At 65.4% G+C, this 112880-nt stretch carries 104 protein-coding genes, 3 tRNA genes and 2 rRNA genes (2 of these 109 running past the window's edge); 50 read left to right on the forward strand and 59 right to left on the reverse strand.

Annotated features, from left to right (window positions below; translation table 11 throughout):
- The 7 genes from RIdsm_RS22250 to RIdsm_RS22280 form a co-directional block, all read right to left on the reverse strand.
- Positions 1–2842, reverse strand: a 23S ribosomal RNA gene (locus RIdsm_RS22250); it reaches 597 nt to the left of the window's first position.
- A gap of 386 nt (positions 2843–3228) precedes the next feature.
- Positions 3229–3304, reverse strand: a tRNA-Ala gene (locus RIdsm_RS22255).
- A gap of 23 nt (positions 3305–3327) precedes the next feature.
- Positions 3328–3404, reverse strand: a tRNA-Ile gene (locus RIdsm_RS22260).
- A gap of 140 nt (positions 3405–3544) precedes the next feature.
- A 16S ribosomal RNA gene (locus RIdsm_RS22265) occupies positions 3545–5011 on the reverse strand.
- The 16S and 23S rRNA genes sit together here with 2 tRNA genes alongside, the layout of an rRNA operon.
- Positions 5012–5794: 783 nt before the next feature.
- Complete coding sequence (msrQ, locus tag RIdsm_RS22270) at positions 5795–6430, reverse strand: protein-methionine-sulfoxide reductase heme-binding subunit MsrQ (RefSeq protein WP_057820363.1); 636 nt, start codon at positions 6428–6430, stop codon at positions 5795–5797.
- Complete coding sequence (gene msrP, locus RIdsm_RS22275; protein WP_057820365.1) at positions 6430–7332, reverse strand: protein-methionine-sulfoxide reductase catalytic subunit MsrP; 903 nt, start codon at positions 7330–7332, stop codon at positions 6430–6432. The genes msrQ and msrP overlap by 1 nt, the downstream gene beginning before the upstream one ends.
- A gap of 198 nt (positions 7333–7530) precedes the next feature.
- On the reverse strand, positions 7531–9027 hold the full coding sequence (locus tag RIdsm_RS22280) for an FMN-binding glutamate synthase family protein (protein ID WP_057820523.1): 1497 nt from the start codon (positions 9025–9027) through the stop codon (positions 7531–7533).
- Positions 9028–9365: 338 nt separating this feature from the next.
- Here RIdsm_RS22280 and RIdsm_RS22285 point away from each other — a divergent pair, with 338 nt between their 5' ends.
- The 3 genes from RIdsm_RS22285 to RIdsm_RS22295 all read left to right on the forward strand — a co-directional run bounded on the left by RIdsm_RS22285 (position 9366) and on the right by RIdsm_RS22295 (position 11965).
- Positions 9366–9854, forward strand: a complete 489-nt coding sequence (locus tag RIdsm_RS22285) for a fasciclin domain-containing protein (protein ID WP_057820367.1) — start codon at positions 9366–9368, stop codon at positions 9852–9854.
- Between the two features lie 369 nt (positions 9855–10223).
- Positions 10224–11252, forward strand: coding sequence for a GSCFA domain-containing protein (locus RIdsm_RS22290; protein WP_074940661.1), 1029 nt, complete (start codon positions 10224–10226; stop codon positions 11250–11252).
- Complete coding sequence (locus RIdsm_RS22295) at positions 11249–11965, forward strand: hypothetical protein (protein WP_057820369.1); 717 nt, start codon at positions 11249–11251, stop codon at positions 11963–11965. Before RIdsm_RS22290 ends, RIdsm_RS22295 begins: the two co-directional genes overlap by 4 nt.
- On the opposite strand, the gene RIdsm_RS22300 is transcribed toward RIdsm_RS22295, so the two are convergent.
- The 3 genes from RIdsm_RS22300 to RIdsm_RS22310 form a co-directional block, all read right to left on the reverse strand.
- Positions 11962–12474 carry an MAPEG family protein gene (locus RIdsm_RS22300; RefSeq protein ID WP_160325894.1) on the reverse strand — a complete coding sequence of 171 codons (513 nt, stop codon included), beginning with the start codon at positions 12472–12474 and terminating at the stop codon, positions 11962–11964. The genes RIdsm_RS22295 and RIdsm_RS22300 overlap by 4 nt on opposite strands.
- A gap of 134 nt (positions 12475–12608) precedes the next feature.
- Positions 12609–13346, reverse strand: coding sequence for a hypothetical protein (locus RIdsm_RS22305; RefSeq protein ID WP_057820373.1), 738 nt, complete (start codon positions 13344–13346; stop codon positions 12609–12611).
- The gene (locus RIdsm_RS22310; protein ID WP_057820375.1) at positions 13347–14210 is read right to left on the reverse strand and encodes a hypothetical protein; all 864 of its coding nucleotides are present in this window, start codon (positions 14208–14210) and stop codon (positions 13347–13349) included.
- A gap of 201 nt (positions 14211–14411) precedes the next feature.
- On the opposite strand from RIdsm_RS22310, the gene RIdsm_RS22315 reads away from it, so the two are divergent.
- The 4 genes from RIdsm_RS22315 to RIdsm_RS22330 all read left to right on the forward strand — a co-directional run bounded on the left by RIdsm_RS22315 (position 14412) and on the right by RIdsm_RS22330 (position 18388).
- The gene (locus tag RIdsm_RS22315) at positions 14412–15431 is read left to right on the forward strand and encodes a glycosyltransferase family 2 protein (protein ID WP_057820377.1); all 1020 of its coding nucleotides are present in this window, start codon (positions 14412–14414) and stop codon (positions 15429–15431) included.
- 120 nt (positions 15432–15551) lie between these two features.
- Positions 15552–16634, forward strand: coding sequence for a glycosyltransferase family 2 protein (locus RIdsm_RS22320; protein WP_057820379.1), 1083 nt, complete (start codon positions 15552–15554; stop codon positions 16632–16634).
- Positions 16635–16638: 4 nt separating this feature from the next.
- Positions 16639–17418, forward strand: coding sequence for a sulfotransferase family 2 domain-containing protein (locus RIdsm_RS22325; RefSeq protein WP_057820381.1), 780 nt, complete (start codon positions 16639–16641; stop codon positions 17416–17418).
- Positions 17419–17422: 4 nt separating this feature from the next.
- Entirely contained in the window at positions 17423–18388 is a 966-nt protein-coding gene (locus RIdsm_RS22330; protein ID WP_057820385.1) for a hypothetical protein, read from the forward strand.
- 6 nt (positions 18389–18394) lie between these two features.
- On the opposite strand, the gene RIdsm_RS22335 is transcribed toward RIdsm_RS22330, so the two are convergent.
- From RIdsm_RS22335 to clpB, 5 genes are all read right to left on the reverse strand, one after another.
- Positions 18395–18979 carry a hypothetical protein gene (locus RIdsm_RS22335; protein ID WP_160325895.1) on the reverse strand — a complete coding sequence of 195 codons (585 nt, stop codon included), beginning with the start codon at positions 18977–18979 and terminating at the stop codon, positions 18395–18397.
- A gap of 138 nt (positions 18980–19117) precedes the next feature.
- A complete protein-coding gene (locus RIdsm_RS22340; protein WP_057820388.1) occupies positions 19118–21142 on the reverse strand; it encodes a glycosyltransferase family 2 protein in 2025 nt (674 codons plus the stop codon).
- A complete protein-coding gene (locus RIdsm_RS22345; protein WP_057820390.1) occupies positions 21142–22071 on the reverse strand; it encodes a hypothetical protein in 930 nt (309 codons plus the stop codon). Before RIdsm_RS22345 ends, RIdsm_RS22340 begins: the two co-directional genes overlap by 1 nt.
- 15 nt (positions 22072–22086) lie before the next feature.
- Positions 22087–22839, reverse strand: a complete 753-nt coding sequence (locus RIdsm_RS22350; RefSeq protein ID WP_057820393.1) for a methyltransferase domain-containing protein — start codon at positions 22837–22839, stop codon at positions 22087–22089.
- Between the two features lie 334 nt (positions 22840–23173).
- Positions 23174–25792 carry an ATP-dependent chaperone ClpB gene (gene clpB / locus RIdsm_RS22355; protein ID WP_057820396.1) on the reverse strand — a complete coding sequence of 873 codons (2619 nt, stop codon included), beginning with the start codon at positions 25790–25792 and terminating at the stop codon, positions 23174–23176.
- Positions 25793–26073: 281 nt separating this feature from the next.
- Here clpB and RIdsm_RS22360 point away from each other — a divergent pair, with 281 nt between their 5' ends.
- Entirely contained in the window at positions 26074–26388 is a 315-nt protein-coding gene (locus RIdsm_RS22360; protein WP_057820397.1) for a hypothetical protein, read from the forward strand.
- Positions 26389–26537: 149 nt separating this feature from the next.
- Positions 26538–27227, forward strand: a complete 690-nt coding sequence (gene pyrF, locus RIdsm_RS22365; protein ID WP_057820398.1) for an orotidine-5'-phosphate decarboxylase — start codon at positions 26538–26540, stop codon at positions 27225–27227.
- 99 nt (positions 27228–27326) lie between these two features.
- Here the strand turns inward: pyrF and RIdsm_RS22370 are convergent, their stop codons facing one another.
- Positions 27327–27749: an NUDIX hydrolase gene (locus RIdsm_RS22370; protein ID WP_057820400.1), complete on the reverse strand. Its 423-nt coding sequence runs from the start codon at positions 27747–27749 to the stop codon at positions 27327–27329.
- A gap of 107 nt (positions 27750–27856) precedes the next feature.
- Between RIdsm_RS22370 and RIdsm_RS22375 the strand changes: the two genes are divergently transcribed.
- Positions 27857–29110, forward strand: coding sequence for a DNA polymerase IV (locus RIdsm_RS22375; protein ID WP_057820402.1), 1254 nt, complete (start codon positions 27857–27859; stop codon positions 29108–29110).
- A 3-nt stretch (positions 29111–29113) separates the two neighbouring features.
- On the opposite strand, the gene RIdsm_RS22380 is transcribed toward RIdsm_RS22375, so the two are convergent.
- A complete protein-coding gene (locus RIdsm_RS22380) occupies positions 29114–29977 on the reverse strand; it encodes an N-formylglutamate amidohydrolase (RefSeq protein ID WP_057820405.1) in 864 nt (287 codons plus the stop codon).
- A 147-nt stretch (positions 29978–30124) separates the two neighbouring features.
- Here RIdsm_RS22380 and RIdsm_RS22385 point away from each other — a divergent pair.
- Positions 30125–30199: transfer RNA gene (locus RIdsm_RS22385), tRNA-Val, on the forward strand.
- 83 nt (positions 30200–30282) lie between these two features.
- Positions 30283–30408: a type B 50S ribosomal protein L36 gene (ykgO, locus tag RIdsm_RS22390; RefSeq protein ID WP_057820407.1), complete on the forward strand. Its 126-nt coding sequence runs from the start codon at positions 30283–30285 to the stop codon at positions 30406–30408.
- Positions 30409–30484: 76 nt separating this feature from the next.
- Here the strand turns inward: ykgO and RIdsm_RS22395 are convergent, their stop codons facing one another.
- The 16 genes from RIdsm_RS22395 to RIdsm_RS22470 all read right to left on the reverse strand — a co-directional run bounded on the left by RIdsm_RS22395 (position 30485) and on the right by RIdsm_RS22470 (position 42777).
- A complete protein-coding gene (locus tag RIdsm_RS22395; protein ID WP_057820409.1) occupies positions 30485–31144 on the reverse strand; it encodes a hypothetical protein in 660 nt (219 codons plus the stop codon).
- A gap of 75 nt (positions 31145–31219) precedes the next feature.
- Positions 31220–31696, reverse strand: coding sequence for a GNAT family N-acetyltransferase (locus tag RIdsm_RS22400; protein ID WP_236553387.1), 477 nt, complete (start codon positions 31694–31696; stop codon positions 31220–31222).
- The gene (locus tag RIdsm_RS22405; RefSeq protein WP_057820413.1) at positions 31674–32516 is read right to left on the reverse strand and encodes an urea carboxylase-associated family protein; all 843 of its coding nucleotides are present in this window, start codon (positions 32514–32516) and stop codon (positions 31674–31676) included. Before RIdsm_RS22405 ends, RIdsm_RS22400 begins: the two co-directional genes overlap by 23 nt.
- Positions 32517–32520: 4 nt before the next feature.
- On the reverse strand, positions 32521–32733 hold the full coding sequence (locus RIdsm_RS22410; protein WP_057820415.1) for a hypothetical protein: 213 nt from the start codon (positions 32731–32733) through the stop codon (positions 32521–32523).
- A 68-nt stretch (positions 32734–32801) separates the two neighbouring features.
- Positions 32802–34445 carry an FAD-binding dehydrogenase gene (locus tag RIdsm_RS22415; RefSeq protein ID WP_057820416.1) on the reverse strand — a complete coding sequence of 548 codons (1644 nt, stop codon included), beginning with the start codon at positions 34443–34445 and terminating at the stop codon, positions 32802–32804.
- A 63-nt stretch (positions 34446–34508) separates the two neighbouring features.
- Positions 34509–34799 carry a hypothetical protein gene (locus RIdsm_RS22420; protein WP_057820418.1) on the reverse strand — a complete coding sequence of 97 codons (291 nt, stop codon included), beginning with the start codon at positions 34797–34799 and terminating at the stop codon, positions 34509–34511.
- Complete coding sequence (locus tag RIdsm_RS22425; protein ID WP_057820419.1) at positions 34796–35575, reverse strand: succinate dehydrogenase iron-sulfur subunit; 780 nt, start codon at positions 35573–35575, stop codon at positions 34796–34798. The genes RIdsm_RS22420 and RIdsm_RS22425 overlap by 4 nt, the downstream gene beginning before the upstream one ends.
- Position 35576: 1 nt before the next feature.
- The gene (locus RIdsm_RS22430) at positions 35577–36497 is read right to left on the reverse strand and encodes a hypothetical protein (protein ID WP_057820420.1); all 921 of its coding nucleotides are present in this window, start codon (positions 36495–36497) and stop codon (positions 35577–35579) included.
- 42 nt (positions 36498–36539) lie between these two features.
- On the reverse strand, positions 36540–38345 hold the full coding sequence (gene sdhA, locus RIdsm_RS22435) for a succinate dehydrogenase flavoprotein subunit (protein ID WP_057820421.1): 1806 nt from the start codon (positions 38343–38345) through the stop codon (positions 36540–36542).
- 20 nt (positions 38346–38365) lie between these two features.
- Complete coding sequence (sdhD, locus tag RIdsm_RS22440; RefSeq protein ID WP_057820423.1) at positions 38366–38737, reverse strand: succinate dehydrogenase, hydrophobic membrane anchor protein; 372 nt, start codon at positions 38735–38737, stop codon at positions 38366–38368.
- Positions 38738–38747: 10 nt separating this feature from the next.
- The gene (gene sdhC / locus RIdsm_RS22445) at positions 38748–39131 is read right to left on the reverse strand and encodes a succinate dehydrogenase, cytochrome b556 subunit (protein WP_057820425.1); all 384 of its coding nucleotides are present in this window, start codon (positions 39129–39131) and stop codon (positions 38748–38750) included.
- 184 nt (positions 39132–39315) lie between these two features.
- Complete coding sequence (locus tag RIdsm_RS22450) at positions 39316–40005, reverse strand: DUF1194 domain-containing protein (RefSeq protein WP_057820427.1); 690 nt, start codon at positions 40003–40005, stop codon at positions 39316–39318.
- A gap of 114 nt (positions 40006–40119) precedes the next feature.
- The gene (locus RIdsm_RS22455) at positions 40120–41151 is read right to left on the reverse strand and encodes a MaoC family dehydratase (RefSeq protein WP_057820430.1); all 1032 of its coding nucleotides are present in this window, start codon (positions 41149–41151) and stop codon (positions 40120–40122) included.
- 2 nt (positions 41152–41153) lie between these two features.
- The gene (locus RIdsm_RS22460; RefSeq protein WP_057820436.1) at positions 41154–41357 is read right to left on the reverse strand and encodes a DUF1737 domain-containing protein; all 204 of its coding nucleotides are present in this window, start codon (positions 41355–41357) and stop codon (positions 41154–41156) included.
- A 4-nt stretch (positions 41358–41361) separates the two neighbouring features.
- Positions 41362–41907, reverse strand: a complete 546-nt coding sequence (locus RIdsm_RS22465; protein WP_057820438.1) for an NnrU family protein — start codon at positions 41905–41907, stop codon at positions 41362–41364.
- Positions 41908–41913: 6 nt separating this feature from the next.
- Positions 41914–42777, reverse strand: coding sequence for an HpcH/HpaI aldolase/citrate lyase family protein (locus tag RIdsm_RS22470; protein ID WP_057820440.1), 864 nt, complete (start codon positions 42775–42777; stop codon positions 41914–41916).
- Positions 42778–42976: 199 nt separating this feature from the next.
- On the opposite strand from RIdsm_RS22470, the gene RIdsm_RS22475 reads away from it, so the two are divergent.
- Positions 42977–43273, forward strand: coding sequence for a hypothetical protein (locus RIdsm_RS22475; RefSeq protein ID WP_420424842.1), 297 nt, complete (start codon positions 42977–42979; stop codon positions 43271–43273).
- A gap of 4 nt (positions 43274–43277) precedes the next feature.
- On the opposite strand, the gene RIdsm_RS22480 is transcribed toward RIdsm_RS22475, so the two are convergent.
- A complete protein-coding gene (locus tag RIdsm_RS22480) occupies positions 43278–44033 on the reverse strand; it encodes a sulfite exporter TauE/SafE family protein (protein ID WP_057820442.1) in 756 nt (251 codons plus the stop codon).
- 158 nt (positions 44034–44191) lie between these two features.
- Between RIdsm_RS22480 and mdh the strand changes: the two genes are divergently transcribed.
- On the forward strand, positions 44192–45154 hold the full coding sequence (gene mdh / locus RIdsm_RS22485) for a malate dehydrogenase (protein WP_057820446.1): 963 nt from the start codon (positions 44192–44194) through the stop codon (positions 45152–45154).
- 79 nt (positions 45155–45233) lie between these two features.
- Here the strand turns inward: mdh and RIdsm_RS22490 are convergent, their stop codons facing one another.
- Positions 45234–46940: a coiled-coil domain-containing protein gene (locus RIdsm_RS22490; protein WP_057820447.1), complete on the reverse strand. Its 1707-nt coding sequence runs from the start codon at positions 46938–46940 to the stop codon at positions 45234–45236.
- A 280-nt stretch (positions 46941–47220) separates the two neighbouring features.
- Between RIdsm_RS22490 and sucC the strand changes: the two genes are divergently transcribed.
- The 13 genes from sucC (at position 47221) to lpdA (ending at position 59267) form a co-directional block, all read left to right on the forward strand.
- Positions 47221–48414, forward strand: coding sequence for an ADP-forming succinate--CoA ligase subunit beta (gene sucC / locus RIdsm_RS22495; protein WP_057820448.1), 1194 nt, complete (start codon positions 47221–47223; stop codon positions 48412–48414).
- 3 nt (positions 48415–48417) lie between these two features.
- A complete protein-coding gene (locus tag RIdsm_RS22500; RefSeq protein WP_057820449.1) occupies positions 48418–48849 on the forward strand; it encodes a hypothetical protein in 432 nt (143 codons plus the stop codon).
- A 220-nt stretch (positions 48850–49069) separates the two neighbouring features.
- Positions 49070–49954, forward strand: coding sequence for a succinate--CoA ligase subunit alpha (sucD, locus tag RIdsm_RS22505; protein WP_057820450.1), 885 nt, complete (start codon positions 49070–49072; stop codon positions 49952–49954).
- A gap of 32 nt (positions 49955–49986) precedes the next feature.
- Positions 49987–50442 carry a DUF805 domain-containing protein gene (locus tag RIdsm_RS22510; RefSeq protein ID WP_057820451.1) on the forward strand — a complete coding sequence of 152 codons (456 nt, stop codon included), beginning with the start codon at positions 49987–49989 and terminating at the stop codon, positions 50440–50442.
- A 79-nt stretch (positions 50443–50521) separates the two neighbouring features.
- Positions 50522–51370, forward strand: a complete 849-nt coding sequence (locus RIdsm_RS22515) for an FkbM family methyltransferase (protein WP_057820453.1) — start codon at positions 50522–50524, stop codon at positions 51368–51370.
- The gene (locus RIdsm_RS22520; protein WP_057820454.1) at positions 51367–54327 is read left to right on the forward strand and encodes a 2-oxoglutarate dehydrogenase E1 component; all 2961 of its coding nucleotides are present in this window, start codon (positions 51367–51369) and stop codon (positions 54325–54327) included. The genes RIdsm_RS22515 and RIdsm_RS22520 overlap by 4 nt, the downstream gene beginning before the upstream one ends.
- A 4-nt stretch (positions 54328–54331) precedes the next feature.
- The gene (gene odhB, locus RIdsm_RS22525) at positions 54332–55948 is read left to right on the forward strand and encodes a 2-oxoglutarate dehydrogenase complex dihydrolipoyllysine-residue succinyltransferase (protein ID WP_057820455.1); all 1617 of its coding nucleotides are present in this window, start codon (positions 54332–54334) and stop codon (positions 55946–55948) included.
- Positions 55949–56045: 97 nt separating this feature from the next.
- Positions 56046–56423 carry a hypothetical protein gene (locus tag RIdsm_RS22530; RefSeq protein WP_057820457.1) on the forward strand — a complete coding sequence of 126 codons (378 nt, stop codon included), beginning with the start codon at positions 56046–56048 and terminating at the stop codon, positions 56421–56423.
- 147 nt (positions 56424–56570) lie between these two features.
- Positions 56571–56804, forward strand: a complete 234-nt coding sequence (locus RIdsm_RS22535) for a hypothetical protein (RefSeq protein WP_057820458.1) — start codon at positions 56571–56573, stop codon at positions 56802–56804.
- Between the two features lie 100 nt (positions 56805–56904).
- Complete coding sequence (locus RIdsm_RS22540; RefSeq protein WP_057820459.1) at positions 56905–57315, forward strand: MAPEG family protein; 411 nt, start codon at positions 56905–56907, stop codon at positions 57313–57315.
- Entirely contained in the window at positions 57312–57731 is a 420-nt protein-coding gene (locus RIdsm_RS22545; RefSeq protein ID WP_057820461.1) for a hypothetical protein, read from the forward strand. Before RIdsm_RS22540 ends, RIdsm_RS22545 begins: the two co-directional genes overlap by 4 nt.
- Positions 57728–57886 carry a hypothetical protein gene (locus tag RIdsm_RS30250; RefSeq protein WP_191908986.1) on the forward strand — a complete coding sequence of 53 codons (159 nt, stop codon included), beginning with the start codon at positions 57728–57730 and terminating at the stop codon, positions 57884–57886. The genes RIdsm_RS22545 and RIdsm_RS30250 overlap by 4 nt, the downstream gene beginning before the upstream one ends.
- A complete protein-coding gene (gene lpdA / locus RIdsm_RS22550; RefSeq protein ID WP_057820462.1) occupies positions 57873–59267 on the forward strand; it encodes a dihydrolipoyl dehydrogenase in 1395 nt (464 codons plus the stop codon). The genes RIdsm_RS30250 and lpdA overlap by 14 nt, the downstream gene beginning before the upstream one ends.
- Before the next feature lie 189 nt (positions 59268–59456).
- Here lpdA and RIdsm_RS22555 read toward each other — a convergent pair whose 3' ends face one another.
- Genes RIdsm_RS22555 through RIdsm_RS22570 form a run of 4 tightly spaced genes read right to left on the reverse strand, consistent with a single transcriptional unit; the run spans position 59457 to position 62356 of the window.
- Positions 59457–60059 (reverse strand): pyridoxamine 5'-phosphate oxidase family protein, encoded by a 603-nt coding sequence (locus tag RIdsm_RS22555; RefSeq protein WP_057820463.1) that lies wholly within the window; start codon positions 60057–60059, stop codon positions 59457–59459.
- Positions 60037–60780, reverse strand: coding sequence for a lysophospholipid acyltransferase family protein (locus RIdsm_RS22560; RefSeq protein ID WP_057820465.1), 744 nt, complete (start codon positions 60778–60780; stop codon positions 60037–60039). Before RIdsm_RS22560 ends, RIdsm_RS22555 begins: the two co-directional genes overlap by 23 nt.
- Positions 60777–61682, reverse strand: a complete 906-nt coding sequence (locus tag RIdsm_RS22565) for a cell division protein FtsX (protein WP_057820466.1) — start codon at positions 61680–61682, stop codon at positions 60777–60779. Before RIdsm_RS22565 ends, RIdsm_RS22560 begins: the two co-directional genes overlap by 4 nt.
- The gene (locus RIdsm_RS22570) at positions 61679–62356 is read right to left on the reverse strand and encodes a cell division ATP-binding protein FtsE (protein WP_057820467.1); all 678 of its coding nucleotides are present in this window, start codon (positions 62354–62356) and stop codon (positions 61679–61681) included. The genes RIdsm_RS22565 and RIdsm_RS22570 overlap by 4 nt, the downstream gene beginning before the upstream one ends.
- Before the next feature lie 170 nt (positions 62357–62526).
- Here RIdsm_RS22570 and RIdsm_RS22575 point away from each other — a divergent pair, with 170 nt between their 5' ends.
- A complete protein-coding gene (locus tag RIdsm_RS22575) occupies positions 62527–63381 on the forward strand; it encodes a zinc-ribbon domain-containing protein (RefSeq protein ID WP_057820469.1) in 855 nt (284 codons plus the stop codon).
- Between the two features lie 19 nt (positions 63382–63400).
- Here the strand turns inward: RIdsm_RS22575 and RIdsm_RS22580 are convergent, their stop codons facing one another.
- From RIdsm_RS22580 to argH, 5 genes are read right to left on the reverse strand one after another with little or no spacing between them, the layout of a single operon-like run.
- Positions 63401–66016, reverse strand: coding sequence for a TIGR02302 family protein (locus RIdsm_RS22580; RefSeq protein ID WP_057820470.1), 2616 nt, complete (start codon positions 66014–66016; stop codon positions 63401–63403).
- 40 nt (positions 66017–66056) lie between these two features.
- On the reverse strand, positions 66057–67322 hold the full coding sequence (gene lysA / locus RIdsm_RS22585) for a diaminopimelate decarboxylase (RefSeq protein ID WP_057820471.1): 1266 nt from the start codon (positions 67320–67322) through the stop codon (positions 66057–66059).
- A gap of 57 nt (positions 67323–67379) precedes the next feature.
- The gene (locus RIdsm_RS22590; RefSeq protein WP_057820480.1) at positions 67380–67688 is read right to left on the reverse strand and encodes a DUF2834 domain-containing protein; all 309 of its coding nucleotides are present in this window, start codon (positions 67686–67688) and stop codon (positions 67380–67382) included.
- On the reverse strand, positions 67685–67864 hold the full coding sequence (locus tag RIdsm_RS22595; RefSeq protein ID WP_057820483.1) for a hypothetical protein: 180 nt from the start codon (positions 67862–67864) through the stop codon (positions 67685–67687). Before RIdsm_RS22595 ends, RIdsm_RS22590 begins: the two co-directional genes overlap by 4 nt.
- Complete coding sequence (argH, locus tag RIdsm_RS22600; protein WP_057820485.1) at positions 67861–69252, reverse strand: argininosuccinate lyase; 1392 nt, start codon at positions 69250–69252, stop codon at positions 67861–67863. Before argH ends, RIdsm_RS22595 begins: the two co-directional genes overlap by 4 nt.
- Positions 69253–69274: 22 nt before the next feature.
- Between argH and RIdsm_RS22605 the strand changes: the two genes are divergently transcribed.
- The 7 genes from RIdsm_RS22605 to RIdsm_RS22635 all read left to right on the forward strand — a co-directional run bounded on the left by RIdsm_RS22605 (position 69275) and on the right by RIdsm_RS22635 (position 78674).
- Positions 69275–69841, forward strand: a complete 567-nt coding sequence (locus tag RIdsm_RS22605; RefSeq protein ID WP_177228455.1) for a TlpA disulfide reductase family protein — start codon at positions 69275–69277, stop codon at positions 69839–69841.
- A gap of 42 nt (positions 69842–69883) precedes the next feature.
- Positions 69884–70762: a tRNA 2-thiocytidine(32) synthetase TtcA gene (ttcA, locus tag RIdsm_RS22610; protein ID WP_057820489.1), complete on the forward strand. Its 879-nt coding sequence runs from the start codon at positions 69884–69886 to the stop codon at positions 70760–70762.
- 51 nt (positions 70763–70813) lie between these two features.
- On the forward strand, positions 70814–72358 hold the full coding sequence (locus RIdsm_RS22615; protein WP_057820491.1) for a bifunctional diguanylate cyclase/phosphodiesterase: 1545 nt from the start codon (positions 70814–70816) through the stop codon (positions 72356–72358).
- A gap of 112 nt (positions 72359–72470) precedes the next feature.
- A complete protein-coding gene (gene yidC / locus RIdsm_RS22620; RefSeq protein ID WP_057820493.1) occupies positions 72471–74303 on the forward strand; it encodes a membrane protein insertase YidC in 1833 nt (610 codons plus the stop codon).
- Complete coding sequence (locus RIdsm_RS22625; RefSeq protein ID WP_057820495.1) at positions 74303–75046, forward strand: MOSC domain-containing protein; 744 nt, start codon at positions 74303–74305, stop codon at positions 75044–75046. Before yidC ends, RIdsm_RS22625 begins: the two co-directional genes overlap by 1 nt.
- Entirely contained in the window at positions 75046–75696 is a 651-nt protein-coding gene (gene yihA, locus RIdsm_RS22630) for a ribosome biogenesis GTP-binding protein YihA/YsxC (RefSeq protein ID WP_057820497.1), read from the forward strand. The genes RIdsm_RS22625 and yihA overlap by 1 nt, the downstream gene beginning before the upstream one ends.
- Positions 75697–75782: 86 nt before the next feature.
- Complete coding sequence (locus RIdsm_RS22635) at positions 75783–78674, forward strand: error-prone DNA polymerase (RefSeq protein WP_057820499.1); 2892 nt, start codon at positions 75783–75785, stop codon at positions 78672–78674.
- Between the two features lie 64 nt (positions 78675–78738).
- On the opposite strand, the gene RIdsm_RS22640 is transcribed toward RIdsm_RS22635, so the two are convergent.
- Positions 78739–79227 (reverse strand): peroxiredoxin, encoded by a 489-nt coding sequence (locus RIdsm_RS22640; protein WP_057820500.1) that lies wholly within the window; start codon positions 79225–79227, stop codon positions 78739–78741.
- 91 nt (positions 79228–79318) lie between these two features.
- Between RIdsm_RS22640 and RIdsm_RS22645 the strand changes: the two genes are divergently transcribed.
- Together RIdsm_RS22645 and rsmD are read left to right on the forward strand one after the other, a co-directional pair.
- Positions 79319–80530 (forward strand): NAD(P)/FAD-dependent oxidoreductase, encoded by a 1212-nt coding sequence (locus tag RIdsm_RS22645; protein ID WP_057820502.1) that lies wholly within the window; start codon positions 79319–79321, stop codon positions 80528–80530.
- Positions 80527–81087 carry a 16S rRNA (guanine(966)-N(2))-methyltransferase RsmD gene (gene rsmD, locus RIdsm_RS22650; protein ID WP_057820504.1) on the forward strand — a complete coding sequence of 187 codons (561 nt, stop codon included), beginning with the start codon at positions 80527–80529 and terminating at the stop codon, positions 81085–81087. Before RIdsm_RS22645 ends, rsmD begins: the two co-directional genes overlap by 4 nt.
- An 85-nt stretch (positions 81088–81172) precedes the next feature.
- Here rsmD and RIdsm_RS22655 read toward each other — a convergent pair whose 3' ends face one another.
- Entirely contained in the window at positions 81173–82387 is a 1215-nt protein-coding gene (locus tag RIdsm_RS22655; protein ID WP_057820505.1) for an FAD-dependent monooxygenase, read from the reverse strand.
- A 95-nt stretch (positions 82388–82482) separates the two neighbouring features.
- Here RIdsm_RS22655 and RIdsm_RS22660 point away from each other — a divergent pair, with 95 nt between their 5' ends.
- The 5 genes from RIdsm_RS22660 (at position 82483) to RIdsm_RS22680 (ending at position 90461) form a co-directional block, all read left to right on the forward strand.
- Complete coding sequence (locus RIdsm_RS22660) at positions 82483–83811, forward strand: amidase (protein WP_057820506.1); 1329 nt, start codon at positions 82483–82485, stop codon at positions 83809–83811.
- Positions 83812–83865: 54 nt separating this feature from the next.
- Positions 83866–85371 carry an aromatic amino acid lyase gene (locus tag RIdsm_RS22665; protein WP_057820508.1) on the forward strand — a complete coding sequence of 502 codons (1506 nt, stop codon included), beginning with the start codon at positions 83866–83868 and terminating at the stop codon, positions 85369–85371.
- A 122-nt stretch (positions 85372–85493) separates the two neighbouring features.
- On the forward strand, positions 85494–86672 hold the full coding sequence (locus RIdsm_RS22670) for an aminotransferase class I/II-fold pyridoxal phosphate-dependent enzyme (RefSeq protein WP_057820510.1): 1179 nt from the start codon (positions 85494–85496) through the stop codon (positions 86670–86672).
- A gap of 18 nt (positions 86673–86690) precedes the next feature.
- Positions 86691–89705 (forward strand): DNA translocase FtsK, encoded by a 3015-nt coding sequence (locus RIdsm_RS22675; protein ID WP_057820513.1) that lies wholly within the window; start codon positions 86691–86693, stop codon positions 89703–89705.
- Positions 89706–89855: 150 nt separating this feature from the next.
- A complete protein-coding gene (locus RIdsm_RS22680) occupies positions 89856–90461 on the forward strand; it encodes a LolA family protein (protein ID WP_057820515.1) in 606 nt (201 codons plus the stop codon).
- Positions 90462–90625: 164 nt separating this feature from the next.
- On the opposite strand, the gene RIdsm_RS22685 is transcribed toward RIdsm_RS22680, so the two are convergent.
- Positions 90626–91213: a transglycosylase SLT domain-containing protein gene (locus RIdsm_RS22685; RefSeq protein ID WP_057820517.1), complete on the reverse strand. Its 588-nt coding sequence runs from the start codon at positions 91211–91213 to the stop codon at positions 90626–90628.
- 183 nt (positions 91214–91396) lie between these two features.
- Between RIdsm_RS22685 and hspQ the strand changes: the two genes are divergently transcribed.
- Complete coding sequence (gene hspQ / locus RIdsm_RS22690) at positions 91397–91723, forward strand: heat shock protein HspQ (protein WP_057820518.1); 327 nt, start codon at positions 91397–91399, stop codon at positions 91721–91723.
- Between the two features lie 94 nt (positions 91724–91817).
- On the opposite strand, the gene RIdsm_RS22695 is transcribed toward hspQ, so the two are convergent.
- From RIdsm_RS22695 to RIdsm_RS22710, 4 genes are all read right to left on the reverse strand, one after another.
- A complete protein-coding gene (locus RIdsm_RS22695) occupies positions 91818–92747 on the reverse strand; it encodes an IS110 family RNA-guided transposase (protein WP_151175234.1) in 930 nt (309 codons plus the stop codon).
- A gap of 202 nt (positions 92748–92949) precedes the next feature.
- The gene (locus RIdsm_RS22700; protein WP_057813235.1) at positions 92950–94527 is read right to left on the reverse strand and encodes a gamma-glutamyltransferase family protein; all 1578 of its coding nucleotides are present in this window, start codon (positions 94525–94527) and stop codon (positions 92950–92952) included.
- A gap of 250 nt (positions 94528–94777) precedes the next feature.
- Positions 94778–95278 carry an ATP-binding protein gene (locus RIdsm_RS22705; protein WP_082647250.1) on the reverse strand — a complete coding sequence of 167 codons (501 nt, stop codon included), beginning with the start codon at positions 95276–95278 and terminating at the stop codon, positions 94778–94780.
- A complete protein-coding gene (locus RIdsm_RS22710; protein ID WP_057813231.1) occupies positions 95244–95582 on the reverse strand; it encodes an STAS domain-containing protein in 339 nt (112 codons plus the stop codon). Before RIdsm_RS22710 ends, RIdsm_RS22705 begins: the two co-directional genes overlap by 35 nt.
- A gap of 93 nt (positions 95583–95675) precedes the next feature.
- Between RIdsm_RS22710 and RIdsm_RS22715 the strand changes: the two genes are divergently transcribed.
- Complete coding sequence (locus RIdsm_RS22715) at positions 95676–96848, forward strand: thiolase family protein (RefSeq protein ID WP_057813229.1); 1173 nt, start codon at positions 95676–95678, stop codon at positions 96846–96848.
- Positions 96849–96869: 21 nt separating this feature from the next.
- Here RIdsm_RS22715 and RIdsm_RS22720 read toward each other — a convergent pair whose 3' ends face one another.
- A complete protein-coding gene (locus tag RIdsm_RS22720; protein ID WP_057813226.1) occupies positions 96870–97331 on the reverse strand; it encodes a GNAT family N-acetyltransferase in 462 nt (153 codons plus the stop codon).
- Between the two features lie 344 nt (positions 97332–97675).
- Between RIdsm_RS22720 and RIdsm_RS22725 the strand changes: the two genes are divergently transcribed.
- Positions 97676–99190, forward strand: coding sequence for a YifB family Mg chelatase-like AAA ATPase (locus tag RIdsm_RS22725; RefSeq protein WP_057813224.1), 1515 nt, complete (start codon positions 97676–97678; stop codon positions 99188–99190).
- Here the strand turns inward: RIdsm_RS22725 and RIdsm_RS22730 are convergent.
- From RIdsm_RS22730 to rsmI, 4 genes are all read right to left on the reverse strand, one after another.
- Entirely contained in the window at positions 99156–100067 is a 912-nt protein-coding gene (locus RIdsm_RS22730; protein WP_057813222.1) for an alpha/beta hydrolase, read from the reverse strand. The two genes, RIdsm_RS22725 and RIdsm_RS22730, sit on opposite strands and share 35 nt — an antisense overlap.
- Complete coding sequence (gene gshB, locus RIdsm_RS22735) at positions 100064–100999, reverse strand: glutathione synthase (protein WP_057813220.1); 936 nt, start codon at positions 100997–100999, stop codon at positions 100064–100066. The genes RIdsm_RS22730 and gshB overlap by 4 nt, the downstream gene beginning before the upstream one ends.
- Positions 101000–101075: 76 nt before the next feature.
- Positions 101076–101495 carry a YraN family protein gene (locus RIdsm_RS22740; RefSeq protein ID WP_074939974.1) on the reverse strand — a complete coding sequence of 140 codons (420 nt, stop codon included), beginning with the start codon at positions 101493–101495 and terminating at the stop codon, positions 101076–101078.
- Between the two features lie 104 nt (positions 101496–101599).
- A complete protein-coding gene (rsmI, locus tag RIdsm_RS22745; RefSeq protein ID WP_420854133.1) occupies positions 101600–102463 on the reverse strand; it encodes a 16S rRNA (cytidine(1402)-2'-O)-methyltransferase in 864 nt (287 codons plus the stop codon).
- 88 nt (positions 102464–102551) lie between these two features.
- Between rsmI and RIdsm_RS22750 the strand changes: the two genes are divergently transcribed.
- A complete protein-coding gene (locus RIdsm_RS22750) occupies positions 102552–103727 on the forward strand; it encodes a penicillin-binding protein activator (RefSeq protein WP_057813216.1) in 1176 nt (391 codons plus the stop codon).
- A 21-nt stretch (positions 103728–103748) separates the two neighbouring features.
- Positions 103749–106514, forward strand: coding sequence for a [protein-PII] uridylyltransferase (locus RIdsm_RS22755; protein WP_057813214.1), 2766 nt, complete (start codon positions 103749–103751; stop codon positions 106512–106514).
- A gap of 7 nt (positions 106515–106521) precedes the next feature.
- On the opposite strand, the gene RIdsm_RS22760 is transcribed toward RIdsm_RS22755, so the two are convergent.
- The gene (locus RIdsm_RS22760) at positions 106522–108102 is read right to left on the reverse strand and encodes a Na/Pi cotransporter family protein (RefSeq protein WP_057813213.1); all 1581 of its coding nucleotides are present in this window, start codon (positions 108100–108102) and stop codon (positions 106522–106524) included.
- 202 nt (positions 108103–108304) lie between these two features.
- Here RIdsm_RS22760 and RIdsm_RS22765 point away from each other — a divergent pair, with 202 nt between their 5' ends.
- Both RIdsm_RS22765 and RIdsm_RS22770 read left to right on the forward strand, forming a co-directional pair.
- Entirely contained in the window at positions 108305–109267 is a 963-nt protein-coding gene (locus tag RIdsm_RS22765; protein WP_057813211.1) for a Hint domain-containing protein, read from the forward strand.
- The gene (locus RIdsm_RS22770; protein WP_057813208.1) at positions 109264–109782 is read left to right on the forward strand and encodes a toxin-activating lysine-acyltransferase; all 519 of its coding nucleotides are present in this window, start codon (positions 109264–109266) and stop codon (positions 109780–109782) included. The genes RIdsm_RS22765 and RIdsm_RS22770 overlap by 4 nt, the downstream gene beginning before the upstream one ends.
- 160 nt (positions 109783–109942) lie before the next feature.
- Here the strand turns inward: RIdsm_RS22770 and RIdsm_RS30255 are convergent, their stop codons facing one another.
- Both RIdsm_RS30255 and RIdsm_RS22780 read right to left on the reverse strand, forming a co-directional pair.
- Entirely contained in the window at positions 109943–110731 is a 789-nt protein-coding gene (locus RIdsm_RS30255; RefSeq protein ID WP_057813206.1) for a Hint domain-containing protein, read from the reverse strand.
- A 157-nt stretch (positions 110732–110888) separates the two neighbouring features.
- Positions 110889–112301 carry a hypothetical protein gene (locus tag RIdsm_RS22780; protein WP_057813204.1) on the reverse strand — a complete coding sequence of 471 codons (1413 nt, stop codon included), beginning with the start codon at positions 112299–112301 and terminating at the stop codon, positions 110889–110891.
- Positions 112302–112559: 258 nt separating this feature from the next.
- Here RIdsm_RS22780 and murJ point away from each other — a divergent pair, with 258 nt between their 5' ends.
- A protein-coding gene (gene murJ, locus RIdsm_RS22785; RefSeq protein WP_057813202.1) for a murein biosynthesis integral membrane protein MurJ crosses the window boundary here: on the forward strand, positions 112560–112880 show its 5' portion. 1218 nt of this gene lie beyond the right edge of the window; only the first 321 of its 1539 coding nucleotides appear in the window; the start codon lies at positions 112560–112562; its stop codon lies off the right edge, out of view.

Consider the following 112880-nt stretch of genomic DNA (forward strand, 5'->3'; position numbering starts at 1 on the left):
CTTCGCGCGCCTCCGTTACGCTTTAGGAGGCGACCGCCCCAGTCAAACTACCCGCCACGCAGGGTCCCGGATCCGGATAACGGACCGCGGTTAGACATCAAGAGTGCGAAGGTTGGTATCTCAAGGATGGCTCCACAGAGACTGGCGTCCCTGCTTCGAAGCCTACCAACTATCCTGCACATCCCAGTCCTGATGCCAGTGCGAAGCTGTAGTAAAGGTGCACGGGGTCTTTCCGTCTAACCGCGGGAAGCCTGCATCTTGACAGGCAATTCAATTTCGCTGAGTCGATGTTGGAGACAGCGGGGAAGTCGTTACGCCATTCGTGCAGGTCGGAACTTACCCGACAAGGAATTTCGCTACCTTAGGACCGTTATAGTTACGGCCGCCGTTTACCTGGGCTTCAATTCAAGGCTCTCACCTCTCCTTTTAACCTTCAGGCACCGGGCAGGCGTCAGACCCTATACGTCGTCTTGCGACTTCGCAGAGCCCTGTGTTTTTAGTAAACAGTCGCCACCCCCTAGTTTGTGCCCCCGCCCCGAAGTTGCCTTCGAAGCGGGCCTCCTTCTCGCGAACTTACGGAGGCATTTTGCCGAGTTCCTTCAACATCGTTCTCTCAAGCGCCTTGGTATGCTCTACCAGTCCACCTGTGTTGGTTTAGGGTACGGTCTGATGGAGGGGCTATTTCCAGGAACTGCTAAGCGGCCCATCCAATCCGATAAGGATGAACAACCTTCGCAATCCGTCACCACCTCCCGGCCCAGGAATATTAACCTGGTTCCCATCGGCTACGCCTTTCGGCCTCGCCTTAGGGGCCGGCTTACCCTGCTCAGATTAGCTTTAAGCAGGAACCCTTGGACTTTCGGCGAGAGTGTCTCTCACACTCTTTGTCGCTACTCATGTCATCATTCTCACTAGTGATCTCTCCACCGGATGGCTCACGCCCCGGCTTCATCGAAAGCCTCTCTCCTCCAAGGCGGGCGAACCCGCTAAGGAGGAATGAGACTATGTCACACTACGCTCTGCTACCAGTGCATACGCACTCCTCGGCTTCGGCTCGTGGCTTGAGCCCCGTTACATCTTCGCCGCAGGACAACTTGTTTAGACCAGTGAGCTGTTACGCTATCTTTAAAGGATGGCTGCTTCTAAGCCAACCTCCTGGTTGTTTTGGTCGTCCCACCTGCTTTCCCACTTAGCCACGAATTGGGGGCCTTAGCCGGAGGTCAGGGTTGTTTCCCTCTCCACTACGGGCGTTAGCACCCGCAGTGTGTCTGCCATCTAGTACTCCTCGGTATTCGGAGTTTGGTTAGGATCAGTAAGCCTGTGGGGCCCCATTACCCATCCAGTGCTCTACCCCCGAGGGTATTCGGATGACGCTCTACCTAAATAGATTTCGCAGAGAACCAGCTATCTCCGAGTTTGATTGGCCTTTCACCCCTAGGCACAGCTCATCCCGTTCTTTTTCAACAGAAGTGGGTTCGGTCCTCCAGTAAGTGTTACCTTACCTTCAACCTGGCCATGCCTAGATCACTCGGTTTCGGGTCTGATCCATCCAACTCATCGCCCTATTAAGACTCGCTTTCGCTGCGCCTACACCTAACGGCTTAAGCTTGCTGGATAGACCAAGTCGATGACCCATTATACAAAAGGTACGCCGTCACAAGACTGGACACTAATAACAATCTCAGTTGAGTGGGATGGCTACCCGTAGCTGCACGGTCTCGAGACCTGGGTTGCGGCTGTAGATGCCCGCATTCGACCGATGATCGACGCTCAGGCCGATCCGCGTGCCGTTCCGGGCTTGGTAGCCAATCTCGATGCCGGACCGGAATTGGATGGGTCCGCCGAGATCGTGTCCGTCACCGTTTTCGTAGACGCCCGTCATCGCATGGAATTGGACGAAGGTGCGTTCGTTGAAAAGGTTCAGGGTATAAGCGTGACCTGCACCGATCCAGAATTCACCGTCCGTGGAAGCCGAAAGGCCCCAGACGTTCTGGAACGGCCCGAAGGCCAGCTTTGTGTCGCGCCGGTAGTATATTTCCTCGCCAGAGGCGTTTTCCTGGAAATATGTCTCGCCCAGCGACAGACTATTGTAAGCAGGAAGTTCGTTCCTTGCGAGGCACCCATCGTTTGGGCAGTGGTTAACGCTCATATCAATGAGCCCCGCTATAAGTCCGACGACCGCCATGGTCCCGTCTGTCACAAATGCGATATCCGACACGAATGCCTCCCCAACATGATTCTCTTTCATGTTGATGAAGCAGATTGTCATTAGAGTCCAGTCAAGCTCCGACTGATTGTAGGCGTCCGGTTTCAGGTACTGTTTCACTCCCCTCGTCGGGGTGCTTTTCACCTTTCCCTCACGGTACTGGTTCGCTATCGGTCAGTAAGGAGTACTTAGCCTTCGAGGGTGGTCCCCCGATCTTCAGACAGGATTTCACGTGTCCCGCCCTACTTAATACGTACCTCAGAGCTTATTGTACGGGGCTGTCACCCGCTATGGCCATGCTTCCCAACATGTTCCAATCACTCATCGGTCTCGGCTGGTCCCCGTTCGCTCGCCGCTACTAGGGGAGTATCATTGATTTCCTTTCCTCCGGGTACTTAGATGTTTCAGTTCTCCGGGTTTGCTCTTAAAGACCTATGTATTCAGTCCTTAAGTACCTGTTTATGCGCGTTATTAACTGCAGAGCAGATAATAACGAACATTCAGGTGGGTTGCCCCATTCGGAAATCCAGGGATCAAAGCTCATTCTCAGCTCCCCCCGGCTTATCGCAGAGTATCACGTCCTTCATCGCCTCTTACTGCCAAGGCATCCACCAAACGCCCTTCTCGCGCTTGATTTGATCCAGAAAAAGCAAGACTAGCCTGCAAAGGCACGCAACCGGCAAGCTGACGCGCCATTCTTCCGGACCAAAAGTCATACTTTCCCGCCTGAACATGATCTTGATCGTGTTCAGACATAGTTCACATCCTTGCGGATTATGAACTTAGGTTAGTGTACTTGACTTGGACAACTCTGTTCGTTTCAGCTCAGCATACGAATGGGCGGTTTGGAAGACCGCGTCATACGCTCGCATCACCCCGAAGGGATCAGCACCGAACTGAGATACCTGCTTACTTACAGGTATCAAACAGTGTTGATATTGTATCTCTCTAAACGATGTCAAAAGTCGTCCGATTGGACGGTTAAGCACTGCGTTTCAGTGCTTAACGGTCAAATCGAGGATTGGTGGAGCCTAGGAGGATCGAACTCCTGACCTCCTGAATGCAAATCAGGCGCTCTCCCAGCTGAGCTAAGGCCCCATCTGTGCCCCGTCATTGGGGAATGGTGGGTCGAGGAGGACTTGAACCTCCGACCTCACGCTTATCAGGCGTGCGCTCTAACCACCTGAGCTACCGACCCAGATAACGGGCGGTAACCCGTCTTACGTACTGAAGAGATATGAGGACGGCCTGGACCGTATTTTTGTGACCGGCCTGACTGGCCGATCTTGCTAAGTGATCCACGTGATTGGCAAGCCAATCAACTAGGATCATCCTTAGAAAGGAGGTGATCCAGCCGCAGGTTCCCCTACGGCTACCTTGTTACGACTTCACCCCAGTCGCTGAGCTTACCGTGGCCAGCTGCCCCCTATAAAGGTTGGCGCACCGTCTTCGGGTAAACCCAACTCCCATGGTGTGACGGGCGGTGTGTACAAGGCCCGGGAACGTATTCACCGCGTCATGCTGTTACGCGATTACTAGCGATTCCGACTTCATGCCGTCGAGTTGCAGACGACAATCCGAACTGAGATGGCTTTTGGGGATTAACCCACTGTCACCACCATTGTAGCACGTGTGTAGCCCAACCCGTAAGGGCCATGAGGACTTGACGTCATCCACACCTTCCTCCCGCTTATCACGGGCAGTTTCCATAGAGTGCCCAGCCGAACTGCTGGCAACTAGGGATGTGGGTTGCGCTCGTTGCCGGACTTAACCGAACATCTCACGACACGAGCTGACGACAGCCATGCAGCACCTGTCACTGATCCAGCCGAACTGAAGGAAACGATCTCTCGTAACCGCGATCAGGATGTCAAGGGTTGGTAAGGTTCTGCGCGTTGCTTCGAATTAAACCACATGCTCCACCGCTTGTGCGGGCCCCCGTCAATTTCTTTGAGTTTTAACCTTGCGGCCGTACTCCCCAGGCGGAATGCTTAATCCGTTAGGTGTGTCACCGAATAGCATGCTATCCGACGACTGGCATTCATCGTTTACGGTGTGGACTACCAGGGTATCTAATCCTGTTTGCTCCCCACACTTTCGCACCTCAGCGTCAGTATCGAGCCAGTGAGCCGCCTTCGCCACTGGTGTTCTTCCGAATATCTACGAATTTCACCTCTACACTCGGAGTTCCACTCACCTCTCTCGAACTCTAGACTAGTAGTTTTGGAGGCAGTTCCAGGGTTGAGCCCTGGGATTTCACCCCCAACTTTCCAATCCGCCTACGCGCGCTTTACGCCCAGTAATTCCGAACAACGCTAACCCCCTCCGTATTACCGCGGCTGCTGGCACGGAGTTAGCCGGGGTTTCTTTACCAGGTACTGTCATTATCATCCCTGGCGAAAGAGCTTTACGACCCTAAGGCCTTCGTCACTCACGCGGCATGGCTAGATCAGGCTTTCGCCCATTGTCTAAGATTCCCCACTGCTGCCTCCCGTAGGAGTCTGGGCCGTGTCTCAGTCCCAGTGTGGCTGATCATCCTCTAAAACCAGCTATAGATCGTAGGCTTGGTAGGCCATTACCCCACCAACTACCTAATCTAACGCGGGCCAATCCTTCACCGAAATTCTTTCCCCCGAAGGGCGTATACGGTATTAAACCCAGTTTCCCGGGACTATTCCGTAGTGAAGGGCATGTTCCCACGCGTTACTCACCCGTCCGCCACTAGATCCGAAGATCTCGTTCGACTTGCATGTGTTAAGCCTGCCGCCAGCGTTCGTTCTGAGCCAGAATCAAACTCTCAAGTTGAAAGGCTGTTACCAGCCTATCCCTGACGTTCGACCCTTGCACATCGTGTCTCACCCGGCTGGGTGAGACCCGTCTCTGTCTGTTGTGCATGGTCCTTGCGGACGATGCCGAACAAACAGTGAAGCTGACTATCCATCATCGGGCCGAAGCCCTAGGTAGTTGATATGCAAGAGTGTTCCGTCGTCTAGGACCAAACCGCCCGCATATCTCTTCAGATACCATCGATTTCAAAGAGCGTGAGAGACAAAATCGACTGGATGCGCCCTAACTTCCTTGGCGCGCCCCGCCTCATCGATCTCTCGTTTTGTCGTTTCCGCCTCGTTGCCGTGTGGCCCGTCTGGCGTTCCGTTGTGCGCCTCAGCGCCGCCGGTGAGGGGGTATTTACGGTTTGATGCTCATACTCGCAAGCCCTTTTTTCCGGAAACGTCATGTTTTTTTCAAAAAACTGGATTTTCCAATAAAAACAAAGGGTTCTATTCCGAAAATTTCGCGCACCCTGGCTTTGGCGCAAGATTTTTCCCGTCCTTCAGCGCGCAAATCGGAGGTAATCCGGGTTATCCACAGGGAATCCGCCCCGAAACAGCCAGACTCACCCTGTGAATCGCCCTGAATCGGGCCCGAGTCAGGGGGGCGACTCGTGAGTTTCCCCGATTCAGCCCCAAATGAATCGCCGAAATCTTCGCGAGTCGCCGAATTTTTGGAAAGAATCTCTGAATCGGCCTCGAATCCGTGCCCCGCGAGTCGCCTGACGGGGTCAAACGGCGGAATCGATTTCTGAATCGCTCAGGCGCGGCTCCGAATCCGGGTTTCCGCACGCGACCGGCGTGGTTTCCCGATCCCGGGCAGTCGGAGCGCCAGAAGCACCAGGATGATGGCCAGCATCACCAGCGGCTTCATCTGCCACCCCTTCACCAGCATCACGTAATGCACCGCCCCCAGCACCGCCGCCGGATAGGCCAGCTTGTGCAGCTGCCGCCATTTCGGCCCCAGCTTGCGAACCGACAGGTTGTTCGAGGTCACCGCCAGCGGAAGCAACAGAGTGAACCCAGCCATGCCGACCGTGATATAGGGCCGCTTCACGATGTCGGCCCAGACCCGGTCAAGCGCCTGAACATCCAGAATCGCCCAGGTCAGCAGATGCGCTGCCACGAAGAAGAAGCACGCCACCCCAATCGCGCGGCGGAATTTCAGCAGATTCAGCTTGGCGAACCGGCGCAGCGGCGTCACTGCCAGCCCGGCTATGAGAAGGTAAAGCGCCGCCTCACCATAAGCGTGCTCGATCGCCTCGACCGGGTTCGGCCCCAGCGCGCCGGTCGCGCCCTGAAAGAACACCCAACCCGCATAGGCCGCACTGACCGCGTAGACCGGCCAGGCCGGCGCGCGGCGCACGGCCGAATTGAAACGATCGACAAAGGCCATCAGTGGAACTTCACGAGGTCCATGCCTTCGTAAAGGCCGGCCACCTCTTCCTCGTAGCCGTTGAACATCCGGGTCGGCGTCTTCTTGGCGAAAAGCCCCTGCCCGATCAGCGTTTCGTATTCCTGGCTCCAGCGCGGGTGATCCACCTGCGGGTTCACGTTGCTATAGAAGCCGTATTCGTTCGCACTGTACTTGTTCCATGCCGTTGGCGGCTGCGTGTCGGTCAGCGTGATCCGCACGATCGACTTGATCGACTTGTAGCCATACTTCCACGGCACCACCAACCGAAGCGGCGCGCCGTTCTGGTTCGGAATGTCCCGCCCGTAGATCCCCGTCGCGATCATCGTCAGCGGATGCATCGCCTCGTCCAGCCGCAGCCCCTCGACATAGGGCCACTCGATCACCGGCCGGCTGACCCCCGGCATTTCGTCGGGGCGCAGCGCGGTCTCAAAGGCCACGAACTTCGCGGAAGACTGCACGCCCGCCATCTCCAGCAGATCGGCCAGCTCGAACCCGTTCCACGGCACAACCATCGCCCACCGCTCGACACAACGGAACCGATAGATCCGTTCCTCGACCGTCATCTTCTTCATGATGTCTTCGAAGGCATACTCACCCGGGCGGTCGACCATACCGTCGATTGTCACGCTCCACGGGTCGGTCGTCAGCATATGGGCATACTTCGCCGGGTCGCCCTTGCCGGTGCCGAACTCGTAGAAGTTATTGTAACTGGTGATGTCGTCCCACTCGTTGGGCTCCAGCGTCTCGGCCCGGGCCTGTGCGCCGAGGCCGGTCAACGCCAGCCCCGCAGCGGCCGCCCCGATCACCTGTCGCCGGTTCAGGAACAGGTGCTCAGGCGTCACGTCGTTGTCGGTCAGGGTGTTCTTCCAGCGATAGGCCATGCGGTCGGTCTCCGGTGTTGCTGTCGTTCTGCGTCACAGATGTAGAAGGGCACGGCCCCCTCGGCAAAACAACATGCCTCACAATGATGTTGCCCCAGCGTAACAATCGATCATCTCCCCTCTCTCCCTCGCGCGCGCACGCGCGCGCGTGCGCGGTATAAGAGGTAGGCACCGGCAAAGCCCGGCCGCTCCGGCCCTTTACTCTGCCGCCTCGGGAGGGTTGTAACTGGGCAGGATCCGGTTGAACGGCACGCTCGTCCCGTCCGCCTGAACGATCCGCACATGCCGCCGCCGCATCTGCCGAGGCTCGGCCACGCCGACCGAATGGGCGATGGTCTCGACCTCCTTGATCACCGCCTGGGCGTAATGGGCGACCTTGTCGATCTTGTCCTCGACCACCAGCCCCTTTTGAAAGCGCGGGTTATGCGTGGTGATCCCCGTGGGGCAGGTGTTGCGGTTGCACTTCAGCGCCTGGATGCAGCCCAGCGAGAACATGAACCCCCGCGCCGAGGTCACGAAATCCGCCCCGGCACAAATGGCCCAGGCCACGTCGCCCGGGTTCACCAGCTTACCACTGGCGATGATCCTGATCCGATCTCTCAGCCCGTGCCGGTCGCGCATATCCACCACCCGGGGCAGCGCCTCGCGCACCGGCATGCCGACCAGATCGATCAGCGGCATCGGCGCGGCCCCGGTACCGCCCTCTCCCCCGTCGATGGTGATGAAATCGGGCGCATGCTCGGCCCCGCGCGCGTCGATCGCCTCGAAGAGCGGCTCCATCCCGTCGACCGACCCCACCGCCGTCTTGATCCCGACAGGCTTGCCCGTCAGCTCGCGGATATGTCCGATCATGTCGAGCAGCTCATCGTAGTTTCCCGCCTCCGGGTGCCGGTTGGGCGAGATACTGTCCTGGCCAACCGGAATACCCCGGATCGTCGCGATCTCGGGCGTCACCTTCGCGCCGGGCAGGATACCGCCCTTGCCGGGCTTCGCGCCCTGACTCAGCTTCACCTCGAACATCCGCACCGTTTCGTGCGCAGCGATCTCCTTCAGCTTCTCGTCGCTCAGCCCGCCGGTTTCGTTGCGCACGCCGTACTTGGCGGTCCCGATCTGGAAGACGATGTCGCACCCGCCCTCGAGATGGAACGGGCTCAACCCGCCCTCGCCGGTGTTCATCCAGACACCGGCCTTCTTCGCCCCCTTGCTCAGCGCCCGCACCGCCGGCTTTGAGATCGCCCCGTAACTCATCCCCGAGATGTTGAAGATCGACGGCGCCGCAAAGGGCATCCGCGCATGCGGGCCGATCTCCAGCGGCGCGGTCTTGGCATACATGTCATTCAGCGGCGGAAAGGCTGAGTTGGCAAAGATCGGCGTGCCCGGCACGCTGATGTTCCGGGTCGAGCCGAAGGCCACCGTGTTGCCCGCCCCTTTCGAGGCTCGCCCGACCCAGTCGCGCTGCGCCCGGTTGAACGGCAGTTCCTCGCGGTCCATCGCGAAGAAATACTGCCGGAAGAATTCCCCCAGCTCCGAGAACAGGTGCCGGAACCGCCCGATCACCGGATAGTTCCGCCGGATCGCATCGCCCCGCTGCGACCGGTCGATCAAGAACAGGATCAGCCCGGCCAGCGCCAGCAGCCCCAGTAACGCAATGAACGCGATCGCCATGATCTCGATCGCGCGCAGCGCAAAGCCCATGTCCAAGTCCATCGTCGCCCTCCGTTCCCGGCCGGTTCCGGCCTCTGGTTGTCCCGCACAGAATTCTGCGCCGCGGCCCGCGCCGCAAGCCACGAATTGTCACATCCGCGACGCGCGGATGAAACAATTTCCCGGCCCCGGCGCTCACACCCTGATGACCTTGAATAACAAAACTTTGACTTGATGGCGCAAAAGGCGCGGGCTTAGCCGCCGCGCGCCCGCTGTCCAGCCGGATCGGCGAATTTCCCCGGTGAACCAAGGGCGCCGTTCCCCCGTAGACCGCCGTGAATGCTTCAAGGGCATTCCTACACTCACACTTGAAACCGGAGGAAACTCACATGCTTCGCAGAACCTACCTCGCCCTGACTGCCGCCACCGTTCTCTCGGCCGCCGCACCGGCGCTCGCCGACAATCACTCGATGGATGTGGTCGATACGGCGGTCAACGCCGACGGCTTCGAAACACTCGTCGCAGCGGTCGAAGCGGCCGGCCTCGTCGAAACGCTCAAGGGCGAAGGCCCCTTCACCGTCTTCGCACCGACCGACGAAGCGTTCGCCGCCCTGCCCGAGGGCACGGTCGAAGACCTGCTCCTGCCCGAGAACAAGGATCAGCTGACGGCGATCCTCACCTACCACGTGGTGCCGGGCAAGGTGATGTCGGGCGACCTGTCCGACGGCATGACCGCGGCCACCGTCGAAGGCAGCGAAGTCACCATCATGACCGAGGGTGGTGTCATGGTGAACGACGCCAACGTCGTGCAACCCGACATCAAGGCGTCGAACGGCGTGATCCACGTCATCGACAAGGTGATCATGCCGGACATGTAAGCCCGTCACCGTGACGGTTTCCCCGACGGGGCGGCACTGTCGCCCCGTCCTCGTTTCACGATTCGAAGGCCAGTGCCCCCGCGCTTCAGGCTCACGCCGCTTTGTCCCGGAATCGGCAACGCCATGACCATCTGGCAGCCATTGTCGCCTACATTGACCACAATTCGCCACCCGCCGACATATTCCCACCACAAGCCGCCTTCTTTCTGCCATAATCAGACCACAGAAAAAACGTGGTTCCGGTCGTCAGGCCGGGCCCTGCGTGGGGGCGCAGGTACAAGGTTTGTGAGTGCTGCCATGAAGTCATTTCCCGTATCATCTCCGTCGTCCCGCGACGTCTCCAGTTCGGGCGCCTGCGCGAATCCATACGTGAAGCAGCCCAGCCGCGCCTTCTGGCGTTCGGCCGTGTCCGACGTCTCGCCGATCGAGATGGACGGGCTCTACGCGCCCCGCTTCCAGATCACCCGCGACACCCGCATTTCCGCCGCCGGAAGCTGCTTCGCCCAGCATATCGCGCGACAGTTCAAGGCCCGCAACTTCCGCTTCACCGATGTCGAACCGGCCCCGCCCTTCCTCGATGCGGAAACCGCCGAGGAGTTCGGCTATGGCCAATATTCCGCCCGCTACGGCAACGTCTACTCGATCCGCCAGCTGCTCCAGCTCTTCGCACGCGCCGAGGGCACGATGGACCCGGCCGATCATGTCTGGATGAAAGACGGCCGCGCCTTCGACCCATTCCGCCCCACCATCCAGCCCGGCGGCTTTTCCTCCGTGGCCGAAATGGAAGCCGACCGCGAGTACCATCTCGACCAGGTCCAGACGTTGCTGGCACAGACCGACCTGTTCGTCTTCACCTTCGGCCTCACCGAAGCCTGGGTAAACAAGCGCGACGGCGCCGTGCTGCCCTCCTGCCCCGGCACCCATGCCGGCACCTTCGATCCCGACACTTATGTCTTCCGCAACTTCCGCTTTGCCGAGGTGCTGCAGGATGCCGAGGCCTTCATTGCCCTTGCCCGCAAGCACAACCCGGACATGCGGTTCCTTTTCACCGTCTCGCCCGTGCCCCTGACGGCCACCGCCACCGATCAGCATGTCCTGGCGGCCACGACCTATTCCAAGTCGGTCCTCCGCGCGGTCTGTGGCGAGCTGGCAATGGCGCATGATTACGTCGATTACTTCCCGTCCTACGAACTTGTCGCCTCGCACCCCATGCGCGGCATCTTCTATCGCCCCAACATGCGCAACGTCGCGGCCGAGGGTGTATCCCGCGTGATGGACATCTTCTTCGCCGCCCACGGCGACACGGGCGCCCCGATGACGGACCAGCCAGACACGCCGTCCGTCCCCACCTCCGACCCGGCCTGCGACGAGGAAATCCTGGAGTTCTTCAAGACATGACCCTTCATATCTGCGGCAACTCCCACGTCCGCGCCCTGCGCGCCGGTATGCAAACCCTCGAAGACAGCGTGGCCGAAGAGGTCATCGTCTTCCCGCTCGGCACCGCTGATAACGAGGCCGAAGCCTTCAGCACCATAGAGAATGGCCGCGTCACCCTGACGAATGACCGTTTCCGCACCAAGCTGCAGAAGAATTTCGGCTTCTCCAGCTTCGGCCCCGCCGACCGCTGGGGCATCTGCCTAGGCACCCACAACTATCGCCTCATGCGCACCGACGCCTGGCTGCGCGCCGCCCCGGCATGGCTTGGCCTGCCGGGCATGCAGCCCGTGCCCGAAGCCGCGTTCGCCCAGATGGTCGCCGCCGATCAGCGCCACATCCGCGCGTTCTTCGACCAGCTTCTGCACACCGGTGTCCGCCCCTTCGTGATCTCTGCGCCCTGGCCCGTGCGCACCCACCCGATCATCGCGGAAACCGGCGTCCGCCCCGAGATCATCAAGGCGATCGACGTCAGGGCCCGCGCCCTCTTCGCGGCCTGGCTTGCCGAGCGTGGCATCGACCTGATCCTGCCGCCCGATGAGGCGGCGGATGACGAGGGCTTCCTGCGCCCCCGCTTCGCCAAGGGCGGCGACGACCATTATCATGGCAATCCGCGCTACGGCCGGCTGATGATGAAAAAGGTTCTCGAGAGCCAGCGCGTGGCCGTCGCCGCCTAGGCCATCGACAGCCAGATGGCGTAACCGAACAGGACCACGTTAAGGTAGGACGTCCCCGCCATGCCGAAGGCGCGATAGAGCGGATGGATGCGATACCCGATCCAGAACGCGAACCGCATCACCACGAAGATGATCGCCGCCGCCGCGACGACGCTCACCCTCTCACCGGTCGCACAGGCCGCCACCGCCAGCGAGGCGACCAGGAAAAGCACGTATTGCTGAAGGGTATTCTCGGCGAAGCGTCCGTTGATCTTGATCGCATCGGTTTCCTTTCCCCGGGTCGGATCGATCGCGTCGCTGGTAAAGCGCGCGTTTCCCACGAAGAGAAGCATTAGAAACAACGGCAACGCCGCAATCGCGATCCATCCCGCAGCATAGGCAAGCCGCTCTCCCGGCAACGCCTCGGGCGGCAGCCCCGTCAGCAAGAGCGACAGCGCGACAAGGGCCCCCAGCATTGTGAGAACGCCGCTCGCCGCTCCGACTGCAACAACCTTCTGATCTCTCGTCATCGGCCAATCCGTCTTGCGTGGCGCCCGCGGGCCACCCGGCGGTTGATTCGGCCAACCAGGCCGGCCCGAGTGTGGCCGCCCGCGCGCCCGGCATCTACCGTTTTTCCCCTTCAGCCCGTGAAGAGTCCGTGACGCTAAACCAGTTCTCGGCTCGACCGCCGCCGAAACTCCAGCTCTCCGCCCAGCGCCCGGCGCAGCGCCACGGGCCGCACCCCGATGGCGCATTCCGTCACCCGATTGATCAGCCCCGCCGATTTCAGCCGCTTGCCAACGCCATGCCCGACCTTACCGATAATATAATGATGCAGGTTCGGGCAAACCGGGAAGCGCGACCAGTGCGGCCGCTCGACCTTGCCGCCGCCATGCAGCACGAAATAGGTGCAGTCCGGTTCCAGCGTGTCCGCCAATGCCGGCCGCGTGAAGGTGACGATCCGCTCACGGTAGATCTTCCATCGCTCCTCTTCCGGCACCACGGCCGGATCCACCGAATACTGCGGCGAAATCGCAAGGCAACTCTTGGCCCCCAGGCGCCCGGCAAACACGATCGCGCCATACCCGCCCATCGAATTGCCGAAGGTCACGGTCTCGGTGATCCCGTGGTCCTGCCGGTACCGGCCCACCACGTCTAGAATTTCCTCGAAAAGACCCGGCTCGTTGTACCAGCTTCGCAACGTGTCCGAGACGAACAGCACGTGATTGCGCCCGTTCTGCCGGCTGCTTCTCACGAATTCCTCGGCCTGATACCGCGCACCCGGCTTGCCGACCCCCGTGAACGACACCACGAGGCGCGGCTCGCGCCCCGCAAGGCTCGTCGCCTTAACCCGGTCAGATTGGTGGAACACCGCAAGCGGCGCACGCGGCAAGCCGGTCATCTACTCGACCACAGACCTGTCCTTCTGATCGACCACCGGCGCGGCGCCGGCATCGATACCGTGCTGTTCGAGCAGCTTCGCAAGATAGCTGCCCTCGGGTGGCACGCCGTCATGCTTGCGCGCGCAGAACCGCTTGATCGGCGCCCAGATATGAATGCAACGGGTGTTCTCGGTCAGCTTCCGCTTCACCGCCATGGGCCGCTTGGCAAAGGCCCGGCGGTTGGCGAAATGCACCGGGTAGTAATACTCCGTCGGCCGGGCATGCTTGTCCTCGCCCGTCTGCTGCAGAAACGCGGTCACGCCCAGCGGCCCCCATACCCCCCACGGCATTTCCGACACGTGCATCGGGTCACCGGCCTCGGCCCGCGCCTTTATCTCGTTCAGGAAGCGCGGCGGAAGCCATTCGGGAATCGGGTATTCGTCCTTTGTGAACGCCAGCAACCCCTGCAAAGCCGGCGAATCCTGCGGCAGCCGAAGGATCGCGCCATTGATCTGGCCCTTCTGCTTTTCCTCCGACCAGAATTCGTAGCCGAAGACATGGCTTTCGTTGCCGAGAAGCGGCTGCACCGAATAGACATCCGTGTCGATATAGATGATGTCGGGGTCTTTCGCGATCATGTGGAACCGGAAGAGATCGGAAAACAGCGCCACGCTGCCGGTGCGGGCATGGGTGTGGAAATCATCCGTCTCCACCACCTCGCGCCCGTCGCGCACCTCGACGCCCTCGGGAATGCCGTCAACCTCGCCATATGTATAAAGGATCGTCGGATGCCCCTGATCGACGAAAGACTTCAGGCACAGCTGCTCGAGCCACGTCAGTGACCCACCAATCCACAGCGCGCCCACCGGGGGAAGTTCTGCCATTCCGTTGCCTCGGGTTATCTTTTTTGTTGCTGCAACATCTACCCCATGCCCCGAATCGCATCAAGCTTGGCCTGACGCATCGTCACGCCAAGTTTCCTCAAATCCACATCACGGGCGCGACCATTGCCGCATTGCGCCGCGGGCCCGCTCTGCTACTTGTAAAAGACAGGGCCCCGCGCGCCCGCAGGAAGGAGCCGCCGCATGACAGATCGCCAGCCGAGAACACTGCTCGGAACGGTCAAGGACGAAGGGCCCTACCTGCTGGAATGGATCTGTTACTACAAGCTGATCGGCTTTGACCGCATCGTCGTCGCCTCGAACGACTGCCAGGATGGCACGCGCCAGATGCTCGATTACCTCGATACAGTGGGCGAAATCACCCATATCGAGAACAGCGGCCAGCACGACGGCGAACCGGCCGATCCCCAGAACCGCGCCTATGACAGATTCTGGTCCGACGAGACGATCAAGGCCTCCGACTGGGTGCTGGTGGCCGATGCCGACGAGTTCCTCAACATCCACACGGGCGATGGCACCATCGACGCCCTGATCGACGCCGCCGAGGCTCGCGCCGGCAAGCGGGTCGATATCATCTCGGCCACTTGGCGCGTTTTCGGCAATGCCGGCATTGTGCCCTTCAGGGATGAACCCGTCATCGCCCAGTTCACCCGCTCGGCGCCGCCCGGCATGCACAGCGTTCAGCGATACACCGCCTTCAAGACCCTGTTCCGACCCCACCCGGTGCGCAAGCTCGGCATCCATCGCCCCCGCCTCTCGCCCCGCTTCCAGGAGGGCCGCGTTCCACTGACCTGGGTCAACGGCTCGGGCGACGAGATGCCCGAACGCTTCCTCAGCCAGGGCTGGCGGTCATTCGAGAACAGCTACGGCGCCGATCTGGTCACCATGAACCACTACATGGTCAAATCGTCCGAGGCTTTCCTGATCAAGCGCTACCGCGGCACGGCCAATAGCGACGACGACGAGCGGATCAATTTCCGCTATTTCGAAACCTTCAACGCCAACGACGTCGAAGACACCACCATCACGCGCCACCTTCCGGCGCTGAAATCCGCGATCGCCGCTCTGAAGGCTGACCACCCCCATCTCGCCCTGCTTCACGACCAGAGCCTCGCCTACCACCGCGCCAAGCTCGAAACCGCGCGACAGGAACTGCTGGCCACACGCCCCGACATAGCCGCCCGGCTCGGCCTCACGACCTGAGCCCTCACAAAGCCGGCGTTTTGCAAAAGACACGCCAAAGAATCGCCATATAAATGCTTATTGCCTGCATTAGCGAGAGGTGGGACACCTTTGCCCGAGGCAGATAAAAGAGCAGGTTACATGGCCTCCGATCAAAAAGAACGCTTCCTGATCGTCACCACGATGAAGAACGAAGCGCCCTTCATGCTGGAATGGATCGCGTACAACCGGGCCATCGGGTACGACGATTTCCTCATCTACACCAATGACTGCACCGATGGCACCGACGCCATCGCCATGCGGCTCGAAGAGCTGGGCCTTGCCGCCCATATCGACAACAACGACCGCAAGATCGGCCGCAAGGGCGCAGAGCTGTCACCGCAGCGCGCGGCGCTCCGCCTCGCCACCGATCACCCCCGCTACAAGGCCGCCGACTGGGTCATCTGTTCCGACGCCGACGAGTTCATAAACCTCCGCACGGGCCGCACCCTGCCGGACCTCGTCAATGCCTGCGGACCGGCCGATGCCATCTCGGTCTGCTGGAAACTCTTCGGCAACGGGCTTCACCGCCACTACGAAGACATCCCCCTTACCGAACAGTTCTTCTCCTGCGCGCCCGAAAGCGGCTTCACCAATTTCCGCGGCGCCGGCATCAAGACCCTCTTCCGCAACAACGGCGCCTTTCACCGCATGGGCGTGCACCGGCCCAAGGTCAACGCCGGCCGCGCGCCCGACCCCGAGAAGCCCTACGCCCATGTCACGTGGCGCGACGCGGGCGGCCAGCAGGTCGATGGCGACACGATCACATGGCGCACCTGGGCGGGGTTCACCCACACCCATGCTCGCCTGCACCATTATGCCATCCGCTCCGCCGACAGCTTCCTCGTCAAGCGCGACCGCGGTCGCACCAACCACGTGCATGTCGACCAGGGGCGCGAATATTTCGACGCGATGAACACCAACCACACGCGCGACTACTCCATCCTGCGCCACACGCCGGGCATGCTGCAGGAGCTGATGAAGCTTCACTCCGACCCGGTGCTGAAAGACCTGCACCGCCAGGCCGTCGCATGGCATCGCGCCAAGATCGCCGATATCAAGTCACGCCCCGATTGGCGCGACTTCATCGAGATGGTCTACACGCATCCGGGCATCAAGCGCCCCACCGCCAAGCCGGCCGGCCAGCCCGAACCGGAACCGGAAGAAGAATTTGCCGACGACTGAGCGCATGAGCCCGATAAAAGAAATCCTCGCCAATTACCGCAACCGCCGGCACCTGCTGCAGAACATGCACTTGCCGGCCAAACCCTATGGCGGGCCCGACTTCCTTTACATGAAGAACCACAAGGCGGCCTGCACCAACGTGCTGACCTTGCTCATCACCCAGATGCACCACGCCCTCGGCGGCGAGCAAGCGCCCGAGATCAGCATGGACGGCGTCCACAACCTTCCCACCGACTACCTGCGCGCCGGCGCTCGGGGGCTCAATTGGGAAACGGCGCAGGATGCTCTCACCGGTCCCGGCTGGTTCCGCTTCACCATGGTCCGCGACCCTCTCAGCCGCACCGTCTCTGCGTGGTCCGACAAGCTTCAACCGGGCTCGAACCCGCGCCACCTGCGCGACCTGAACACCTACCTGGGCCGCCCCGCCGACACCGAAATCAACCTGCCCGCATTCCTCGACCTCCTCGCACAGGATGACGGCGCCCGCGATCTCGACCGCCACTGGCGCCCGCAGCACAAGGAAATCAGCTATGGCCTCGTCTCCTACGACCTGATCGGCCGGGTCGAGGCGATGGACGACGCCCGCCGTGCCATCACCCGCGCCCTCTTCGGCGCCGGGGGCGAAGCGGTCGAGGTGATCGACACCCGCAAACATCTCGGCCACCGCACCGCCAGCCAGCAGCACCGCGACAGCCTCACCGCCGCCGACCGCCGCAATGTCGACCGCGCCTTCGCCCGGGATTTCGAGATGTACGAGAAAATCGCCGGGATGGAGGCCGCCTGATACCATGCGCAAGCTCTGGATTCACATCGGCACGCCAAAGACCGGCTCAACCGCGATTCAGCGCTACGCCCGGTCGCGCCAGCCCTACCTCGCCTCGAATTCCATCGACTTCCTGGTCCGCGGCCGCCGCGGCTCCTATAACGATCTCGGCGTCCACCTGCGCGGCGGAAAACGCGCCGAGGCCGAAAAGGTCGGCACCAGCATCCGCCGCATGATCGCCGACAGCCCGGCCGAAACCCTCGTCCTGACCTCCGAGATGTTCACCGGCAGCGCCCCGGCCCTCCTGCGCGAGGTGCTGGCGCTTGAAGAACCCTTCGAAACCCGCATCATCGGTTATTTCCGACGGCAGGACCGCTACCTCGAAAGCTCCTACAAACAGAAGATGAAGACCGGCAAGGTCAGGCCCGGCTTTCAGAACTACGTCGACAAGTTCGGCATCAGGGGCGGCGAATACCGCCGCATCATCTCCGCCTGGGACGACGCCTGGCCCGACGCCGAGTTCATCTTCCGCCGGTTCGACCCAGGCTCGTTCCCCAAGGGCGACGTTGTCCACGATTTCATGCAAATGCTCGGTCTGAACATCGACGCCGACGGCAAACCGCCCTCCGAGGAGGTGGCCAACCCCACCCCCTCGATCGATCTTCTGGACCTCATGCAACTCGTCGCCGACATGCCCGGCATCGACGCCCGCAAGGTGTTCCGCGCGATGCCCGTCGGCACCCTGCCCCGCTTCGAGGGCCGCGCCATGGACAACGCCACCGCCCGCGCCCTTCTCCAACAGTACGAAGCCGACAACGAGGCCCTGCGCCAACGCTTTTTTCCCGACGATCCGGCTCTTTTCCCGACAGACGATCTCGACGGCCCCGACCCCGCCATCGCAGCACCCGGCTTCTCCGACGATCAACGCGTCATGATCCGGGCACTTCTTCAGGCCGTCACCGAACAGGCCAGCCAGAAACAAGGCGCCTGACCGGCCTCAGAACCCATGTCGCCAGCCGACCGCGAAAGCATTCGATCCGGAATCCGCGGCGAACAGCCCGTAGCCATCCGACCGATGATGCAGCCGGAAGAAGATATCGTCATCCCCCTCGCCCACCGAAAACGCGGTCTCGAGGCTGAAATACACCAGCGTCCGCTGCGACTCGCCCCGCTTGACCACTTCCAGAAGCGGCGTCTCGGTCGTGTGCGACAGCCCCAGGCCAAAGGCAAAACTGTCCAGCATCACCGGCCACGGCCGCGCCGGGCTGTAGCGGATGGTCACCGGCAGCACCAGCTCCTGAAAGGTGTCCTGCCCGAAATGGTGGTTCAGCTGAACCTCGGCACCCACGGCAAAGCGCGGGTCGCTCAGCGGCACCTCGTAGCCAAAGATCACTCCGCCGAAATAGGCGTCGGTGAAGTCCGTCTTGTTGGGATAGAACACCTCGTCGATGCCGTTCGTGGTCATCTGACCGCCATGAAGGCTGAGCGACAGTTTCGGCTCACCTGCGCGACCGTCCTGCGCTTTCGCGCCTCCGGCCATCGCCACCAGAGCGACCAGCGCCGCCACCGCGACACGCCTCACGATACTTGGGCCAAGCACGCCGTGCTCCCGTTCCTGAAACCGACAATCCCCAGATCGCGCGGGTACAAAATACACCGCGCCCGCCCCGGACTACAACAACTTTTGGTGTGACGTCGTTACCCGGCAACCGGTCTGCGCCTACGGCTCCAGAACACTCAGCCGCGGATCATTGCGAATGGCCTCCCAGTCGCGCTCGTAAAGCCGGTTGAGATGCGCCCGCTCCGCCGCGCTCCAAGGGTCGAACCGGCCGTTCTCCTCGTTGAGCGGAAACCGGTCCTGCACCTCCTTCGACCGCTCCGACATCGCCCCGGCGCCCTCCAGCTCGGAGATCAGCACCATTTCCTCGACCGCCCGGCGCGAGGCTGTCTGCCGGGTCTTGGCCTCCTTCTTGTCCTTCAGCCGGGCCACGTCGACCCCGTCACCGCAGAACAACCCCAAAACCTCGTCACGCAAAGCTCGGAAATCCTCGAACCGCCAGACATGAATGCGGGTCTCCGGGAAGACGGCCGCAAAATCCGCGAACACGGCCTGCCAGCTCGGCAGGGTCGCCAGCACGTTCCGCCGCATCTCCTCCGGCGTGATCATCTTGCCCGAGGTCGTCGCCGTCGCCGCGCGAAGGTACTCCACATAGGAGGAGGCAAAGAAATCGGCGTAGTTCCGGACGGCAAAGAAGGCATCCGTCACCGGCAGCGGGATTCGCTTGGCGAAGCATTGAAAGAAGGTCTTTCGATACTGGTAAAGCGCGCCCGACGTCACGCAATGCCCGGGCAGGCCGGGAATGTTCTCGTCCGACAGGATCATCCGCTTCGGCCGAAGCGCCAGCGGCTCGGCAAAGAACGCCTCGGAAAACCCCTGCAACTCGTCCTCGGAAAACTTCGTCCGCCGGTGAATCTTCAGCTGCCGGAACGCATCGAGCTGCGAGGGAAAGGTCACGTGCTTGCGCAGCTTCTGATGCGGCACAACATACACGCTCTTGCCGCCCAGCCACGCCTCGTTGTCCTCCAACAGTTTCTGGATGTAGGTCGTCGCCGTCTTGTGAAACCCGCCATGCAACACGGCCCGGCTTTCGCCCTCGGCCACCGCCTGAACGTCGAACCGAACCGGGCGCACCGGCGGCGGCATATAGGTTCCCCCGCCGCCCCTCGGCGCGGTGCGCACCGTGTCCTTCGTCCTTACCTTCCGCTCGGCCTTCTTCGTCTCGGCCCGCGTCGCGTTGGTCATCTCGGCGCACAGCTCGGCAATCTTGCCATCCTGCAACAGCTCCGCCATCCGCGCTTCGTGCCAGGCCCGCCCCGCCTGCTCCAGCTCCGCAAGCGCCGCGTCTTCCCGCAACGCCTCCAGCACCGGCGCCGCCCGCGCGATATCAGCCTCCATCGCCGTATCCTCGGCACCGTTCACATCCAGCTTGCCCCAATCGTCCAGCAGCGCCTTGCGGTGGTTCTTCTTCTGCGGCACGCCACGGCGAAGGATGAACGCCTCGGGGCTGGGCACGGCATAGTAATGCAGCCGCGCGAGCCGGTGCGAGAACCCGTCATGCGCCGCCCATTGCCCCTCGAAAAACTTCGACGGCATCGCCTGACCGCCGGCATCGACCCATGTCACATTGCCGGGGCCATCGTCGAAATACGGCCTGTGCGGCGCCAGCCGGTTGACCTTGCCGGGGCGGAACAGGGTCTTGATCCCGCGCGTGATCATCCGGCCCCGCTCATCCTCGTCGGCGCACAGCGTATACGCCTCGCACACCGACCCTTCCGGCAAACCCCGCCGCCAGCCCGACCCGAACGGCTTGCGGCAGACAGAAATCGCATCCGCCGGCCCGATCTCTATCAGCAAGCTCTCCAGATCCCCGGCGCCCGTGCGGATCGACAGGTACTCGTCGACATCCACCGCCATCGCCCAGTCGGCACCCAACTCCGACAGCACCGGCAGCACATCCCGCAATCCATACCTCAGCGGGTCGCGCCCCTCTTTCAGGTCCAGCGGCACATGTCGCACATGCCCCAGCTCCGCCAGCCTTGCAGCCATCCGGTCGGTCCCGTCCTCGGACCCGCTTGTAAACAGCACCACCCCGGCGAACCCCAGCGCCCGGTAATGCGCGATCCATTCCAGCAGGTAAGGCGCCTCGTTCCCCGGCGCCGCAACGATCCACGCCTGTTCCGCCATCACACGCCCCGGTTCCCGCCAAGCCGCCCGTGCTTGCGCAGGTTCTGGCGAAACGCCACCGTCGCCCGCTCGGCCATCGCGGTGCGGCCGTCCTTTTCGAAGTAATGCGCCAGCGACCCGCGATACCACGGCAGCCGCCGCCGCTCGCGGTAAAGCTCATAGAACCGCTGCTGCGTCAGGTCGCCGAACAGCGCCTCGGTCATGATCGGCTTCAACGCCTCGATCTTGCGCAGGAACACGGCCGACTTGTGGTTCGAGAACCAGCATTTCATCGGCACCACCGTGCCCCCGGCCCCCTCCGCCGCCATCAACCGGTCAGTATGAAACTGATCGAGGTCGAAATACGGGTCATAGAATACGTAAGCCCGCCCCAGCTCGGCCACCGCCTCAGCCGCATCGCCCAGTGGCAGCGACCAGTCCTGCCGCCGCCCCACCTGATATCGCGTCTCCCACGGCACCAGCGCCTCGTTCAGCGTCGATTGCGGATTGAAGGCCAGCACATGCGCCCCCGGCGCCAGCCGCCCGAAGGTCAGCGCCCCGAAGGCCCCCATCGACGAGCCAGTGAAAATGCATCGCTCATACCCCTCGAAGAACCCCTCGCCCGCCATCTTCCGCATCGTCTCGATCAGCCCGGCATCGCGGTACCAGTTCGGCAGATGCGCATAGACGCCCAAGTGGCTCACCTGGTTGTCACGGGCGAACTTGTAGGCCCACGGCAACCGCCCCGGCGAGCGGTCATTGACGTTCGAAAGGTTGTCGAAGGTCACCATCAGGATCGGCCGCCGCCGCTTGACGAACAGCATCGGATGGCGCGGATCGGAGTGAAGGAACCCGCTCGCCGACCCGCACGGCCCGATCTCGTCGAACCACATGGGTTTCTCGATCTGCCCGACCGTTTCGGCCTCCGATACGTCCTCTTCCTCGCTCATCCGCCCGAACCCCGCCTATTCGCCCGCCGCGGCCTGCGGCTCGCCCGCATCCCAGCGCACCGAGTAATCGCCCTGAGACACATTCCGGATCCGCTCGTCGGTCACCGCATCCGGGCCGCGTTCGATGATGTAGAACAGGTACCACCGCCCCTGCATCCCGGCCCCGCGAAACCGCCGGCCGTTCTGGCCCGTGTCGGGCGCCGGCCGCGGCTCGGCATCGGTCACGTCATGCGGCACGGCGGCGCATTCATGCAGCACGCAGCGCCGCGCATCCTTCCAGTACCGCCACACCAGCTCCGGGCTGAACTGGTAGAACCCATGCCCGGCCCAACCGGTGATCCCGTTGATCGACAGGAAGATCCCGCCGGGCCGCAGCATGTGAAAGACGTTATCCAGCGCCTGCGGCGTGTTGTAGACATGCTCCAGCGTGCCGCCGTCGATGATCACGTCGAACCGCCCGCGCAGGTCATCGGGCAACGGCTCGTTCATGTCATGGGTCAGATCGCAGTTCTCGTAAGGCGACGCATCCAGCGACATCGGCTCCGGGAACCCGATTTTCCGCAGGAAGGTCTCGCTGAACCCATCCTCCTGCTCGTATTCGGGAATGTCCGGGGTCAACCCCGCCTGCCGCAGCCGTTGCCGCACATAACGGCGGAACTTGCCCTTGATGTGGAACTTCTGCCGCCCCAGCATCACGCAGTTTTCCTTGCCCTCGACCAAACCGCGCGCGGCGACAAGCTGGCTGGCAAGCTGTGCGTCAATTCCCATGGCGACCTCTACCGCTCCGTCCGACGGCGGCCCATTAACCGGGCCGTCAAAACCATTACGCAGGGCGGTGAATATCGCGTCAATGGCCCTCGGCCACGTCATGCCGGGCCGGGTGCCTCGTGTGGCCTGCCACACGTCCTGACCGGTCCGCGCCTTGGTTTGTCTTGTCCACGGACCGCACTGCTCTTGCCAGTTGGATACGGCAGCCCCGCCGCACCGGTCAATACTGCATCCCCTCAAAGGCTTACGCCACGCCAATGTCGTTGCGCTTTTGCCCTCGAAACCGCGCTCGGCAACGAAAAAGCCCCGCCGTTTCCGGCGGGGCTTCCCAAGCTTAATGCACGACCGCGTCGTCAGGTCGTTCCCGGTTGGAATTCCCCACCCGGTCGCCGATGATCAGCCCGTCGGCCCCGGCACTCACCGGCACCGTGCTGCCGTCGAGGATATCGCCGGCCAGCAACGCCTCGGCCAGCGGATCCTGCAAGGCCTTCTGGATCACCCGCTTCAGCGGCCGCGCGCCATAGACCGGGTCGTACCCCTCGTCGGCCAGCCACTTCTTGGCATCCTCGTCCAGCTCCAGCCGGATCTTCCGGCTTGCCAGGCGCTTGGTCAGGCGGCCCATCTGGATATCGACGATGCCGTCCATCTGATCACGCGACAGCCGGTCGAAGACCACGATCTCGTCCAGCCGGTTCAGGAACTCGGGCCGGAAATGCGACCGGACCGCATCCATCACGTCCCGCTTGGCCGAAGCGGCGTCCGCCCCCTCAGGCAACTGGCTCAACGCCTGCGACCCAAGGTTCGACGTCATGATGATCAGCGTCTGCTTGAAGTCGACCCGGTGACCCTGACCATCGGTCAAGACCCCGTCGTCAAGCACCTGCAACAGCACGTTGAACACCTCCGGATGCGCCTTCTCGACCTCGTCGAACAGCACCACCTGGTAGGGCCGGCGGCGGACGGCTTCGGTCAGAACGCCACCCTCCTCGTACCCGACATAACCCGGCGGGGCACCGATCAGGCGGGCGACGGCGTGTTTCTCCATGAACTCGCTCATGTCGATCCGCACCATCGCGCTGTCATCGTCGAACAGGAACTCGGCGACGGCTTTCGTGAGCTCGGTCTTCCCGACACCCGTCGGCCCGAGGAACAGGAAGCTGCCCAGCGGCCGGTTCTCGTCGTTGAGACCCGCCCTGGCCCGGCGCACCGCGTTGGCCACGGCCCGCACGGCACTGTCCTGGCCGATCACCCGCTTGTGCAGGTTATCTTCCATGCCCAACAGCTTCTCGCGCTCGCCTTCCAGCATCTTGGCGGTGGGAATACCCGTCCAGCGCTCGACCACCTGGGCGATCTGCTCCGGCCGCACGGCCTCTTCCACCATCATGCCGTCTTCCTCGGCCTGTTCGGCCTCGGAAAGCTGTTTCTCAAGCTGCGGAATGACGCCATAGGAAAGCTCACCGGCCTTGGCGAGGTTGCCCTCCCGCTTGGCGTGATCCAGTTCGATCCGCGCCTTGTCGAGTTGCTCCTTCAGGTCGCGCGCGCTGGCAAGCTTGTCCCGCTCGGCCTGCCACTGCGCGGTCATCTCGGCGGATTTCTCCTGCAACTCGGCCAGTTCCTTCTCGAGCTTCTCGAGCCGGTCCTTGCTGGCGGCATCATCCTCCTTGCGCAGCGCCTCGGCCTCGATCTGCTTCTGCAGGATATCGCGGTCGAGCGCGTCAAGCTCCTCGGGTTTGCTGTCCACCTCCATCCGCAACCGGCTGGCCGCCTCGTCGACAAGGTCGATCGCCTTGTCCGGCAGGAACCGGTCGGTGATATAGCGGTTTGACAGCGTCGCGGCAGACACAAGCGCGCTGTCCGAGATCCGCACACCGTGGTGCAGCTCGTACTTCTCCTTGATGCCCCGCAGGATACTGATCGTATCCTCCACCGTCGGCTCCGACACCATCAGCGGCTGGAACCGGCGGGCAAGGGCCGCGTCCTTCTCGACATGCTTGCGGTATTCGTCGAGCGTCGTCGCACCGATACAGTGCAGTTCACCCCGTGCCAGCGCCGGCTTGATCAGGTTGGCGGCATCCATCGCGCCATCCGTCTTGCCCGCGCCCACAAGCGTGTGCATCTCGTCGATGAACAGGATGATCTCGCCCGCGGCATTGGTGATCTCGTTCAGCACGGCCTTCAGCCGCTCCTCGAACTCACCGCGATACTTCGCCCCGGCAATCAGCGCGCCCATGTCGAGCGACAGCAGACGCTTGTTCTGAAGGCTCTCCGGCACGTCGCCATTGACGATCCGCAGGGCAAGCCCCTCGGCAATCGCGGTCTTGCCGACGCCCGGCTCACCGATCAGAACGGGGTTGTTCTTGGTCCGGCGGCTCAACACCTGCATCGCGCGGCGGATCTCGTCGTCGCGGCCGATGATCGGGTCGATCTTGCCATCCTCGGCGGCCTTGGTCAGGTCGCGCGCGTATTTCTCCAGCGCCTCATAGGTATCCTCGGCACTCGCGCTGTCGGCGGTGCGGCCCTTGCGGATGTCGTTCACCGCCTCGTTAAGGCTCTGCGCACTCACCCCGCCCTGCTCCAGCGCGTCCTTCGCCGGGCTCTTCACCACGGCCATCGCGGTCAGCAGGCGCTCCACGGGCACGAAACTGTCACCGGCCTTCTTGGCCAGCTTCTCGGCCTCGTCCAGAACCTTCCCGGTCTGGTTGTCCATGTAGACCTGGCCGGCATCGCCCGACACCTTCGGAATCTTGCCCAGAGACAGCTCGAGCGCCTGCACCACGCGCTGAGGGTTACCGCCTGCGCGCTTGATCAGGTTGCTCGCAAGCCCCTGGTCGTCATCCATCAATGCTTTCAGAACATGTTCGGGCGCCAGTTTCTGGTGGCTCTCCCGCATTGCGATCGTCTGCGCCGCCTGAAGAAAGCCGCGCGACCGCTCGGTGAACTTCGACAAGTCCATCCCTATTCTCCTTTTTACAAGCGTTACCCCTGTTTGCGCACCCAGCATTAGGCATGCGTCCGTCGGGAACCTCGATACCTGAAATGGGGGGCGGAACGGGGGTATTCAAGCTTGCGCGAGGGGAAAAACCGGCAAAAATCCACCGTGACAGGTCATTTGTTCCGGCAAATTCGTGCCATCCGGAATTTCCGCCCGACGGAAAAATGGAACTTTTCCGTAATACTTTACGTTTATACCACATGTATGCCGCTACTGGCGGAAGCTACACAAGGATTAGTGCAATGCTTATCGAGAAACTCGGGTTTGACGATGTACGCTACAATCCGGAACTCTCTGCGTTCGAAGCGCTGGTGCAGATCAGGGAAGAGGGAGAGGTCTATTCCTACCCCGTCCATATGCTCGCGCCGCTCAACGCGGAATTCGATGTAATCGCCAAGGGGCTCTCCGACAAGGCCCTGCGCATCCATCGTCATGCCCCTGACCGCGCCATGCGCCTGCGCCGCGCCCCCGTCCCGGGCGAGGCCGCGCTCCAACTGGTACCCGTCAGCATCGAAACTGGCGAATTGCGGCGAAACGGCGCGGCGCTTGCCGCCTGAAGGGTCGGCCCCGATCCCGTCCAATCCGGGGCCCCTTGCCTTTCTGCCGCAATCCCCAACCCCCCGCGTTCCGCCCTCGCGCGGGGGGTTGACCTGTCCCCGCTCCCCCGCGAGAAGGTTCCAACCCCGATCGCAGAGGAGCGCCCCGGATGTCCGATGACCGTCTCATCGTCGCCATAGACCTGCCCAACGCCCTCGAAGGCTTGCAGCTGGCCGAAACGCTGGGCGACGATGTCTCCTTCTACAAGATCGGCCTCGGCATGCTGACCGGCGGCGGCCTCGCGCTCGCCAACGAGCTCAAGCAGGAGCACGGAAAGCGCATTTTCCTCGACATGAAGCTGTTCGATATCGGCGCCACGGTGGAAAACGCCGTGCGCGGGCTTGCGCAGTTCGACCTCGATTTCCTCACCGTCCACGGCGACCCGCATGTCGTGCGCGCCGCCAAGCAAGGCGCCGCCGGCAAGGACATGAAGATCCTCGCCGTCACCATCCTCACCTCGCTCGACCGCGACGACCTCGATGCCGGTCTGATGAAACCGGGCGACGTGCCTGACCTCGTGGGCGAACGCGCCGCCCGCGCCTTCGAAGCCGGCGCCGACGGGGTCATCGCCTCGCCGCAGGAAGCCGCCATGATCCGCGCCCTGCCCGAAGCCTCGGGCCGCCTGATCGTCACGCCGGGCGTCCGCCCCGCCGGCGCCGCCCTCGGCGACCAGAAGCGCGTCGCCACCCCGGCGCAAGCCTTGAAAGACGGTGCCGATCACATCGTCGTCGGCCGCCCGGTCTGGGCCGCCGAAGACCCGGCCGCCGCGGCCCGCGCCATCCTCTCCGAAATCGCCTGACCCGACCGCAGGAGTGGGGGCCAGCCCCCGAACCCCCGGAGTATTTCCGGAAAGATGAAAACCGGGCGCATCGCCCCAGCTTCATCTTGCCAAAAATACTCAAATTCCCAACGCCGCCACACCCTCCAGCACCCGAGGCCGAAAATGCGGCACCGCCTCTCCCGACGCGGCGAAGGCCTCCGGTTCCATCAGCAACCACCCCTGCCCTTCATCCCCGAACCGTACTTCCCGCGCCAGCTCGGCCGGAAGCGCGGCGGCGAAGAACCACGCCCGGCTCGGCACGGTGTAGAACCGCCGCCATGTCAAATCGAGGGAAGACAGGCGCAACCCCAGCTCCTCCTCCATCTCCCGCAAGGCACAGGCCTCCGGGCTCTCGCCTCCCTCACGCCCGCCCCCCGGCAGATCGAGACAGCCGGGATAGGCGATGCCGTCGATGTTATCCCGCCGGATCACCGCAAGCTGGCCACCCAGAAGCAGGATGGTCTTCGCCCCGTCGAACTCGGTTTCCGGATGACCTGTCATCGCACGAACGCCCCTGACGTTTTCTGACCGCGGCGCCTATATGCCCCGGTGAACTCCGGTTCGAAAAGATGTAAGCTCCCCTCGTTCCGACACAAGCGCCACGCCCCATGCCCTCCCTCTGCCGCTCCTGCCTGACCCAGTTCGACACCGGCGCCCGCTGCCCCGCCTGCCGCAGCCCGCGCGTGCTGTCGCATGACGAATTGAACACGCTCTCCATCGCCCACATGGATTGCGACGCCTTCTATGCCAGCGTCGAGAAACGCGACAATCCCGAGCTGCGCGACAAGCCCCTGATCATCGGCGGCGGCCGGCGCGGCGTGGTCTCCACCGCCTGCTACATCGCCCGCATCCGCGGCGTCCGCTCGGCCATGCCGATGTTCCAGGCGCTCAAGCTCTGCCCCGACGCCGTCGTCCTGAAACCGAGGATGGAGATCTACGCCCGCATCTCGCGCGAAATCCGCGCGATGATGGAAGAGCTCACGCCGGATGTCGAACCCCTCTCCCTCGACGAGGCCTTCCTCGACCTCACCGGCACCGAGCGCCTGCACGGTGCCCCGCCCGCGGTTATGCTGGCCCGCCTCGTCAAGCGCATGCAGGATGAGCTTGGCCTCACCGGCTCGATCGGGCTCAGCCACAACAAGTTCCTCGCCAAGGTTGCCTCCGACCTCGACAAACCGCGCGGCTTTTCGATCATCGGTCGGGCAGAAACGGCCGATTTCCTGCACGACCGCCCCGTCAGCCTGATCTGGGGCGTGGGCCATGCCACCCGCACCGCGCTCGACAGCGCCGGCATCCGAACCTTCTCCGACCTGCTCCGCTGGGAGCGGGAAGACCTCACCGCCCGCTTCGGCTCGATGGGCGAACGCCTCTGGCACCTCGCCCGCGGGCAGGATGCCCGCCGCGTCTCGGCCAATGCGCCGGTGAAATCCATCTCCAACGAAACCACCTTCTCCGAAGACACCGCCAGCCGAGACATCCTCGACGGCCATATCTGGCGGCTCTCCGAGAACGTCTCCGACCGCGCCAAGGCCAAGCGCCTCGCCGGCCGCGTCGTCACCCTCAAGCTCAAGCGCGCCGATTTTTCCACCCTCACACGCCGCCTCGCCCTGCGCGACGCCACCCAGATGGCCGACACGATCTACCGCACCGCCACCCACCTGATGGACCAGGTCGACCACAAGGCCCCCTACCGGCTGATCGGCGTCGGCATCTCGCACTTGGTGGCGGAAGACAGCGCCGATCTCTCCGGCGACCTGCTCGACCCCGAGGCCCGCTCTCGCGGCCTCGCCGAACGCGCCAGCGACGAAATCCGCCGCCGCTTCGGCAGCGACGCCATCATCAAGGGCCGCGCATTACGCTGAGAGTTATTCCGCCGCCAGCGGCTGTTCCACCGGCCGCCCGATCGCCGCGATCTCACCGACCACGCCATCCAGCAGCTTCTTGAACGATCGAAAGCGGGAATTCGGCCGCACCGTCCGCTCATCCATGTAAAGCGAGCGGTCGATCTCGATCTGCACCGCGTGCTGCCCCTTCGAGGGCCGCCCGTAATGCTGCGTCACATAGGCCCCGGCAAAGGGCGTGTTCCGCGTCACCACCAGCCCGGCCTGGTAGAACGCCTCCTCGATCCGGTCCACGATCTGCTCGCCCGCCGCCGCGCCGAACCGGTCGCCCAGCACCACGTCGGGCCGCCGGATCCCCGAGCGCGCCACAGAATCCATCGCCTCATGCGGCATCGAGTGACAGTCGATCAGAATCGCCTGCCCGAACTGCCGCTGCGCCTCCTGCAACTGCAGCCCCAGCGCGGTGTGATAGGGGCGCCAATAGGTCTCGATCCGCCGATCGGCCTCGGCCCGGGGGATCTTGCCGTTATAGATCGCCTGGCCGTTCGCCACCACGCGCGGCACCACGCCCAGCCCCGAGGCCACGCGCGGATTGTGCCCCGCCTTGCGCACCCCTTCGATCAGCGCCGGGTCAAGCTCGTCTTCGCTGCGGTTGAGGTCGATGTAGGCCCGCGGCACCGAGGCGCACAACAAGGGCGCACCATGCACCGGCGCGGTTTCGAACAATTCATCCACGAAAGCGTCTTCCGAACTGCGGATCGCATGCTCGTTCAGGGCAGATTGCCTCAGGAAACTGCGCGGATAATCCCGGCCGCTATGCGGCGATGCGAAAACCACGGAGGTGGTACGCCGCTCTGGGTGGATTATCTGAAACGCAAGCCTGTGCATCTGACCTCCTGCTCGATCGTATAATAGACCGAAATTACGCATCTAAAAGCCCTTGATCCCGTTTCCGACTCCTTTTATAGACCTCCATCACCGGCGCGGATTTCCGCGCCCCAATTCATTGGGGTGTATGAACCGTTCGGTATTCATGGGCGATTAGCTCAGTGGTAGAGCACTTCGTTGACATCGAAGGGGTCACTAGTTCGAACCTAGTATCGCCCACCATGAATTCACTGTTCCGCACCCGCTGCGGGACGCCCGCGAAACAAAGGCGCTGGCCCGCGCCGCGACCAAAGAGGAGAGGACCGATGAAGGTCAAGAACTCGCTCCGTTCGCTCAAGAACCGGCACCGCGATTGCCGCGTCGTGCGCCGCAAAGGCCGCGTCTACGTGATCAACAAGACCCAGAAACGGTTCAAAGCCCGCCAGGGCTGAGCTTTTCCGGCAACGGAATTTTCGGATAACCCCGCCTCCGGGCGGGGTTTTTCGTCGTGGCTGAACACCGCGGGCCTCAGGCCACACGCCGAAGGCACCGCCGGTAGTGAACGGCCAGGCCCGCCGCCGCAACCGTGAACCCGGCGACATACCCCAATATCCCGATATTGCGAAACCGCATGTCGCCGATAACCGCCCCCCAAAGACCGGCGAATGCCAGAACGCCGCTCGCAATCAATACCCATCTGAGCCAGCCCCCAAACCCGCCACGCTCGAAAGATGACCCCAGGCACACCGCGAAAAACCCGAAGAAGACATCCCACGCCAGCACGTCGAGCACATATACAACCGATGGCCACTCGAACGACAGAAGGTAAGGCTTATCGGCCAGGGCGCTCTCCCGCCCGAGCGCCAGAATGACCGCGTGAACACAGGACGTGACGGTCGCCAGCATCGCCGCGAACACGATGGCGGCCAACGCAAAAGGCCGCCGACGCGACGCACAGGTCGCATGAACCGCCACCGCAAGGCCCACGACCGCCGGCATCATCAGCAGGATCAGCCCCTCCATGACCGTGAAATACGGCTCGCCAATGGGCGCCCCCGGCACCTCTGTCGCCGCAAGGCCAAGGATCAGGGCAACGGCATAGGCGCCTTCGACCGTCACGATCAGCCCGGAACAGCCCAGCCCGACCCAAAGCACCGACCTGACAGGTTTGTCGCTGGAGGCCGACATCCTACCCCCCGAAGATCCAGTTTCAACGAAATCTACCCGCGGGCGGCTGCACTCGGCAACGCCCTTACGGCGGCCCTACCCGACCCGCTTCTCGAAATAGACCCGGTTGAACCCGTCCTCCGTCCGATGGCCAATCTCGGCATAGCCGAGATGCGGGTAGATCGACAGGTTCGCCGCCATCTTCTCGTTGGTATAAAGCTGCACGCTCGCCAGCCCCAGCCGCCGTGCCTCCGCCTCGCAGAACCCGATCAGCGCCCGGCCGATCCCCTGCCCGGCGGCGGCGTCGGCTACGGCCACGTTTTCCAGGAACAAATGCTCGCCGCGCGGGAAAAACACGATGAACCCCAGCACGGTGCCGTCCGCGCCCTCGGCCACGTGCACCACCCCGTCGCCTATCTGCCCCGCGAAATCCGCAACCATCGGCGCGGGCTTCCGCCCGATCGCGGCCACGTATTGCGCATAGGCCGCCTCGGCACAGCCCCGCACGGCGGCCTCATCCGCCGCCACCGCCGGCCTTAACCGTACCGCCTCAGCGCCCATGGCTCCGGTCATACCCGTTCACCGTCGGGCTCTCCCAGCCTTCCAACGCACCGGCCTCAGGCGCGAACACTTCCACCAGAAGCGGATGACACGCCGCCGTGTCGCTCGAATGCTCCGCCGAACAATCCCCGCCCGGGCACGCCGACAGCGCCCCCAGCAAATCGATCTCGGCAAAGAACTCCAGGTAGTCTCCCGGCCGAACTGGGCTCGCCTTCATGAAATACTGGCCCGTGTCCCGCGTGAACCCCGTGCACATGAAGACATTCAGGACATCATGCACATGCGGCTCCGCCTCTTCCAACGACACCCCCAGCTCATCCGCCAACGCCCGCGTCAGATTCGAATGACAGCAATGATGATACTGCGACCCGGCCAGCAAGTTGCCCGTATACGGATCGCACCGCGTCCCGATCACGTCATGCACCGAGCCGCCGAACCCGTCGATCCCGTACCACCCCAGCGTATCCGCGGTGATCGTCGCCATCGGCCGCAAATAGGGAAACGAAGACCACATCCGCTCCCCTTCCGTCAGATGCGTGCCATGCAGCGCCCGCGACTTGCCGGAATAGAACCGCTCCGAAAGATCGTGGGCATTCCACAGGTTCAGGTCGCCCACCTGCGGCCCCTCGACACTGCTGATCCGGAAGAACTGCCCGGCCCCAACACGAAATGCACCCGCTTCCCGCGGCGCCACCCGAACCTCGCCGATCTTCTCCGCCCCGGCCCGCGCCTTGGCGTACAATTCCAGATCCGGCACCGGCAACGTCTCGTTCGGGTAACAGATCACCGGCTCTACCGCCCGCCGCGCCTCGGCATCCTTCGGTTCCTGCATCCCGTCACTCCTTCTTGTCCGGCTGGTCCCTCCGGCAATGCAAAGGCTCTTTGCCCGTCGATGTAAAGGCCACGGCGCCACAGGCCGCGCACCGATACATCGCCTCCCCGTCCCGGTCACCCGACCGCACGGCCCGCCAGCGGCAGTTCCGCGTCGCCCGGTTCGAGAAGACAAGCACCAGCACGAAGGCAATGATCAGCCCGGCGACGATAATCACTATGACAGCTCCCTGGCAGTTACGCCCGGCACCCTATCAGCCCGGCACCCGAGGTTGGAGGGGCAGGCTCACGCCTCCCGCCCGGCCACGCGCCCCGAGAAGATGCACCCGCCCAGGAACGTCCCCTCCAGCGCGTTGTACCCGTGATACCCGCCCCCGCCGAACCCCGCGACCTCGCCCGCCGCGTAAAGCCCCTCGAACACCGAGCCATCCGCCCGCAATACCCGGCCATCGAGCCCCGTGTGCAGACCGCCCAGAGACTTCCGCGTGAGGATATTCAACCGCACGGCAATCAGCGGCCCCTTCGACGGGTCGAGAATCGCATGCGGCTTCGCCGTCCTGATCAGCCGGTCACCCCGATACGCCCGCGCCTGCCGGATCGCGATGATCTGCGCATCCTTGGCAAAGGGGTTCTCCAACTGCGTATCCCTTGCCTCGATCTGCCGCCGCAGCTTCACCGCCTCCAGCGGCACCTCCGGCGTGATCCGGTTCATTCCCTCCACCAGCTCGTCAAACCCGTCCGCCACGACGAAATCCGCGCCCTTCTCCTTGAACGCCTCCACCGCCCGCGTCGCCCCCTTGCCAAGCCGTTCCTTCAGAACCGCCCGCCACTTGCCGCTCGTCAGGTCGGGGTTCTGCTCGCTCCCCGACAGGGCGAACTCCTTCTCGATGATGCTCTGCGTCAGGACGAACCAGCTATGCCCATGCCCCGTCGCCAAAATCCGCTTCAACGTCGCCAGCGTATCGAACCCCGGCAGGCACGGCGCCTCCATCCGCTCGCCCAGCGCATCGAACCACATCGACGACGGCCCCGGCAGAATGCGAATCCCGTGATTGGGCCAGATCGGATCCCAGTTGGTCAGCCCCTCGGTGTAATGCCACATCCGGTCTTCGTTGATCGCGGCGGCCCCGGCCCCCTTGGCCACCTCCTGCATCGCGCCATCCACGTAATCCGGCACGCCCGAGACCATCACCTCCGGCGCCTTCCCCAGCCGTTCCTCCGGCCACAGCCGCCGCACCTTCTCATGATCCCCGCCGATCCCGCCGCTCGCGACGATCACGCTCTCCGCCTTGATCGCGAAATCCCCCACGATCTCCCGGCTCGTCGACGCCCCGCGCCTTGCCTCATCCTCGGCCAGCACATCGCCCCGCACGCCCGTCACCCGGCCCGCCTCCACATCCAAAGCCGTCACCCGATGCCGGAACCGGAACTCCAGCAAACCCTTCGCCTCGGCCGCCTTAGCCTCGCGCACGAAAGGCGCCACGATGCCTTCACCCGTCCCCCATGTGATATGAAACCGCGGCACCGAATTGCCGTGCCCGTCCGCCTTGCTGCCGCCCCGCTCGGCCCAGCCCACCACCGGGAACCACCGCAACCCCAGCCCCTGCAGATACCCCCACATCTCTCCTGCGGCAAAATCCAGATAAGCCTCCGCCCAGGCCCGCGGCATCGCATCCTCGGCCCGGTCGAACCCCGCGCTGCCCATCCAGTCCTGCTCGGCCAGCGCCCGGCTGTCGCGTATCCCCATCCGCCGCTGCTCCGGCGTATCGATCATGAACAGCCCGCCCAGACTCCAGAACGCCTGCCCGCCCAGCGATTGCGGCCCTTCCTGATCGAGCAGCACCACCTTCCGGCCCCGCCGCGTCGCTTCATACGCCGCGACCAGCCCGGCCAGCCCGCCTCCGATGATGATGATATCCGTCTCCGCCATGCGCGCCTCCCTTTCCCCCAAGGTTAGGGAGCAAGCCACGCCCGCGTCTACAGGAACGGCGCGTCAGCCCTTGTCGTAGAGCAGCCCGTAAAGATAGGCGCGCCGCTCCTCTTCGCTCAGCACGCCCGTCTCCCACCCGTCGCCAAAGGCGCGGCGGGTCTCTTCGTCGTCGTAATGGTCGTCAAACACCCGGCCCAGCCGGGACAGAAGCTCCGCCACCTCCGACGAGAACTTCTGCTCCCCCATGGCGACGCGGTTGAGGTAATGCATCCGCATCGCCAGTTGGTGGCAGACCGCCCGGAACTCCTCCTTCGACGTGAAGTCGAGCGAGGGGCGCTCCGGCTTGTCTGTCACACCGTGCGCTCCAGCATCATCTTCTTGATCTCGGCAATCGCCTTGGCCGGGTTCAGACCTTTCGGGCAGGTCTTGGCACAGTTCATGATCGTGTGGCAGCGATACAGCTTGAACGGATCTTCCAGATCGTCCAGCCGCTCGCCCGTCGCTTCATCGCGCGAGTCGATGATCCACCGATACGCATGCAACAGCGCCGCCGGCCCGAGATACTTGTCGCCATTCCACCAATAGCTCGGGCACGCGGTCGAGCACGACGCGCACATCACGCATTCATAAAGCCCGTCCAGCTTCTCGCGGTCCTCGATCGACTGCTTCCACTCCTTCGCGGGGCGGTTCGTCTTGGTCTCGAGCCACGGCATGATGCTGGCATGCTGGGCATAGAAATGCGTCAGGTCGGGAATCAAATCCTTCACCACCGGCATGTGCGGCAGCGGGTAGATCTTCACGTCGCCCTTGATCTCGTCCATGCCATAGATGCAGGCCAGCGTGTTGATCCCGTCGATATTCATCGCGCACGACCCACAGATCCCCTCCCGGCACGACCGGCGGAAGGTCAGCGTCGGGTCGATCTCGTTCTTGATCTTGATGAGCGCATCAAGAACCATCGGGCCACAGGTATCCATATCGATGAAATAGGTGTCCACGCGCGGGTTCTGCCCGTCATCGGGGTTCCAGCGATAGATCTGGAACTTGCGCACGTTCTTGGCACCCTCGGGCTTGGGCCATGTCTTGCCCGTCTTCATGCGCGAGTTTTTCGGCAGTGCCAGTTCGACCATGTCAATTCCTCCTGAGGATTTGCGCGGGCGCAGTGTCCTGCGCCGAATTGTTCTGCGGGGCCTTGCCCGCCGTCCCATCCTGCCGCAGCCGCACCAGCCGCTCGGCATCGCCGGGATAAACCTTCGAAAGCTTGTCGCACAACGCCAGGTCCTGCGCCGCAAGCCACATGACGATCTTGTATTCCGGATCGTCTTTCATTTCCTTCCAGCGGTCGAGCGTGTTCAGCTCTTCCGCCGCGCCCGCCTCCGCCTGGAAGGACGAGCCCTTGCCATAACGCTGCACTTCGCCCAGGCCATCGTCGCGGGTCTCGAAGCCCAGCCGCCCCAGCACCCCGGCGCGATACGCGGCATCGTTCATCCAATCTTCATAGCGGATCACGACGACACCCAGCTCCGTCTCGGCGATCGCCAGCTCGAGCATGTTGGCATACCCGCCCAGCGCCTTCAGAACGATCGCCACCCGCTGAGGCGCGGAAAAAGCCTCGTTCCCCTGCACCTTCTTCAGAAGCGACGCCGCCCAGTTCAGGAACCCCCGGCAGATCACCACGTCATGGCTGATCGCCGCCTCGTCCACGTCCACCGACACCGGCCGCTTCCGGCGATCATTCGGCATCACGTCCTCGTAAGAGAACATCAGCATCGTCCCGTCGCCCGCCTTCGCGGCATGCTTCACCGGGTTGCCCCCGTGACCGGCCACCCGCACCCCGTCGATCTCGATGGCGCGGTAGGTCTCGAACGGCTTCCGCCCTGGCGTGCAGTTGTTGAAGAACAGCGACCGACCCTCCGGCGCATTCCGCGCCAGCCAGTTGATCACCGCATGGTTCCCCGATCGCCGCATCCCGAAAACGCGCAGCACCGGCCCGGGGGTGATCCCAAGCTGCGGCCACGCGCTCATGGCTGCGATATCCAGTGCAGGGCCCATCCGGCCTCCTGTGCTATGGCACGCGCGCCAGCCATCCCGCTCTTAGAACGTCCGTTCCTTCGGCGCGATCTTCTTCAGCGCGATGCCACCTTCCTTCTCGGTGGTCAGCGGGTCCTCGACGATCGGCCGATAGCTCAGCTTGACGTCTTTCCCATCGACCCGCGCGATCGTGTGCACGCGCCACTTCTCGTCGTCGCGCGTGGTGAAATCCTCGTGCGCATGGGCGCCCCGGCTTTCCTGCCGTGCCTCGGCCCCGGTGATCGTCGCCAGCGCGTTCGGCATCAGGTTGGTCAGCTCCAGCGTCTCCATCAGGTCGCTGTTCCACACCAGGCTCCGGTCGGTCACCTTGATATCGGAAAGCTTCGCGGCGATCCCGTCCATCTTCTCGACACCGGCGGCCAGCGTCTTCGACGTCCGGAACACGGCGGCGTCTTCCTGCATCGTCCGCTGCATCTCCAGCCGAAGCTCGGCGGTCGGCGTGCCGCCATCGGCATTGCGCAGCCCGTCGAACCGGTCGAACGCCTTCTCCACCTGGCCCGTATTCGTCGCAGGCACGGCACTCTCGGCATCCACCACCTTGCCCGCGCGAATGGCCGCGGCCCGGCCGAACACCACGAGGTCAATGAGCGAGTTCGACCCCAGCCGGTTCGCCCCGTGAACAGAGGCACAGCCCGCCTCGCCCACGGCCATCAGGCCCGGCACCACGGCATGCGGGTCCTTCTCGGTCGGGTTCAGAACCTCGCCCCAGTAGTTCGTCGGAATACCGCCCATGTTGTAATGCACGGTCGGCAGCACCGGGATCGGCTCTTTCGTCACGTCCACCCCGGCGAAGATCTTCGCAGACTCCGAAATCCCCGGCAGCCGCAGGTTCAGCGCCTCGGCCGGCAGGTGGCTCAGGTTCAGGTGAATATGGTCGCCATTTTCGCCCACACCCCGGCCTTCCCGGATCTCCATGGTCATCGAGCGGCTGACATAATCCCGCGGTGCAAGATCCTTGTAGTTGGGCGCATAGCGCTCCATGAACCGCTCGCCCTCGCTATTGGTGAGGTACCCGCCTTCACCGCGCGCCCCTTCCGTGATCAGGCAGCCCGAGCCGTAAATCCCCGTCGGGTGGAACTGTACGAACTCCATGTCCTGAAGCGGAAGACCGGCCCGCGCCACCATGCCCCCGCCATCGCCGGTGCAGGTATGCGCCGAGGTCGCGCTGAAATACGCCCGGCCATAGCCGCCCGTCGCCAGCACCACCATCTTGGCGTTGAAGACATGCATCGTCCCGTCATCGAGCTTCCAGCACACCACGCCGGTGCACTGGCCGTCATCGCTCATGATCAGGTCGATGGCGAAATACTCGATATAGAACTCCGCCTTCTGCTTCAGGCTCTGGCCATAGAGCGTATGCAGAATCGCGTGCCCGGTCCGGTCGGCGGCGGCACAGGTGCGCTGCACCGGCGGGCCCTCCCCGAACTCGGTCGTGTGCCCGCCGAAGGGGCGCTGATAGATCTTGCCCTCTTCGGTGCGCGAAAACGGCACGCCATAGTGCTCCAGCTCGTAAACCGCCTTCGGCGCCTCCCGCGCGAGATACTCCATCGCGTCGGTATCGCCCAGCCAGTCCGACCCCTTCACCGTGTCGTACATGTGCCATTGCCAGCTGTCGGGGCCCATGTTGCCAAGGCTCGCGGCAATCCCGCCCTGCGCGGCCACGGTGTGCGACCGGGTCGGGAACACCTTGGTGATGCAGGCGGTGCGCAGCCCCTGCTCGGCCATGCCCAGCGTCGCCCTCAGCCCGGCGCCGCCGGCGCCCACGACAACGACGTCATAATCATGCGTCTCGTATTCGTATGCAGCCATGTCTCTTACGTCTCCGGTCTTTAAAGGGCGATCTTGGCGATGGCGAACAGGCCCGTCACCATCAGCGCATAGCTCACGCAGGTCATCAGGATGATGGCGTATTTCTGCACGCCCCCGTGGATGTAATCCTCGATCAGCACCTGAACACCGTCGTTGAAATGCTTGAAGCCGACGATCATCGTCAGCGCCGCGACGATCGCCGGGAAGGGCCGCGCGAAATAGGCCACCACCTCTTCATGCGGCTCACCCAGCATCGGCCCGAAGGTGAACACGAACAGCGGCATCAGGATGAGCAGCGCCACCGAGGACACCTTCATGGCCCAGAAGTGATGCACCCCGGACTTGGCGGAGCCAAGGCCGACGGCGCGCTTGCGGTCGGTCAGATAACGCATCCCGGTCTCCTCAGATGATGATGACGGTGATGATGGTCAGGATCACCGAGCCGCCGATCACGGCCCAGCCCAGCCTCTCGGCGGTCGGCACGTCCAGCATCGCGCCGCTGTCCCAGATCAGGTGCCGGACACCGGCCAGCGTGTGATACCACAGCGCCCAGAGCGACAGGAACATGACCACGTCGCCCAGCAGGCTGGTCACCAGCCCGTCGACGGTGGCGAAATACTCCGCCGAGGTCGCCGCCGCCAGGAACCACCACACCATCAGGATGGCTCCGAGAAGAAGCGCATTGCCGGTGATCCGCGTCAGGATCGAGGTGATGGAGGTCAGCTGCGGACGATAGATTGTCAGGTGGGGCGACAGCGGGCGGTTGCCGCGGTTCACATCTGCCATGGATCGGTCCCTTTCGTGTTTGCGACATGCGCAAGACAAAAGCCTGCCCGGCGCGTGGCCGGTCGGTCGGCTTCTTTCTCCTACGTTTTAACGAGTGAGTCACGTATGCAAAGAGCGAAATGCCGGATTTTTCAGGCAATTCGTCGCATTTGCCCCATACGTGATCACAAGGCGATAGCTGTGATCACAAACGCCCCGGCCGCTCCACCCCCTCACGCGCCGATATCTGCTTCGCCACTTCCCGCAGCAGTTTCCGCCGCATCCGCGCGGGATATTCCGCATAGCTGTTCGCTGTGATCACAAACGCGCCCGGGCCGAGAATCACGTTCTCCCAGAAATACTCGGTCATCCTCGGCTCGGCCCCTTCGATCACCAGCGCGTTCACCACGATCCCCTCGGCCAGCAGCGCCTGCCGCACCTCTCCCGGCGCCACGCCCTCGTTCGACGATCCGTCGCCCGATATGTCGATCACCCGCCGCCCGCACGCCGGCGCCTCCGCCAGCCGGTCCCGCGCAAACAGCAGCGCCTCCCCGATCGCGGTCGAGAAATTCCGCCACTGCCGCGGCGCGCGCTCCACCTCGCCGGCGAATCGCTCCAGCACGTCGAACCCGGTCATCCGCGTCCATGGCACCACCACTTCCTGCCGCGAGGCCCCGGTCCAGTGCATCACCATCACCGCCGCCTCGCCCGCGACCAGCGCCTCGCTCACCGCCCCGTCGCGCAGCCCCTCGGCCAGCCCCTGCATCTGGATGCTGTACTCGTGCCGGTCGACCGACCCCGACACATCCACCGCCAGCACCAGCGCGATATCACAGGCCGCCGCCGGAACGGCCGCGACCAACAGCATCAGGTGAAAGAGACCACGCAAGACCATGCGCCCAGAATGACCAATCCCGCGCCCCCTGCCCAGCACGGAAAAGCCCGAGGCGCACCCCGGGCTTCTTCTTGGTCCAAATATCCAAAACCCGACAGCCGCGCCAAGGCGCCGTCACATCGGCATGAGCGCCCAGTAATCCAGGTCGAGCATCACATGCGGCAGGTATTTCCCGTCCTCGCCCTTCAGCGTGAACGGCTCCCCGCCCTTCGTCGCCACCAGCCGCAACCGGATCGCACCAACGCCGGGCACGCCCGTCTCGGCCTTGTCCAGAACCTCCGACCACGCCTTGATCGTGTCGCCCGCAAAACACGGGTTGGCATGCGCCCCACCATTCAGCCCGGCCACGATCTGCGCATTCGCCAGCCCGTTGAAGCTCAACGCCCGCGCCATCGAAATGACATGTCCGCCATAGATCAGCCGTTTGCCGCCTTCCCGCAGGCTCGCGTCGAAATGCACCTTCGCGGTGTTCTGCCAAAGCCGCGTCGCCATCATGTGCTCGGCCTCCTCGACGGTCACCCCGTCGACATGGTCGATCACCTCGCCCACCTCGTAGTCGCCCCAGCGGTGCGGCTCCCCCGCCAGCGTGAAATCATACCCGGTGAAATCCAGCCCCTCGGGCACCACGAGGTCCGACGCCTCCAGCACCGGCTTCAGCTCCTGTATCACCGTCTCCGGCGCCGGCGCGTCCAGATCGAATTTCCGCACCATCGCCCAGCGCACATACTCGAGCACAACCTCGCCATGCTGGTTCACACCCTTCGTGCGCACCCAGACGACACCCGACTTGCCGTTCGAATTCTGCTTCACCCCGATCACGTCCGAGGTCGAGCGCAGCGTATCCCCCGGCCACACCGGCTTCAGCCACCGCCCCTCGGCATAACCCAAATTCGCCAAGGCGTTCAGCGAGATATCCGGCACCGTCTTCCCGAAGACCACGTGAAACGCCGCCATGTCGTCGATCGGCGCCGCCGGCAACCCGCACCCCTGCGCGAACGCATCCGACGAATAGAGCGCATGCCTTGCCGGGTAGAGCGCATGGTACAAGGCCCGCTCGCCCCCCGACACCGTCCGCGGCACCGCGTGGTGGATCGTCTCGCCCACCGAGTAATCCTCGAAAAACCGCCCCGGGTTGGTCTTCGCCATGCTCACTGCTCTCCCAGCTTGATGTCCGGCGAATACTCGCCCTCGGCCTCTTTCACGACCGCCTGCCCACAGCGCATCACGCCATTGGCCGCGTCATAGGCATAGGTCGGCCCGCCATGCAGCTCCCAGCCCTTGTTCAGCGCCGCGGTCACCTTGTGGCAAAAGGCCGACGTGTCGTCGGCGCTCAGGAATCTGTAAAGTTTCATGTGTTCACCCGAAGACAGGATAGCCCAGCCAGCCATGGATCAGGGCGATCACCCCGAACACCACCACGGTGCCCACCACGGCCATGATTTCCTTGCGCGCCGGAGCCGGCTCGGGCGGCACCCACTCCGGCTCCGACTTGTTGATCACGATCACCTCGATCACCGCCCACGCGAGCAGCCCGCCGAACAGCACGAAAGACGGCACATCGCCATTCACGATCAAATGCGCCAGCGCCCAGACCTTCACCGCACCCAGCATCGGGTGCCGCATCTTCCGTGCCGCGGCCGTTTTCATGCCCGCGGCCGCGAACAGGTAGACCGAGACAAGCATCAACAGGTTGTTGATCCCCGCCGTCATGGGCGTCCGGCCCCAGAAGAACGCGCCCTCGGCAGACTGGTAGCCGATCACCATCAGCACGATGGCTACCAGTAGACTAACGGCAATCGCGCCCTTGCCGGCATTGCCCATCGAGGCCCGCGCGCCCGGCGCGATCCGTTTGAACAAATGTGCAAGGCTCCAAAGCAGAACCCCGAGGATAAGCCAGATCATCCGCTCTTACTCCGCTGCCATTTCCGAAATCGCCTGCATCTTCGCAAGGATACGCTTCGCCGCCACCACGTGCAGGTTCTCGACAATCTGCCCGTCGACCACGGCCACACCCTGCCCCGATTTCATGCTGTCTTCATAGGCCTCGATCTGCCGCTGGGCGAGGTCGATCTCCGACTGGGTCGGCGCAAAGGCGGTGTTCGTCACCTCCACCTGCGCCGGGTGGATCAGCGTCTTGCCGTCGAACCCGAGGTCGCGCCCCTGCTCGCATTCCGCCTTCAACCCGTCGCCATCCCGGAACCGGTTGTAGACGCCGTCAATCGCCACCACGCCCCGCGCGGCCCGCGCGGCCATCACGATCATCTGCAGCGCCGTCATCAGCGGCAGCCGGTCGGCCCGAGTGCGACAGCCCAAATCCTTGGTCAGGTCGTTCGTCCCGGTCACCAGCCCCGTCACCCGCTGATGCGCCGCGATCTCGCGCGCGTTGAACACGCTCACCGGCGTTTCCATCATCACCCAGATCGGCATGTCGGGCGCCAGCATATCGGCCAGCGCATCCACATCCGTCGGCGTGTTCACCTTGGGCAGCAGGAAGACATCGGCGCCCGCATCCTTCAGCACGCGCACATCCTCGTTGCCCCACTCGGTGGTCAGCGCGTTGATCCGCACGATCTTGGCACGCTTGCCGTAATCCTTCTCCTTCAACGCGGTCGCCAGCGTCTCCCGCGCCTCGGCCTTGGCATCCGGCGCAACGGCATCCTCGAGGTCGAAGATGATCGCGTCGGTCGGCAGGGTCATCGCCTTCTCCAGCGCCCGCTCCTTCGAGCCGGGAATATAAAGCACCGAACGGTAGGGATGCGTCGTCAGGTCCATCTGCTGGTCCTCGTCTGGCAGGTCACTGAAATTTTCTTGCGCACTCCTGCCATTTTTCGCCCGAAAAGTTCAAGCGATTTCGCGCCGCGTCGCAGCGAACCGGGGCGCGCACGGTACGTTAACTCTCTCTTGGTAAGCTCGTCACAGTCTTTCGGCACCGCCCCCGGCAGGGGTCAGATCCGGAAAGGAATGAAAGATGATGACGAAACTGTTCATGGCGCTCGCCGCCGCCTCTTTCGGCACCACCGCGCTGGCGGGGGGCAACTGCGCGCCGCGCGATGTCGTGGTCGACCGGTTGGCCGACCGCTACGGCGAATCCCGGCAGTCCATCGGCCTTGGCGCCAACAATGCCGTGGTCGAGGTGTTCGCCTCGTCCGAAACCGGCACCTGGACGATCACGGTCACCACGCCGCAGGGGCTCACCTGCCTCGTCGCCAGCGGCCAGGCGTTCGAGGCTTTGGCCGAGGCGCTGCCGAAACCCGGCTCCGACGCCTGAGCGTTCAGGTCAGCGCGTCCCAGATCAGCTTGCTGCCCGTGATCGTCAGCAAGACATAGGTGATCGCGAAGAACAGGCGCTCCGGCATCAGCCGGTGTGCCTTGACCCCGATATAAGCGCCCAGCAACGCAAACGGCGCCATCGCAAGGTCGAACAGCAACGTCTCCCGCGTGAAGATGCCGAGAAAGGCGTAAGGGATCACCTTGGTCAGGTTGATCAGCCCGAACACCAGCACCGTCGTCGCCTGGAACGGCGTCTTCCCGATCTTCTTCGACAACAGGTACACCGCCACCGCCGGCCCGCCCGCGTGGCTGACGAAACTGGTGAACCCGGCCACCACGCCCGACACCACCCCGCCCCAGGGCGGCAACTCCCGCTTGCCGATCTGCAACAGCCCCAGCCGCCCGGCCATCTGCCAGCCCACGAACAAAAGCGCGATCGCCCCGATCAGCAGCCGGAACACATCCGGCTCCGCCACCGTGTAAAGCACCGCGCCCAGCACCACCCCCGGCACGCCGCCCAGCACCAGAAGCCGCGCATCCGGCCAGCTCCACTGCCGCCAGTAAGGCCGCAGCGTGGACGCATCGATCAGCATCAGAAGCGGCAGCATGATCCCCAGCGCCATGCCCGGCGGCATCACCAGCGCCAGAATCGTGGCACTGGCAAAGGCCGCACCCGAGCCGAACCCGCCCTTCGAAATCCCCGCGAAACAGGCCGCGAACATGCCGATCGCGTAAACTTCCCAGCCGAATCCGGCCATGCGCACCGCCCCTAAATTACCGGTTTTCCTAGGGATTATCGCAGCGAGCCTCAAAGCGACAGCCCCCGTCCGCACACGTGCCGCATCGCAGCACCCTTGCGTGAACCCGTCTTTGAGACTAGGGCATTGCGAAATTCAAACCACCGGAGAGTTTTTCAATGGCCAGACCCAAGATTGCCCTCATCGGCGCCGGACAGATCGGCGGCACGCTCGCCCATCTTGCAGCCCTCAAGGAACTGGGCGACGTCGTCCTCTTCGACATCGCCGAAGGCACCCCCGAGGGCAAAGCGCTCGACATCGCCGAATCCGGCCCTGCCGAAGGCTTCGACGCGGCGCTCAAGGGCACGCAGGACTACGCCGACATCGCCGGCGCCGACGTCTGCATCGTCACCGCCGGTGTCCCGCGCAAGCCGGGCATGAGCCGCGACGACCTCCTCGGCATCAACCTCAAGGTCATGAAGGCCGTCGGCGAAGGCATCAAGGCCAACGCCCCCGACGCCTTCGTCATCTGCATCACCAACCCGCTCGACGCGATGGTCTGGGCCCTGCAGAAATTCTCCGGCATGCCCGCCGAGAAGGTCTGCGGCATGGCCGGCGTGCTCGACAGCGCCCGCTTCCGCCACTTCCTCAGCCTCGAATTCGGCGTCTCGATGAAAGACGTCTCGGCCTTCGTCCTCGGCGGCCACGGCGACACCATGGTGCCCTGCGTCCGCTACTCCACCGTCGCCGGCGTCCCGCTCCCCGACCTGATCGAAATGGGCTGGACCACGCAGGACAAGATCGACAGCATCGTCCAGCGCACCCGTGACGGCGGCGCCGAGATCGTGGGCCTCCTGAAAACCGGCTCCGCCTTCTACGCGCCGGCCACCTCGGCGATCGAAATGGCCGAGGCCTACCTGAAAGACCAGAAGCGCGTCCTGCCCTGCGCCGCCTATTGCGACGGCGACCTCGGCGTGAAGCAGATGTACGTGGGCGTGCCCACCGTCATCGGCGCCGGCGGCATCGAGCGGATCATGAACATCAAGCTCAACAAGGACGAGCAGAAGATGTTCGACACCTCCGTGAAGGCCGTGAAGGGCCTCGTCGACGCCTGCAAGGAAATCGACAGCTCGCTGGCCTGAGCCACCGAACGATCCGACAAAAAAGAACGCGCCCGGTCCTGCCGGGCGCGTTTTTCTTTGAAACGAAGGGAAAAGCCGGTCAGTTCGACCCGCTTTCCTCTTCCTCGGTTTCCTCGTCCGCGCTCTCGCTCTCCGATGCGGCCTCGCTGTCCGAGCCCTCTTCGCTCTCGGCGCTGTCGTCCGAGCCGCTGTCGCCTTCATTGGCGCTCTCGCTCTCGGCATTACCCGAGTCCGACCCGCTTTCACTGCCGGTCGCCTCTTCGCTCTGCGAGTCAGAGCCGCTGTCACCTTCATCGGCGCTTTCGCTGTCCGACGCGGCCTCACCTTCCGACGACCCGTCATCCGACCCGCTCTCGGCAGCCTCTTCGTCACCGGCACTCTCCGACGACGCACTGTCACCGTCCGTTTCCGAACCGCTGTCCGACGCGTCCATCCCGGCGGCCTCGCCCTGCGTCACGACATCCTCTTCCGAGCTGCCGCTTTCGGCGGCCTGCCCGCCATCGTCGCTGCCGCTGTCCGAAGACCCTTCTTCGCTGGCAGCTGCGTCGCCGGACTCGCTCTCGCCACCCTCTTCACTGGCAGCCGCCTCACCGGACTCGCTCTCGCCACCCTCTTCACTGGCAGCCGCATCACCGGACTCGCTCTCGCCACCGTCCTCGCTGGCAGCCGCATCACCGGACTCGCTCTCGCCACCTTCTTCGCTGGCAGCCGCATCCCCGGACTCGCTCTCGCCACCGTCTTCACTGGCAGCCGCATCGCCGGACTCGCTCTCGCCGCCTTCTTCGCTGGCAGCCGCCTCGCCGGACTCGCTCTCGCCACCTTCTTCATTGGCAGCCTCACCCGACTGGCTCTCACCCTCGTCGCTCGCGGCCGCTTCACCCGACTGGCTTTCCGACGCCTGGCTGTCCGATTTCGCCTCGCCGCTCTCATCGGCCGGGCCGACCTCGACCATCTGGCCTTCCGACTGGCTGCTCAGCTCGGCGATCCGCTGCTCGATCTCGAGAAGCTTGTTCGACCGCGTCTCGACCTGCTCGGTCAGCGTGGTGACGACCTCCTGCAGCTCGGCCCGCTGTGCCTCGGCATCGGCCACGTCTTCCTGCAGCCCGCTCTGCCGCTCGGTCAGCGAGGCCACCGCCTCGTCAAGCTGCACCTTCTCGTCCTGAAGATTGCCGACCTCGCTCTGCAGGCTCTCCATCTCCTTGCGCAGGTTGGCTTCCTGCTCGACCGTGTCCTGCAAGGCCTGTTCGGCCGCCGCCGCCTCGTCCGACAGCTTGGCAACCTCTTCGGTCAGGCTCGCCTGCGTCTCGCGCAGCTCCGCCTCCTCGGCGCGGGCCGTTTCCAGCCGCTCACCGACCGCGGCCAGCTGATCGCTCTGTTCGCTGATCTTCTGGCTCAGCTCGTTGCTGCGGGTCTCGTAATCCTCCAGCACCTGTTGAAGCGGCTCGGCCTCTTCCTTCAGGCTGGTCAGCTGCTCCTCCTGCGAGGAAATCTCGCTCGCCAGCGACTCGCTGGTCTCGGTGCGCTGCGCCACTTCCTCTTCGAGCGTCCCGACCTGGTCGCTCAGCGTCGTTTCCGACTCCTGAAGTTCGCTCACCCGCGGCTCCAGCTCGCTCAGCTCCGAGCGTGCCTGCTCCAGCGACCCGAACACCTCTTCCTGGGCGTCGTATTCGTTCTGCAACTGCGACTTGGCGGTCATCGAATATATCCCCACGCCCCAGCCAAGCGCGGCCACGCAAGCCACCGCCAGAACCTTGCCGCTCAACCAGTCATTGCCATCATTGGCCATAAATCAGATCCTCTCCTGTGCTCATCGGTCCCGCGTGCCGCAAAACACGCCCTCGGGCACCAACCACCAAACGTCATCAAATGTTCCCTGCCGTACCATAAAAACTCTCACTGTGACGAATCGTGCAAAAAACGGCCCCTTGTGATCACACGATTTACACCTGTGATCACAAAGGGCGAAAAACCGCCGCAAATCGGGGGGCCGGGGCAGAAACCCGTTTATCTTGTCGCCACACTTGTGTGAATAACTGTCCCTGAACGTAGCAAAACGGGACAGTTTCATGAATATCCATGAGTATCAGGCGAAGGCTCTGCTTCGCTCCTACGGCGCCCCCGTGTCGGATGGCCGCATCGTCCTGCGGGCCGAGGAAGCCAAGACCGCGGCAGGCGCGCTCGACGGGCCGCTCTGGGTCGTCAAGGCGCAGATCCACGCAGGCGGCCGCGGCAAGGGCACCTTCAAGGAAGCCGGTGCCGGCGAAGCGGGCGGCGTGCGTCTGGCCAAGTCGGTCGAGGAAGCAGCGGACGAAGCCAAGCGGATGCTCGGCCGGACACTCGTGACCAAACAGACCGGTCCCGCCGGCAAACAGGTCAACCGAATCTACATCGAGGATGGCTCGGGCATCGAGACCGAGATGTACCTCGCCCTGCTGGTCGACCGCGTCACCTCGCGCGTCAGCTTCGTCTGCTCCACCGAGGGCGGCATGGACATCGAGGAGGTGGCCGAGAACACCCCCGAAAAGATCCTCAGCTTCTCGGTCGACCCGGCCACCGGCTACCAGCCGTTCCACGGCCGCCGCATCGCCTTCATGCTCGGGCTCGAAGGCAAGCAGATCAAGCAATGCGTCGCGCTGATGGGCACGCTCTACCAGATGTTCCTCGAGAAGGACATGGAGATGCTCGAGATCAACCCGCTGATCGTCACCGACGCGGGCGACCTCAAGTGCCTCGACGCCAAGATGGGCTTCGACTCGAACGCCATCTACCGCCATTCCGACATCGCCGAACTGCGCGACACGACCGAGGAAGACCCCAAGGAGCTCGAGGCCTCCAAGTATGACCTGAACTACATCGCGCTCGACGGCGAGATCGGCTGCATGGTCAACGGCGCGGGCCTCGCGATGGCGACGATGGACATCATCAAGCTCTACGGCTCCGAACCCGCCAACTTCCTCGACGTGGGCGGCGGCGCCACCAAGGACAAGGTGACCGAAGCCTTCAAGATCATCACCTCCGACGAGAACGTCAAAGGCATCCTGGTGAACATCTTCGGCGGCATCATGCGCTGCGACGTCATCGCCGAGGGCGTCGTCGCCGCGGTCAAGGACGTGGGCCTCAAGGTTCCGCTGGTCGTCCGCCTCGAAGGCACCAATGTCGAGAAGGGCAAGGAAATCATCGAGAATTCCGGCCTCAACGTCATCGCCGCCGACGACCTCAAGGATGGAGCCGAGAAGATCGTGAAGGCGGTGAAGGGGTAAGGCATGAGAGTGTTGAAGGCCTCGCTCTTGATTGCCGGGTTGGGCACCATGACCGGGTGCGTAGGATCTGCTTACTCCCCGACCGGGTACCCTGCAGATGCCGCCCGCTTCCGCGTGGACGGCACCGACAGGGTCGTCTCGCGCGACGAGATGCCTGAGGATTTCAAGCGGATCTGCCTCCCCCACTACAACGACCCCAACGCGGCAGAGGCGGCCTTCGACACGTCAGGGCGTTACGTCCGGACGAGCGCGCTGAGGACTTCGTTTTCCCGGCTCATCACCTACAAGGGAAAGAATGACCCCCGGTATACGGGTGTCGTATCCGTCTCGCGGACCGAACTGGCCGGATGCACGATCGCGGTCGCCGGAACCTACTGGCGGGTTTATCCCAACGGGACGATCACCGTCGGCAAAAGCGCGGCGCAGCCGTCGTGATGCTCGTTCGGTTGACATATCGTCCGGAACTCTGCCCCGGGGCGGGCCCGCAGGCCCGGTCGAACGGCACCGGCAAGACCGACGGCGACGTGGTCTCAGCCCTTCACAAGGCCCGGAACGTAATTCGGGCCCTCGCTCGGTCGCCGCATACCGGCCCGACAGTCAAAACAGGAACCAGAAATCCGCGCACGGCGCGGCATGATCAAGGGAGAACGCCAAGATGGCAGTCCTCGTAGACGAAAACACCAAAGTGATCTGTCAGGGCCTCACCGGCTCGCAGGGCACCTTCCACACCGAACAGGCCATCGCCTACGGCACCAAGATGGTCGGCGGCGTCACCCCCGGCAAGGGCGGTCAGACCCATCTCGACCTGCCGGTCTACAACTCGGTCCACGAAGCGATCCACGAAACCGGCGCCAATGCCTCGGTGATCTACGTGCCGCCGCCGTTTGCGGCCGACTCGATCCTTGAAGCGATCGACGCCGAAATGCCCCTCATCGTCTGCATCACCGAGGGCATCCCGGTGCTCGACATGATGCGCGTAAAGCGGGCGCTGGAAACCTCGAAATCCACCCTGATCGGGCCCAACTGCCCGGGCATCATCACCCCCGATGCCTGCAAGATCGGCATCATGCCGGGCCACATCCACAAGCGCGGCACCTGCGGCGTCGTCTCCCGCTCCGGCACGCTCACCTACGAGGCGGTCAAGCAGACCTCCGACGTGGGCCTGGGCCAGTCGACCTGCGTCGGCATCGGCGGCGACCCGATCAAGGGCACCGAACATATCGACGTGCTCGAATGGTTCCTCGCCGATGACGAGACCGAGTCGATCATCATGATCGGCGAGATCGGCGGCTCGGCCGAGGAAGACGCGGCCCAGTTCCTGAAAGACGAGGCCAAGAAGGGCCGCAAGAAACCGGTCGCGGGCTTCATCGCCGGCCGCACCGCGCCTCCGGGCCGCCGCATGGGCCACGCCGGCGCCATCGTCGCGGGCGGCAAGGGCGGCGCCGACGACAAGATCGAAGCCATGCGCTCGGCCGGCATCGTCGTCTCCGAAAGCCCCGCGGGCCTCGGCGAAGCGGTGCTCGAAGCGATCGGGAAATAGGCTCCCGGGATCATAGGGAAAGGGGAACGAGAATGGACTTCCAGACATCCGTAAAAACCTGCCTGACCCAGAAATACGCCACGTTTTCCGGCCGCGGCTCGCGGTCGGAATTCTGGTGGTTCATGCTGGCCTACTTCATCGGCATGCTGGTGGTCTCTCTCGTTCCGCTCCTGCCCACGCTCTACGTGATCGCGCTCTTCGTGCCGGTCCTCGCGGCGGGCTTCCGGCGCATGCAGGACACCGGCCGCCCCGGCTGGTATTTCGTGATCCCCTCCATCTACAACCTCCTGATGCGCATCTTCGGCGTCGGGCAGGTCGAAATGAATCCCGAAACCGGCATGCCGATGGAAATGCCCTCGACGGGCGGCATGATGGTCAGCGCCCTGCTCGGCCTCATCGGCCTCGTCTTGGCCATCGTCTTCATCTACTGGCTCACCCGCCCGTCCGAGCCGGAACCCAACGCCTACGGCGCCCCGCCACAGGCCTGACCAGCAACCGGACGCCCAGCATGAGCGATCGTTTCCCAGACCCGACGAACATGGCGCCCCGCCCGGTGCGAGGATGGCCATGACCGAAACGCACGCCCCCGCCGCGGCCCCGTTCTCGGCACGGCTCAAGCACCTGCTGGCAACCTCCCCGGCAAGCCGCCCCCTCGCGCGGCTGCGGTCGCTCAGGAACTGGCCCAACCGCCTGCGCCACCCCGAGCTTGCCACCCTCTACCGGGAAGACGGCTATATCGACACCCTGCTGCCGCGGTTCATCACGCCCGGCACCAACTGCCTCGATATCGGCGCGCATTTCGGCGCGGTCTCCTACCGCATGGAAGAGCTCTCGCAGGGCGGCTGGCTCGGCATCGTCGAGGCCAGCCCCTGGAAGGCCGCGCTCCTGCGCCGCCGGTTCGCCACGGCCACCGTGTTCGAAACCGCCGTCTCCGACGAAGACGGCACCATCTCCTTCTACGAGAATATCGACCGGCCCGGCTTTTCCTCGCTCAGCGACCGCGCCTCGCGCGGCGAGACGCGCGAGGTAAAGGTCCCCGTCGCCCGGCTCGATACCCTGCTGTCCGAAGACACGCCGGTCGGCTTCGTCAAGATCGATGTCGAGGGCCATGAATACGCCGCGCTGCGCGGGGCCGAGGCGCTGCTGCGCCGTGACCGCCCGGTCATCCTGTTCGAAGCCGGCGCCGCCGCCGACGAGGATCTCGACACCACCGGCTATGTCCGGCTCTTCGCCTGGCTGACGGGCGAGCTCGGCTACGACATCTATGCCGCCTGCGACCTGGTCGAAGGCCGCCCCGCGCTCGACGCGGAGGGCTTCGAACGGCACCGGGTCTACCCCTTCACTGCCTTCAACTTTTTCGCCATTCCCTCCGGGTCAGGGCCGGAGACCACCGCGGATATCGGAGATCAACGATGACCGACCAATCGCCCAACGACCAGTTCCACGCCTCTTCCTTCATGCAAGGGCACAATGCCGAGTATCTCGAGCAGCTCTACGCCCGCTACGCCAATGACCCCTCGGCGGTCGACGAGGCCTGGGCGAACTTCTTCTCGCAGCTCGGCGATGGCGACACCGACGTCAAGAAAGAGGCCGCAGGCCCCTCCTGGGCCCGCGCCGACTGGCCGCCGCACCCCAATGACGACCTGACCGGCGCGCTCACCGGCGAATGGCCCGCCGAACCCGAGATCAAGGGCGCCAGCGACAAGATCAAGTCCAAGGCCGCCGAGAAGGGCGTCGAGGTCTCCGACGAGGCCGTCAAACGCGCCGTGCTCGACTCGGTCCGCGCGCTGATGCTGATCCGCGCCTACCGGATCCGCGGCCACCTCGCCGCCACGCTCGACCCGCTCGGCCTGCGCGACCACGGCTACCGGCCGGAGCTCGACCCGCGCTCCTACGGCTTCACCGAATCCGACATGGACCGGCCCATTTTCATCGACAACGTGCTCGGCCTCCAGGTCGCCTCGATCCGCGAGATCGTCGATATCGTGAAGCGCACCTATTGCGGCACCTTCGCCCTGCAATACATGCACATCTCCGACCCCGAGCAATCGGCCTGGCTCAAGGAACGGATCGAGGGCTACGACAAGGAAATCCGCTTCACCCGCGAAGGGCGCAAGGCGATCCTGAACAAGCTGGTCGAGGCCGAGGGCTTCGAGAAATACCTCCACGTCAAGTACATGGGCACCAAACGCTTCGGCCTCGACGGTGGCGAAAGCCTGATCCCGGCGATGGAGCAGATCATCAAGCGCGGCGGCAATCTCGGCGTCAAGGAAATCGTCATCGGCATGCCCCACCGGGGCCGCCTGTCGGTGCTCGCCAACGTGATGGGCAAACCCTACCGCGCCATCTTCAACGAATTCCAGGGCGGCTCCTTCAAGCCCGAGGATGTCGACGGCTCCGGCGACGTGAAATACCACCTCGGCGCCTCGTCCGACCGTGAATTCGACGGCAACTCCGTCCACCTGTCGCTCACCGCCAACCCCTCGCACCTCGAGGCGGTCAACCCGGTGGTGCTCGGCAAGGTCCGCGCCAAGCAGGACCAGTGGAACGACCCCGACCGGATCTCGATCCTGCCGATCCTCCTGCACGGCGACGCGGCCTTCGCGGGCCAGGGCGTCGTCGCCGAATGTTTCGGCCTCTCGGGCCTGCGCGGCCACAAGACCGGCGGCACCATGCATATCGTCGTGAACAACCAGATCGGCTTCACCACGGCGCCGCACTTCTCGCGCTCCTCGCCCTACCCGACCGACATCGCCCTGATGGTCGAGGCGCCCATCTTCCACGTCAACGGCGACGACCCCGAGGCGGTTGTCCACGCCGCCAAGGTCGCCACGGAATATCGCCAGAAATTCCACAAGGACGTGGTGATCGACATCTTCTGTTATCGCCGCTTCGGCCATAACGAGGGGGATGAACCGATGTTCACCAACCCCATCATGTACAACAAGATCAAGAAGCAGAAGACCACGTTGGCGCTCTACACCGACCGGCTCGTCGCCGACGGCCTGATCCCCGAGGGCGAGATCGAGGACATGAAGGCCGCCTTCCAGTCCTACCTCGCCGACGAGTTCGAGGCGGGCAAGGAATACCGCCCCAACAAGGCCGACTGGCTCGACGGAAAATGGTCCCACCTCGACCGCCAGGACGAGGATTACCAGCGCGGCGAAACCGCCATCAAACCGGAAACGCTGGAAGAGATCGGCAAGGCGCTGACCACCGCGCCCGACGGCTTCCCGCTGCACAAGACCGTCTCGCGCCTGCTCGACGCCAAGTCGAAGATGTTCGAAAGCGGCGAAGGCTTCGACTGGGCCACCGCCGAGGCCATCGCCTTCGGCTCCCTCCTGACCGAGGGCTACCCGGTGCGCCTCTCCGGCCAGGACAGCACCCGCGGCACCTTCTCCCAGCGCCACTCCGGCTTCATCAACCAGGACACCGAGGAACGCTACTACCCGCTCAACAACATCCGCGCGGGCCAGGCCCAGTACGAGGTCATCGACTCGATGCTCTCCGAATACGCGGTGCTGGGTTTCGAGTACGGCTTCTCGCTCGCGGAACCCAACGCGCTGGTGCTCTGGGAGGCCCAGTTCGGCGACTTCGCCAACGGCGCCCAGATCATGTTCGACCAGTTCATCTCCTCGGGCGAATCCAAGTGGCTCCGCATGTCGGGCCTCGTCTGCCTCCTGCCTCACGGCTACGAGGGGCAGGGCCCGGAACACTCCTCCGCCCGGCTCGAACGCTTCCTCACCATGTGCGGCCAGGACAACTGGATCGTCGCCAACTGCACCACCCCGGCCAACTACTTCCACATCCTGCGCCGGCAGCTGCACCGCACCTTCCGCAAGCCGCTCATCCTGATGACGCCCAAGTCGCTCCTGCGGCACAAGCTGGCGATCTCCCGCGCGGAGGAATTCACCACGGGCTCGTCCTTCCACCGCGTGCTGTGGGACGACGCCCAGTACGGCAACTCCGACACCAAGCTGGTCTCCGACGACAAGATCAAGCGTGTCGTGCTCTGCTCCGGCAAGGTCTATTTCGACCTGCTCGAGGAACGCGACAAGCGCGGCATCGACGACGTCTACCTGATGCGCATCGAACAATACTACCCGTTCCCCGCCATCTCGCTGGTCAAGGAGATGGAGCGCTTCAAGAAGGCCGAGGTCGTCTGGTGCCAGGAAGAGCCCAAGAACCAGGGCGCCTGGAGCTTCATCGAATCCAACATCGAATGGGTTCTCACCCGCATCAAGGCCAAGCACTCCCGGCCCGTCTACACCGGCCGCCCGGCCGCCGCCTCGCCCGCCACGGGCCTGGCCTCGCAACACAAAGCCCAACAGGAAGCGCTGGTCGACGCAGCGCTCACCATCGAAGGAAAGTGATCCGATGACCATCGAAGTACGAGTCCCCACGCTGGGCGAATCCGTCACCGAAGCCACCGTCGCCACCTGGTTCAAGCAACCGGGCGACGCGGTCGCGGCCGATGAAATGCTCTGCGAACTGGAAACCGACAAGGTCACCGTCGAGGTGCCCGCCCCCGCCGCCGGCAAGATGGCCGAGATCGTCGCCAAGGAAGGCGAAACCGTGGGCGTCGACGCCCTGCTCGCCACCATCTCCGAGGGCGAAGGCGCCGGCGACGACGACGCGCCGAAGAAATCCTCCGAGGAAAAAGCCGACAGCGGCGAGAAGAATACCGAATCCGGCCGCGGCAGCGGCGGCTCCACCGGCGGCAGCGGCGGCAACGGCGGCGGCAATGTCGACGTGATGGTCCCCACCCTGGGCGAATCCGTCTCCGAGGCCACCGTCTCGACCTGGTTCAAGAAGGTCGGCGACAGCGTCAGCCAGGACGAGATGCTCTGCGAGCTGGAAACCGACAAGGTCTCGGTCGAGGTCCCCTCGCCCGCCGCCGGCACGCTCACCGAAATCCTCGCCGAGGAAGGCGAGACCGTGCAGGCCAACGCCAAGCTCGCCGTCCTCTCGGGCAGCGCCGACGGCACCACCGAACCCGCCGCGCGCCCCGAGTCGGGCAGCGACGACATGGCCGGCTCCAAGGCCGACGCCAATGGCGGCCAATACACCGCCCCGCCCGCCGGCAAGGATATCGAGGATGCCCCCTCGGCCAAGAAGGCCATGGCCGAAAAGGGCCTCTCCTCCGATCAGGTTCAGGGCTCCGGCCGCGACGGCCGCGTGATGAAGGAAGACGTGGCCAAGGCCGGCTCCGGCGGCGGCGCCAAGTCCGACAGCGCCCCCGAGGCCAAGGCCCCGGCCCAGCCCCAGCGCGCCCCCGTCTCCGCCGACGATGCCGAGCGCGAGGAACGGGTCAAGATGACCCGCCTGCGCCAGACCATCGCCAAGCGCCTGAAAGACAGCCAGAACACCGCCGCCATGCTCACCACCTATAACGAGGTGGACATGACCGGCGTGATGGAGCTGCGCAACGCCTACAAGGACGAGTTCCTCAAGAAGCACGGCGTCAAGCTCGGCTTCATGTCCTTCTTCACCAAGGCCTGCTGCCACGCGCTGAAGGAGGTTCCGGAAGTCAACGCCGAGATCGACGGCACCGACATCGTCTACAAGAACTTCGTCCACATGGGCATCGCCACCGGCACGCCCACCGGCCTCGTCGTCCCGGTCATCCGCGACGCCGACGCGCTCTCCTTCGCCGAGATCGAGAAGGCCATCGCCGAAAAAGGCGCCCGCGCCCGCGACGGCAAGCTCTCGATGGCGGAAATGCAGGGCGGCACCTTCACCATCTCCAACGGCGGCGTCTACGGCTCGCTGATGTCCTCGCCCATCCTCAATCCACCGCAATCGGGCATCCTCGGCATGCACAAGATCCAGGAACGGCCGATGGTCGTGAACGGCGAAATCGTCGCCCGCCCGATGATGTACCTAGCTTTGAGCTACGACCACCGCATCGTCGACGGCAAGGGCGCGGTCACCTTCCTCGTCCGGGTGAAGGACGCGCTGGAAGATCCGCGCCGGTTGTTGATGGACCTGTGATCTGAAAACGGCAGGTTCCCTCACCCACATAGGGGACAGGGAACCTGCCACATCCCGAGACCGAGGCCGGCCCATGTTCCCTCGTCTGAAAGCACTCTTGCAGTCGAGCGAACCGGTCGAAAACGATCACAACAACCCGCTCTACGTGGAATGGATGGGAAGCGATGTTTCGTGGCGAATGTATTTCCTCCAAGACAACCTCGGACCGATTTCCGAACACAGGGACGGCTTCAAACACTTCCGGAAGCGCACGTGGACGACCGATGCCGAGCACGACCATTGCGCCGGGTGCTGGGTCACCCTCTCCGTTCAGGGCGCCTCGGAGTTCTTCGAAGGTCCGGACCCGGTTCACGGGGGCGAGACACGGCTCTGCCCCGTTTGCTTTGCTCTCTACAAGTCCGCCTGTGAAGGCATTCTGAAGATCGAGGTGACCAACCGAAACGCACTGAGCGAACGTCAGAGGGACTGGGAATGACAGAGACGACAAACCGGATACCAGGGTCATGACCCTCACCCCTCTCGCCCTACCTGCTCTCAATTGGCGGGCTTCACTCCACCTGCAATCTTCCCGTAGGGTGGGGGCCAACCCACGTGCCTGCCCCTTCAACCGGACGAACATCCCATGACCACCCAACTCCTCCTCCGCTACGACAGCTTCGACCGCGACACCCACGACGCCCACGCCGAGGACCGCGCCAATGCCGGCCTCACCCAGCTCCAGCTCTGGCGCGAGGCCTCCGGGGCCCACTGGGCCCTCTTCGACGTGAACGACGCCGACCGCGCCAAGGCCTGGGTGGAAAAGGAATCCGGCCTCGGCCACGGCCCCTCCGCCCACCACCTGCTGGAGACCGCATGACCCTGCCACCCCCCGCCCCGGGCCTGACCCGGGGCCTCGCGCCATCATCGAGCGGCAATCTCCCAAAGGCCCCGGATCAAGTCCGGGACGAGGCCCGCCAATGACCCCCGAGCTCACCGCCCTCACCCTCGCCGCCCTGCTTCAGGTCGTGCAATACGTCCTGATGGCGGTCCCGGCCAACCTCGAGCTCGGCCCGGGCAAGACCCTCTCCCCGCGCGACCCCGGCCGCCTCGGCCAGCCGTTGATCGACCAGGTCAGCCCCGGCACCGGCCGCCTCTTCCGCGCGCTCAACAACCATTTCGAGGGGCTGATCCTCTTCACCATCGCCTGCGTTGTCGTCACACTCGCCGACCAGTCCACTCCCCTCACAACCGCCTGCGCCTTCACCTACCTCGCCGCCCGCGTCCTCTATATCCCCGCCTACTATTTCGGCTGGGTCCCGTGGCGCTCCCTCATCTGGGCGGTTGGCTTCGGCGCCACCACCCTCATGCTGCTGGCGGCGCTCCTGTGAAGCGACCTCTCGGCATAACCCTTGTTGCGGCGGCCTGCGCGGCCATCGCGCTGAACACCGCGTTCAACCTGATCCCGACCTTCCGCGAGGGCCCCCCGGAGCAATTCGCTGGTCTCCCCGGCACCTTTCAGGTCTGGGCCTCCATCCCGCTGCTGATCGCCGCCACCATCGTCACCTGGCTCTGTATTCGCAGAAGCCGGCACACCATCTGGGCCATGCTGGCACTCCTCGCGGCGATAGTCTTTCCGATCGCGCTGTTTCTCTTTCTCCAGACCCAGGCTCAATCCGGTTCCGATCCGTATGCCGACACCTACTATGCGGTCATACGCTTGAAATATGTCCTGCTCTGGCCTGCGCTCTGGCTGGCCGCCTTCCTCTACCTCGTTCACTCGGCCCGAAGAGGCGTCCTGACATGAGCTTCTTCTGGCTACAAGTATCCCGGGGTGAATTGGCCGAAGGCCAAGAGGGGCAGCGCCCCTCCCGCGAAAAAACACCGACGCAATACCGACAAAATACCGACGTGATACCGACGTCCCAAAACCAAGGAGAAACCGCTCATGGCAAGCTATGACGTCATCGTAATCGGCTCCGGCCCCGGCGGCTATGTCGCCGCCATCCGCTGCGCCCAGCTGGGCCTGAAAACGGCCTGCGTGGAAGGCCGCGACACCCTCGGCGGCACCTGCCTCAACGTGGGCTGCATCCCCTCCAAGGCGCTGCTGCACTCGTCCCACATGCTGCACGAGGCCGAGCACAATTTCGCCAAGATGGGCCTCAAGGGCAAGGCGCCCTCCGTCGACTGGAAAGAGATGCTCGCCTACAAGGACGACGTCATCGGCCAGAACACCAAGGGCATCGAATTCCTGTTCAAAAAGAACAAGATAGACTGGCTCAAGGGCTGGGGTTCGATCCCCGAGGCGGGCAAGGTCAAGGTCGGCGACGACACCCACGAGTCCAAGAACATCATCATCGCCTCGGGCTCCGAGGCCTCCAGCGTCCCGGGCGCCGACGTCACCATCGACGAGAAGATCGTCGTCACCTCCACCGGCGCCCTGGAACTGCCGAAAGTCCCGAAGAAGATGGTCGTCATCGGCGCCGGCGTCATCGGCCTCGAGATGGGCAGCGTCTACGCCCGCCTCGGCACGCAGGTGACCGTCGTCGAATATCTCGACCACATCACCCCCGGCATGGATGGCGAGGTTCAGAAGAACTTCCAGAAACTGCTGAAAAAGCAAGGGCTTGAGTTCGTCATGGGAAGCGCCGTCACCTCGGTCGAGACGCTCAAGACCAAGGCCAAGGTGAACTACAAGCTGCGCAAGGACGACAGCGAACACCAGCTCGACGCCGACGTCGTCCTCGTCGCCACCGGCCGCAAGCCTTATACCGACGGCCTCGGCCTCGATGCCCTTGGCATCGAGCTCACCAAGGGCGGCCAGATCAAGACCGACGAACACTGGCAGACCAACGTGAAAGGCATCTACGCCATCGGCGACGCCATCACCGGCCCGATGCTCGCCCACAAGGCCGAAGACGAGGGCATGGCCGCGGCGGAAGTGATCGCCGGCAAGCATGGCCACGTCAATTACAACGTCATCCCCAGCGTGATCTACACCCACCCCGAGGTCGCCGCCGTCGGCCAGACCGAGGAGCAACTGAAGGACGAGGGCCGCGCCTACAAGGTCGGCAAGTTCTCCTTCATGGGCAACGGCCGCGCCAAGGCGGTCTTTGCCGGCGACGGCTTCGTCAAGCTCATCGCCGACAAGGAAACCGACCGCATCCTCGGCTGCCACATCATCGGCCCCTCGGCCGGCGACCTGATCCACGAGGTCTGCGTCGCGATGGAATTCGGCGCCTCGGCCGAGGACCTGGCGCTCACCTGCCACGCCCACCCGACCTTCTCGGAAGCGGTACGCGAGGCCGCGCTGGCCTGCGGCGACGGGCCGATCCACTCGTAAGGAAAAGGCCGGTGAGGAAGCTGCCCTCACCGGCCAGACATCCGCCCCGAGGACTCGCCAAACCGAAATACAGCGCCCATGCAATCTAGGGGAAGAGCGGATGCGGACACTGCATCTGTATTACGCGGGGTCCCGAAACTTCCGTCGCAAAAAAATGCGAGGCGGGCCTGCAAGGGCCCGACGAGCGGCTCACCACATGCGCGGCTTGGCGTTCTTCTCGTAATCGCGGTCATAGGCCGCCCCGCCCATCTCGCCATCCGACATATCCGCCAGGATCTGCCCCACCGTCGGCACCGTGTCGCGGTCATCCCGCGCCCACAGCCCCGACCGCAACAGCGCCTTGGCGCACTGGGTATAAACCTCCGCCACCTCGATCACGATCACCGTCGCCGGCAAGATCGACTTGTGCGCAAAGCTCTGCCGCAGCCCCTCGTCATCCGTCAGCATGGCCCGGCCGTTCACCCGTACCGTAGTGTTCGACCCGGGCACCAGGAACAGCAGCGCCACCCGCCCGTCCTCGACGATATCCTTCAGGCAATCCAAGCGGTTGTTCCCGCGCCAGTCGGGCATCATCAGCGTGGTCTCGTCCTCCACCCTGACCACCGGGCCATCATCGCCCCGCGGGCTGCCATGCACACCCTCGGGCCCCGCCGTCGACAGGATGCAGAACCGCGCCCCCTCGATCCACTCCCGGTAAAGCGGCGTCAGCCGCCGCGCCACCTTCACGATCGCCGCCGGAACCGCCTCCTCGTAAAGCGCCGAAAGCGCCTCAACCGTCTCGATTTTCCGCATTGAACCCCGCCTCTTTCATCAGCCGGTTCGAGGCCTCTTCGACCTCGTCCGCCAGCCGCGCCATGAACGTGCCCTTGTCGAGCCCCGCCTCGATCCGCGGCAGGAATTCCACCACGGCCAGCCCGGGCTTGCGCATGATTCCCTTGCGCGGCCAGAACAGCCCCACATTCGTCGCCGCCGGCACGCAATCCTGCCCCAGCTCCTCGTAAAGCACGCCAGAGCCGATCTTGAACGGCGCCTGCACCCCGGGCGCGATCCGCGTGCCCTGCGGGTAGATGATCAGCTGGCCGGGCGCCTGCCGCCCCTTGGCCACGTCGCGCACCATTCGCTTGATCGCGATGCTACGCTTGCCCCGGTCGACCGGCACGCAGCCGATCTTCAGCGCATATTGCCCAATCACCGGCGCCCACATCAGCTCGCGTTTCATGATGAACTTGCCGGCGGGCACGCTGCCGAAGATCAGGATGATATCGAGGAAAGACTGGTGCTTCGCCGCGATCAGAACCTCGTCGGAGGGCGGCGTCCCCCGCACCTCGGTGCGGATGCCGACCATCCACCGGGCCGTCCAACGCACCCACCAGCACCAGGTGTGACAGGCCGCCAACGCGCCCGTCCGGCTGAAGATGGCCCAGGGGAAGAAAACGATCCCCATCACCCCCATCATACCGTAAATGTTGACCAGGAAGACCAGCGAGCGAAGCCATTGAACCGCGTCCCTCATGGCAGGTTCCGCAGGGTCTTGCGCGCCGCGGCGCGGGTGGCGGCAAAGGCCACGACACCAGCCAGGATCGGAATGGTCAGCGGCCAGAGCCAGTGCCAACCCCGGAACCCCAACCCTGTCAGGAACCCGCCCTCGGGCTGCGCCGATGGCAGAAGCATAATCGCCACCGCGCCCAGTACCATGCCGATGCCGGCCCCGGTCAGGGCGCGCAGGGTGAACCGCCGCTCGAAGGCCTGCGCGATATAGGAATCCCGCGCCCCCACCAGCCGCAGCACGCTGATCACCTGCGTGTTCGCGGCCAGCGCCGCGTTGGCGGCCAGCGTGATCATCGCCGCCGTCGCCGCCCCGATCAGCAGGATCGACGCCCAGCCGAGCATCCGCAGCCGGCTCGCCGCCCTGACCAGCGGCCGCCGCCAACGGGTGTGATCGTCAAGCACCGCGCCGGGCGCCTCCGCCGCCAGCCGAAGGCGCAACCCGTCGGCATCATAACCGTCCTCGGTCTCGATCACCTCGATCAGCTGGGGAATGGGCAGCGTGTCGACCGGAAGGTCGGGCCCGAACCACGGCTCGAGCAGCGCCTGCTGCTCCTCGCTGGTCAGCGCCCTTGCCGTGTCGACCCCCTTGGTCGTCTCCAGCACCTTCAGCGCCGCTTCGGTCTGGGCCGCCAACTGCCCCTCGGGGGCAGAGATGCGGATGGTCGAACTCCGCGCCAGCTCCGAGCCCCATCGATCGGCCAGCCGCCCCGCCGCCAGCGACAGCGCCAGCGCGAAGACCGCCAGGAACGCCATCGCCGCCGCGCTGAACAGGGTCAGCGACGCGGTAAAGCCGGTGGGCGGCACCACCCGGTCGGCCTGCGTGTCGCCGACGAGAAACTCGCTTATCCGGGTCAGCACAGGGTTCACAGGTCCGCCCCCGCCAGCTGCAACCGCCGGTTCGAGATCCGCAGCACGCGCGCCTGCACATGGGTTTTCGCCGCCCGGATCAGCGCAAGGTCATGGGTCGCCACCATGATCGTCTTCCCCATCCGGTTCAGCTCGATCAGCAGCCGCAGAAGGCGCTGCGACATGTCCCAGTCGATATTGCCGGTGGGCTCGTCGGCCAGCACCACGTCGGGCGACATGATCACCGCACGCGCCAGCGCCGCCCGCTGCCGCTCGCCGCCCGACAACTCGGGCGGCAAGGCCCCGGCCCGCGCCGTCAGCCCGACCCAGCTGGTCAGTTCCTTCAGGTTCGCCCCCTCCGCCAACAGGTCGCGCCCGGCCACCATCAGCGGCAGCGCGATGTTGTCCGACACGTTCAGGTGGTCGAGAAACTGGCAATCCTGGTGCACCACCCCGATCCGGCGGCGCGACAGCGCGATATCGTCCCGCTCCATCTCGCGCACGTCGGCGTTGAACAGCCGCACCTGCCCCGAGGTCGGCATCAGCGCCCCGTAACACAGCTTCAGCAGCGTGGTCTTGCCCGCCCCCGATGGCCCCGTCAGGAAATGAAACGACCCGGGCTGCAGCTTGAGCGATATCTCACTCAGCAACTCCCCCCCGCCGTAATTGTAGGCCACGTTTTCCAGCTCGATCAAAAGCCGACCCCTTTGCGAAACAGCTCTTTCATGCCCCAAGGTATGGGGCAGTGCAACGGTAACCGCCCCAAATTGCTTTGCTCTTTCACAAACCAGCCGTTACACATAAGGTCAAGCGGACCGCCGGTAGGAACAAGGCGGTAGCCGGGGACAAGGCGACGGGTGGCGAAATGAGGCTCATTTGCCCGAATTGCGGGGCGCAGTACGAGGTGCCGGAAGAGGTTATTCCGGAAAACGGTCGCGACGTTCAGTGTTCCAATTGCGGGGACACGTGGTTTCAGACCCATCCTGACCACCCACAGCACATCGACGACGACGAACCGTCATTCGAAGACGATGACACCATCGATCCCGATGCCGACCAGCCCGACTGGGTCGAAGTCGAGGAAGAGGCCGACGCCGAAACCGAACAGGCCGTCGCTGCCGAGCACCCGCCCGAGGAAAGCCCTTCCCGGCGAGAGCTTGACCCGGATGTCGCCAGCGTCCTGCGCGAGGAAGCCTCGCGCGAGTCCGAGGCGCGCGCCGCCGAACGCGGCGGGCTCGAAACACAGCCCGATCTGGGGCTAGAACCGTCGCAGGACGCCGCCGACAAGCGGTCGCATCAGGCCAAGGCGCGCATGGCCCGGCTCCGCGGCGTCGCAACGCCCCGGGAAGAGCCCGAGGAAGAGGACGATATCGACCCCGGCACGCGCCGCGGCCTGCTTCCGGATATCGACGACATCAACTCGACCATTTCCGCCTCGCAGGCCCCCGCCGAACAGGACACATCGGCCCGCGACGGCAGCAAGGTCGCGCCCCCCGAACCGTCGGGCGGCGGCTTCCGCCGGGGCCTGCGCCTCGCCGTGCTGCTGGCGATCGTGGCGACCGCGGTCTACCTTTTCTCGCCACAAATCGCCCAGATGATCCCCGCCACGGCAGAGCCGCTGATCGCTTACGTGGAAACGGTGAACAGCTGGCGCGCGCAACTCAACGACGCGGTCGCGCCGCTGATCGCTCAGGTTCAGGGAATGATCGGCGGAGGCTGACCCCCAAGGCCCGTTCGCCTCAGAACCGCTCCAGCAGACGCTTGAGATATTCCAGCTCGACATCCGGGCGCTCGCCCTCGCCCGAGCGGCGGCGGATCTCGTCCAGAAGCTCCCGCGCCCGGCGATAGACATCCTCGCCCTGCAACAGGTTGTCCTGCGTGCCGACCTGCGCGCCCTGCCCGGGCGCCCGGCCCAGCGGGTCGTTCTGCTGATCGCCGAACTGGCCCCGCGCCTGGCCTTGGGCGCCCTGCGTCTGGTTGTTCTCGGCCATCGCCTCGCCAAGGTTGCGCATCCCGTCACGCAACGCTTCCATCGCCTCCGATTGCCGGTCGATCGCCTCGGCCAGGTCATCCTGCCGCAACGCCTCTTCCGCGCCCCGCATCGCCCGGTCGGCCTGATCCAGCGACTCGCGCGCCGCATCTCCCGCCTCGCTGCCGGCGCCGGGCAGGTTGCCCCGCTGCCGTTCCAACTCGCGCCGCAGCGCCTCCTGCCGGTCGGCAAGCGAACCCTGCTGGCCTTGCTGGCCCTGTTCCCCGCTCTGACCTTGCTGCTGGCCCGGTTGCTGGCCGGGTTGATTGCCCTGCCCCTGCTGGTTCCCCTGGCCCTGCTGGTGGCTCTGGCCCCGCCCCTGCGAGCCGTCGCGGCCTTCGTTCTGCTGCGACTGGCCCTGCTGAGAGTTGGGGTTGAACTGTTCCTGCAGGTCGCGGAACGCCTGGTCCGACAGACCCTGCTGATCGCGCAGCGTTTCGGCCAGCCCTTCCATGGCTTCCTGCCCCGGGTTCTGGCCCTGCTGACCCTGCTGGCCCTCGGTCATCCGCAGGTTCTCCATCATCTCCTGGAATTCCTGCAACGCCTGTTCGGCCTCGGCATAGCGGCCCTGCTCCATCAGCTCCTGGATGCGGTCCATCATGTCCTGCAGATCCTGCTGATCGAGCGTCATCATGTTCTCGGAAAGCTGCTGGTCGCCCTGCTGCTGCTCGCCGTCACGCTGCGCCTGCTGCGATTTCTGCCGCAGGTAATCCTGCGTCGCGTCGCGCAGCTCCTGCATCAGGCGCGCGATCTCGTCCTCGCTCGCGCCGTTCCGCATCGCCTCGCTCAGACGTTCCTGCGCCTCGCGCATCCGCTCCAGCGCGTCGCCGATATCGCCATCTTCCAGCACCAGCGCCAGATCCCACAGCGCCTGCGCCACTTCCTCCTGCGCCTCGGTCGTCAGGCTGTCATGCGCCGTCAGTGTCTCCAGCCGCCGCAGGATCACCCGCAGCCGCAGATAGGCCGTCTCCGATCGGAACAGCCCGTCCTCCGGCGCATGAGACACCGCCCGCAGCACCTGCGCCACCCGCGGGGCATTGTCGCGCGACCACAAAAGATCGCGCCGCATCTCGATGACCGAGGCCGCCAGCGGGTCGAAGAACCGCCGCGCCGGCAGCTTCATCTGCTCCGGCGCGCTCTGCCCGGTCTGCTCGGCCGCGTCGCTCACCTCGAACTCCAGCGTCACCGGCAGATGCGCCCAAGGGTGCTGCGACAGGTTCTCGATCAATGTCTCGGTAAATTCCGCCCGGTCGCCGGTGATCGGCATCGGCAGGTCGATCGTGATCGGCTCGCGCGGCTCGGGGTCGACCGCCAAACCATAGCGCCGCTCGATCTCGTCCATATCCAACCGGAAGGTCGCGGTGCCGCGCACCACGCCGTAATCATCCTCGGCCTTGAAGGGCTGGCTCATCTGCCCGTCAAACGTCGTCTTCGCCCCGTCCGAGACAAGCGACACCTGCGGTTTCTCGTCCGGGATGGCGACAATCTTCCACGATTTCCCACCCGGCCCGTCGATGCTCAACGTGCCGTCCGACACGATCTCGAAGGAATGCTCCGTATCCGTGGCCGCGCCCACATCCTCGGTCCGGCCCGACACGGTTTCGGCCACGCTCAGCGCGCCCACCTCGCCATAAAGGCGCAGGGTCACCCGGCTGCCCTCCGGCACGCGAATCTCGCCCTTCTGATCGTTCAGGTAAAGGCTCGGCAGCCCGGTATAGGTCGGCGGCTCGATCCAGCCTTCCCACGCCGGGCCCGTCGCAAGGTCCGTTCCCGCCCCCGGGCCCATCTGCGACACCGATCCCACCCGCATGACCGAGCCAAAGAGCAGCGCCACGACCAGCCCCAGCAACGCCACGTAACGCAGCCCGAACGGATCACGCGGCGCCAGCGCAAGGTCGGGCTCCACCGCCTTGGCGGCACTCGCCCGCTCCGCCATCCGCCGCAAATGCGCTTGCCACAAGGCTTCCGACGCCGGGTCACCCCCGCCAATCGCCTGCCTGTCGCCCAGCGCCGCCAGCGGCCGCCCGGGCATCACGCTGTCCATCCGGTCGACGGCCTCCTGCCGCCGCGGCCAGCGGAATCGCATCGCACCGTGAATGGCAAACCCGATCAGACCCAGCCCGGCCAGCACGAAGCCCACCCAGACCACCTCGATCGGCATCATGTCCTGCAATCCGAGGATAAGCGCCGCGGCAGTTGCCGCCAGCACAGTCCAGAACGGCCAGAACGCCCGCACCAGCCGCTCTGCAATCAGCCCGGCCCAGGTCAAGCTGAGCGGACGCCGCAAACGGCTCATCACGGGGGTCAGGGGGTTCTGTCTGGCCATGCTCCCTTCCGGATCGGGGGCTGCCGCACCTTTTGCACTCTTACAGCCACTCCGGAATGGTATCGCGATTTATCATCTCGTCAAAGGTCGGACGGGCCCTGATGACGGCAAATTGATGCCCATGCACCAGAACTTCCGGCACGAGGGGTCTTGTATTGTACTCGCTCGCCATCACGGCGCCATAGGCCCCGGCACTGCGAAACGCCACGAGGTCCCCCTCCGCCACCGGCGGCATCATCCGGCCCTTGGCAAAGGTATCGCCGCTTTCACAGACAGGCCCGACAATGTCATAGGGCGCCTGCTCGACCGCGGCATCGGGCTCGTTGATCGGCACGATATCGTGATGCGCCTCGTACATGGCCGGGCGGATCAGGTCGTTCATCGCCCCGTCGAGGATCAGGAAATTCCGCCCCTCGCCCTCTTTCACGTAAATCACCCGGCTGACCAAAATTCCGGCATTTCCGACCACCAGCCGCCCCGGTTCGATCTCGATTTCACAGCCGAGATGCCCCACCTCCTCGCGAATCAGCGCGCCGTAATCCAGCGGCAGCGGCGGCGCCTCGTTGCTGCGGGTATAGGGAATGCCCAATCCGCCGCCCAGATCGAGCCGCCGAATGTCGTGCCCGTCCGCCCGCAGCGTCTCGGTCAGTTCCGCGACCTTGCGATAGGCCAGCCGGAACGGCTCCAGATCGGTCAGCTGGCTGCCGATATGCACGTCGATCCCGATCACCTCCAGCCCGGGCAGGGCCGCGGCCTCGGCATAGACCTCGCGCGCCCGCGCAATCGGAATGCCGAACTTGTTCTCGCTCTTGCCCGTGGCGATCTTGGCATGGGTCTTGGCATCCACATCCGGATTCACCCGGATCGTCACCGGCACCGTCGCGCCCAGGCCGCTCGCCACCTCGCTCAGCGCCCGCAGCTCCGGCTCGCTCTCGACATTGAACTGCCGGATGCCGCCCTCGATCGCCAGCCGCATCTCGTCGCGCGTCTTGCCGACGCCGGAAAACACGATCCGCTCGCCCGGCACACCCGCCGCCTTGGCCCGCGCATATTCCCCGCCCGAGACCACGTCCATCCCCGCACCCAGCGCCGCCAGCGTCTTCAGGATCGCCTGGTTGCTTGCCGCCTTCATGGCATAGCACACGAGGTGCTCCATTCCGTCCAACGCCTCGTCGAACAGCCGGAAATGCCGCGCCAGCGTGGCGGTGGAATAGCAATAGAACGGCGTGCCCACCGCGGCCGCGATCTCGGCCACCGGCACATCCTCGGCATGCAACACGCCGTCACGGTACAGGAAATGATCCATCAGTCACCCTCGCGAAACCCGGCGTTTCATCTTTCCGAAAATACTCAAATCCGGGCCTCAGCCCCGATATCCCATCCGCAGGAACAGATAAAGCGGCAAGCCACAGCTCACCCCGATGCAGAACGTCGCCGGGATCGCGATCAGCCCGACCCAATGCTTCCGCCGCACCACCTCGAAGATGATCCAAACGGTCAGCGCGACCGCCGCAATCGTCAGGTCCCAGACCAGCCCGCTCGACGCCGCATTGGCGTGCCACGCCTCGATCATACCGGCAAGATCATACCCGTTCTCGCCGAACCACTGCAGGAAATACGCCATCGGGTGAATGGCGCCCCACACGGCCAGCGCCAGGAAAAGCAGCCTCAAAGGCCGACACCCACACCCATCGTGACCCGCCCCGAAACGAAATCGACCCCTGTCGATCCGCTGACCCCGTTGGACCCGAGACCGACATTGGCATTCATCGAGGGCTGGATCGGTTCGCCATCGGCGCCGCAGGCCGCCAGCGCCAAAAGGCTCATCACGGCAAGGATGCGTTTCATGACAGGATCTCCTTCCACCGGGCAATCTGTTCGCGCACGCGCACCGGCGCGGTGCCGCCAAGGCTCGTCCGGGACGCCACCGAATTATGCACGCCCAGCACGTCGAATACATCCCCTGTGATCGCCGCGTGGACAGATTGCATGTCCTCGAGGCTCAGGTCAGGCAGGTCGCACCCTTTCTTCTCGGCCATCGCCACCAGAGACCCGGTCACGTGATGCGCCTCCCGGAACGGCATGCCCAGCACCCGCACCAGCCAGTCTGCCAGGTCCGTCGCCGTCGAGAACCCGGTCGCCGCCGCTGCCTCGAGATTGTCGCGCAGGGGCGACATGTCCCGCACCATCCCCTCCATCGCCGCCAGCGCCAGCATCAGGTGATCGGCCGCGTCAAAGACCTGCTCCTTGTCCTCCTGCATGTCCTTGGAATAGGCCAAGGGCAGCCCCTTCATCACCGTCATCAGCGCCACGTTCGCCCCGAAGATCCGCCCCACCTTGGCCCGCAACAGCTCCGCCGCGTCGGGGTTCTTCTTTTGCGGCATGATCGACGACCCGGTCGAGAACCGGTCGGAGAGCGCCACGAACCGGAACTGCGCCGACGACCAGATCACCAGCTCCTCGGCAAATCGGCTCAGATGCATCGCACAGATGCTCGCCACGCCCAGGAACTCCAGCGCGAAATCCCGGTCGCTCACCGCATCCAGGGAATTCGCGCAGGGCCGGTCGAACCCCAGCGCCTCCGCCGTCATCTCCCGGTCGATCGGGAAGGACGTGCCCGCCAGCGCCGCCGCCCCCAGCGGGCATTCGTTCATCCGCCTCCGCGCATCCCGCACCCGGCTCAAATCCCGCCCGAACATCTCGACATAGGCCATCATGTGATGGCCCCAGGTCACCGGCTGCGCCACCTGCAGATGCGTGAACCCCGGCATGACCCAATCCGCCCCGGCCTCCGCCTGCGCGAGGCACGCTTGCAAGAGCGTGACGAGCCCCGCCTCCGCCGCATCCAGCTGATCGCGCACCCACAGCCGGAAATCCGTCGCCACCTGGTCGTTCCGGCTCCGGCCCGTGTGCAGCCGCCCGGCCGGCTCGCCGATCACCTCCTTCAGCCGCGCCTCGACATTCATGTGAATGTCCTCCAGCGCCGTCGAAAACTCGAACGTGCCGCCTTCGATCTCTGACAAGACCGTGAGCAGCCCTTCCCTCATCGCCTCGGCATCCTTATCACTGACGATGCCCGTGGCGGCCAGCATGGCGGCATGGGCCCTCGAGCCGGCGATATCCTGTGCCGCCAGACGCTTGTCGAACCCGATCGAGGCATTAATTGCCTCCATGATCGCGTCCGGTCCGGCGGCAAAGCGGCCGCCCCACATCTGGTTCGAGGTCGTGTCAGTCATGTCTTGGCCCTTCGGAGGGAATATGAAAATCCTGTCTGCGCTCGTCCTTTATACATGCATGATCTTCGGTGCAAACGCCGCCTTGGCTGACATGAATCAGCTCGCGGCGCTGCGCGAGGGCGACATGAAAAAGCTCTCCTTCCATTCCGAGCCCAAACCCGTGTCCCAATCCACCTACACGATGGAAGACGGCAGCACCGGCTCGCTCGCCGATTACCAGGGCAAGATCGCGGTGGTGAACTTCTGGGCCACCTGGTGCGCCCCCTGCCGCAAGGAAATGCCCATGCTCTCCGAGCTGCAATCCGAACTCGGCGGCGAGGATTTCGACGTCGTCACCATCGCCACCGGCCGCAACCCGCCCCCCGCGATGAAAAGCTTCTTCGACGAGATCGGCGTCTCGAACCTTCCCCTCCACCGCGACCCGAACATGAAAATCTCGCGCGAGATGGGCATCCTCGGCCTGCCGATCACCGTTATCCTCAACCGCGACGGGCAGGAAATCGCCCGGATGCAGGGCGACGCCCATTGGAATTCCGACAGCGCCAAGGCGATCATCAAGGCCCTGATCGACAACGGCGCCTCCGGCTGAGATCTCTTGCCCGGCGGCCCGGGAAGGTCTAAGGCCAATCCCATGTTCGACAACGCCGACGATATCCACCCGCTGTTCGAGGGCGCGCCCTCCGGCACCGAGTTCAAGAAACTCCGCAAACGCATCGTGCGCCAGACGCGCGAGGCGGTGGAACAATACGGCATGGTCGAAAAGGGCGCCAAGTGGCTCGTCTGCCTCTCCGGCGGCAAGGACAGCTACACCCTGCTGGCCATTCTCTACGAGCTGAAATGGCGCGGTCTCCTGCCGGTGGACCTCCTCGCCTGCAACCTCGACCAGGGCCAGCCCGGCTTCCCCGCCACCGTCCTGCCCGAGTTTCTCGAGAAGATGGGCGTGCCCCACCGGATCGAGTACCAGGACACCTATTCCGTCGTCGTCGACAAGGTCCCGCAGGGGCGCACCTATTGCGCCCTCTGCTCGCGCCTGCGCCGCGGCCACCTCTACCGCATCGCCCGGGAAGAAGGCTGTTCGGCGGTCGTGCTCGGCCACCACCGCGACGACATTCTCGAAACGTTCTTCATGAACCTCTTCCACGGCGGTCGTCTGGCCACCATGCCGCCGAAACTGGTCAACGAAGAGGGCGATCTCTTCCTCTACCGCCCCCTCTCCTTCGTGGCCGAGGCCGATTGCGAACGCTTCGCCAAGGCCATGAACTACCCGATCATCCCCTGCGATCTCTGCGGCTCGCAGGACGGGCTCCAGCGCCAGCAGGTCAAGCAGATCCTCGACGGCTGGGAACGCAATTCCCCCGGCCGCCGTCAGGTGATGTTCCGCTCCCTGATGAACGCCCGGCCGTCTCACCTGCTCGATGCGGGCCTCTTCGATTTCGCCGGTCTGGTGCGCCGGACAGAGGCCGCAAACCCCTTGCAGGACGCGCCAGAGGCGCCGCCGAAGCTGCGTTAAGGAAAAATTGAGCGAGAGACCGTAGCGTCCGGGCACAAACCGGGAACGTTGATGATTCTACTCTTTCGCGAAACCTATGCCCTGTTGCGCCACCGGCTCGCCGATCTGCTGACCGGGCCGCTGGCTCTGGCCCTGCTGCCGGCGCTCCTGCTCGTGGGGTACTGGGCCGGGGGCGAATCCGCCCTGCTCTGGGCGACGATCGCCTTTCCGGCCCTCATGCTGCTGGCCGGTGTCTTCGGCCGCGCGCCTGCCCCGGCCGGCATGGATACCGGCCCGCCCGCCCGCGCCAAGTCCCTCGAAGAGGCGCTCGATACCGCCATTCGCCGGTCGCGCGAACAATCCGGCATGACCGCCTGTGTCATGCTCGAACTGGAAAACCACGCCTTGCTCTGCAGCATGCACGGCGATGTCGAGGTCGACGAAGCCGCCGACGCCGTTTCCACCCGGCTCAACGCCTGCCTGCGGCGGCGCGACCGGGTGTTCCGGCTCGACAAGGCCACCTTCGGCATCGTGCTGTCACCGCCCCGGGCGATGACGCCCGAAGCCGTCTGCAAGCTCGCCGCCCGCCTTCAGGGCGAGGCACAGCGCCAGGGCACGACGCGTCCCGACGCGCCCCGCTTCACCGCCGCGATCGGCATCTCGCTGGCCTCGGGCACCGTGGGCGAACGGGGGGCCGCTCTGGCCTCGGTCGCCGCAGCCGCCCTGCGCGAGGCCTGTGGCACCGGGCCCTCCACCATCCGCATCCACCGCCCCCATGCCGCCGGGCCGGCGGCCGGCATCCGCCCCGCGCGCCTGCAGGACGAGGTCGTTCAGGCCCTCAATGCCGGTCAGATCACGGCCTGGTTCCAGCCCCAGATCTGCACCGATACCGGCCGCGTCTCGGGGTTCGAGGCGCTGGCGCGCTGGTGCCACCCCCAGCGCGGCGTGCTGTTGCCGGGCTGCTTCCTGCCGCACCTCGAACGGGCCGGCCTGACAGGCACGCTGCAGGCCATCATGCTCCGCGAGGCGCTCGAGGCGCTTGGCGGCTGGCAAGCGCAGGGCTTCGCGATCCCCGGCGTCGGCGTGAATTTCTCGCCCACCGACCTGCGCGACCCGGCGCTCGCCGACAAGGTCGCGTGGGAGCTTGACCGCCACGATCTCGCCGCCTCCCGCCTCAAGATCGAGATCCTCGAAACCGTCGTCTCGACCTCGCCCGACGACGACACCGCCCGCAACATCCGCCGGCTCTCCGAACTCGGCTGCGCCATCGACCTCGACGATTTCGGCACCGGCCACGCCTCTATCTCCTCGCTCAAGCGGTTCTCCGTCGACCGGCTCAAGATCGACCGCTCCTTCATCCGCGACATCGACACCGACCTGCGCCAACAGCGCATGGTCGCGGCGATCCTCACGATGGCCGAACAGCTCGAACTGGAAACCCTTGCAGAAGGGGTGGAAACCACCGGGGAACACGCGCTCCTGGCCCAGCTCGGCTGCGGGCACGTACAGGGCTTCGGCATCGCCCGCCCCATGCCGCCCGAGGCGACGTTGCCCTGGCTGCGCACCCACGCGGCCACGCTTCAGGCCCCGCCCGACCTGCGCAAGAGCGCGCTATGATCCCACGGCATCTGGCCGCACCTCCGCGCGAATTGACCTGAATCCCCTTGACCTTTTGCCCCGCACTCTGTTGAACCCCGTCAAACTTTCTCAACCACGGGTGCCGCTGGCAATGGACGACCAGAACAAGAACCTCATCCTTGCAACCGCGCTCAGCTTCGTGGTGATCATGCTGTGGTTCGTGCTGTTCCCGCCGCCAGAGGCGACGGACACCGCCGACATGACCGCGCCGGAAACGGCCCAGCAGACCGGCCAGCAGACGTCCGAGCAAGGCGGCGACGTGGCCGTCGCCCCCGGCGCGGCCGACACCGGCACCGCAACCGACACGGCCTCCGCCGCCACTGCCGGCGAAGAGCCCCAACAGGACGACGCCCCCCGCATCGAGATCGACACGCCCGAACTTCTCGGCTCCATCTCGCTGCGCGGCGGCCGCATCGACCAGCTCGCGCTCAAGGACTACCGCGAAACGCTCGAGCCCGACTCCGACATCGTCACCCTCCTGTCCCCAGTCGGCAGCGAACACCCCTATTATGCGCTCTTCGGCTGGGCCCCGGGCAGCGGCCTCTCGCCCGATCAGGTTCCCGGCGCCAACACGCTCTGGGAGGTCGAGACCGAGGGCACCCTGACCCCCGACAGCCCCATCGTCCTGACCTGGGACAACGGCGCCGGCCTCACCTTCCGCCGCGAGATGAGCGTCGACGACAAGTTCATGTTCACCGTGACCCAGTCGGTCGAGAACACCGGCGGCGACACCCGGTCGCTGGCGCCCTACGGCATCCTTGCCCGCCACGGCACACCGCCCGACCTGAAGAACTTCTTCATTCTGCACGAAGGCGGCATCCGCATCGTCGATGGCGAGCTGAGCGAGATCGACTACGACGATTTCGAGCCTGCCTCGAACCATGAAACCATCGGCGTCGAACAGTCCGCCTGGACCGGCTTCACCGATCACTACTGGATGACCACGCTGATTCCCGAGCAACGCGCCGGCACCAAGATCAGCACCTTCAAGGACACCCGCCGCGAGATCTTCCAGACCACGGCCAAGCAACCCACCGTGTCGCTCGGCGCGGGCGAAACCGCCACCGCCTCGACCCGCGTCTTCGCCGGCGCCAAGGAATGGGAAACCATCCGCAACTACCAGAACGAACAGGACGTCCCGAAATTCCTCGATTCGATCGACTGGGGCTGGTTCTTCTTCCTGACCAAACCAATCTTTGCCGTACTGCACTGGCTGCATAACGTGATCGGCAACATGGGCTGGTCGATCATCGCCCTGACCCTGATCATCAAGGCGCTGCTCCTGCCGCTGGCCTTCAAATCCTACGTCTCGATGGCGAAGATGAAGGAACTCCAGCCGCAGATGGAGAAGATCAAGGAAAACGCCGGCGACGACCGCCAGAAACTCCAGCAGGAGATGATGGCGCTCTACAAGAAGGAAAAGGTGAACCCCGCCTCGGGCTGTCTGCCGATCCTCATGCAGATCCCGATCTTCTTCTCGCTCTACAAGGTGATCTTCGTCACGCTCGAGCTGCGCCACGCCCCGTGGATCGGCTGGATCAACGACCTCTCCGCGCCAGACCCGTCGTCGCTCTACAACCTCTGGGGCCTGCTGCCCTGGGCCGCGCCGGAACCGGGCTCGATCCTCGCGCTCATCTTCATCGGTGTCCTGCCGCTCTTCCTCGGCATCTCGATGTGGCTGCAGCAGAAGCTGAACCCGGCCCCCACCGACCCGACGCAACAGATGATCTTCGCCTGGATGCCGTGGGTGTTCATGTTCATGCTGGGCAGCTTCGCCAGCGGGCTGGTCCTCTACTGGATCGCGAACAACACGATCACCTTCACCCAGCAATACCTGATCATGCGCAGCCAGGGCTACAAGCCTGACGTCTTCGGCAACATCAAATCCAGCTTCAAGAAAAAGCCGAAGCCGGAGAAGAAGTGATGGCCACGGTCGCCGCGCTCTGGCGCCACCCGATCAAGGGCCACGGGCGCGAGACGCTCGACCGTGTCACGCTGACCGAGGGGCAGACCATGCCGTTCGACCGGCGCTGGGCCATAGCTCATGAGGCCGCCCGCGCCGACGGCTCCGAATGGGCCCCCTGCGCCGAGTTTTCGCGCGGCGCCAAGGTGCCCGCCCTGATGGCCATCGACGCCACCACCGACGAAGCGACCGGCACCGTCACCCTCACCCATCCCGACCGGCCCGCCCTCACCTTCGACCCCGACACCGAGGCGCGCGCCTTCCTCGACTGGGTCCGCCCGCTCATGCCGGAAAACCGCGCCCAGTCCACCCGCATCGTCCGGGTCGAGGGCCGCGGCATGACCGACACCGATTTCCCCTCCATCAGCCTCATCAACCTCGCCTCGAACGACGCACTGGCCGAGAAGATGGGCCAGGATCTCTCGCCGCTCCGCTGGCGCGGCAACATCCACCTCACCGGCCTGCCCGCCTGGAAAGAATTCGACTGGGTCGGTAAGACAATCCGCATCGGCACGGCCGAGCTCGAGGTTCGCGAACCCATCGTCCGCTGCCTCGCCACCACCGCCAACCCGGCCACCGGCGAGCGCGACGCCGACACGCTGGGCGCCCTCAAAAGCTTCTGCGGCCACCAGGATTTCGGCATCTACGCCGTGGTCACCAAGACCGGTGACATCACCACCGGCGATACGGTCGAGCCGCTCTGATGGCGCTCCCCTTCCCCCTCGCCCCCGAGCCCGACCAGCACGCCTCCGAGACAGGCCGCAAGCTCTTTGCCGGGCCGGTCGATTTCGTCAAGGGCGTGGTCGCCATGTCCGGCCTGCCCCCGGCCGATCGGGCCGAGGTCTGCTTCGCCGGGCGCTCGAACGTTGGGAAATCCTCGCTGATCAACGCTTTGACGGGCCGCAAGGCGCTCGCCCGCGCCTCCAACACGCCGGGCCGCACGCAGGAAATCAACTACTTCGCCCTGGGCGACAGCCATTACCTCGTCGACCTGCCCGGCTACGGCTACGCCAACGCGCCCCTGCCCAAGGTCGCGGCGTGGCAGGCGCTCCTCAAGCAATACCTCTCGGGCCGCGTCACCCTGCGCCGCGCCTTCGTGCTGATCGACGCCCGCCACGGCATCAAGGAGGTCGACGAGGAAATCCTCTCGCTTCTCGATTCCGCCGCCGTCACCTTCCAATGCGTGCTCACCAAGGCCGACAAGGTGAAGGCGAAAGACCGTGAAGCCGTGCTGACTCAGGTGCGCGGCAAGCTGGCCAAACACCCCGCCGCCTTCCCCGAGATCATCCTGACCTCCAGCGAGAAGGGCGACGGCCTCGCCACCCTCCGCGCCACCATCGCCAGCGTCGGCTGAGCGCATACCCGCCGCGCAACCTCTTCGCCTCATCCCCGGTTTTACGACTCCAAATAAGAACAAAACGTGAATATACTCCCCGAGTCATGTTCACCGAGCTCTCCGCCACCTCCAACTTCACCTTCCTGACCGGCGCCTCCCACCCCGAGGAATACATAAGCCGGGCGGCCTTTCTCGGCCTGCCGGCGCTTGCCATCGCCGACACCAATTCCGTCGCCGGCATCGTCCGCGCTCACACCGAAGCCCGCGAGATCGCCCGGCAGGTCGCCGAACGCCGCGCGCTCGAATCGCAAGACGGCCCCATCGGCCCGCCCGCCCCCGATCCGCAGCCGCCCGCCTGGGCCAACGCGCCCCGCCTCATCCCCGCCGCCCGCCTCTGCCTCACCGAAGGCATCGAACTCACCGCCCTCCCGCGCGACCGCACCGGCTGGGCGCGGCTCTGCCGGCTGATCAGCACCGGCCGCCTGCGCGCCGAGAAGGGCACCTGCCGCCTGACCATCCCCGACCTGCTGGAAAACGGCGGCCACATGGCCCTGCTCCTCCACCCGCCCCGCAGCCAGAACAAGCGCGACTGGGCCCGCAATGCCCGCCGCCTCATCCGCCGATACGGCGCCGACATGCACCTCCTCATGGCCCCCCGCTACGACGGACAGGACCGGGCCCGCTTCGACACGCTCGCCGACCTCGCCCGCCGCCTCGGCCTGCCCACCATCGCCTCGGCCAGGCCGATGATGCACCACGCCCGCCGCCGCCGCCTCGCCGACGTGCTGACCGCCATCCGCACCGGCCGCCGGGTGGAAAGCCTCGGCCGCGACGCGCTGGCCAACGGCGAAACCCGCCTCCGCTCACATGACGAAATGCTCCGCCTCTTCCCCGGCCACCAAGACGCCGTGCACCGCACCGCCCAGCTCGCCGACACCCTCGCCTTCTCCCTCGACGAGCTGCGCTACGAATACCCAAGCGAGCTTTCCGACGGCGAAACCCCCGCCAGCCGCCTGCGCCGCCTCGCCTATGAAGGCCTCCGCTGGCGCTACCCCTACGGCGCGCCCGACAAGGTGAAAAACATGCTCGAACACGAGCTCGCCCTCATCGCCAAGCTGAAATACGAGCCCTATTTCCTGACCGTGAACGACGTGGTCGCCTTCGCCCGCTCCCGCGACATCCTCTGCCAGGGGCGCGGCTCGGCGGCCAACTCGGTGGTCTGCTACTGCCTCGGCGTCACCAGCGTGTCGCCCGAAACCGGCACCATGGTCTTCGAACGCTTCGTCTCCGAGGCCCGGAACGAGCCGCCCGATATCGATGTCGATTTCGAACACGAACGCCGCGAGGAGGTGATCCAGCACATCTACGAGCGCTACGGCCGCCACCGCGCCGGGCTCTGCGCCACGGTCATCCACTACCGCGGCAAACGCGCCATCCGCGAGGTCGGCGCCGCCATGGGCCTCTCACAGGACACCGTCGGCGCCCTCTCCTCGCAACTCTGGGGCTTCTTCGCCGCAGGCAATCTCGAACGCCAGCGGCTGCAGGAAATCGGTCTCGACCCCGACGACCCCCGCCTGCGCCAGACCATGGAATTGATGCGCGAGATCGAGGGCTTCCCCCGCCACCTCTCGCAACACGTGGGCGGCTTCGTCATCACCGAGGGGCGGCTCGACGAACTGGTGCCGATCGAAAACGCCACCATGGAAAACCGCACCGTCATCTGCTGGGACAAGGACGATATCGACTCGCTCGGCATCCTCAAGGTCGACGTGCTGGCGCTTGGCATGCTCACCTGCATCCGCAAGGCCTTCACCCTCCTGCAGCAACACCACGGCACCAACTACACCCTCGCCACCCTGCCGCCCGAAGACCCGGCCGTCTACGACATGCTCTGCGCGGCCGACAGCATCGGCGTCTTCCAGGTGGAAAGCCGCGCCCAGATGAACTTCCTCCCCCGGATGCGGCCGCGCTGCTTCTATGACCTCGTCATCGAGGTCGCCATCATCCGCCCCGGCCCGATCCAGGGCGACATGGTCCACCCCTATATCCGCCGCCGCAACGGCGAGGAGGCCGTCGAATTCCCCTCCGACGAGCTGGGCCAGGTCCTCGGAAAAACCCTCGGCGTGCCGCTCTTCCAGGAACAGGCGATGCAGATCGCCATCACCGGCGCGGGGTTTACCCCCGACGAGGCCGACCGCCTCCGCCGCTCGCTCGCCACCTTCAAGAAAAACGGCTCGGTCAGCGAATTCCGCACCCGCTTCCTGACCGGCATGGCGAAGAACGGCTACGATGCCGACTTCGCCGAACGCTGCTTCTCCCAGATCGAGGGCTTCGGCTCCTACGGCTTCCCCGAAAGCCACGCGGCCTCCTTCGCGCTGCTGGTCTATGCCAGCGCCTGGATCAAGCGCCACCACCCGGCCGTCTTCGCCTGCGCGCTCCTGAACTCCCAGCCGATGGGCTTCTACGCCCCGGCCCAGATCGTCCGCGACGCCCGCGAGCATGGGGTCGAGGTACGGCCCGTCTGCATTCAATCCAGCTACTACGACAACGTGCTCGAACCCGACGGGCGCGGCGCCCTCGCCCTTCGCCTCGGCTTCCGTCAGATCAAGGGCCTGTCCGAGGAAGACGCCGGCTGGATCACGGCGGCCCGCGGCAACGGCTACACGCAGGTCGCCGACATCTGGCGCCGCGCCGGCGTGCCGCCCGCCACCCTCACCCGGCTGGCCGAGGCCGACGCCTTCGCAGAACTCGGCCTCACCCGCCGCGAGGCGCTGTGGGAGGCCCGCGCTTTGGCCGGCGACAAGCCCCTGCCCCTCTTCGCCGGCGACATGGAGGGCGAGGCGATTCACGAACCCACGGCCCACCTTCCCCGGATGACCCTGGGCGAGGAGGTGGTCGAGGATTACGTCGCCACACGGCTGTCGCTCAAGGCGCACCCGGTGGCACTCCTGCGCCATATCCTGACGCCGCCGCATGAGGCGGGCCGGGGGAATTGAGTATTTTTGGAACAATGAAAGCCGGGGCGCGGCGCAAAGCCCGCCCCGGCAAAGCCCGAAAGGCTTACATGTCGGCCAGAAGGCCCTCGCCCGCCGACACTTCACAGGTGCCGGGGCTGTCTTCGAGGTTCAGCACGCTCACCTTGCCGTCCTCGACCAGCATCGCGTAACGCTTCGAGCGGTCGATCAGGCCCGCGGGCGGCGCCGAGAAGTCCATCCCGATCGCCTTGGTGAATTTCGCCTCGGGGTCTCCCAGCATGGTGATCCCGGCATCCGACGCGCCGGTCGCCTCGCCCCAGTTGCCCATCACGAACGGGTCGTTCACGCTGACGCAGATGATCTCGTCCACGCCTTTCTCGGCAAACTGGTCCTTGGTGCGGATGAAGCTCGGCACATGCGCCGAATGGCAGGTGGGCGTGAACGCCCCCGGCACGGCGAAGATCACAACCTTGCGCCCATCGGTTTTCGAGGAAAGCTCGACCGGTTCCGGCCCTTCACCCCCCATCTGAACCAGCGTTGCATCGGGAAGCTTGTCGCCAACAGTGATCGTCATTGTCGCATCCTGTCTATCAATTGCGTTTCCGTCAGGGGTAGATATAGGGTCACGTCGACGGACTGACCATGAAAAATCGGGAGGATCGGGCATGCCCGGCATAGTCGTGATCGGAGCGGGGCAGGCAGGCGCCTCGCTGGTGACCAAACTGCGCGCCCTCGGATACGAGGGCAAGATCGCCCTCATCGGAGAGGAACACGTGCCCCCCTACCAGCGCCCGCCGCTGTCGAAGAAATACCTGCTGGGCGAGATGGATCTCGAACGCCTCTTCCTCCGCCCCGAAAGCTTCTATGGCGAGAACGGGATCGATCTGCATCTCGACACCCGCGTCGACGCCATCGACCGCAAGGACAAGGTGGTGATCGCCGGCGGCAAATCGATTCCCTACGAGCACCTCGTGCTGACCACCGGCTCCGTCCCCCGCCGCCTGCCCGGCAGCATCGGCGGCGAGCTGCGCGGCGTCTATGTCGTGCGCGAGCTGAACGATGTCGACACGATGGCCCCCGAATTCACCGAAGGCAAACGCGTGCTCATCGTCGGCGGCGGCTATATTGGGCTCGAGGCGGCGGCCGTCGCGGCCTCCCGCGGGCTCAAGGTCACGCTGGTGGAAATGGCCGACCGCATCCTCCAGCGCGTCGCTTGCAAGGAAACCTCCGACTATTTCCGCAAGCTCCACAAAAGCCACGGCGTCGACATCCGCGAAGGCATCGGCCTCGACACCCTCACCGGCGACGGCCACGTCACCGGCGCGCGCCTCTCCGACGGCACCGAGATCGAAACCGATTTCGTCATCGTCGGCGTCGGCATCACCCCCGCCACCGCGCTGGCCGAAGCCGCCGGTCTCGAGGTCGAGAATGGCATCAAGACCGACGAACACGGCCGCACCTCCGACCCCGCAATCTGGGCCGCGGGCGATTGCGCCTCCTTCCCCCGTGACGGCGCCCGCATCCGGCAGGAAAGCGTGCCCAACGCCATCGACATGGCCGAACTGGTCGCCGAAAACATCATGGGCGCCGAGAAACCCTACGTGCCCCAGCCGTGGTTCTGGTCCGACCAGTACGACGTCAAGCTTCAGATCGCCGGCCTCAACACCGGCTATGACCGTGTGATCACCCGCCCGGGCGAGCATGAGAACGCGGCCTCCTTCTGGTATTACAAGGGCGACAATCTGCTGGCGGTCGACGCCATGAACGACGCCCGCGCCTACATGGTCGGCAAACGCCTGATCGACGCCGGCAAATCGCCCGACCCCGACGCCATCGAGAATGTCGACACCGATCTCAAGGCGCTCCTGAAAGCATGAGGATCATCGGCGGCGCCTTCCGCGGCCGCCGGCTGGCGTCGGTGGGCAAGGGGGATGCGGCCGCGCATCTCCGCCCCACCTCCGACCGGGTGCGCGAAAGCCTCTTCAACGTGCTCGCCAACGCCCATGCCGACCGGCTGGAAGACGTCCGCGTGCTCGACCTCTTCGCCGGCACCGGCGCGCTGGGGCTCGAGGCGCTCTCCCGCGGCGCGGCCCACGTGACCTTCGTCGAAAGCGGCCGCACCGCCCAGAAACTCCTGCGCGAAAACATCCGCCTCTGCGGCGCCGAAGACGTCACCCAAATCCTCCCCCGCGACGCCCGAAAACCCGGCCCCGCCCCCGCGCCCTGCACCCTCGTCTTCCTCGACCCGCCCTACGGCAAGGGCTTGGGCGAACAGGCCCTTGCCGCCGCCCTCACACAGGGCTGGCTCGCCGAGGACGCCCTGATCATCTGGGAAGAAAGCGCCGACATCACTCCACCGGACGGCCTGACCCTCCTCGACGAACGCCGCTACGGAGACACGTTCATCCGCCTCCTGGAACGCGCCACCCCCTGATCTTCTTCTGGCCAGAAATATCCCGGGGGAGGCGTTGAATTTCCAAAAGAAATTCAACGTTGGGGGCAGCGCCCCCTGCACCCTCTCAACCCTTCATCAACTCCGGCAAATCACCGGTCAGCCCCGCCGCCTCGCGAATGAACCCGCGCCGCAGGCCGGGCATCGCCCCCAGCACGCCCATCCCGAGATCCCGCCCAAGCCGCAACAGTGGATTGTCATTCGAAAACAACCGGTTCGTCGCATCCGTCACCGCCGCCAGCGTCGCCGTATCGAACCGCCGCCACTGCTGGTAGCGCGCCAGAACATCCGGCGCCGCGAAATCCTCGCCCCGCCGGGCGGCCTCGCCCACCACCTGCGCCAAAGCCCCCACATCGCGCAGCCCGGCATTCAGCCCCTGCCCGGCAATCGGATGCATCCCGTGCGCCGCGTCGCCCACCAGCGCCAGCCGCTCGGCCACGAAACTGTTGGCGATGGTCAGGCCCAGTGGATAGGTGAAACGCTTGCCCTTCAGGCTGATCTCCCCAAGGAAATCGCCGAATCGCGGCCGCAGCACCTCCATGAAATCCTCGTCGCTCAGCGCGGCGAACGACGCCGCCGTCGCCTCGCTCTCGCTCCAGACGATCGAGCTGACATTCCCCGGCAGCGGCAAAATCGCCAGCGGCCCCGGCGGCATGAAAAACTGGTGCGCAATCCCGTGATGCGGCCGCTCATGCGCCACCGCCGCCACCAGCGCCGTCTGCCCATAGCCCCAGCCCGTCCGCCGGATTCCGGCCCGCGACGCCGTCCCCGACGCGCGCCCGTCACAGCCCACGACCATCCGGCCCGAGACGGTCTTGCCCGAGGCCAGCGTCAGCGTCACGCCCGCCTCATTCACCTCCTGCGCAGACACGCTGTCGGTGACCTGGGTGATCCCCTCGGCCTCGTCCATCGCGTCAAGCAGGGCCCGCCGCAAATACCGGTCCTCGATCATGTGCCCCATCGGGCCTTCCTCGATCTCGGCATGGTCGAAATGCAGGAAAAACGGCGACGGCCCCTCGCCCGCGCGCCCGTCAGAGACCTTGATCTCCAGCATCGGCTGGGCATGGTCCTCGACCCGCGCCCAGACACCAATCCGCCGCAACAGCCGCACCGAGGCCAGCGCCAGCGCATAGCCCCGCCCGTCAAACGCCGCATCCTTGCGCACGGTCTCAGGCAGCGCATCGATCACGGTCACGCTGCGCCCACCCTGGGCCAACGCAAGGGCCAGCGCCGGGCCGTTCAACCCCCCGCCGACGATCAGGATATCGCTCATCTCGCTCATGCCCCTCAATATGGACAGCGCTGCGGGATTGTCCATGCGCCGCACTGCCGCTACGGTCGCTTTCCGAAGGCAAGCGACTGGAAGGGGCAGCGGGGATGAAAGACTGGCTACACATGACGGCGGCCGACCTCGGCCGTGGCATCGGCAAGGGCGAGATCGACCCGGTCACCCTCTGCGACACTTACCTTTCGGCCATCGACGCCCACCCGGCCCGCGACCGCATCTACACCATCGTCACCCATGACCGCGCCCGCGCCGAGGCGAAAGCCGCCAAGGAACGCGCCGACGCAAAGCTCCGCCTCGGCCCGCTCGACGGCGTGCCGGTCAGCTGGAAAGACCTCTTCGACACGGCCGGTCTGGCCACCTCCGCCGGCTCCCGCCTGCTGGAAGACCGCGTGCCCGAGCATGACGCGCCGGTGCTCGCCACCGCCACCCGCGCCGGGCTCGTCTGCCTCGGCAAGACCCATATGAGCGAGTTCGCCTTCTCGGGCCTCGGCCTCAACCCGATGACGGCCACGCCCCCCAACATCAACGATCCCGACGCCGTGCCCGGCGGCTCCTCCTCCGGCGCGGCGGCCAGCGTCGCCCACGGCCTCGCCGCCTGCGGCATCGGCAGCGACACCGGCGGCTCCGTCCGCATCCCCTCGGCGTGGAACGACCTCACCGGCCTGAAAACCACGTCCGGCCGCATCCCGCTCGACGGCGTTGTGCCGCTTTGCGAGAAGTTCGACACGGTCGGCCCCCTCTCCCGCTCGGTCGAGGATTGCGCCCTCGTCCTCGCCGCCCTCGAAGGCACGCGCCCCGCCGACCTCAAAGGCGCGTCGCTGAAAGGCGCCCGCTTCGCCGCCCTGCAAACCGTGGTGATGGACGACGTGCGCGAGGGCCCCGCCAAGGCCTATGCCGACGCCGTCGAGCGCCTGAAAGACGCCGGCGCCACCGTCGAACCCATCGAGTCGCCGGAGATCGCCGAAGCCATGCCCATGTCCGGCGTGCTCTTCACCGCCGAGGCCTACGGCATCTGGCACGACACGATCGAGGCCGCGCCCGACCGGATGTTCAAACCCATCCTCGAACGCTTCCGTGGCGGCCGCGACGTCACCGCCCCAACCTACGTGGCGGCGTGGCGCCGCCTCGAACAGCTCCGCCGCGACTGGCACGCGCGCGTCGCGGGCTACGACGCGGTGATCCTGCCCTCGGCCCCCAACATGCCGCCCAATGCCGAGCGACTGATGACCGATGACGAGTTCTACGTCACCGAGAACATCCTCACCCTGCGCAACACCCGCGTCGCCAACCTGATGGGGCTCGCCTCCATGAGCCTGCCCACCGGCACGCCAAGCTGCGGGCTGATGCTCTGCGGCAAACCCTTCGGCGAGGAACACCTGCTGCGCGTGGCCAGCGCGGTCGAAAAGGCGCTGGCGTGACGCGCGGGGCAGCCGTCGGATTTTGAGTATTTCTGGAACAATGAAAGACGGGACATGGCAAAGCTGCTGCTGGACGGGACGGGTCTGACGGTCGAGGCACTGGCGGCGGCGGCCCGCGGCGCCGGCGGCGTGGCGCTGGCCGAGAACGGGCTGGCGAAGATGCGCGAGACCCGCGCGCTGATCGACCACGCCATCGAGAATCGCATCCCCGTCTACGGCGTCACCACCGGCCTCGGGGCGCGCTCGACAGAGGCGCTCGATGCCGAAACGCTGGCCGGCTTCTCCCTGCAAACCATCCGCGGCCGCGCCCACGCGGTTGGCGAGCCCATGCCCCGCGACACCGTCCGCGCCCTGATGCTGGCCCGGCTCAACACGCTGCTGACCGGCTATAGCGGCGCCCGGCCGGAGGTGGCGGAATACCTGGCCAAGGTGCTCGACGCCAACCTCGTGCCCGTCTCGGGCGGGCTCGGCTCGGTCGGCGGCGGCGACCTTGTCCTCAACGCCACGGTGGCGCTTGCGCTGATCGGCGAAGGAAAGATGACCAACGCCGACGGACAGGAAGGCCCCTCCGCCGACATGCTCCGCGCCGCCGGCATCGAACCGCTGCAACTGGCCCCGCGCGACGGGCTGGCGCTCGCCAACCACACCGGATTCTCGGCGGGCGAAGGCGCGCTCGCCCTCGACGGGGCTCTGACCGGCTTCGCGGCGGCACAGGCCGCGGCCTGCCTGACCATGGAAGGCTTCCGCGCCAACCTCTCCCCGCTCGACCCGCGCGCGCTCGCCGCCAAACCCCTGCCCGGCCAGTCCATCGCCGCCGAGGGTCTCCGCGCCCTGCTCGACGGCTCCGCGCTCTGGCAGCCCGGCGCCGCCCGCCGGCTGCAAGATCCACTTTCCATACGCAACACCGTGCAGATCCACGGCGGCACCGCCGCCGCCCTCGCCAACGCCCGCCCCGTCGTCGAGACCGAACTCAACGGCGCCTCCGACAACCCCATCGCCATCGCCGAAACGGGCGAGGTCATCTCCTGCGGCGCCTATCACAGCACCGAGCTAGGCCTCGCCGTCGAATCCGTCTCCCGCGCCTGGCAGCACCTCGCCATGGGCCAGATCGCCCGCATCGCCCGCATGATGGACCCCGATTTCACCGCCCTCCCCCTCTTCCTCGCCCGCCCCGACAGCGGCTCCAACGCCTTCGCGCCGGTCCTCAAGGTGGCCGAAGACCTCGCCGCCGAAATCACCCGCGCCGCCACGCCCCAGCCCGTCTGGCCCTCGATCAACGCCAACGGCGTCGAAGACAGCCTCACCTCCGCCCCCACGGCCGCCCGCGCGCTCACCCGCATCAACGACCTCGGCCGCCGCCTGACCGCGATCGAACTGATGGTCGCCGCCCAAGCCGTCGACCTGCGCGGCGTCACGGCCGAACTCGGCCCGCCCATGGCCCGCCTGCACCAGGCCCTGCGCGCCATCGCCCCGCAGATCGACTCTGACCGCCCGCTCACCAACGACATGGAATCGCTGGCGAAACTCATTGCCGAAGGCGGCCTGACACCCCCGGCGTGACCGGCTGCGAAAATGCCACAACCCCCTGTCAAGGCATTGGTTTCGCTGGACCTGATGCAAGACCTCCGGTACATTTTCAGAAAACGGGGCACCAATGATCCCGGTATCTGAGGCAGGACAAGATGTTTCCCGAGCGGTTTTCGAACCTTCCGGAATACGCGTTCCCGCGTTTGCGGGCGCTACTGGATTCCCATAAGCCCGGCGGCGCGCCGGCGCATATGACCATTGGCGAGCCGAAACACCCGTTTCCGGCCTGGATCACCGACGTCATCACCGAACACGCCCACGAATTCGGCAATTACCCCGCGAACGAGGGCACGCCCGAACTCCGCCAGTCGATCACCGACTGGGTGAACCGCCGTTATGGCGTCACCCTCAAGCCCGACACGAACGTGATGGCCCTCAACGGCACCCGCGAGGGGCTCTACAACGCCATGATGGCGCTCTGCCCCGAGGCGAAGAACGGCAAGTGGCCGATGGTCCTCATCCCCAACCCGTTCTACCAGGTCTACATGGTCGCGGCCCTCAGCGTCGGCGCCGAGCCGGTCTTTCTGCCGGCCACCAAGGAAAACGGCTTCCTGCCGGATTTCAGCGAGGTCCCCGGCGATATCCTCAATCAGGTCACCGTCGCCTATCTCTGCTCGCCCTCCAACCCGCAGGGCGCCGTCGCCACGCGCGAGGACTGGGCCCACCTCATCGGCCTCGCCGAGCTCTACGACTTCAAGATCTTCGCCGACGAATGCTATTCCGAGATCTACCGCGATGAGCCCCCCGTGGGCGCCCTCCAGGTGGCACGTGAAATGGGCGCCGACCCCGAGCGGGTCGTGATCTTCCACAGCCTCTCGAAACGCTCGAACCTGCCCGGCCTGCGCTCGGGCTTCGTGGCGGGCGGGCCGGAATCGATCCGCCGGATGAAACAGCTGCGCGCCTATGCCGGCGCGCCCCTGCCCATGCCGCTTCAGCGCGTCGCCGAAAAGGTCTGGGCAGATGAGAGCCATGTCGAGGAAAACCGCGCGCTCTATCAGGAGAAATACGCGCTGGCCGACACGATCATGAACCGCGTGCCGGGCTATCAACCGCCCGAGGCCGGGTTCTTTCTCTGGCTGCCCGTCGCCGATGGCGAGGAAGCGGCCCTGCGGCTCTGGAAGAAGACAGGCGTCCGGGTGCTCCCCGGCGCCTATCTCAGCCGCGACACTGACGCCGGGAACCCCGGCAAGAACTATATCCGGGTCGCGATGGTGGCCCCAAAAGACGAGATGGCGGATGGCCTCACACGGCTGCGCGACTGTCTCTACACATGATTGAGGACGAGGCGAAACATGGCATACCAGACACGCGGGCGCGACCCGTTGCTTGACAGTTCGATGGCCGAGGCAATCGAGAAGCGCGGCAAGGAACTTGCCGGGCTTGTCCTGCTGGCGATCGGGATGATGGCGACGGCGATGATCCTGACATACCACCCCGACGACCCAAGCTGGATGTCCGCCACCGATGCGCCCGTGAAGAACTGGATGGGCCATCTCGGCGCCTCCATCGCCGCCACCGTCTTCATGGTGATCGGCTGGGGCGCGCTGGGCTTCGCCATCATGATCTGCGGCTGGGGCCTCCGCTTCACCCTCCACCAGGGCGAAGACCGCGCCGTCAGCCGGCTGATCTTCGCACCGATCTGGCTGGCGCTGCTGTCGCTCTTCGCCGCAACGCTGACGCCCGGCACAAGCTGGTCCGCCACCCACAGCTTCGGGTTGGGCGGGCTCTTCGGCGATACGGTTCTCGCCACCCTCATGGGCCTTCTGCCCTTCGGCGCGGGGCTCAGCCTCAAGCTCCTGTCGCTGATCATGGCCGCCCTCTCGGTCGGCGTCGGCCTCTTCGTGCTCGGTGCCTCCCGCCGCGAACTGCTGCTCGCCGCCCGCTTCCTCCTCGTCGGCGTCATCATGAGCTACGCCACCTTCCGCGCCATGCTGGGCCGCGGCGCCACCGGGGCGGCACACGCCTCGATGGGCCTCAAGTCCGGCGTCCAGGGCCACCTTCAACGCCGCGCCGAGCGCCGCGCCGAGGAAGCCGCCTATGCCGAGGAAGAAGAACGCGCCGCCCGCATCGTGCCCCCTGCCCCGGCCCGCAAGCTGCGCGCCGAACCCTCCCTCGTGAACCGGCAACCCAACGCGCCCGCGGCACAGGCCGCGCCGAAAACGGCCCCCGTCGCCGCGCCGGCCCCTGCCCCGGCCCCGAAACCCGAGCCCGAGAAAACCGGCGGCCTCCTCTCCCGGATGCCCTCGCTCATCCGCCGCCCCGAACCCGAGCCGGAACCGGAACTCGTCGACCGCGAATACCACGGCGACCTGCCCGACACGCCCGGCCCCGACCGGATCCGCGCCAAGATCGCCGACGCGATCAAGTCGCGCCGCCACCCCACCGAGGAAGAGCTCGAGGTCCAGGAAATCCCTGCCGACAAGCCCCTGACCAAGGGCCGCGGCCGTGGCCCCGACCCGCTGCTCCTCGCCCCCCGCTCGGCCCAGCTGCCGCCCGAGCCGCCGCTGACGGCGGCCCAGGCCCGCGTGCCCCAGGCCCCGATGCAAGAGCCCGTCAACGACTTCGCGACCGACGGCGCCTATGACGACGCCGCCTATGACGACAGCGATTTCGCCATCTACGACGACGAAGACAACCTGCCCCCCGAGCCGGTCCTGCAGGCCAGGCCGCGCATCCCCGCGGCCGAGCCCAAGAAGGTCGTCCAGCACCCGCCACGCAAGGCGCCGCAACCCTCCACCCAGGCCCGGGCCGAAGCCCAGCCCGCCCTGCAATTCGAGGAAAAACCGCAGTTCGACTTCGAGCTTCCGGCCCTCAGCCTGCTGACCAACCCGGCCAAGATCGAACGCCACCACCTTTCCGACGAGGCGCTCGAGGAAAACGCCCGGATGCTGGAAAACGTACTCGACGATTACGGCGTCAAGGGCGAGATCGTCTCGGTCCGCCCCGGCCCCGTCGTCACCATGTACGAGCTGGAACCGGCCCCCGGCCTCAAGGCCTCCCGCGTGATCGGCCTGGCCGACGACATCGCCCGCTCAATGTCGGCGCTCTCGGCGCGTGTCTCCACCGTGCCGGGCCGCAGCGTCATCGGCATCGAGCTGCCCAACGACAACCGCGAGATGGTCGTCCTGCGCGAACTCCTCGCCTCCCGCGATTTCGGCGACAGCAACATGCGCCTGCCGCTGGCACTGGGCAAGGATATCGGCGGCGATCCGGTCATTTCCAGCCTCGCCAAGATGCCCCACCTGCTCATCGCCGGCACCACCGGCTCGGGCAAGTCCGTGGCCATCAACACCATGATCCTCAGCCTCCTCTACAAGCTCACGCCAGAGGATTGCCGCCTGATCATGATCGACCCCAAGATGCTGGAACTCTCCGTCTATGACGGCATCCCGCACCTTCTCTCGCCCGTGGTGACCGACCCGAAAAAGGCGGTCGTCGCCCTGAAATGGGTCGTGGCCGAGATGGAGGAACGCTACCGGAAGATGTCCAAGATGGGCGTCCGCAATATCGACGGCTACAACAGCCGCGTCGAAGACGCGCTCTCGCGCGGCGAGATGTTCTCGCGCACCGTCCAGACCGGCTTTGACGACGAGACCGGCGAACCCGTCTTCGAAACCGACGAATTCGCCCCCGAGAAGATGCCCTACATCGTCGTCATCGTCGACGAGATGGCCGACCTGATGATGGTCGCCGGCAAGGAGATCGAGGCCTGCATCCAGCGCCTCGCCCAGATGGCCCGCGCCTCCGGCATCCACCTCATCATGGCCACCCAGCGCCCCTCGGTCGACGTCATCACCGGCACGATCAAGGCCAACTTCCCGACCCGGATCTCCTTCCAGGTGACCTCGAAAGTCGACAGCCGCACCATCCTCGGCGAAATGGGCGCCGAGCAACTGCTCGGCATGGGCGACATGCTCTACATGGCCGGCGGCGGCAAGATCACCCGCTGCCACGGGCCCTTCGTCTCGGACGAGGAAGTCGAGGAAGTCGTCAGCCACCTCAAGGCCTACGGCCCGCCCGACTATGTCGGCGGCGTGCAGGAAGGCCCGGAAGAGGACAAGGCCAGCAACATCGACGCGGTCCTCGGCCTCAACACCGGCGGCAACACCGATGGCGAGGACGCCCTCTACGACCAGGCCGTCCAGATCGCCATCACCGACAGGAAGTGCTCCACCTCCTACATCCAGCGCAAGCTGGCCATCGGCTACAACAAGGCCGCGCGCCTCGTCGAGCAGATGGAGGAAGAGGGCGTCGTCAGCCCCGCCAACCACGTCGGCAAGCGCGAAATCCTCGTGCCCGAGCAATAACCCTCGCGCCCCGGGCCCGACCCGGGGCCCCTTGCGGAAAACCCGACGCCCCGGCCCCAAGGTCCGGGGCGTTTCACCTTACCCCCCTGCCCCGCAAATTTCCGTGATCGACATGGTGCAATTCCCCGCACCAGCGCCTAGATACGAGGCATGACCATGATACGCACCCTCCTGGCCTCGGCCGCCCTCTCTCTCGCGGCTCTGCCCGCAGCGGCCGAGCAGCTATCGCTGAACGAAATCTCGGGCTATCTCAACAGCTTCAAGAGCGCTCAGGGCAAGTTCACCCAGATCAACGAAGATCAGACGATCTCGACCGGCCAGATCTACATCAAGCGTCCCGGCCGGGTGCGCTTCGAATACGATCCGCCCGACGAAACGCTGGTGCTGGCCGACGGCACCCGCGTCGGCGTGATCGACCCCAAGTCGAACACCGGCCCCGAGGCCTATCCGCTCCACCGCACGCCGCTCAAGATCATCCTCGCCAACAACGTGGATTTCACCCGCGAGCGCATGGTCACCGGCCATGAAAGCGACGGCAAGACCACAACCGTCCGCGCGCAGGATCCCGAAAACCCCGATTACGGCAGCATCGAGCTCGTCTTCACCGACAACCCGGTCGAGCTGCGCCAGTGGGTCGTCACCGACGACACCGGCACGCGCACGACGGTTGTGCTGGGCGATCTGAAAACTGGCATGCAGCTCGATGACGAACAGTTCGTCATCCCCGGCGTCGGCGTGGAGAAACGCGACCGGTAAATCTTCCCTCGTGAAGACCAGACCTTGAAAAACCGGGCAGCGCCATGGCGCGGCTTTTTTCCGGGCCGGGATCGGCGTCACTGCGCCCATCCCCACACGTCCTTCAACAGGACAACCTGACAGGAAAAACGCCGCTACCCGACCCGGGAAGCGGCCTTTCCGTTTCAGTACCTACGGCAACTCGCCAGCTGCGCCTCATAGGCTTTCGCCCGCGCCGCCGTCTTGTCGGCCACCCGCACCAGCCACGCCTTCTTGTTGTAGCTGCCGCTCCGGTAACCGCCCCGGCCTTCGTGATAGGCAAGGTACTGGTTGCGCGTGTCATGCCGCGAGATGCCGAGATGCTCGGTCGTCTTCGCCATGTACCAGCCCATGAAGTCGGTCGCGTCGTGGATGTCGTTCCGCCGGGCGCGGTAGCGCCCCTGCTCTTCCTTGTATTCCTCCCACGTGCCGTCAAGCGCCTGGCTGTACCCGTAGGCCGAACTGATCCGGCCCATCGGGATCACCCCCAGCGTCCAGCGGAAGGGCGTGCGCGCCTCCCCGTCGAACTTGCTCTCCTGGTAGATGGTCGCCATCTGCACGTGAATGGGAATGCCCCATTGCCGTTCCGTCGCACGGAAGGCGCGGGCATATTGCGGCCGCTCGCGCAGGATCACGCAAGCGTCGTCAAGATTGTCGGGCGCGGGTCCGGCAGTGCGGCCGCCACACGACCCCACCAACAAAACCAATAATATCGCGCGAAGAGTTCTGCTCATCTGCCTCTCGCTTTTTTCGTCTTTTTTTCCATTGTAACCCATAGAAGGGCTTTGGGAAATCCCGAATTCGGGCCGGCAAACTGTCATAGGCGGGTTCACACACTGTTTCTCCGCCCATTCCCAGCCGGCATTGGACAAACGGGCCTTGAAAGCGCTAATATCTGCGTTTAGGGGCTGTTTTGAATGTATACGACACGTGCGAAATATCACTTGGGTCAAGTTGTGCGCCACCGGAAGCATCCGTTCCGGGGGGTGGTCTTCGACGTCGATCCCGAATTCTCCAACACCGAGGAGTGGTACGAGTCCCTCCCCGAGGAGAGCCGCCCGTCGAAGGAACAGCCCTTCTACCACCTGCTCGCCGAAAACGACCAGAGCTACTACATCGCCTATGTCAGCGAACAGAACCTGATCGCCGACTATTCCGGCGAACCGGTGGGTCACCCCGACATCCCCGATCTCTTCGGCCCGTTCGAAGACGGCCACTACCCGCTGCATTTCCAGCTCAACTGACCGGGCGGTGGGTTTGCACCCACCCTACATTCCCCTGATGTGCAGGGCGGGCCTCGCGCCCCCCATTCGCCGTCATCCGTAGCAACTGTCTTTCTTATCCTGCCGCTGGCCGGTGCTCTCTTTGATCCCGCAGCATTGCGTTGAGGACGGTGAGCAGCTTGCGGGCGCAGGCGACGATGGCGAGTTTGACCGGTTTTCCCGCCTCCTGCAGCTTGCGCCGGAAGGCCCTTAGCGCCGGGTCATACCGGCTGGCGATGAACCCCGCGAGGTAGAGCGTGCGCCGCACCTCCGCGCGGCCGCCCCAGATCCGCCGCTTCCCCCGGAACCGGCCGCTGTCGCAGGCATGCGGCGCCAGACCGGCGAGGCTGGCGATCGCCCGGCGGTCGAGACGGCCCAGCTCGGGCAGCCGGGCCAGCAGGCTTGCCGCCAGCAGCGGCCCCACCCCCGGCATCGTCCGCAAGAGGCGCGACCGGTCCGACAGCGCCTCATCCGCCCCGATCACCGCGGCGATCTCGGCCTCGAGCTTGCCGATCCGGCGGCGCAGCAGCGCGATCATGCTGCCGATATCGCGGCGGACAGAGGCATCGCGGGCCTGACGCAGGCGCGCCATCTCGGCCCGCAGCATCGCGCCGAGATCGTCCCGGCGGCCCATCAGGCCGGCCAGCCGCGCCCGCCCGGGATCGGCCGGCGGCGTCGGGCGCAAAGCCAGCGCCCGACCCATCTCCGCCAGCACCCGGGCATCGACCCGGTCGGTCTTGGCCAGCCGGCCCGTGGCGCGGGCGAACTCCCGCGCCTGCCGCGGGTTGACCCGGGCGTAGGTGACATCCGCCGCGCCGAGCGCCTCGGCCAGCGGGTGCTCGTACCCGCCCGAGGCCTCGAACACCACCAGCGCCCCCCGGGCCCGGGCGGCGAAAGCCCGAAGCTCGGCGGTCGCCATCGGCACCCGCTCCGCCCGACCGGTGGAAAGAAAGAAGACGTCGATCCAGTCCTTGGCGATATCGACGCCGATGACATCTTGTGGCAAAGTCATGGGGCCTGTCCTTGATCTGCGGGATCGGCTGGTTGCACAGCCCTCCCTGGCAACTGTTCAGGTTTGACAACGGTCGGCAGACGAGCCCCGGGCTACGCGACGGTCTCAAGGACCAAGGGTGGGACGGGGTCTCGCCTGCCGATACACAATATCGCACAGATCAAAGAGACAAGGGTGGGTGCCAACCCCCCCCGGCTCAATACCCCAGCGCACAGCCGTCCTTGCGCGGATCGCTCCCGCCTTCGAGCACGCCGTCCTCGTGCAGCAGAATCGCCTGCGCCCCGCCGATCGGCTCGTCGGGCACATCCACGTCGTGCCCCATATCCGCCAGCGCCTGCCGCACCCCCTCGGAATAGCCCCGCTCCACCTTCAGCTTGCCACCATCCGCAAAGCTTCGCGGCCCGTCGATCGCCGCCTGCGGCGACAGCCCGAAATCCTTCAGGTTGCTGACGAACCGCGCATGCCCGTTCGGCTGATAGGCCCCGCCCATCACCCCGAACGGCATCGTCACCCGGCCGCCCTCGCGCAGCATGCCGGGAATGATCGTGTGCATCGGCCGCTTGCCGCCCGCCATCTCGTTCGGATGGCCCGGCGTCAGGGTGAAGCCCGCGCCGCGGTTCTGGAACAGGATCCCGAACTTCTCCGACGCGATGCCAGAGCCGAACCCGTGGAAGATCGAGTAGATCAGCGACACCGCCATCCGGTCCTTGTCGACCACGGTGATATAGATCGTGTCCTTGTGCACCGCCTCGGCCAGCGGCCCGGCCGCGGCCATCGCCTTTTTCGGGTCGATCAGCGCCGCCAGCTTCTCCGCCGTCTCGGGCGCCAGCATATGCGCCAGCCGCGTGGTGTGATCCGGGTCGGCGATGATCCGGTTGCGCGCATCATAGGCCAACTTCGCCGCCTCCGCCTCGATATGCACCCGCTCGGCGCCCCACGGGTCCATCCCCGCGATGTCGAAATGCTTCAGGATGTTCAGCATCAGGATCGCGGTCGCCCCATGCCCGTTCGGCGGATGCTCCCACAGCTCGGTCTCCCGGTAATCGCCCGACACCGGCTGCGTGTAATCACAGGCCGCCGCGGCGAAATCCTCCGCCGTGTGCACCCCGCCCATCCCCGACAGCGCCGCCAGCATGTCCTCGGCCACCTCGCCCTCGTAGAACGCGGCGCGCCCATCTTTCGCGACCCGGCGCAGCACCTCCGCCTGCCCCGGCGCGCGGAACAGCTGCCCGGATTTCAGCGGCTTGCCGCCATCCGAGTAATGCGTCACCCCATGCCCCTGAAGCACGGCCACGTCATTCGGGAAATCGAACGCCACCCGCTCCGCCACCGGCACCCCGACCTCGGCATAGTGAATCGCCGGCGCCAGTACCGCGTCCAGCCCAAGCCGCCCGTGATCCGCCGACAACCGGCAGAACGCATCCACCGCCCCGGGCACCGTCACCGCCTCGACGCCGTTGACCGGCACCGTCTCGTGCCCCTTGTCGCGCAACGCGTCGGCCGACGCCGCCGCCGGCGCCCGGCCCGACCCGTTCAGCGCCCTGACCTCGTCGCTGCCCGCCTCCTTGAACAGCACGAAGCAATCGCCGCCGATCCCGGTCATCTGCGGCTCGCAGATGCCCAAAAGAACGGCCCCGGCAATCGCCGCGTCCATCGCGTTGCCGCCGCGCTCGAGGATATCCACCGCCGCCTTCGCGGCCAGCGGATGGGATGTGGCGCACATGCCGTTGGCGGCCAGAACGGGCGAACGGCCCGGAAGGTGAAGATCGCGCATGATGAAAGCCCTGCTCATTTCCGTAACGTCGCGACACTAAGGCCGCCGCGCGGAAATGCCAATAAACCGGCTTGGCCGGCGGATCGTTTCGCGAATTGTCCCGGGGGGTAAGTACCTCGACGCCGCGCACTGGGTGGGGGCTGTTAAACGCGGCGCCGAGGGAAGCCATATGCAGCTACAGGTACAGTTTTGCCCGTTCTTTCGGGCGCTTTTTCGCAATGATTGCGGCGAGATTAAGGTTTTTCGGTCTTTACGCACCGGATCGGGGCGTAAAGCGCAACCCAAGGATGTTTTCACCGTCTCGGCGGCAGTAATCAAGCGAGTCCACCTGGCTGTGAATCAGGTACCAGCCGAATCCGCCCTCCGGCTGAAACTCGCAAGGCACATCCATATCCGGCAGCGCCCCGTCGGGCATGTCACCGCCCGGCATCGGAAGGCCCCGGTCGGAGACCGTCACGCACAGCGCATCGCCCTCCGTCCGGGCCTTCAGCCACACGCGCCCGGCGCCGCCGCCATAGGCATGTTCGCAAATGTTGTTCAGCACTTCCGCCAGCACCAGCTCGACCCGGAACAGCAGGCCCGGCGCCGCGCCGGACCTCGCCAGGATGCCGCGAACGGCCGCCACGGCCTCGCGCGTGGACTCCGGCGTCGCCCGAATCGCCAGGCTCAGCGGCAAGCCCGCCGCCGTGTCGCCCCCGCGCCCCGGCATGGCACGCTCACCCGGCCGCGCGGCGCGTTGCACTATCGACATCCCCGTATATCCCGAAAACCGTATCCATCCGCGTCAGCCGGAACACCTTGTCCACGTCCGGCGTCAGCCCGGCAAGGTCAAGCTTGCGCTCGGGCCCCAGGAACTTCATCACCGCCACGATGGCGCCAAGACCGCTCGAATCGACGAAGGTCACCTGTCCAAGGTCCAGCACCACGCGCGGGGTCGTATCATCCACCGCCGCGCGCACCGCATCCTTGAACCGGATGGCCGCTGCCGAATCGATCCGGTCCGCCTTGACCGAAATAACCTGAACACCGTTCAGTTTGCTGCTGTCGAGTTCCATGCGCGTTCCGCCTTAGGTACTAATACGACGCAGGCTAGACCGCATTCGTTACCATTCGGTATTCTGCGGCATCAAATTCCGAGGAGGATCACCATGAAAGACGTTGTCATTGCCGGAGCCGCCCGCACCCCGATGGGGGGCTTCCAGGGAGATTTCGACGGTGTCGAGGCCAGCTGGCTGGGCGGCACCGCCATCCGCGCGGCCCTGGCCGACGCGAAAACCGAAACGGTGAACGAGGTGCTGATGGGCTGCGTCCTGCCCGCCGGCCAGGGCCAGGCCCCCGCCCGGCAGGCCGGCTTCCACGCGGGCCTCGGCGAAGACGTGCCCGCCACCACCCTCAACAAGATGTGCGGCTCGGGCATGAAGGCCGCGATGATCGGCTTCGACCAGATCGCGCTTGGCGACACCGACATGATGATCGCCGGCGGCATGGAAAGCATGTCCACCGCGCCCTACCTCCTGCCAAAGATGCGCGGCGGCGCCCGCATCGGCCATGCCGAGGTCAAGGATCACATGTTCCTCGACGGGCTGGAAGACGCCTATGACAAGGGCCGCCTGATGGGCACCTTCGCCGAGGATTGCGCCGAGAAGTTCCAGTTCACCCGCGAAGCGCAGGACGAATACGCCATCGGCTCGCTCGAAGGCGCGCTCGCGGCCCAGAAATCCGGCGCCTTCGACCGCGAGATCACGGCCGTCACCCTCACCACCCGCAAAGGCGAGGTCACGATCTCCGAAGACGAACAGCCCGCCAAGGCCCGCCCCGACAAGATCCCCCACCTCAAACCCGCCTTCCGCAAGGATGGCACCGTGACGCCCGCCAACTCGTCCTCGATCTCCGACGGCGCGGCGGCCCTGGTGCTGGCCTCGGGCGACGCGGCCAAGGCAAACGGCCTCAACATACGGGCCCGTATCCTCGGCCATGCCAGCCACGCCCAGGCACCCGGCTGGTTCACCACCGCGCCCGTGCCGGCGGCCCAGAAACTCCTCAAGAAACTCGGCTGGTCGAAAGACGATGTCGACCTCTGGGAAGTGAACGAGGCCTTCGCCGTGGTGCCGATGGCCTTCATGCAGGAAATGGGCCTGCCCCGCGAAAAGGTCAATGTAAACGGGGGCGCCTGCGCCCTGGGTCACCCGATCGGCGCCAGCGGCGCGCGCATCATGGTGACCCTGCTGAACGCGCTGGAAACCCGCGGCCTCAAGCGCGGCGTCGCGGCCATCTGCATCGGCGGCGGCGAAGGCACGGCCATCGCCATCGAGCGCGCCTAAAACCCTACGCCACCGTAGGGTTCACCGATCCAGGTCGCGCCGCATCGTGGCCATGCCACCGCGGCGCGACAATTCCTCGTAGCCCGATTTCTGATACAGCCTGAGCGCCGCCTCGTTATCGAGCTCCACCTTCAACGTGATGCTCAGCGCCCCAAGATCCCGCGCCGCATCCTCGGCCAGCCGCGCCAGCTCCTCGCCGGTGCCGCCGCGCATCTCTTCCTCGACGAACACGTAAGTCAGGTGCCGCACCTCCGGGCCGACGCCCACGCGCAGCGCAAAGAACCCCACCTCGCGGCCCGCGCCATCCAGCAGGTAGAACGACTCGTCGTCCATCTCCTGCAGCCACCGCATCTTCCATTCCCCCTCGTCGAACGGAAATCTCGCATGGGGGTTCACGAGGGCCATGTCGTCCTCGTCCTTCAACAGCCCCGCAAGGGGGGCAAGGTCGCGCTCCTGGTTGTGGCGCAGGCTCAGGCTCGTCATCTCGTCGCTCCTTCGGCCGGGGATTCGCAGTTGAAACGCCGGACCTGCCACAGGGCAAACGGGGGATGCAAGGGCATGCCCTGCGCTGTCTGGCCCCCGCGCGGAGTCAAGGCGCGCCCAAGCGCGCCGCCGCGCGATCGCCAGTCCGCCCCCCGGGCTGGCGATTGGAGAGGTCCGCGCATCGCTCATGGGTCATACTGACACTGCACCATAAACCACCAAACTATAGCGTCGGCTCGCCACCCCGCGGACTGTCGATCCCGCGGCTTTCCTCACCCGTTAACCAATCCTCAACCATTCCGGCCCACCCTGTTAACCAAGTCTGGCAACGCAAAGGATGCGCGATGGTGGCCCGCGCCTACACGGTCGCGTTCGAGGGGGTCGAGGCGAAAACGGTCGAGGTGCAATGCGCCGTCACCGCCGGCATTCCCGGCTTCTCCCTCGTGGGCCTGCCCGACAAGGCGGTGACCGAGGCGCGCGACCGCGTGCGCACGGCCCTCACCTCCATGGCCATCGCGCTCCCCTCCAAACGCATCACCATCAACCTCTCCCCCGCCGACATGCCGAAAGAGGGCAGTCATTTCGACCTGCCCATTGCCCTCGCCCTTCTCGCCGCCCTCGAAATCATCCCCACCGACGCGGTCGAAGGCACCTGCTCTCTGGGGGAGCTCTCCCTCGACGGCTCCCTCCTGCCGGTGATCGGCGCCCTCCCCGCCGCCCTCTCGGCCGCCGAGGCCGACCGCACCCTGCTCTGCCCCAAGGCCTCCGGCCCGGAAGCGGCCTGGGTCGACGCCGCCCGCGTCATCGGCGCTGCCACCCTCGCCGACGTCGTCCGCCACTACACCGGTCAATCCCCCCTCGCCCCGGCCGAACCCGGCGAAGTCATCCCCGACAGCTCCGGCCGCGACCTCACCGACGTGAAAGGCCAGGAACGCGCCAAGCGCGCCCTCGAAATCGCCGCCGCCGGGCGTCACCACCTGATGATGGTCGGCACGCCCGGCTCCGGCAAATCCATGCTCGCCGCCCGCCTGCCGGGCCTCCTTCCGCCGTTGACGGCACAGGAAGCGCTCGAAACCTCGATGATCCACTCCCTCGCCGGGCTGATCGAGGAAGGCGGCATCAACCGCGCCCGCCCCTTCCGCGAACCGCACCACACGGCCTCGATGGCGGCCATCGTCGGCGGCGGCCGACGCGCCTCGCCGGGCGAGATTTCCCTCGCCCATAACGGCGTGCTCTTCATGGACGAGTTCCCCGAATTCACCCGCTCCGTCCTCGAAACCCTGCGCCAGCCCGTCGAATCGGGCGAGGTCGTCGTTGCCCGCGCCAATGCCCATGTGAAATATCCCTGCCGCTTCATGCTGGTTGCCGCCGCCAACCCCTGCAAATGCGGCTACCTGCCCGACGCCTCCCGCGCCTGCGCCCGCGCCCCGGCCTGCGGCGAGGATTACATGGGCCGCATCTCCGGCCCCCTGATGGACCGGTTCGACCTCCGGATCGAGGTGCCGCCCGTCTCCTACACCGATCTCGACCTGCCCAGCTCGGGCGAAAGCTCCGCCACCGTCGCCGCCCGCGTCGCAACCGCCCGCGACCTCCAGACCGCCCGCTACCGCGACCACCCCGGCATGCGCCTCAACGCCGATGCCGAAGGCGAAATGCTCACCGAAATCGCCACGCCCGACACCGAAGGCCGCGACCTCCTCACCAAGGTCGCCGACCGCTTCGGCCTCTCGGCCCGCGGCTATCACCGCGTCCTCCGCGTCGCCCGCACCATCGCCGATCTCGATGGCTCCGAAACCATCCACCGGCCCCACGTGGCCGAGGCCGTCAGCTTCCGGCTGTCCGCGGCGAAAGAGAGCTGACCCAACCGGCAATCTCTCGCAGGGTCACCATCGCCTCGGGCATAAGTCCTTGAAAATAGGGCCAGACATGCGGCAGATCATGCTCGATCCGAAGATCCACCGGCACCCCCTGCGCCTTCAGCCGCTCCGCCATGCGCCGCGTGTCATCCAGCAAGATCTCGGTATCCCCGGCACAGATCCACACCGGCGGCCCGCCCGTGAAATCCGCATATAGCGGCGAGGCGCGCGGGTCCTTCGCATCGGCCCCGGCGAGGTACATCTCGGCCGATTCCTCGACCCGGCTGGCGGGCAGCATCACGTCGGCCCGCGCATTGGCGGCGACGCTCTCGCCCGAATATGTCAGGTCGGTCAGCGGCGACATGGCGAACACCCCCAGCGGCGCCTTGCCCCCTGCCCGCAACACCTCCGCCACCACGGCCAGCGCCAGCCCGCCGCCGGCGCTGTCGCCGCCGATCACCACGCCGCCCGGCCAATCCTCGACCGCCCGGTACACCGCCAAGGCATCCTCGACCGCCGCCGGAAAGGGATGCTCCGGTGCCAGCCGGTAATCGGGCAAACAGGCCGGCAGCCCGGTCAACTGCGACAGCCGCGCCAGCATCGCCCGATGCGTCGTCGACGACCCGAAAACGTACCCGCCGCCATGCAGATGCAACAACAACGGCCCGGCCTCGCGGCGCACACCCTTCGCCGTCGCCCATTGCACCGGCACCCCGCCCAGCGCGCCTGTCTCGTAGCGCGTGCCGAACGGCGCCCGGAAAAACAGCCGTGCCTTGAATTCGAAACTCCGACGCAGCGCCACCGGGTCTTCCACCCGCTCCAGGTGCCGCTTCTCGGTCAGACGCAGGTAGGGGTTCAGAATGCGCCGCGCGACGCTCACGCCCGCTTGCCCTCGATCGCCTCCCAGATCTGGCCGGCAACGTTCACCCCGTCGAACCGCTCCAGTTCCTGGATGCCCGTGGGCGAGGTCACGTTGATCTCGGTCAGGTAGGTCCCGATCACGTCGATGCCCACGAAAACCTGCCCGCACTCGCGCAACCGCGGCCCGATGATGCTGCAGATCTCCCGGTCGCGCTCGGTCAGCTCCACCTTCTCGGGCCGGCCGCCCACATGCATGTTCGACCGCGTCTCGCCCTCGCCAGGAATGCGGTTGATCGCCCCCACCGGCTCGCCGTCGACCAGGATCACCCGCTTGTCGCCGTTCTTGATCTCCGGCAGGTATTTCTGCGCGATCAGCGGCTCGCGGCTGAACCCGGTGAACATCTCGTGCAACGAGCTCAGGTTCCGGTCGCTCTCGGGCAGGTGGAACACGCCCGCGCCGCCATTGCCGTAAAGCGGCTTCAGGATGATATCCCCATGCTTGGCCCGGAAGGCCTTGATCGTATCCAGGTCACGCGCGATCGCGGTGGGCGGCATCAACTCGGGGAAGTCGAGAATCAACAGCTTCTCGGGAAAGTTCCTGACCCAGAACGGGTCGTTCACCACCAGCGTGCCCGGGCTCAACCGCTGCAGCAGATGCGTGGTGGTGATGTAGAACATGTCGAACGGCGGGTCCTGCCGAAGCCAGACCACGTCCATCTCCGACAGGTCGAACAGCTGCTCCTCGCCAAGGGTGAAGTGATTGCCCTTCTCCCGCCGCACCTCCAGCGGCCAGCCCCGCGCCTCGACCCGGCCCTGGTTATAGGCCAGCCGGTCCGGCGTGTAGTAGAACAGCTCGTGCCCCCGCGCCTGCGCTTCCTCGGCCAGCCGGAACGTGCTGTCCCCGTTGATATCGATCGGCCCGATCGGATCCATCTGAAAGGCGATTTTCATAGGCTGTCCCCGGCAAATACGTGCAGCCTTTTACATGGGCCAATCCCGGCCAGTGTGCAAATCAGAAATGTGCAAATCAGAAATGGCTGAACGCACCGTCGCGGATCTCCACCTGCCCCCGGCCATCGACCAGGGCAAGGTCGAAGCGCACCTCCGAAAGCTGCCCATCGGGCGTATTGCCGAGGTATTCGGACCCGGCAAGATGAATCCGCTGCATCTGGTCGGGCCGCAGCCGCTCCGCCGCGGCATCGAAACTGCGCGCCAGCTTCACCTCGCAGAAGACATAGACGCCATCCTGCAGGAAAATCAGGTCGATCTCGCCCGCCTGCCCGCGCCAGCGCGTTTCCAGAAGGTCGGCGCCCCGCCCGTCATAGGCCCGCGCCACCGTCTCCTCGGCACTGACACCCGAAAGGTAGGCCCGCTTTCCCCGGCGCCGTTTTGACGCCGGCACCGCCGGAACCGCCCCGCCGGTCTCAAACCGAAAATGTTTCGTCATGGCCGATCCTTCCTCATCACGGCGCCTATTCCGCCCAACGTCACATAAACGCCGGCCCCAGCCACCAATCCACACGCGCCCAGGCGAGCAAACAGCCGCACAGATCACCCGCCGCCCTTCGACAGCTCGAGAGCACGCTGATACACTGGCCGCCGCTTCAGCCCGAGATCCGCCGCAACCATATCCGCCGCATCCCGCACCGAATGCCCCGCCAGCGCATCCGTCAGAGCCCTGTCTAAATCAACTTCACTAATTTTCTCCGAATCCCCTTGCCCCACCAGCACGACGATCTCCCCTTTCACGGTCCGCCCCGCCATCTCCTCGGCCAGCTCCGCCAGCGTTCCGCGCCGCACTTCCTCGAATTTCTTGGTCAATTCCCGGCACATCGCCGCCTGCCGCTCCGCCCCCAGCACCTCCGCGGCATCCTTCAGCATCGCCGCCACCCGCTTCGGCGATTCGTAGAAGATCAACGTGCCGGGCATCGCGGCATACTGCCCAAGCGCGGATTTCCGCTTGGAGCCGCCCTGCGGCAGAAATCCCGCAAAGAAGAACCGGTCCGCCGGCAGGCCCGAGAGCGTCAGCGCGGTCACCGCCGCCGAGGGGCCCGGCGCGGAAATCAGGCCATGCCCGCCCTCCACCACCGCCCGAGCAAGGTCATACCCGGGGTCCGACACCATCGGCGTGCCGGCCTCGGAGGCGTAAACCACTGATTTTCCCGCCTCCAGCGCCGCCATGATCCTCGGCCGCGCCCGGTCCGCGTTGTGATCGTGATAGCTCACCAACGGCCGGTCCCCCAATGGAATCCCGTGAATATCCATCAGCTTGCGCAGGCTGCGCGTGTCCTCCGCCGCCAGCACATCGGCCGCGCCGAGAATGTCGAGCGCACGCAACGTGATGTCGCGCGCCGCCCCGATCGGCGTTGCAATGAGGTAAAGCCCCGGAGCCAGCTCCGGGTTGACCGGAATCACCACTGGACCCCTCCCGCATGACGTCTATGATCGGCCCGAAACCCGTACGGGACCCTGTCCCGCCGTCAGAAGGGAGCGCTTCTCGTTCATGTTCGCCGTTTTCACCAAGCTTCGCAAGTTGATCCTCGGGCCCCTCGCCCTTCTCTCCATGCTGCTTCTCGCCGCATGCCAGACCGGGCCGCTCATCGGCTCCGGCCCCTCGGTCAACCCCTCGGCCCCGGTTCCGGTGGCCCTGCTCGTGCCCTATGGCTCGGCCGACACCAATGAACAGAAACTCGCACAAGACCTCGAGAACGCCGCCCGCATGGCCGTCTCCGACCTGAACGGTGTCCAGATCGACCTGCGCGTCTACGGCACCGCCGGCAATGCCGAGAAGGCGGGCCAGGTCGCGTCCGAGGCCGTCGCCGACGGCGCCAAGATCATCATCGGGCCGCTGCATGCCGAATCCGCCAATGCCGCGGCGCTTGCCGTCGCGGGGCGCGGGGTCAACGTGCTGGCGTTTTCCAACAACCCCACCATCGCCGGGGGCAACCTCTTCGTGCTGGGCCAGACCTTCAACACCACGGCCAACCGCCTGGTGGGCTACGCCGCCTCGCAGGGGCGTGACCGCATCATGACGGTCTATGCCAGCAACCTCGCCGGCCGCCTCGGCCGCGCCGCCATCCAGGAGGCGATCACCCTCAACGGCGCCGTCCCCGCCGGCAGCGTCAGCTACGAGTTCTCGCAACAGGGCGTGATCTCGGTCCTCCCGCAGATCAAGAACACCGCCCAGCAGAACGACGCCAACGCCATCTTCCTCACCGCCAACACCGCCGGCGCCCTGCCGCTCTTCTCGCAGATGCTGCCCGAGAACGGGCTGGGCCAGGACTCCATCCAGTATATCGGCCTCGCCCGCTGGGATACGCCCCCGCAGACGCTCGAACTGCCGGGCGTTCAGGGCGGCTGGTTCGCCCTCCCCGATCCGGGCCGCTCGGCGCAGTTCCAGAACCGCTTCCAGTCGGCCTACGGCGCCCCGCCCCACGCGCTCAGCGGGCTGGCCTATGACGGCATCGCCGCCGTCGGCGCGCTGGTCACCGGCGGGTCCCGCAACGCCCTGTCGAAAGAGGCGCTGACCCAGCCCGCCGGCTTCCAGGGCGTGAACGGCGTCTTCCGTTTCCTGCCCAACGGGTCGAACGAGCGCGGTCTCGCCGTGGCCACGATCCAGGACAAGCAGGTCAAGGTGCTGAGCCCGGCACCCCAAGGCTTCGAAGGCGCGGGTTTCTGATCCTGCGCTGAAAAGACCGGAATGAAAGACGCAGCCCCCCCTCCGGCGGACCTGATCGGCCCGGCCGACGGCATCTTCGACCAGGATGCCGTCACCGCCGGCATCGACACCGCCTTCGCCGCGGCCGGCACCGACACGACCGCCCAGCGCAAATGCGTCGTCGACCGGCTGCAGGAGGCGATGGAGGCCGGGCGCGCCACCATCGCCACCGGTCTCGCCGCCGACCCCTTCGCCGCCGAAGCGGCAATCCGCTCCTACAGCTGGCTGACCGATTGCGTCGTGCGGGCCGCGCTCGACGTGGCCACACGCCACCTCCACCCGCTGCCCACCCCCACCGAATCCGAGCGCATCGCCGTCTTCGCCGTCGGCGGCTACGGCCGGGGCGAGATGGCGCCCTTCTCCGATGTCGACCTGCTGTTCCTCACGCCCTACAAGATCACCCCCTGGGCCGAGAGCGTCATCGAAAGCACCCTCTACATCCTGTGGGACCTGCGCCTGAAGGTCGGCCACTCCAGCCGCACGGTGAAGGATTGCCTGCGCCTCGGCGCCGAGGATTTCACGATCCGCACGGCGCTTCTGGAGAAACGCTTCATCTACGGCGATGCCGAGCTTGGCGAAACGCTCCGCACCCGCCTGCGCGAAGACCTCTTCAACGGCACGGAGCGCGAATTCATCGAGGCCAAGCTCGAGGAACGCGGCACCCGCCACCAGAAGCAGGGCGTGCGCTACATGGTCGAGCCCAACGTCAAGGAGGGCAAGGGCGGCCTGCGCGACCTGCAATGCCTGTTCTGGGTGGCCAAGTATGTCCACCGGGTCGACGACGTCGCCGATCTCGTCACCCTCGGCCTCTTCGCCGAGGAAGAATTCGCCACCTTCGCCAAGGCCCACAATTTCCTCTGGGCGGTGCGCTGTCACATGCACCTGCTCACCGGGCGCGCCACCGAACAGCTCACCTTCGACCTGCAGGTCGATGTCGCGGCCCGCATGGGCTATGTCGACAGCCCCGGCCGCCGCGGGGTCGAGCATTTCATGCAGGATTACTTCCGCCACGCCACCGCGGTGGGCGAGCTGACCCGCATCTTCCTGACCAAGCTCGAAGCGGCCCACGTCAAATCCCGGCCGCTCCTGCAACGCCTCTTCAAGCGCAAGCGCAAGCTCAAGCACAACTACACCGAAGTGCACGGCCGCCTCGCCATCGTCGACGAACAGGAATTCCTCTCCGACCGCATCAACCTCCTGCGGCTCTTCGAGGAGGGGCTGCGCACCGGCCTGCTCATCCACCCCGACGCCATGCGCCTCGTCACGGCCAACCTGAAACTGATCGACGAAAGCTTCCGCAACGACCCCAAGGCGCGCAAGCTCTTCCTCGACCTGCTCCTGAAACACGGCAACCCCGAACGGGCGCTCCGCCGCATGAACGAGCTGGGCGTGCTCTCGGCCTACCTGCCGGAATTCGAACCGATCCGCGCGCTGATGCAGTTCAACATGTATCACAGCTACACGGTCGACGAGCATATCATCCAGTGCATCTCCCAGCTCGACAAGATCGAGCGGCACGAGCTGAAAGAGGCCCTCCCGGTCGCCTCCTCCATCCTCGCCGAAGGGGTCAACCGCCGCGTCCTCTACGTGGCCCTCCTCCTCCATGACATCGGCAAGGGCCGCGACGAGGATCACTCGATCCTCGGCGCCCAAATCGCCCGCAAGGTCGGCCCCCGCCTCGGGCTCAAGCCCAAGGAAGTCGACACCGTCGAATGGCTGGTCCGCTATCACCTGCTGATGTCGGACATGGCCCAGAAACGCGACATCGCCGACCCCCGCACCGTGCGCGATTTCGCCAAGGCGGTGCAAACCAAGGAACGGCTCGACCTGCTCTGCGTGCTCACCGTCTGCGACATTCGCGGCGTCGGGCCGACCACCTGGAACAACTGGAAAGCCTCGCTCCTGCGCGCGCTCTACCGCCAGACCCGCCGCGCCATGGAAGGCGGCCTCGAAGAGCTCAACCGCGAACAGCGCGGCTCGGATGCCAAGCGCAACCTGCGCGACGAGCTGGCCTTCTGGGATCCGAAAGACCTCAAGACCGAAACCGCCCGCCACTACCCGCCCTACTGGCAGGGGCTGCACGTCACGGCGCACGTGGTCTTCGCCAAGCTCCTGCGCGACCTCAAGGAAGACGAGATCGCCATCGACCTCGCCGTCGACGACGACCGCGACGCCACCCGCGCCTGCTTCGCGCTGGCCGATCACCCGGGCATCTTCTCGCGCCTCGCCGGTGCGCTGGCCCTCGTCGGCGCCAACGTGGTCGACGCGCGCACCTACACCTCCAAGGATGGCTTCGCCACCGCCGTGTTCTGGATCCAGGACGCCGAGGGCCACCCCTACGAATCCGAACGCCTGCCGTGCCTGCGCAACATGATCCACAAGACCCTCAAGGGAGAGGTCGTCGCCCGCGACGCCATGCAGTCGCGCGACAAGATCAAGAAACGCGAGCGCGCCTTCAAGGTCCCGACCCACATCACCTTCGACAACGAAGGCTCGGAAATCTACACCATCATCGAGGTCGACACCCGCGACCGCCCCGGCCTGCTCTACGACCTCACCCGCACGCTCGCGGCCAGCAATGTCTACATCAACTCCGCCGTCATCGCGACCTACGGCGAACAGGTGGTCGACACCTTCTACGTCAAGGACATGTTCGGCCTGAAATTCTACACCGAAAGCAAGCAGCGCGTCCTCGAACGCAAGCTGCGCGAGGCCATCGCCAAGGGCGTCGAACGCGCCACCGAATGACCTTCCGCTAGGGCGCCCCCGGGCCCGCCGTCCCGGCGGCCCGGTCGTAATGCGTGATCCGCTCCACGTGATGCGTCACCCGCTTCAGCCAGCGCATCGCATCCGTCCGGTCGAACATCTCGTTCACCGTGATCAGCCCCACATGCTCGTGCAGCAGCACCGCCCGCCGGTGCCGCTTCGACCGGTGCTTCACCAACTCCTCCACCCAATCGAGCCTGTCGGCCAGCGGCCCGGCCTGCCCGGCCTCCGCCACCCGCCTCAGCAATTCGCCCAGGTACCGCGCCGGCCGTGACAGCTCCGGATCGGCCAGCACCACCGCAATCATCGACCGCACCCCAAGCCGACTGTTCAACCGCGCGAGATGGTCCAGCTGATGCAGCAACGCCGCGTTCCGCTCCTGCGCCTCCGGCCGCTTCTCCGGAATGTTGATGCGCGAGGCGAACGCCTCGATCTCCGCCAGCGCCGGCCCCGTCTTGCCCGGCAGCGCCGCCAACGCCCTTGTATCGCTCGGCACCGCCAGCGCCCGGCCCAGCGCTTCGAAACTCACCCCCGCGACCCGCCGGATACTGGCCTGCACCGCATCCATCGCCGCGCCCTCATCCTTCAGCAGCGCCTCGTCCAGCCCCGCGGTCAGCCCCGCATCCCCCTCCGGAATAAGCCGCTCCACGACCCCCGCGAAATGATGCGTCACCGGCAGGAAAAGCACCGTCCCGGCCAGGTTGAACGCCGTGTGAAACAGCACCAGCGCGGTCTGCGCCCCTGCCGCCCCCGCGACCCCGGCCAGCGCCCCGCCCCCGAAAATCAGCACCGGAAAGGCCAGCGCCGCCGTGCCCAGGTTGAAAAGCAGGTTCGCCACCGCCGTCTGCCGCATCGTCCGCGACCCGCCGACACTGGCCGCCAGCGCCGTGACCGTGGTGCCGATATTCGTGCCGATCACCATCGCCGCCGCCTGCTCGAAGCTGATGGCGCCGCTCCCAAGGAACACCAGCGCCAGCGCCATCGCCGCGCTCGAGCTTTGCATCACCACCGTGATCACCAGCCCGATCCCCGCCAGCTTCAGCTGTGCCCAGGCACCCCCCGACGGCAACCGCTCCGGCGTCAGCAGGTCGCCGAACGTCCCCGCCGCCTCCTGCATCATGTCGAGCCCCACGAACAACAGGCTCAACCCCGCCACGATCCGCCCGATCCGCGCCAGGTGCCCATGCGCCAGCAATGTCAGCAGGCTCGCCACGAACACGCCGGGCAACGCGATCGTGCCCAGGTGCAGCTTGAACCCCAGCAGCGTGATCATCCACCCCGTCACCGTGGTCCCGATATTCGCCCCGTACAGCACGCCAAGCGCATGCGGAAAACTGATAAGGCCCGCGCCCACGAATCCCACCGTCATCACCGTCGTCGCGCTCGACGACTGGATCAGCGCGGTCGCCGCCGCGCCCGACACCGTGCCCCGCAACGGCGTCGTGGTGAACCGCGACAGAAACCGCCGCAGCCGCCCGCCCGCCGCATCGCGCAGCCCCTCGGTCATGACCTTCATCCCGAACAGGAACAGGCCGATACCGCCAAGAATGAGAAGGATCTGCTCCGTCATGGTCTCAACGCTCCTGCCCCGGATTATCGCCTGAAACCAAGGCATTGCCCAGATGCGATCGACAGGTTCACCCGGCCCCGCCCCCCACCCGCCTGCGACCAATCAGCGTCGCGGTGATCAAACCACGTCGACAAAAGCCTTACGACGCGTTAATGTGCCCAAAAAATCAGCCGTTCAGAGCTGACACAGGCAGGACAGAGCAGTGGGCTACAACATCAGCGAAACCACGGGTGCCACCGGCAGTGGCACGTCCGGGGTCGATACATGGACATTCGACGTGGGCCTCACCGGCGCCGACGTCACAACCGTTTCCGGCGATTTCAACGAGGTGCCCATCGGCAGCGGCTGGAGCGAGGCCTCCCGCGGCTACGAGTTCCACGTCACGAGCGGCAGCGAATTCGGCGATCTCGAGTACAACCCCTGGACCGGCGAGTTCGAGTTCCACGTCGACCGCGACGCGATGCTGGCCTCCGGCTCCGACCAGACCATCGTCATCTCCGTCAGCGGCCGCGACAGCTCGGGCACCGACACCGACAGCATCGTCATCAACGTGACGATCTGCGTCGCCCGCGGCACCCTGATCGACACCGAAACCGGCCCCGTCCCGGTCGAAGACCTGCAAATCGGCGACAGCGTCCGCACCCTCGACGGCCCGGCCCGGCCCGTCCGCTGGATCGGCTGCCGCCACGTCTCCCCCCGCGAACTCAGCGCCGATCCCTCGCTCCGCCCGATCCGCATCGCGGCCGACACCTTCGGCCCCGGCCAGCCCGCGCGCGACCTCACCGTCTCGCCCCAGCACCGCATCCTCGTCGACGACTGGCGCGCCGAACTCTTCTTCGGCGCGCGCCAGGTGCTCGTGCCCGCCAAGGGCCTTCTCAACGATCTCACCATCCGCACCGCGCCCGCGCCCGACGGCGTCGATTATTTCCACGTCCTCTTCGACCGCCACGAGATCATGCTGACCGAGGGCCTGCCCACCGAAAGCTTCCACCCCGGCGACTACGCCCTGCGCGAACTGGGCGACGAAACCCGCGCCGAGCTCTTCAAGCTCTTCCCCGAGCTCGTCGACGGCATCGGCGCCCCCGAAACCGCCCGCATGGTCCTGCGCCCGTGGGAAAGCGCCCTCCTGCAAGACAGCGTCCCCGCCAGAAAGGTCCCGTCATGAACGCCCTCACCGACGCACGCGGCCACACCCTCCCCGATATCGAGGCCCCGTCGCCCGAGCGCCTGCGCGCCTATGGCGACATGATGTTCCTCGCCTTCCGCAGCCCCCGCCACGCGCGGATGCCGGTGGCACAGCTGCGCACCTATCTCGAACCGCCGCTGCTGCTCGGCCAGTTCCGCCTCTTCCGCTTCGACGGCGTCGCCCGCGGCCTCTACACTTGGGGCTGGCTCGACCGCGACGCCGAACGCCGCCTCATCACCGGCGAAGACCTCCGCCCCGAAGACTGGACAAGCGGCGACCGCCTCTGGATCACCGACATCATGGCCCCCTACAAGGGCCTCACCGCCTCCATGGTCCGCTGGATCATGCAGGACGGCCATTTCACCGACCGCGATTTCCACTTCCGCCGCGTCGACGACCAGAACCGCACCCGCCGCATCGTCCATATCGACTTCCGCCGCGATACCCTGTCAAAGGTCTGGTCCGAACAGGACTTCCTCGACCGGCCCGAATAAGGCGCAGCCAAAACCGCACCACGTAAGGTGGGTGCCAACCCACCAATGCCTGCCAACCCCGTTTTCTTCAAAGAAAACGGCCTGGAAAATTCCAATTTTCCAGGCCGGAATTTTGCAAAATTCCGGCAACCCGCGCCCGCGAGCCGCAGCACGCCCCCCATCATGCCTCCACGCCCCGCGCCGCCTCCGCCGCGTTTGCCGCCAGCGGCCGCACCATCTGCCGTGCCAGCCCCTGCAACGCCTCCGGAAGGCCCGCGGCCCGGATCGTCGCGTCGGTCACCAGCAGCGTCTCCGCCCAGGCCCCGTTCGCCCTGACAAGCTCATGCCGCTCCATCAGCAGGTTAAAATACCGGGCCAACCGACAGTTCGCCCGATCCGAAACGCCCGCCAGGTGCCGCAGCTTCCGTGCCGCCAAAAGCACCCTTGGCGCCGTCGCCGGCAGGCCGATGCGGTGCCCCGGCGACACCAGCAGCTCCCGCTCCGGCACCCCGCGCGCCAGCGCATGCGGTTTCAGCCGCACCGGCTTCATCGCCTGCGGCCCCGGCCCGAAATCATGGGTCGACCGGCTGACATGCCGTAACGGCTGCCAGCCCCGGTCGAACGTCCGGATCATGTCGCCGGGTGTCAGCGTCTCGATCCGCCGCGCCCCCGTCGCCGTCTCGATCAGCGTGCCGCGCAGGAAACACACCGGCGCCATCCCGAACCGAAACCGCTCGGCCCCGAGCGTGCGGTAATCCAGCCCCGCGATCCGCGTGACGGACCCATCCGGCAAGGCGATCCGCGTGCCCCACCGCCCGTCCTCGGACAGGCATCGCCGCAACGCCGCGAAATCTTTGATCCCGGCGCAATCCACCGCGATCACGTCACGCTCCGACATGCCATGGATGATCCTGTCGCCGCCCGCGCCCACGACAAAGACAGTCGCCGCCGCGCCTTCGATATCCGCCATGCCCCTCTCCGATCCGGTTCCGGGCCGCAGCATCGCCGACAGGTCTTAAGAAACCGTTCCCGACCGGCGCCACGGCCCCGGCGGCACTCCCGCACCGACGTAATACCGACAAAATACCGACGTTATACCGACGTCGCAAAAGCCGCAAAAAAACGGCTCATTCCGTGCTGCTGCCAAAGACGATATCGCCCTCGTCCACATCCGCCGGGTCCACACCCCGCAACTGGATCGTCACGGTAATCTCCTCGCTCTCGCCGCGGTTGTTCAGCGCCGTGCCGTAATCCAGCACCACCAGCGTGCCGCCATCCCCGTCGCTGGTGATGTCGAACCCCTCCGGCTCCTCTTCCGAATCCACCAGAAGCGTATCCTCGCCCGGCGTGTAATCGTTGATGATCACATGCGGATCGTCGGCAAAGACCGACACGATATCCAGCGTCTCGTCGTCCCAGATATCCCCCGACCGGTCGCCCAGGTCGTCGACCTTCACCTCGAACTGGTCCGCCCCGCCATAGCCGATCATCCGCGCGGCGCCGAGATCGGCCGGCTGGCTCCCGTCGGGGCTGTTGGTCACGCCATAGTAATCCTCCTGCCCGATCACCGCCTGCAACACGCTGTCATCCTGCCCGCCGACAATGTCGACGCCGGTGTTGCCCTGCACGAAATCGCTGCCGGTATTGCCCTCGACATAGGTCCGTTCCGGCGCCGGCTCGCCCGGCATCCGCACCGTGTCGGCCCGCCCAATCACCCGGTCGTCGCCCGCACCGCCGGCCCCTTCCGAACCGCCATCGACGAAGATCTCGTCATTGCCGGCCCCGCCGGCCACAGACGACCCGTCAGTGCCGAAAAGCGTGTCATTCCCGGCATCACCCGTCAGCCGGCTGTTCGTGCCCTCCAGCGTGTCATCGCCCAGCCCGCCCCTTATGGTGGCATCCGCGGCGGTCATCATGTCGTCGCCGTCGCCGCCCCGGTGCTCGCCGCCATCCAGCGCCTCGATCGTGTCGTTGCCGTCGCCGCCGAACAGGTCGCCCCCGGCCTCCGAGATCATCAGGTCGTCGCCAGCCCCGCCATCGGTCTGCGCCGAGCCCTGGCTGATCATCACGTCATCCCCGCCCAGCCCGCGCATGGGCGTATCGCCCGGCGCGGTCATCCAGTCGGGGCCCTGCGTGCCCGACACCGTCGCCGGCCCCACGGCCTCGATCACGTTATACCCATCCGTCGGATCCTCCGGACCGGGCTCCGGGTCCGTGTCGGGATCCGTATCAGGGTCAGGGTCCGTATTAGGATCGGTATCGGGATCCGGTTCCGTATCGGGGTCGCCATCCGTATCGGGGTCCGTATCGGGGTCCTCATCAGGGTCCGTATCGGGACCCTCGTCAGGGTCCGAGTCGGGGTCTTCATCCGGGTCCGGCTCGTCCTCCCCGCCCGTGATACGGTCGAGAAAGTCGCCGTTAACCTCTCCCGGCCCATCCTCCGGGCCCTGGGCCGGCGCCGGGTCGTCATCGTCGCCCCAGAACTCCGACACGATAAGCCCGACACAGGCGAAGGAAAGTATTCCGAAAAATGCAAGCATGACAAAGCCCCCCGGCAAAATATGCGGGTCATGTTAGCCATTAACCACTTGTTAACTATAGTTAAAAATCCCCTAACTGTTTCCAGAATCGCCACAGTAAAGGCCGCACGGCCCCCATTGCGTCACCAGCCGACACATTGACGCCCGATCTCCCCTCCGGCACCCGGACGCCACGGCCCCTCGCCGGCTCTTCCCCCGTCCCGGGCAATCCGCTACTCCTCGTCCGAAACCACGCCCAACCCCAGAGGCAAGCAGCACATGAAACCCATCCGCCTTCTCTCCGGCATTCTCACGGTCGGCGGCTGGACCCTCATGAGCCGCATCCTCGGCTTCGTCCGCGACGTGCTGATCGCGGGCTTCCTCGGGCCCGGCATCCTGATGGATGCCTATGTCGCGGCCTTCCGCCTGCCCAACATGTTCCGCCGTTTCTTCGCAGAAGGGGCCTTCAACGCGGCCTTCGTGCCGATGTTCTCCAAGCGGCTCGAGGCCGACGAGAATCCCGAAGCCTTCGCCAGCCTCGCCCTCTCCGGCCTCAGCCTCGTGCTGCTGACCCTTACGGCCCTGTCGATGATCTTCATG

The organism is Roseovarius indicus, assembly GCF_008728195.1.
Taxonomy (GTDB): Bacteria; Pseudomonadota; Alphaproteobacteria; order Rhodobacterales; family Rhodobacteraceae; genus Roseovarius; species Roseovarius indicus.

Excerpts from the sequence above, each read along its gene's own strand:
- RIdsm_RS22380 (WP_057820405.1), bottom strand. The coding sequence starts at position 29,977 with ATGCACAGGCTTGCGTTTCAGATAATCCACCCAGAGCGGCGTACCACC.
- RIdsm_RS22725 (WP_057813224.1), top strand. The coding sequence starts at position 97,676 with ATGGTGGCCCGCGCCTACACGGTCGCGTTCGAGGGGGTCGAGGCGAAA.
- RIdsm_RS22430 (WP_057820420.1), bottom strand. The coding sequence starts at position 36,497 with ATGGGCCCTGCACTGGATATCGCAGCCATGAGCGCGTGGCCGCAGCTT.
- RIdsm_RS22330 (WP_057820385.1), top strand. The coding sequence starts at position 17,423 with ATGCGCAAGCTCTGGATTCACATCGGCACGCCAAAGACCGGCTCAACC.
- RIdsm_RS22710 (WP_057813231.1), bottom strand. The coding sequence starts at position 95,582 with ATGGAACTCGACAGCAGCAAACTGAACGGTGTTCAGGTTATTTCGGTC.
- sdhD (WP_057820423.1), bottom strand. The coding sequence starts at position 38,737 with ATGCGTTATCTGACCGACCGCAAGCGCGCCGTCGGCCTTGGCTCCGCC.
- RIdsm_RS22350 (WP_057820393.1), bottom strand. The coding sequence starts at position 22,839 with ATGGGAATTGACGCACAGCTTGCCAGCCAGCTTGTCGCCGCGCGCGGT.
- RIdsm_RS22415 (WP_057820416.1), bottom strand. The coding sequence starts at position 34,445 with ATGGCGGAGACGGATATCATCATCATCGGAGGCGGGCTGGCCGGGCTG.
- RIdsm_RS22470 (WP_057820440.1), bottom strand. The coding sequence starts at position 42,777 with ATGGACCTGACGACGCATCCCTACCGTTCGGTGCTTTATATTCCCGGC.
- RIdsm_RS22560 (WP_057820465.1), bottom strand. The coding sequence starts at position 60,780 with ATGAGGGACGCGGTTCAATGGCTTCGCTCGCTGGTCTTCCTGGTCAAC.
- RIdsm_RS22460 (WP_057820436.1), bottom strand. The coding sequence starts at position 41,357 with ATGAAACTTTACAGATTCCTGAGCGCCGACGACACGTCGGCCTTTTGC.
- RIdsm_RS22575 (WP_057820469.1), top strand. The coding sequence starts at position 62,527 with ATGAGGCTCATTTGCCCGAATTGCGGGGCGCAGTACGAGGTGCCGGAA.
- RIdsm_RS22780 (WP_057813204.1), bottom strand. The coding sequence starts at position 112,301 with ATGCTTGCATTTTTCGGAATACTTTCCTTCGCCTGTGTCGGGCTTATC.
- odhB (WP_057820455.1), top strand. The coding sequence starts at position 54,332 with ATGACCATCGAAGTACGAGTCCCCACGCTGGGCGAATCCGTCACCGAA.
- RIdsm_RS22715 (WP_057813229.1), top strand. The coding sequence starts at position 95,676 with ATGAAAGACGTTGTCATTGCCGGAGCCGCCCGCACCCCGATGGGGGGC.
- RIdsm_RS22680 (WP_057820515.1), top strand. The coding sequence starts at position 89,856 with ATGACCATGATACGCACCCTCCTGGCCTCGGCCGCCCTCTCTCTCGCG.
- RIdsm_RS22455 (WP_057820430.1), bottom strand. The coding sequence starts at position 41,151 with ATGGCGAAGACCAACCCGGGGCGGTTTTTCGAGGATTACTCGGTGGGC.
- RIdsm_RS22405 (WP_057820413.1), bottom strand. The coding sequence starts at position 32,516 with ATGCAGGAACCGAAGGATGCCGAGGCGCGGCGGGCGGTAGAGCCGGTG.
- RIdsm_RS22320 (WP_057820379.1), top strand. The coding sequence starts at position 15,552 with ATGGCCTCCGATCAAAAAGAACGCTTCCTGATCGTCACCACGATGAAG.
- RIdsm_RS22515 (WP_057820453.1), top strand. The coding sequence starts at position 50,522 with ATGACCGAAACGCACGCCCCCGCCGCGGCCCCGTTCTCGGCACGGCTC.
- RIdsm_RS22645 (WP_057820502.1), top strand. The coding sequence starts at position 79,319 with ATGCCCGGCATAGTCGTGATCGGAGCGGGGCAGGCAGGCGCCTCGCTG.
- RIdsm_RS22315 (WP_057820377.1), top strand. The coding sequence starts at position 14,412 with ATGACAGATCGCCAGCCGAGAACACTGCTCGGAACGGTCAAGGACGAA.
- RIdsm_RS22360 (WP_057820397.1), top strand. The coding sequence starts at position 26,074 with ATGCTTATCGAGAAACTCGGGTTTGACGATGTACGCTACAATCCGGAA.
- pyrF (WP_057820398.1), top strand. The coding sequence starts at position 26,538 with ATGTCCGATGACCGTCTCATCGTCGCCATAGACCTGCCCAACGCCCTC.
- RIdsm_RS22325 (WP_057820381.1), top strand. The coding sequence starts at position 16,639 with ATGAGCCCGATAAAAGAAATCCTCGCCAATTACCGCAACCGCCGGCAC.
- rsmD (WP_057820504.1), top strand. The coding sequence starts at position 80,527 with ATGAGGATCATCGGCGGCGCCTTCCGCGGCCGCCGGCTGGCGTCGGTG.
- RIdsm_RS22520 (WP_057820454.1), top strand. The coding sequence starts at position 51,367 with ATGACCGACCAATCGCCCAACGACCAGTTCCACGCCTCTTCCTTCATG.
- RIdsm_RS22670 (WP_057820510.1), top strand. The coding sequence starts at position 85,494 with ATGTTTCCCGAGCGGTTTTCGAACCTTCCGGAATACGCGTTCCCGCGT.
- RIdsm_RS22605 (WP_177228455.1), top strand. The coding sequence starts at position 69,275 with ATGAAAATCCTGTCTGCGCTCGTCCTTTATACATGCATGATCTTCGGT.
- RIdsm_RS22305 (WP_057820373.1), bottom strand. The coding sequence starts at position 13,346 with ATGACCGGCTTGCCGCGTGCGCCGCTTGCGGTGTTCCACCAATCTGAC.
- RIdsm_RS22425 (WP_057820419.1), bottom strand. The coding sequence starts at position 35,575 with ATGGTCGAACTGGCACTGCCGAAAAACTCGCGCATGAAGACGGGCAAG.
- RIdsm_RS22580 (WP_057820470.1), bottom strand. The coding sequence starts at position 66,016 with ATGGCCAGACAGAACCCCCTGACCCCCGTGATGAGCCGTTTGCGGCGT.
- RIdsm_RS22480 (WP_057820442.1), bottom strand. The coding sequence starts at position 44,033 with ATGGCCGGATTCGGCTGGGAAGTTTACGCGATCGGCATGTTCGCGGCC.
- ykgO (WP_057820407.1), top strand. The coding sequence starts at position 30,283 with ATGAAGGTCAAGAACTCGCTCCGTTCGCTCAAGAACCGGCACCGCGAT.
- RIdsm_RS22370 (WP_057820400.1), bottom strand. The coding sequence starts at position 27,749 with ATGACAGGTCATCCGGAAACCGAGTTCGACGGGGCGAAGACCATCCTG.
- RIdsm_RS22395 (WP_057820409.1), bottom strand. The coding sequence starts at position 31,144 with ATGTCGGCCTCCAGCGACAAACCTGTCAGGTCGGTGCTTTGGGTCGGG.
- gshB (WP_057813220.1), bottom strand. The coding sequence starts at position 100,999 with ATGAAAATCGCCTTTCAGATGGATCCGATCGGGCCGATCGATATCAAC.
- RIdsm_RS22625 (WP_057820495.1), top strand. The coding sequence starts at position 74,303 with ATGGCCACGGTCGCCGCGCTCTGGCGCCACCCGATCAAGGGCCACGGG.
- RIdsm_RS22760 (WP_057813213.1), bottom strand. The coding sequence starts at position 108,102 with ATGACGGAGCAGATCCTTCTCATTCTTGGCGGTATCGGCCTGTTCCTG.
- RIdsm_RS22595 (WP_057820483.1), bottom strand. The coding sequence starts at position 67,864 with ATGAAACGCATCCTTGCCGTGATGAGCCTTTTGGCGCTGGCGGCCTGC.
- RIdsm_RS22295 (WP_057820369.1), top strand. The coding sequence starts at position 11,249 with ATGACCCTTCATATCTGCGGCAACTCCCACGTCCGCGCCCTGCGCGCC.
- sdhC (WP_057820425.1), bottom strand. The coding sequence starts at position 39,131 with ATGGCAGATGTGAACCGCGGCAACCGCCCGCTGTCGCCCCACCTGACA.
- RIdsm_RS22400 (WP_236553387.1), bottom strand. The coding sequence starts at position 31,696 with ATGACCGGAGCCATGGGCGCTGAGGCGGTACGGTTAAGGCCGGCGGTG.
- RIdsm_RS30250 (WP_191908986.1), top strand. The coding sequence starts at position 57,728 with ATGAGCTTCTTCTGGCTACAAGTATCCCGGGGTGAATTGGCCGAAGGC.
- RIdsm_RS22685 (WP_057820517.1), bottom strand. The coding sequence starts at position 91,213 with ATGAGCAGAACTCTTCGCGCGATATTATTGGTTTTGTTGGTGGGGTCG.
- RIdsm_RS22535 (WP_057820458.1), top strand. The coding sequence starts at position 56,571 with ATGACCACCCAACTCCTCCTCCGCTACGACAGCTTCGACCGCGACACC.
- RIdsm_RS22280 (WP_057820523.1), bottom strand. The coding sequence starts at position 9,027 with ATGGGCTTTGCGCTGCGCGCGATCGAGATCATGGCGATCGCGTTCATT.
- RIdsm_RS22660 (WP_057820506.1), top strand. The coding sequence starts at position 82,483 with ATGAAAGACTGGCTACACATGACGGCGGCCGACCTCGGCCGTGGCATC.
- lpdA (WP_057820462.1), top strand. The coding sequence starts at position 57,873 with ATGGCAAGCTATGACGTCATCGTAATCGGCTCCGGCCCCGGCGGCTAT.
- RIdsm_RS22770 (WP_057813208.1), top strand. The coding sequence starts at position 109,264 with ATGAACGCCCTCACCGACGCACGCGGCCACACCCTCCCCGATATCGAG.
- argH (WP_057820485.1), bottom strand. The coding sequence starts at position 69,252 with ATGACTGACACGACCTCGAACCAGATGTGGGGCGGCCGCTTTGCCGCC.
- sdhA (WP_057820421.1), bottom strand. The coding sequence starts at position 38,345 with ATGGCTGCATACGAATACGAGACGCATGATTATGACGTCGTTGTCGTG.
- RIdsm_RS22640 (WP_057820500.1), bottom strand. The coding sequence starts at position 79,227 with ATGACGATCACTGTTGGCGACAAGCTTCCCGATGCAACGCTGGTTCAG.
- RIdsm_RS22675 (WP_057820513.1), top strand. The coding sequence starts at position 86,691 with ATGGCATACCAGACACGCGGGCGCGACCCGTTGCTTGACAGTTCGATG.
- RIdsm_RS22475 (WP_420424842.1), top strand. The coding sequence starts at position 42,977 with ATGACGAAACTGTTCATGGCGCTCGCCGCCGCCTCTTTCGGCACCACC.
- msrP (WP_057820365.1), bottom strand. The coding sequence starts at position 7,332 with ATGGCCTATCGCTGGAAGAACACCCTGACCGACAACGACGTGACGCCT.
- mdh (WP_057820446.1), top strand. The coding sequence starts at position 44,192 with ATGGCCAGACCCAAGATTGCCCTCATCGGCGCCGGACAGATCGGCGGC.
- RIdsm_RS22345 (WP_057820390.1), bottom strand. The coding sequence starts at position 22,071 with ATGAGCGAGGAAGAGGACGTATCGGAGGCCGAAACGGTCGGGCAGATC.
- RIdsm_RS30255 (WP_057813206.1), bottom strand. The coding sequence starts at position 110,731 with ATGGCGGATATCGAAGGCGCGGCGGCGACTGTCTTTGTCGTGGGCGCG.
- RIdsm_RS22375 (WP_057820402.1), top strand. The coding sequence starts at position 27,857 with ATGCCCTCCCTCTGCCGCTCCTGCCTGACCCAGTTCGACACCGGCGCC.
- RIdsm_RS22750 (WP_057813216.1), top strand. The coding sequence starts at position 102,552 with ATGTTCGCCGTTTTCACCAAGCTTCGCAAGTTGATCCTCGGGCCCCTC.
- RIdsm_RS22490 (WP_057820447.1), bottom strand. The coding sequence starts at position 46,940 with ATGGCCAATGATGGCAATGACTGGTTGAGCGGCAAGGTTCTGGCGGTG.
- RIdsm_RS22465 (WP_057820438.1), bottom strand. The coding sequence starts at position 41,907 with ATGATCTGGCTTATCCTCGGGGTTCTGCTTTGGAGCCTTGCACATTTG.
- hspQ (WP_057820518.1), top strand. The coding sequence starts at position 91,397 with ATGTATACGACACGTGCGAAATATCACTTGGGTCAAGTTGTGCGCCAC.
- RIdsm_RS22635 (WP_057820499.1), top strand. The coding sequence starts at position 75,783 with ATGTTCACCGAGCTCTCCGCCACCTCCAACTTCACCTTCCTGACCGGC.
- RIdsm_RS22540 (WP_057820459.1), top strand. The coding sequence starts at position 56,905 with ATGACCCCCGAGCTCACCGCCCTCACCCTCGCCGCCCTGCTTCAGGTC.
- RIdsm_RS22450 (WP_057820427.1), bottom strand. The coding sequence starts at position 40,005 with ATGGTCTTGCGTGGTCTCTTTCACCTGATGCTGTTGGTCGCGGCCGTT.
- RIdsm_RS22555 (WP_057820463.1), bottom strand. The coding sequence starts at position 60,059 with ATGCGGAAAATCGAGACGGTTGAGGCGCTTTCGGCGCTTTACGAGGAG.
- RIdsm_RS22500 (WP_057820449.1), top strand. The coding sequence starts at position 48,418 with ATGAGAGTGTTGAAGGCCTCGCTCTTGATTGCCGGGTTGGGCACCATG.
- ttcA (WP_057820489.1), top strand. The coding sequence starts at position 69,884 with ATGTTCGACAACGCCGACGATATCCACCCGCTGTTCGAGGGCGCGCCC.
- RIdsm_RS22300 (WP_160325894.1), bottom strand. The coding sequence starts at position 12,474 with ATGACGAGAGATCAGAAGGTTGTTGCAGTCGGAGCGGCGAGCGGCGTT.
- RIdsm_RS22285 (WP_057820367.1), top strand. The coding sequence starts at position 9,366 with ATGCTTCGCAGAACCTACCTCGCCCTGACTGCCGCCACCGTTCTCTCG.
- RIdsm_RS22510 (WP_057820451.1), top strand. The coding sequence starts at position 49,987 with ATGGACTTCCAGACATCCGTAAAAACCTGCCTGACCCAGAAATACGCC.
- RIdsm_RS22340 (WP_057820388.1), bottom strand. The coding sequence starts at position 21,142 with ATGGCGGAACAGGCGTGGATCGTTGCGGCGCCGGGGAACGAGGCGCCT.
- sucD (WP_057820450.1), top strand. The coding sequence starts at position 49,070 with ATGGCAGTCCTCGTAGACGAAAACACCAAAGTGATCTGTCAGGGCCTC.
- sucC (WP_057820448.1), top strand. The coding sequence starts at position 47,221 with ATGAATATCCATGAGTATCAGGCGAAGGCTCTGCTTCGCTCCTACGGC.
- lysA (WP_057820471.1), bottom strand. The coding sequence starts at position 67,322 with ATGGATCATTTCCTGTACCGTGACGGCGTGTTGCATGCCGAGGATGTG.
- RIdsm_RS22755 (WP_057813214.1), top strand. The coding sequence starts at position 103,749 with ATGAAAGACGCAGCCCCCCCTCCGGCGGACCTGATCGGCCCGGCCGAC.
- RIdsm_RS22615 (WP_057820491.1), top strand. The coding sequence starts at position 70,814 with ATGATTCTACTCTTTCGCGAAACCTATGCCCTGTTGCGCCACCGGCTC.
- RIdsm_RS22655 (WP_057820505.1), bottom strand. The coding sequence starts at position 82,387 with ATGAGCGAGATGAGCGATATCCTGATCGTCGGCGGGGGGTTGAACGGC.
- RIdsm_RS22705 (WP_082647250.1), bottom strand. The coding sequence starts at position 95,278 with ATGTCGATAGTGCAACGCGCCGCGCGGCCGGGTGAGCGTGCCATGCCG.
- yidC (WP_057820493.1), top strand. The coding sequence starts at position 72,471 with ATGGACGACCAGAACAAGAACCTCATCCTTGCAACCGCGCTCAGCTTC.
- msrQ (WP_057820363.1), bottom strand. The coding sequence starts at position 6,430 with ATGGCCTTTGTCGATCGTTTCAATTCGGCCGTGCGCCGCGCGCCGGCC.
- RIdsm_RS22700 (WP_057813235.1), bottom strand. The coding sequence starts at position 94,527 with ATGCGCGATCTTCACCTTCCGGGCCGTTCGCCCGTTCTGGCCGCCAAC.
- yihA (WP_057820497.1), top strand. The coding sequence starts at position 75,046 with ATGGCGCTCCCCTTCCCCCTCGCCCCCGAGCCCGACCAGCACGCCTCC.
- RIdsm_RS22310 (WP_057820375.1), bottom strand. The coding sequence starts at position 14,210 with ATGGCAGAACTTCCCCCGGTGGGCGCGCTGTGGATTGGTGGGTCACTG.
- RIdsm_RS22740 (WP_074939974.1), bottom strand. The coding sequence starts at position 101,495 with ATGACGAAACATTTTCGGTTTGAGACCGGCGGGGCGGTTCCGGCGGTG.
- RIdsm_RS22665 (WP_057820508.1), top strand. The coding sequence starts at position 83,866 with ATGGCAAAGCTGCTGCTGGACGGGACGGGTCTGACGGTCGAGGCACTG.
- RIdsm_RS22720 (WP_057813226.1), bottom strand. The coding sequence starts at position 97,331 with ATGACGAGCCTGAGCCTGCGCCACAACCAGGAGCGCGACCTTGCCCCC.
- clpB (WP_057820396.1), bottom strand. The coding sequence starts at position 25,792 with ATGGACTTGTCGAAGTTCACCGAGCGGTCGCGCGGCTTTCTTCAGGCG.